109 protein-coding genes, 2 tRNA genes, 1 other RNA gene and 1 other annotated feature (2 of these 113 running past the window's edge) are annotated in these 115,101 nt (G+C 59.9%); of the genes, 42 read left to right on the forward strand and 70 right to left on the reverse strand.

The features are described 5' to 3' along the window. Together fur and KI612_RS15660 are read left to right on the forward strand one after the other, a co-directional pair. Positions 1-264, forward strand: partial view of a ferric iron uptake transcriptional regulator gene (gene fur / locus KI612_RS15655; protein ID WP_226440995.1) — the 3' portion only. The gene continues 180 nt to the left of window position 1, outside the view; 264 of the gene's 444 nt are visible here — the last part of the coding sequence; its start codon lies off the left edge, out of view; its stop codon occupies positions 262-264. Between the two features lie 6 nt (positions 265-270). After that, complete coding sequence (locus KI612_RS15660; protein WP_226440996.1) at positions 271-879, forward strand: TMEM165/GDT1 family protein; 609 nt, start codon at positions 271-273, stop codon at positions 877-879. 42 nt (positions 880-921) lie between these two features. Here the strand turns inward: KI612_RS15660 and recN are convergent, their stop codons facing one another. Beyond that, positions 922-2,577: a DNA repair protein RecN gene (gene recN / locus KI612_RS15665; RefSeq protein ID WP_226440997.1), complete on the reverse strand. Its 1,656-nt coding sequence runs from the start codon at positions 2,575-2,577 to the stop codon at positions 922-924. A 6-nt stretch (positions 2,578-2,583) separates the two neighbouring features. Beyond that, positions 2,584-3,495, reverse strand: a complete 912-nt coding sequence (locus KI612_RS15670; RefSeq protein WP_226440998.1) for an NAD kinase — start codon at positions 3,493-3,495, stop codon at positions 2,584-2,586. A 132-nt stretch (positions 3,496-3,627) separates the two neighbouring features. Here KI612_RS15670 and KI612_RS15675 point away from each other — a divergent pair, with 132 nt between their 5' ends. The 6 genes from KI612_RS15675 to KI612_RS15700 all read left to right on the forward strand — a co-directional run bounded on the left by KI612_RS15675 (position 3,628) and on the right by KI612_RS15700 (position 9,578). Further along, on the forward strand, positions 3,628-4,116 hold the full coding sequence (locus KI612_RS15675) for an acyl-CoA thioesterase (RefSeq protein WP_226440999.1): 489 nt from the start codon (positions 3,628-3,630) through the stop codon (positions 4,114-4,116). A gap of 74 nt (positions 4,117-4,190) precedes the next feature. Then, on the forward strand, positions 4,191-5,219 hold the full coding sequence (hrcA, locus tag KI612_RS15680; protein WP_226441000.1) for a heat-inducible transcriptional repressor HrcA: 1,029 nt from the start codon (positions 4,191-4,193) through the stop codon (positions 5,217-5,219). After that, positions 5,219-6,322: a ferrochelatase gene (hemH, locus tag KI612_RS15685; RefSeq protein WP_226441001.1), complete on the forward strand. Its 1,104-nt coding sequence runs from the start codon at positions 5,219-5,221 to the stop codon at positions 6,320-6,322. The genes hrcA and hemH overlap by 1 nt, the downstream gene beginning before the upstream one ends. 54 nt (positions 6,323-6,376) lie before the next feature. Continuing rightward, entirely contained in the window at positions 6,377-6,820 is a 444-nt protein-coding gene (gene trxC / locus KI612_RS15690; RefSeq protein ID WP_226441002.1) for a thioredoxin TrxC, read from the forward strand. Between the two features lie 52 nt (positions 6,821-6,872). After that, positions 6,873-7,931, forward strand: a complete 1,059-nt coding sequence (locus KI612_RS15695; RefSeq protein WP_226441003.1) for a VCBS repeat-containing protein — start codon at positions 6,873-6,875, stop codon at positions 7,929-7,931. 45 nt (positions 7,932-7,976) lie between these two features. After that, the gene (locus KI612_RS15700; protein ID WP_319002959.1) at positions 7,977-9,578 is read left to right on the forward strand and encodes a methyl-accepting chemotaxis protein; all 1,602 of its coding nucleotides are present in this window, start codon (positions 7,977-7,979) and stop codon (positions 9,576-9,578) included. 84 nt (positions 9,579-9,662) lie between these two features. Here the strand turns inward: KI612_RS15700 and KI612_RS15705 are convergent, their stop codons facing one another. Beyond that, positions 9,663-11,033 carry a serine/threonine protein kinase gene (locus KI612_RS15705; protein WP_226441005.1) on the reverse strand — a complete coding sequence of 457 codons (1,371 nt, stop codon included), beginning with the start codon at positions 11,031-11,033 and terminating at the stop codon, positions 9,663-9,665. A gap of 150 nt (positions 11,034-11,183) precedes the next feature. Between KI612_RS15705 and grpE the strand changes: the two genes are divergently transcribed. The 4 genes from grpE to KI612_RS15725 all read left to right on the forward strand — a co-directional run bounded on the left by grpE (position 11,184) and on the right by KI612_RS15725 (position 16,505). After that, complete coding sequence (grpE, locus tag KI612_RS15710) at positions 11,184-11,741, forward strand: nucleotide exchange factor GrpE (protein WP_226441006.1); 558 nt, start codon at positions 11,184-11,186, stop codon at positions 11,739-11,741. 65 nt (positions 11,742-11,806) lie between these two features. Continuing rightward, positions 11,807-13,747, forward strand: coding sequence for a molecular chaperone DnaK (gene dnaK, locus KI612_RS15715; protein ID WP_226441007.1), 1,941 nt, complete (start codon positions 11,807-11,809; stop codon positions 13,745-13,747). Between the two features lie 96 nt (positions 13,748-13,843). Continuing rightward, positions 13,844-14,986 carry a molecular chaperone DnaJ gene (gene dnaJ, locus KI612_RS15720; RefSeq protein ID WP_226441008.1) on the forward strand — a complete coding sequence of 381 codons (1,143 nt, stop codon included), beginning with the start codon at positions 13,844-13,846 and terminating at the stop codon, positions 14,984-14,986. 373 nt (positions 14,987-15,359) lie between these two features. Next, positions 15,360-16,505 carry an ABC transporter substrate-binding protein gene (locus KI612_RS15725; protein ID WP_226441009.1) on the forward strand — a complete coding sequence of 382 codons (1,146 nt, stop codon included), beginning with the start codon at positions 15,360-15,362 and terminating at the stop codon, positions 16,503-16,505. 64 nt (positions 16,506-16,569) lie between these two features. On the opposite strand, the gene cysS is transcribed toward KI612_RS15725, so the two are convergent. Then, the gene (gene cysS / locus KI612_RS15730) at positions 16,570-17,940 is read right to left on the reverse strand and encodes a cysteine--tRNA ligase (protein WP_226441010.1); all 1,371 of its coding nucleotides are present in this window, start codon (positions 17,938-17,940) and stop codon (positions 16,570-16,572) included. 105 nt (positions 17,941-18,045) lie between these two features. Here cysS and KI612_RS15735 point away from each other — a divergent pair, with 105 nt between their 5' ends. From KI612_RS15735 to KI612_RS15765, 7 genes are read left to right on the forward strand one after another with little or no spacing between them, the layout of a single operon-like run. After that, positions 18,046-19,128 (forward strand): nuclear transport factor 2 family protein, encoded by a 1,083-nt coding sequence (locus KI612_RS15735; protein ID WP_226441011.1) that lies wholly within the window; start codon positions 18,046-18,048, stop codon positions 19,126-19,128. 41 nt (positions 19,129-19,169) lie between these two features. After that, complete coding sequence (locus tag KI612_RS15740; protein ID WP_226441012.1) at positions 19,170-20,459, forward strand: L,D-transpeptidase family protein; 1,290 nt, start codon at positions 19,170-19,172, stop codon at positions 20,457-20,459. Next, a complete protein-coding gene (locus KI612_RS15745) occupies positions 20,459-21,019 on the forward strand; it encodes a peptidylprolyl isomerase (protein WP_226441013.1) in 561 nt (186 codons plus the stop codon). The genes KI612_RS15740 and KI612_RS15745 overlap by 1 nt, the downstream gene beginning before the upstream one ends. 10 nt (positions 21,020-21,029) lie before the next feature. Next, positions 21,030-21,521, forward strand: coding sequence for a peptidylprolyl isomerase (locus tag KI612_RS15750; RefSeq protein ID WP_226441014.1), 492 nt, complete (start codon positions 21,030-21,032; stop codon positions 21,519-21,521). A 53-nt stretch (positions 21,522-21,574) separates the two neighbouring features. Then, positions 21,575-22,255: a UDP-2,3-diacylglucosamine diphosphatase gene (locus KI612_RS15755; RefSeq protein WP_404818059.1), complete on the forward strand. Its 681-nt coding sequence runs from the start codon at positions 21,575-21,577 to the stop codon at positions 22,253-22,255. A 45-nt stretch (positions 22,256-22,300) separates the two neighbouring features. Continuing rightward, positions 22,301-24,118, forward strand: coding sequence for a DNA helicase RecQ (gene recQ / locus KI612_RS15760; protein WP_226441016.1), 1,818 nt, complete (start codon positions 22,301-22,303; stop codon positions 24,116-24,118). Position 24,119: 1 nt separating this feature from the next. After that, positions 24,120-24,737 (forward strand): DUF2238 domain-containing protein, encoded by a 618-nt coding sequence (locus tag KI612_RS15765; protein ID WP_226441017.1) that lies wholly within the window; start codon positions 24,120-24,122, stop codon positions 24,735-24,737. 27 nt (positions 24,738-24,764) lie between these two features. Here the strand turns inward: KI612_RS15765 and KI612_RS15770 are convergent, their stop codons facing one another. The 23 genes from KI612_RS15770 to aroC form a co-directional block, all read right to left on the reverse strand. Continuing rightward, positions 24,765-25,451 carry a DUF3334 family protein gene (locus tag KI612_RS15770; RefSeq protein WP_226441018.1) on the reverse strand — a complete coding sequence of 229 codons (687 nt, stop codon included), beginning with the start codon at positions 25,449-25,451 and terminating at the stop codon, positions 24,765-24,767. 75 nt (positions 25,452-25,526) lie between these two features. Next, positions 25,527-27,185: a fatty acid--CoA ligase gene (locus KI612_RS15775; RefSeq protein WP_226441019.1), complete on the reverse strand. Its 1,659-nt coding sequence runs from the start codon at positions 27,183-27,185 to the stop codon at positions 25,527-25,529. A 90-nt stretch (positions 27,186-27,275) separates the two neighbouring features. Then, positions 27,276-28,553, reverse strand: a complete 1,278-nt coding sequence (locus KI612_RS15780; protein WP_226441020.1) for a DEAD/DEAH box helicase — start codon at positions 28,551-28,553, stop codon at positions 27,276-27,278. Between the two features lie 224 nt (positions 28,554-28,777). After that, entirely contained in the window at positions 28,778-29,965 is a 1,188-nt protein-coding gene (locus KI612_RS15785; RefSeq protein ID WP_226441021.1) for an O-succinylhomoserine sulfhydrylase, read from the reverse strand. Next, complete coding sequence (gene purF, locus KI612_RS15790; protein ID WP_226441022.1) at positions 29,965-31,506, reverse strand: amidophosphoribosyltransferase; 1,542 nt, start codon at positions 31,504-31,506, stop codon at positions 29,965-29,967. The genes KI612_RS15785 and purF overlap by 1 nt, the downstream gene beginning before the upstream one ends. Before the next feature lie 13 nt (positions 31,507-31,519). After that, positions 31,520-32,011: a CvpA family protein gene (locus KI612_RS15795; protein WP_226441023.1), complete on the reverse strand. Its 492-nt coding sequence runs from the start codon at positions 32,009-32,011 to the stop codon at positions 31,520-31,522. Continuing rightward, positions 32,008-32,757, reverse strand: a complete 750-nt coding sequence (locus KI612_RS15800) for an SPOR domain-containing protein (RefSeq protein WP_226441024.1) — start codon at positions 32,755-32,757, stop codon at positions 32,008-32,010. The genes KI612_RS15795 and KI612_RS15800 overlap by 4 nt, the downstream gene beginning before the upstream one ends. 30 nt (positions 32,758-32,787) lie before the next feature. Next, positions 32,788-34,095 carry a bifunctional tetrahydrofolate synthase/dihydrofolate synthase gene (gene folC, locus KI612_RS15805; RefSeq protein ID WP_226441025.1) on the reverse strand — a complete coding sequence of 436 codons (1,308 nt, stop codon included), beginning with the start codon at positions 34,093-34,095 and terminating at the stop codon, positions 32,788-32,790. Positions 34,096-34,181: 86 nt separating this feature from the next. Continuing rightward, complete coding sequence (accD, locus tag KI612_RS15810) at positions 34,182-35,051, reverse strand: acetyl-CoA carboxylase, carboxyltransferase subunit beta (protein WP_226441026.1); 870 nt, start codon at positions 35,049-35,051, stop codon at positions 34,182-34,184. Beyond that, complete coding sequence (gene trpA / locus KI612_RS15815) at positions 35,048-35,854, reverse strand: tryptophan synthase subunit alpha (protein WP_226441027.1); 807 nt, start codon at positions 35,852-35,854, stop codon at positions 35,048-35,050. Before trpA ends, accD begins: the two co-directional genes overlap by 4 nt. Before the next feature lie 2 nt (positions 35,855-35,856). Then, positions 35,857-37,062, reverse strand: a complete 1,206-nt coding sequence (gene trpB, locus KI612_RS15820) for a tryptophan synthase subunit beta (protein WP_226441028.1) — start codon at positions 37,060-37,062, stop codon at positions 35,857-35,859. A gap of 118 nt (positions 37,063-37,180) precedes the next feature. Beyond that, entirely contained in the window at positions 37,181-37,819 is a 639-nt protein-coding gene (locus KI612_RS15825; protein ID WP_226441029.1) for a phosphoribosylanthranilate isomerase, read from the reverse strand. After that, positions 37,816-38,604 carry a tRNA pseudouridine(38-40) synthase TruA gene (gene truA, locus KI612_RS15830; protein WP_226441030.1) on the reverse strand — a complete coding sequence of 263 codons (789 nt, stop codon included), beginning with the start codon at positions 38,602-38,604 and terminating at the stop codon, positions 37,816-37,818. Before truA ends, KI612_RS15825 begins: the two co-directional genes overlap by 4 nt. Beyond that, on the reverse strand, positions 38,601-39,194 hold the full coding sequence (locus tag KI612_RS15835) for a hypothetical protein (protein ID WP_226441031.1): 594 nt from the start codon (positions 39,192-39,194) through the stop codon (positions 38,601-38,603). The genes truA and KI612_RS15835 overlap by 4 nt, the downstream gene beginning before the upstream one ends. Before the next feature lie 61 nt (positions 39,195-39,255). Beyond that, positions 39,256-42,345 carry a FimV/HubP family polar landmark protein gene (locus KI612_RS15840; RefSeq protein ID WP_226441032.1) on the reverse strand — a complete coding sequence of 1,030 codons (3,090 nt, stop codon included), beginning with the start codon at positions 42,343-42,345 and terminating at the stop codon, positions 39,256-39,258. A 215-nt stretch (positions 42,346-42,560) separates the two neighbouring features. Then, positions 42,561-43,694 carry an aspartate-semialdehyde dehydrogenase gene (gene asd, locus KI612_RS15845; protein WP_226441033.1) on the reverse strand — a complete coding sequence of 378 codons (1,134 nt, stop codon included), beginning with the start codon at positions 43,692-43,694 and terminating at the stop codon, positions 42,561-42,563. Positions 43,695-43,745: 51 nt separating this feature from the next. Continuing rightward, a complete protein-coding gene (gene leuB, locus KI612_RS15850) occupies positions 43,746-44,801 on the reverse strand; it encodes a 3-isopropylmalate dehydrogenase (protein ID WP_226441034.1) in 1,056 nt (351 codons plus the stop codon). A gap of 101 nt (positions 44,802-44,902) precedes the next feature. After that, on the reverse strand, positions 44,903-45,541 hold the full coding sequence (leuD, locus tag KI612_RS15855) for a 3-isopropylmalate dehydratase small subunit (RefSeq protein ID WP_226441035.1): 639 nt from the start codon (positions 45,539-45,541) through the stop codon (positions 44,903-44,905). Then, positions 45,541-45,789: an entericidin EcnAB gene (locus tag KI612_RS15860; RefSeq protein ID WP_226441036.1), complete on the reverse strand. Its 249-nt coding sequence runs from the start codon at positions 45,787-45,789 to the stop codon at positions 45,541-45,543. The genes leuD and KI612_RS15860 overlap by 1 nt, the downstream gene beginning before the upstream one ends. A gap of 9 nt (positions 45,790-45,798) precedes the next feature. After that, positions 45,799-47,205: a 3-isopropylmalate dehydratase large subunit gene (gene leuC / locus KI612_RS15865; RefSeq protein ID WP_226441037.1), complete on the reverse strand. Its 1,407-nt coding sequence runs from the start codon at positions 47,203-47,205 to the stop codon at positions 45,799-45,801. Between the two features lie 32 nt (positions 47,206-47,237). Then, the gene (locus KI612_RS15870; protein ID WP_226441038.1) at positions 47,238-48,425 is read right to left on the reverse strand and encodes an MFS transporter; all 1,188 of its coding nucleotides are present in this window, start codon (positions 48,423-48,425) and stop codon (positions 47,238-47,240) included. A gap of 41 nt (positions 48,426-48,466) precedes the next feature. After that, positions 48,467-48,733, reverse strand: coding sequence for a YdcH family protein (locus KI612_RS15875; protein ID WP_226441039.1), 267 nt, complete (start codon positions 48,731-48,733; stop codon positions 48,467-48,469). Between the two features lie 57 nt (positions 48,734-48,790). Beyond that, positions 48,791-49,882, reverse strand: coding sequence for a chorismate synthase (gene aroC / locus KI612_RS15880; RefSeq protein ID WP_226441040.1), 1,092 nt, complete (start codon positions 49,880-49,882; stop codon positions 48,791-48,793). A 37-nt stretch (positions 49,883-49,919) separates the two neighbouring features. On the opposite strand from aroC, the gene KI612_RS15885 reads away from it, so the two are divergent. Further along, on the forward strand, positions 49,920-50,078 hold the full coding sequence (locus KI612_RS15885; protein ID WP_226441041.1) for a hypothetical protein: 159 nt from the start codon (positions 49,920-49,922) through the stop codon (positions 50,076-50,078). 50 nt (positions 50,079-50,128) lie between these two features. Here KI612_RS15885 and KI612_RS15890 read toward each other — a convergent pair whose 3' ends face one another. After that, complete coding sequence (locus KI612_RS15890) at positions 50,129-50,578, reverse strand: CBS domain-containing protein (protein WP_226441042.1); 450 nt, start codon at positions 50,576-50,578, stop codon at positions 50,129-50,131. Between the two features lie 272 nt (positions 50,579-50,850). Here KI612_RS15890 and KI612_RS15895 point away from each other — a divergent pair, with 272 nt between their 5' ends. Continuing rightward, entirely contained in the window at positions 50,851-51,156 is a 306-nt protein-coding gene (locus KI612_RS15895) for a helix-turn-helix domain-containing protein (RefSeq protein ID WP_226441043.1), read from the forward strand. Between the two features lie 39 nt (positions 51,157-51,195). On the opposite strand, the gene KI612_RS15900 is transcribed toward KI612_RS15895, so the two are convergent. Further along, the gene (locus tag KI612_RS15900) at positions 51,196-52,032 is read right to left on the reverse strand and encodes a radical SAM protein (protein WP_226441044.1); all 837 of its coding nucleotides are present in this window, start codon (positions 52,030-52,032) and stop codon (positions 51,196-51,198) included. A gap of 44 nt (positions 52,033-52,076) precedes the next feature. On the opposite strand from KI612_RS15900, the gene queD reads away from it, so the two are divergent. Both queD and KI612_RS15910 read left to right on the forward strand, forming a co-directional pair. Next, positions 52,077-52,529: a 6-carboxytetrahydropterin synthase QueD gene (queD, locus tag KI612_RS15905; protein WP_226441045.1), complete on the forward strand. Its 453-nt coding sequence runs from the start codon at positions 52,077-52,079 to the stop codon at positions 52,527-52,529. Positions 52,530-52,591: 62 nt separating this feature from the next. After that, entirely contained in the window at positions 52,592-53,125 is a 534-nt protein-coding gene (locus KI612_RS15910; RefSeq protein ID WP_226441046.1) for a patatin-like phospholipase family protein, read from the forward strand. Here the strand turns inward: KI612_RS15910 and KI612_RS15915 are convergent. Next, a protein-coding gene (locus KI612_RS15915) for an IS3 family transposase (protein WP_226441047.1) occupies positions 53,122-54,353 on the reverse strand; the annotation gives its coding sequence in 2 pieces (ribosomal slippage) (positions 53,122-54,065 and positions 54,065-54,353; 1,233 coding nt in all). The two genes, KI612_RS15910 and KI612_RS15915, sit on opposite strands and share 4 nt — an antisense overlap. Then, positions 53,959-54,075, reverse strand: a sequence feature (AL1L pseudoknot). It overlaps the preceding gene by 117 nt. 91 nt (positions 54,354-54,444) lie before the next feature. On the opposite strand from KI612_RS15915, the gene KI612_RS15920 reads away from it, so the two are divergent. Next, complete coding sequence (locus KI612_RS15920) at positions 54,445-55,059, forward strand: patatin-like phospholipase domain-containing protein (protein WP_226441048.1); 615 nt, start codon at positions 54,445-54,447, stop codon at positions 55,057-55,059. Positions 55,060-55,088: 29 nt separating this feature from the next. On the opposite strand, the gene KI612_RS15925 is transcribed toward KI612_RS15920, so the two are convergent. Further along, positions 55,089-55,337 (reverse strand): type II toxin-antitoxin system HicB family antitoxin, encoded by a 249-nt coding sequence (locus KI612_RS15925; RefSeq protein ID WP_226441049.1) that lies wholly within the window; start codon positions 55,335-55,337, stop codon positions 55,089-55,091. Positions 55,338-55,466: 129 nt separating this feature from the next. Then, positions 55,467-55,554 (reverse strand) — tRNA-Ser (locus tag KI612_RS15930). A gap of 134 nt (positions 55,555-55,688) precedes the next feature. On the opposite strand from KI612_RS15930, the gene KI612_RS15935 reads away from it, so the two are divergent. Beyond that, positions 55,689-56,381, forward strand: coding sequence for a Bax inhibitor-1/YccA family protein (locus tag KI612_RS15935; protein ID WP_226441050.1), 693 nt, complete (start codon positions 55,689-55,691; stop codon positions 56,379-56,381). A 48-nt stretch (positions 56,382-56,429) separates the two neighbouring features. Here KI612_RS15935 and rlmD read toward each other — a convergent pair whose 3' ends face one another. Continuing rightward, positions 56,430-57,728 (reverse strand): 23S rRNA (uracil(1939)-C(5))-methyltransferase RlmD, encoded by a 1,299-nt coding sequence (gene rlmD / locus KI612_RS15940; RefSeq protein ID WP_226441051.1) that lies wholly within the window; start codon positions 57,726-57,728, stop codon positions 56,430-56,432. Positions 57,729-57,779: 51 nt separating this feature from the next. Here rlmD and KI612_RS15945 point away from each other — a divergent pair, with 51 nt between their 5' ends. Both KI612_RS15945 and KI612_RS15950 read left to right on the forward strand, forming a co-directional pair. Next, entirely contained in the window at positions 57,780-58,259 is a 480-nt protein-coding gene (locus KI612_RS15945) for a DUF7931 domain-containing protein (protein WP_226441052.1), read from the forward strand. Positions 58,260-58,385: 126 nt separating this feature from the next. Next, the gene (locus KI612_RS15950) at positions 58,386-58,622 is read left to right on the forward strand and encodes a hypothetical protein (protein ID WP_226441053.1); all 237 of its coding nucleotides are present in this window, start codon (positions 58,386-58,388) and stop codon (positions 58,620-58,622) included. Positions 58,623-58,679: 57 nt separating this feature from the next. Here KI612_RS15950 and KI612_RS15955 read toward each other — a convergent pair whose 3' ends face one another. The 5 genes from KI612_RS15955 to KI612_RS15975 form a co-directional block, all read right to left on the reverse strand. Continuing rightward, positions 58,680-59,453 carry an MBL fold metallo-hydrolase gene (locus KI612_RS15955; RefSeq protein WP_226441054.1) on the reverse strand — a complete coding sequence of 258 codons (774 nt, stop codon included), beginning with the start codon at positions 59,451-59,453 and terminating at the stop codon, positions 58,680-58,682. Beyond that, positions 59,450-60,577, reverse strand: coding sequence for an outer membrane protein assembly factor BamC (bamC, locus tag KI612_RS15960; protein WP_226441055.1), 1,128 nt, complete (start codon positions 60,575-60,577; stop codon positions 59,450-59,452). The genes KI612_RS15955 and bamC overlap by 4 nt, the downstream gene beginning before the upstream one ends. A gap of 16 nt (positions 60,578-60,593) precedes the next feature. Then, positions 60,594-61,472 (reverse strand): 4-hydroxy-tetrahydrodipicolinate synthase, encoded by an 879-nt coding sequence (gene dapA, locus KI612_RS15965; protein WP_226441056.1) that lies wholly within the window; start codon positions 61,470-61,472, stop codon positions 60,594-60,596. Positions 61,473-61,551: 79 nt separating this feature from the next. After that, the gene (gene tilS / locus KI612_RS15970; RefSeq protein ID WP_226441057.1) at positions 61,552-62,532 is read right to left on the reverse strand and encodes a tRNA lysidine(34) synthetase TilS; all 981 of its coding nucleotides are present in this window, start codon (positions 62,530-62,532) and stop codon (positions 61,552-61,554) included. Beyond that, positions 62,501-63,469 (reverse strand): acetyl-CoA carboxylase carboxyltransferase subunit alpha, encoded by a 969-nt coding sequence (locus tag KI612_RS15975; protein WP_226441058.1) that lies wholly within the window; start codon positions 63,467-63,469, stop codon positions 62,501-62,503. Before KI612_RS15975 ends, tilS begins: the two co-directional genes overlap by 32 nt. Positions 63,470-63,654: 185 nt before the next feature. Between KI612_RS15975 and KI612_RS15980 the strand changes: the two genes are divergently transcribed. After that, positions 63,655-64,821, forward strand: a complete 1,167-nt coding sequence (locus KI612_RS15980; RefSeq protein ID WP_226441059.1) for an EAL and HDOD domain-containing protein — start codon at positions 63,655-63,657, stop codon at positions 64,819-64,821. A gap of 3 nt (positions 64,822-64,824) precedes the next feature. On the opposite strand, the gene KI612_RS15985 is transcribed toward KI612_RS15980, so the two are convergent. Further along, positions 64,825-65,466 carry an MBL fold metallo-hydrolase gene (locus KI612_RS15985; RefSeq protein WP_226441060.1) on the reverse strand — a complete coding sequence of 214 codons (642 nt, stop codon included), beginning with the start codon at positions 65,464-65,466 and terminating at the stop codon, positions 64,825-64,827. A gap of 119 nt (positions 65,467-65,585) precedes the next feature. Here KI612_RS15985 and KI612_RS15990 point away from each other — a divergent pair, with 119 nt between their 5' ends. After that, on the forward strand, positions 65,586-66,443 hold the full coding sequence (locus tag KI612_RS15990; RefSeq protein ID WP_226441061.1) for an HDOD domain-containing protein: 858 nt from the start codon (positions 65,586-65,588) through the stop codon (positions 66,441-66,443). A gap of 48 nt (positions 66,444-66,491) precedes the next feature. On the opposite strand, the gene KI612_RS15995 is transcribed toward KI612_RS15990, so the two are convergent. Further along, entirely contained in the window at positions 66,492-68,420 is a 1,929-nt protein-coding gene (locus KI612_RS15995; RefSeq protein WP_226441062.1) for an ATP-binding cassette domain-containing protein, read from the reverse strand. Positions 68,421-68,539: 119 nt separating this feature from the next. Beyond that, positions 68,540-70,582 carry a methyl-accepting chemotaxis protein gene (locus KI612_RS16000; RefSeq protein WP_226441063.1) on the reverse strand — a complete coding sequence of 681 codons (2,043 nt, stop codon included), beginning with the start codon at positions 70,580-70,582 and terminating at the stop codon, positions 68,540-68,542. Positions 70,583-70,859: 277 nt separating this feature from the next. Here KI612_RS16000 and KI612_RS16005 point away from each other — a divergent pair. The 6 genes from KI612_RS16005 to KI612_RS16030 all read left to right on the forward strand — a co-directional run bounded on the left by KI612_RS16005 (position 70,860) and on the right by KI612_RS16030 (position 76,262). Next, a tRNA-Arg gene (locus KI612_RS16005) sits at positions 70,860-70,935 on the forward strand. 31 nt (positions 70,936-70,966) lie between these two features. Continuing rightward, on the forward strand, positions 70,967-71,476 hold the full coding sequence (locus tag KI612_RS16010; RefSeq protein ID WP_226441064.1) for a hypothetical protein: 510 nt from the start codon (positions 70,967-70,969) through the stop codon (positions 71,474-71,476). Positions 71,477-71,680: 204 nt separating this feature from the next. After that, positions 71,681-72,241: a hypothetical protein gene (locus KI612_RS16015; protein ID WP_226441065.1), complete on the forward strand. Its 561-nt coding sequence runs from the start codon at positions 71,681-71,683 to the stop codon at positions 72,239-72,241. 6 nt (positions 72,242-72,247) lie between these two features. Beyond that, positions 72,248-73,864 carry a hypothetical protein gene (locus KI612_RS16020; protein WP_226441066.1) on the forward strand — a complete coding sequence of 539 codons (1,617 nt, stop codon included), beginning with the start codon at positions 72,248-72,250 and terminating at the stop codon, positions 73,862-73,864. Between the two features lie 17 nt (positions 73,865-73,881). After that, a complete protein-coding gene (locus KI612_RS16025) occupies positions 73,882-74,730 on the forward strand; it encodes a hypothetical protein (RefSeq protein WP_226441067.1) in 849 nt (282 codons plus the stop codon). A gap of 2 nt (positions 74,731-74,732) precedes the next feature. Then, positions 74,733-76,262, forward strand: coding sequence for an AAA family ATPase (locus KI612_RS16030; protein WP_226441068.1), 1,530 nt, complete (start codon positions 74,733-74,735; stop codon positions 76,260-76,262). Positions 76,263-76,341: 79 nt separating this feature from the next. Here the strand turns inward: KI612_RS16030 and KI612_RS16035 are convergent, their stop codons facing one another. Next, on the reverse strand, positions 76,342-77,979 hold the full coding sequence (locus tag KI612_RS16035; protein WP_226441069.1) for an SAM-dependent methyltransferase: 1,638 nt from the start codon (positions 77,977-77,979) through the stop codon (positions 76,342-76,344). A 122-nt stretch (positions 77,980-78,101) separates the two neighbouring features. Between KI612_RS16035 and KI612_RS16040 the strand changes: the two genes are divergently transcribed. Continuing rightward, entirely contained in the window at positions 78,102-78,869 is a 768-nt protein-coding gene (locus KI612_RS16040) for a hypothetical protein (protein ID WP_226441070.1), read from the forward strand. Between the two features lie 872 nt (positions 78,870-79,741). On the opposite strand, the gene KI612_RS16045 is transcribed toward KI612_RS16040, so the two are convergent. From KI612_RS16045 to KI612_RS16055, 3 genes are read right to left on the reverse strand one after another with little or no spacing between them, the layout of a single operon-like run. Next, positions 79,742-82,165 (reverse strand): response regulator, encoded by a 2,424-nt coding sequence (locus KI612_RS16045; RefSeq protein ID WP_226441071.1) that lies wholly within the window; start codon positions 82,163-82,165, stop codon positions 79,742-79,744. Further along, complete coding sequence (locus tag KI612_RS16050) at positions 82,162-84,294, reverse strand: ATP-binding protein (RefSeq protein WP_226441072.1); 2,133 nt, start codon at positions 84,292-84,294, stop codon at positions 82,162-82,164. The genes KI612_RS16045 and KI612_RS16050 overlap by 4 nt, the downstream gene beginning before the upstream one ends. A 25-nt stretch (positions 84,295-84,319) precedes the next feature. Beyond that, on the reverse strand, positions 84,320-85,282 hold the full coding sequence (locus KI612_RS16055) for a phosphate/phosphite/phosphonate ABC transporter substrate-binding protein (RefSeq protein WP_226441073.1): 963 nt from the start codon (positions 85,280-85,282) through the stop codon (positions 84,320-84,322). A gap of 226 nt (positions 85,283-85,508) precedes the next feature. On the opposite strand from KI612_RS16055, the gene KI612_RS16060 reads away from it, so the two are divergent. The 3 genes from KI612_RS16060 to KI612_RS16070 all read left to right on the forward strand — a co-directional run bounded on the left by KI612_RS16060 (position 85,509) and on the right by KI612_RS16070 (position 87,382). Then, positions 85,509-85,919 carry a bacteriohemerythrin gene (locus tag KI612_RS16060; protein WP_226441074.1) on the forward strand — a complete coding sequence of 137 codons (411 nt, stop codon included), beginning with the start codon at positions 85,509-85,511 and terminating at the stop codon, positions 85,917-85,919. A 203-nt stretch (positions 85,920-86,122) separates the two neighbouring features. Then, on the forward strand, positions 86,123-86,737 hold the full coding sequence (locus tag KI612_RS16065; RefSeq protein ID WP_226441075.1) for a tyrosine-type recombinase/integrase: 615 nt from the start codon (positions 86,123-86,125) through the stop codon (positions 86,735-86,737). Between the two features lie 237 nt (positions 86,738-86,974). Further along, positions 86,975-87,382 (forward strand): bacteriohemerythrin, encoded by a 408-nt coding sequence (locus KI612_RS16070; RefSeq protein WP_226441076.1) that lies wholly within the window; start codon positions 86,975-86,977, stop codon positions 87,380-87,382. Between the two features lie 238 nt (positions 87,383-87,620). Here the strand turns inward: KI612_RS16070 and KI612_RS16075 are convergent, their stop codons facing one another. After that, positions 87,621-87,941, reverse strand: a complete 321-nt coding sequence (locus KI612_RS16075) for a glycosyltransferase (protein WP_404818060.1) — start codon at positions 87,939-87,941, stop codon at positions 87,621-87,623. 677 nt (positions 87,942-88,618) lie between these two features. Between KI612_RS16075 and KI612_RS16080 the strand changes: the two genes are divergently transcribed. Next, complete coding sequence (locus KI612_RS16080; RefSeq protein ID WP_226441078.1) at positions 88,619-89,395, forward strand: spermine/spermidine synthase domain-containing protein; 777 nt, start codon at positions 88,619-88,621, stop codon at positions 89,393-89,395. 146 nt (positions 89,396-89,541) lie between these two features. Further along, positions 89,542-89,817, forward strand: coding sequence for a hypothetical protein (locus KI612_RS16085; protein WP_226441079.1), 276 nt, complete (start codon positions 89,542-89,544; stop codon positions 89,815-89,817). 138 nt (positions 89,818-89,955) lie between these two features. On the opposite strand, the gene KI612_RS16090 is transcribed toward KI612_RS16085, so the two are convergent. From KI612_RS16090 to KI612_RS16205, 24 genes are all read right to left on the reverse strand, one after another. Beyond that, positions 89,956-90,756, reverse strand: a complete 801-nt coding sequence (locus tag KI612_RS16090; protein ID WP_226441080.1) for an ABC transporter ATP-binding protein — start codon at positions 90,754-90,756, stop codon at positions 89,956-89,958. Positions 90,757-90,772: 16 nt separating this feature from the next. Further along, on the reverse strand, positions 90,773-91,702 hold the full coding sequence (gene ntrB / locus KI612_RS16095; protein ID WP_226441081.1) for a nitrate ABC transporter permease: 930 nt from the start codon (positions 91,700-91,702) through the stop codon (positions 90,773-90,775). Positions 91,703-91,758: 56 nt separating this feature from the next. Beyond that, positions 91,759-92,940 carry a CmpA/NrtA family ABC transporter substrate-binding protein gene (locus tag KI612_RS16100; protein WP_226441082.1) on the reverse strand — a complete coding sequence of 394 codons (1,182 nt, stop codon included), beginning with the start codon at positions 92,938-92,940 and terminating at the stop codon, positions 91,759-91,761. 381 nt (positions 92,941-93,321) lie between these two features. Next, the gene (locus KI612_RS16105) at positions 93,322-93,897 is read right to left on the reverse strand and encodes an ANTAR domain-containing response regulator (protein WP_226441083.1); all 576 of its coding nucleotides are present in this window, start codon (positions 93,895-93,897) and stop codon (positions 93,322-93,324) included. An 8-nt stretch (positions 93,898-93,905) separates the two neighbouring features. Next, entirely contained in the window at positions 93,906-94,286 is a 381-nt protein-coding gene (locus tag KI612_RS16110; protein ID WP_226441084.1) for a sirohydrochlorin chelatase, read from the reverse strand. Between the two features lie 89 nt (positions 94,287-94,375). Then, positions 94,376-95,176, reverse strand: a complete 801-nt coding sequence (locus KI612_RS16115; RefSeq protein ID WP_226441085.1) for a type IV pili methyl-accepting chemotaxis transducer N-terminal domain-containing protein — start codon at positions 95,174-95,176, stop codon at positions 94,376-94,378. Next, positions 95,166-95,477, reverse strand: a complete 312-nt coding sequence (gene nirD / locus KI612_RS16120; RefSeq protein WP_226441086.1) for a nitrite reductase small subunit NirD — start codon at positions 95,475-95,477, stop codon at positions 95,166-95,168. Before nirD ends, KI612_RS16115 begins: the two co-directional genes overlap by 11 nt. Before the next feature lie 57 nt (positions 95,478-95,534). After that, positions 95,535-97,985 carry a nitrite reductase large subunit NirB gene (gene nirB / locus KI612_RS16125; RefSeq protein ID WP_226441087.1) on the reverse strand — a complete coding sequence of 817 codons (2,451 nt, stop codon included), beginning with the start codon at positions 97,983-97,985 and terminating at the stop codon, positions 95,535-95,537. A 253-nt stretch (positions 97,986-98,238) separates the two neighbouring features. Continuing rightward, on the reverse strand, positions 98,239-99,228 hold the full coding sequence (gene ybiB / locus KI612_RS16130; protein WP_226441088.1) for a DNA-binding protein YbiB: 990 nt from the start codon (positions 99,226-99,228) through the stop codon (positions 98,239-98,241). A gap of 18 nt (positions 99,229-99,246) precedes the next feature. After that, positions 99,247-101,970 (reverse strand): nitrate reductase, encoded by a 2,724-nt coding sequence (locus KI612_RS16135; protein ID WP_226441089.1) that lies wholly within the window; start codon positions 101,968-101,970, stop codon positions 99,247-99,249. A 129-nt stretch (positions 101,971-102,099) separates the two neighbouring features. Beyond that, the gene (locus KI612_RS16140; protein WP_226441090.1) at positions 102,100-102,534 is read right to left on the reverse strand and encodes a ClpXP protease specificity-enhancing factor; all 435 of its coding nucleotides are present in this window, start codon (positions 102,532-102,534) and stop codon (positions 102,100-102,102) included. Positions 102,535-102,539: 5 nt separating this feature from the next. Further along, complete coding sequence (locus KI612_RS16145; RefSeq protein ID WP_226441091.1) at positions 102,540-103,136, reverse strand: glutathione S-transferase N-terminal domain-containing protein; 597 nt, start codon at positions 103,134-103,136, stop codon at positions 102,540-102,542. A gap of 83 nt (positions 103,137-103,219) precedes the next feature. Then, a complete protein-coding gene (locus tag KI612_RS16150; RefSeq protein ID WP_226441092.1) occupies positions 103,220-103,939 on the reverse strand; it encodes a cytochrome c1 in 720 nt (239 codons plus the stop codon). A gap of 11 nt (positions 103,940-103,950) precedes the next feature. Then, positions 103,951-105,252, reverse strand: coding sequence for a cytochrome b (locus KI612_RS16155; protein ID WP_404818061.1), 1,302 nt, complete (start codon positions 105,250-105,252; stop codon positions 103,951-103,953). A gap of 3 nt (positions 105,253-105,255) precedes the next feature. Next, positions 105,256-105,855 (reverse strand): ubiquinol-cytochrome c reductase iron-sulfur subunit, encoded by a 600-nt coding sequence (gene petA / locus KI612_RS16160; RefSeq protein WP_226441093.1) that lies wholly within the window; start codon positions 105,853-105,855, stop codon positions 105,256-105,258. A gap of 83 nt (positions 105,856-105,938) precedes the next feature. Then, positions 105,939-106,538 (reverse strand): recombination mediator RecR, encoded by a 600-nt coding sequence (gene recR, locus KI612_RS16165; RefSeq protein ID WP_226441094.1) that lies wholly within the window; start codon positions 106,536-106,538, stop codon positions 105,939-105,941. Next, on the reverse strand, positions 106,539-106,862 hold the full coding sequence (locus KI612_RS16170; RefSeq protein WP_226441095.1) for a YbaB/EbfC family nucleoid-associated protein: 324 nt from the start codon (positions 106,860-106,862) through the stop codon (positions 106,539-106,541). Positions 106,863-106,877: 15 nt separating this feature from the next. After that, positions 106,878-108,515, reverse strand: a complete 1,638-nt coding sequence (gene dnaX, locus KI612_RS16175; RefSeq protein WP_226441096.1) for a DNA polymerase III subunit gamma/tau — start codon at positions 108,513-108,515, stop codon at positions 106,878-106,880. 27 nt (positions 108,516-108,542) lie between these two features. Continuing rightward, positions 108,543-108,641: signal recognition particle sRNA small type (gene ffs / locus KI612_RS16180), an RNA gene on the reverse strand. Positions 108,642-108,738: 97 nt separating this feature from the next. Further along, complete coding sequence (locus KI612_RS16185) at positions 108,739-109,353, reverse strand: OmpW/AlkL family protein (protein ID WP_226441097.1); 615 nt, start codon at positions 109,351-109,353, stop codon at positions 108,739-108,741. Between the two features lie 182 nt (positions 109,354-109,535). Next, entirely contained in the window at positions 109,536-112,166 is a 2,631-nt protein-coding gene (alaS, locus tag KI612_RS16190; RefSeq protein WP_226441098.1) for an alanine--tRNA ligase, read from the reverse strand. Positions 112,167-112,260: 94 nt separating this feature from the next. Then, the gene (locus tag KI612_RS16195) at positions 112,261-112,614 is read right to left on the reverse strand and encodes a hypothetical protein (protein ID WP_226441099.1); all 354 of its coding nucleotides are present in this window, start codon (positions 112,612-112,614) and stop codon (positions 112,261-112,263) included. Positions 112,615-112,678: 64 nt separating this feature from the next. Beyond that, entirely contained in the window at positions 112,679-113,422 is a 744-nt protein-coding gene (gene ugpQ, locus KI612_RS16200) for a glycerophosphodiester phosphodiesterase (RefSeq protein WP_226441100.1), read from the reverse strand. Continuing rightward, positions 113,422-114,732, reverse strand: coding sequence for an extracellular solute-binding protein (locus tag KI612_RS16205; RefSeq protein ID WP_226441101.1), 1,311 nt, complete (start codon positions 114,730-114,732; stop codon positions 113,422-113,424). Before KI612_RS16205 ends, ugpQ begins: the two co-directional genes overlap by 1 nt. A gap of 157 nt (positions 114,733-114,889) precedes the next feature. On the opposite strand from KI612_RS16205, the gene KI612_RS16210 reads away from it, so the two are divergent. Further along, positions 114,890-115,101, forward strand: partial view of a ProQ/FINO family protein gene (locus tag KI612_RS16210; protein ID WP_226441102.1) — the 5' end (the start) only. Its footprint extends 235 nt past the window's final position; 212 of the gene's 447 nt are visible here — the first part of the coding sequence; the start codon lies at positions 114,890-114,892; the stop codon falls past the right edge of the window.

Genomic DNA, 115,101 nt, shown 5'->3' on the forward strand with positions numbered 1-115,101 from the left:
TTCGAACAGGCCGGGCTGCTCGAGCGGCATTTCTTCGAATCCGGCAAGGCCGTCTTCGAAATCAATCACGGCAAGCACCACGACCACCTGGTCTGCATCGATTGCGGCCGCGTCGAAGAGTTTTACGACCCGGAAATCGAAAAGCGCCAGAACGCGATTGCCGAGGAGCGCGGTTTCGCGATCCAGGATCACGCGCTCTATCTCTACGCCCAGTGCACCAAGACCAACTGCACGCACCGCAACAATCCCGACGACAAGTCCTGAGCGGCAATGCCCGATTTCGCAGCACTGGCGCCGGGGAGCTGGTTTTCCTCGGCGGCGACCACTTTTTTGCTGATTGCCCTCGCCGAGTTCGGTGACAAGAGCCAACTCGTCTGCATGACCCTCGCCGCACGCCATCGCGGCTTGCCGGTCGTGCTCGGCGCGATTGCCGCCTTCGCCATCCTCAATCTGCTTGCCGTGCTGTTCGGCGCCGCCGTTGCCGCCTGGCTGCCGGCCTGGGTCATCACGCTGGCGGTGGCCGTGCTGTTTGCCGTGTTCGGCATCAGCGCCCTGCGTTACGAAGAAGAGGATGCAGACGAAACGATAGAGGAAAAACCGGGGCACGGCGTTTTCGCAACGACTTTCCTGCTCATTTTCCTCGCCGAATTCGGCGACAAGACGCAGATCGCCGTCGCCGGCCTCGGCAGCACCACCGCAGCAGCCGCCGCATGGACAGGCGCCACGCTCGCCCTGGCCTGCACCTCGCTGCTCGGCGTCTTCGCCGGCCGCAAGTTGCTGCAACGCCTGCCGCTGGTCTGGATCCACCGCATCAGCGGCGCCTTCTTCATCCTGCTCGCGCTGCTCGCGCTCGGCAAACTGGTCTACGGCGAAATCTGATTTTTGCCTCTGGACGGACGTCGACCGTCCGGGACGACCGGCTTACTGAAAGCGCAGCAGTTCGCGGGCGTGCTGGCGGGTGATCTCGGTAATTTCGACACCGCCCAGCATGCGGGCAATTTCCTGCACCCGACCGCCCTCGTCGAGGGGCGCAATGGCACTCAGCGTCACGCCGTCGCGCGTCGCCTTGCTCACCTGCCATTGCCAGTTGGCCTGCGCCGCAACCTGCGGCAGATGCGTCACGCACAGCACCTGACGCTCGCCGCCGAGTTCATGCAACAGGCGACCGACGATCTCGGCAACACCGCCACCGATGCCGACATCGACCTCGTCGAAAATCAGGGTCGGCACGCTGGCCGAACGCGAGGTCAGCACCTGGATGGCCAGACTGATCCGCGACAATTCGCCGCCCGAAGCCACCTTGGCGAGCGGCTTGGCCTCGTTGCCGGCGAGACCGCCAACACGGAATTCGACCTGTTCCAGCCCGTAGGCCTGGCCGTTCTCGATGGGCAGCAAGGCCACTTCGAAACGCCCCGATGACAGCGCCAGCTGGCGCATCACTTCGCTGACCGCCAGCCCCATCTCGGTCGCGGCTTTTTGCCGTCCACTGGAGAGTTGACCGGCCAGCGCCAGATACTCCTTCTGCGCCGCCGCCGCGCGTGCCTGCAGCGCCGCCAGATCGGCAGCCACTTCGAGTTCGCCCAGACGGCGCTGCCAGCCGGCCAGCAAGGCCGGCAGTTCGGGCGGCTGGACGCGATATTTGCGGGCATTGGCCATCACTGCGTCCATGCGCCGCTCGACTTCGGCCAGCCGGGCCGGATCGAGATCGGCACGATCGGCATAGCGGCGCAGGGTCGAGACCGCTTCCGACAATTCGGCCTGCACCGATTGCACCAGCGCCGCCACTTCTTCCAGCGCCGGATCGTATTCGGCCAGGCTGGTCAGACGCGTCGCCACGCTGTCGATCTGGCGCTCGCAGGCGCCCTCGTCTTCGGCCAGCACGCCGAGCGCGAACTGCGCACCGTCGATCAGGCTGGCGGCATGCGCCAGGCGGCGGTGCTCGACATCGAGCCCGGCCCATTCATCTTCGCCGAAGGACAGGGCGGCCAGTTCGCGCACCTGCCATTCGAGCTGTTCGCGTTCGCGCGCCAGCGCCTCGGCACCTTCGCTGGCTGCGGCCAGCGCCTGGCCGGCTTCGCGCCAGACGCGGAAGGCGCTGCCGACCTCGCGCACCAGACCGCCCAGACCGGCATGGGAATCGAGCAGGGCGCGCTGGGCGTCGCTGCGCAACAGGGATTGATGCGCATGCTGGCCGTGAATATCGACCAGCCATTCGCCGACTTCGCGCAATTGCTGCGCGGTGGCCGATGAACCGTTGATGTAGGCGCGCGAACGGCCGCCGGCATCGACGACGCGGCGCAGCAGCAACTCGCTGTCAGCATCGAAATCATTGGCGAGCAGCCAGGCGCGCACCTCGGGCAAAGCAGAAATATCAAAGGTCGCTGCCACTTCGGCCTTGTCGCAGCCGGAACGGATCACGCCGGCATCGGCGCGCTCGCCGAGCGCCAGGGTCAGCGCATCGATCAGGATGGACTTGCCGGCCCCGGTCTCACCGGTCAAGGTGCCAAAACCGGTCGAAAACTCGAGTTCCAGGCGGTCGACGATGACAAAATCGCGAATGGTCAGGTGGCGCAACATCGGAAATCAGGGGCCTTTCGGGCGCTCGCTCCAGTGCAGCTTCTGGCGCAGCATGGCGAAGTAGCTGTAACCGGGCGGATGCAGGAAGCGGATGGAATAGCCGGAACGCTTGATGCGCACGCAATCGTCGCGCGCCAGATCGAGCGTGACCTGGCCGTCGAAGTGCACGCGCGGATCGTCGGCATTGGCGATGCGCAGCTCGATATCGGCGCTGTCATTGACGATGATCGGCCGGTTGGTCAGCGCATGCGGACAGAGCGGCACGAGCGCGATACCGGCCAGGGTCGGATGCATGATCGGGCCGCCGGCCGACATCGAATACGCCGTCGAGCCGGTCGGCGTGGCAACGACCAGCCCGTCCGAACGCAGGTTGTAGATGAATTCGCCGTCGATGAAGAGTTCGAACTCGATCATGCGACCGATCGCCCCCTTGTCCACGACGACGTCGTTGAGGGCCAGGTTGGACGCGATTTCCTTGCCGTCGCGGATCACCTCGGCGGCCAGCAGCATGCGATTTTCCGGCATGAAGCGGCCGTCGAGCAGATCGTCCATGCAGGTCAGCATGTCGTCGCGGGCGATATCGGTCATGAAGCCGAGCCGGCCCTGATTGACGCCGACCAGCGGCACGCAGTAACGCGCCAGGCGGCGCGCCGCGTTGAGCATGGTGCCGTCGCCTCCGAGCACGATGGCGAGGTCGGCATGCGCGCCGATGTCGTTGAAGCCACAGGTCACCCAGCGCGACAGATCGACCTTGCGCCCGATGTGCTCCGCCGTCTCGCGTTCGATGAAAACGCTGACGCCCCGCTCGTGCAGGTATTCGGCCAGACGACGCAAGGACTCGGCAATTTCCATACTGTGGTATTTGCCGACCAGTGCAATCGTCCGCGGCGCGCGGATGGAAGCGAAGCTTCTGTTCATGGCCCGAATTCTTGCATAAAAATCGCCGCGCGCGCTCGGTCGATCGCCATCTCCCTGAAGCGGAGGACAGAGGCAACGGTACACCGACAAAGCGCAGTAAGATTCCCCTTCCCATTTTTACCGCACAAAGCCATGCATCTCCCCGACCACCAACTCAGCATGACCGTCCTGATGACGCCCGACATGGCCAACTTTTCCGGCAATGTACACGGCGGCACCATCCTCAAGCTGCTCGACCAGGTTGCCTATGCCTGCGCCAGCCGCTACGCCGGCGAATATGTCGTCACCCTGTCGGTCGACCAGGTGATGTTCCGGCAATCCATCCATGTCGGCGAACTGGTGACCTTCCTGGCCAGCGTCAATTACACAGGCCGTACGTCGATGGAAATCGGCATCAAAGTGCTCACCGAGAACATCCGCGAACACAGCGTGCGCCATGCCAACAGCTGCTTCTTCACGATGGTCGCCGTGGACGAACAGGGCAAGGCGACGCCGGTGCCGCCGCGCCAACCGGAAACGCCAGAAGAAAAACGCCGCTTCCAGGCCGCCATCCTGCGCCGCGAACTGCGCCAGGAGTTCGAATCGCGCCGCCTCGCCCTCCATCCGGTCGACGTCGCGTAATTGCCCTTTTTCCGGCGGCTGCCCGCACAAATGAAGGGCAGCAGCCCCGCAGGTTTTTTGTACAATCCCCAGCCATGATGGATGATCGCTCCCGTACCCTGCTCAAGACGCTGGTTGAACACTACATTGCTGATGGCCAGCCGGTCGGCTCGCGGGCGCTCTCGAAGTTTTCCGGACTCGACCTGTCGCCGGCCACCATCCGCAACGTCATGGCCGACCTCGAGGAAGCCGGCTTCGTCTCCAGCCCGCACACCTCGGCCGGGCGCGTACCGACGGCGCGCGGCTACCGTCTGTTCGTCGACAGCCTGCTCACGGTACGACCGCTCGAAGCCCGCCAGATGGGCGCCATGGAAGATGCACTGAGCGGCCAGCCGGCCAGCCAGATCATTTCCAGCGCCTCGCAGCTGCTTTCCGGCCTGACCCATTTTGCCGGCGTCGTCATGGCGCCGCGCCGGGGCGCCAGCCGCATCCGCCAGGTCGAATTCCTCAGCCTCTCGGAAAAACGCATCCTGCTGATCATCGTCACCATGGATGGCGATGTGCAGAATCGCATCCTCAACACCGACAAGAACTACTCGCCATCCGAACTGGTGACCGCCGCCAATTACCTGAACCAGAATTTCGGCGGCATGGATTTCGAGCAGATCCGCCATCGCCTGACCCAGGAAATCCAGCAGCTGCGCGACGACATCAGGCCGCTGATGACGCTGGCCCTTGAAGCCGGCGATGCCGCGCTGTCGGAAAACCCGGCGCCCTATGTCATTTCCGGCGAAAAGAACCTGCTCGACGTCGAGGAACTTTCCTCGAACATGAAACGCCTGCGCGAACTGTTCGACCTCTTCGACCAGCGTTCCAGCCTGATGCGTCTGCTCGACGTCTCCAACCGTGCCGAAGGCGTGCAGATCTACATCGGCGGCGAATCCGGCATCGCCCCGCTCGACGAATGCAGCGTCATCGCGGCGCCCTACACCGTCGACGGCCAGATCGTCGGCTCGGTCGGCGTCATCGGCCCGACCCGGATGGCCTACGAACGCGTCATTCCCATCGTCGACATTACCGCCCGCCTGCTTTCCAGCGCCCTCTCCTACCAATCGGACAACTGATGCCACGTTTTCTCACCGAGCCGCCGCACCGTCACGGCACGGCGGCCACCACCGCCGTCGTCCTCGTCAACCTGGGCACACCGGATGCGCCGGACGCCCCGTCGCTCAAGCGCTACCTGCGCCAGTTCCTGTCCGACCCGCGCGTCGTCGAGATTCCCAAGCCGATCTGGTGGCTGATCCTGAACGGCATCATCCTCAACATCCGGCCAAAGAAATCGGCCGCCAAATACGCCTCGGTCTGGATGCCGGAAGGATCGCCGCTGCGCGTCCATACCGAACGCCAGGCCAAGCTGCTCGCCGGCTACATCGGCGAACGCGGCCATCACCTGACCGTCACCTGGGCGATGCGCTACGGTTCGCCATCGATTCCCGATGTGCTGTCCCGCCTCAAGGCGGGCGGCGCGACACGCATCCTGCTCGTCCCGATGTATCCGCAGTACTCGGCGAGCACGACCGCCACCGTCGTCGACGAGGCCTGCCAGTGGCTGACGCAGATCCGCAATCAGCCGGAACTGCGCTTCATCCGCAATTTTCACGACGACGCGGGCTACATTGGCGCCCTTGAGCAAAGCGTGCGCAAGCACTGGCAGGCGAGCGGCCAATTGAGTGCCGACGCCCGCCTGATCATCAGCTTCCACGGCCTACCCAAACGCAGCCTCGATCTTGGCGACCCTTACTACTGCGAATGCCAGAAGACGGGCCGCCTGCTCGCCGAACGCCTGCAGCTGCAACCCGAGCAATATAAAGTCTGCTTCCAGTCACGCTTCGGCAAGGCCGAATGGCTGCAGCCCTATACCGCCCCCACCCTGCAGGCACTGGGCAAGGAAGGCGTGCGCCGCGTAGACATCATTTGCCCCGGCTTCACCGCCGACTGCCTGGAAACCCTGGAAGAAATCGCCCAGGAAGGCCGCGACGACTTTCTCGCCGCCGGCGGCAAGGAATACCACTACATTCCGGCGCTCAACGAGAACAACGACTGGCTGCATGCCCTGACCCGCCTCGTCGAGCAACATCTCGGCGGCTGGCCAAGCAAGGCGGAAATCGATCCGAAGGCACAGGAGCTGACCGCCAGTCTGGCCGTCAAGCACGGCGCCCACTCTTGAAAATCGGGGCACCGGCCCACACATCAGGAAAACCTGATAAACCGGAGCCCCTCGATGAGTGAAAGCCTGCATGTCGTCTGCCCGCACTGCGCGGCAGTCAACCGTCTTCCCGCCGCCCGTTTGGGCGAGCATCCGAATTGCGGACAATGTCGGCAAGCGCTGTTTTCGGGCTCGCCGATCGAGTTGACCGCTGGCAACTTCGAACGCCAGGTCGGGCGCAGCGATCTGCCGGTCGTCGTCGACTTCTGGGCCCCCTGGTGCGGCCCCTGTCGCAGCATGGCCCCGGCCTTTGCCCAGGCCTGCGCCGAACTCGAACCGCAGGTTCGCTTCGCCAAGCTCAATACCGAGAACGAACAGCAACTGGCCGCCCGCTTCAACATCCGCAGCATCCCGACCCTGGCCGTTTTCAGGAACGGTCGCGAAATTGCGCGCCAGAGTGGCGCGCTTGACCTGAACACGCTCAAAAACTGGGTTCGCGCCAGTCTTAACAAAACTTAACTTTCCGGGCCGGGGGCCGTTAACCAAGGAACATATCCCCCGGAGGCCCGCCATGAAAATCGCCAGCGCCCAGCTGCAAATGAGTGCATCGCACAGCAGCACGCAACGCCACGAAGTTCGCGAATCGATGCAGATGTGGGTTGGCCAGCGCCGGCCGAACACCGAGGCGCAGACCCGACCACAAATCACCAACAGCGCGCCCGTCACGCTCTCCCAGGCGGGACTGCAGAGCCAGTCTGCGGACGCCATCAGTTCGGGCATCGACTCGGCGGTCGACAACGATCCAATGCTGAATTTGATCCGCAGCATGATGGAATACCTGACCGGGAAAAAATTTCACAGTTTTGACCCCGGCCAGTTGCATGCCAGCAGCGGATCCACTACAGCCACACCGGCGGCCACCTCCGGCACGACAAGCCCCCCCCCTGCACCTGCGGCCGGCTATGGCGTAGCCTATGACTACCATGAGTCCTACAGCGAAACGGAGCAGACCAGTTTCTCGACCACGGGCAGCGTGCAAACCGCCGACGGACGCAGTATCAACTTCAATCTCGAACTGTCGATGTCGCGCAGCTACTACGAGGAGAGCAACGTCAGCATCCGCCTCGGCGACGCCGCCCGCCAGGTCGACCCGCTGGTCCTGAATTTCGCCGGCAACGCCGCCCAGCTGACCGACCAGCGCTTTGCCTTCGACCTGAACAGCGACGGCCGCACGGAACAGATCAATTTCGTTTCCCCCGGCAGCGGCTTTCTGGTTTTTGACCGCAACCACGACGGCACCATCAACAATGGCAAGGAAATGTTCGGCCCGAGCAGCGGCAACGGCTTCAGCGAACTCGCCGCCCTCGATGATGACAAAAATGGCTGGATCGACGAAAACGATGCCGCATTCGGCCAACTCCAGGTTTGGACACGTACCACTGATGCAAAAGAGCAACTGCTGTCGCTGAGCGAAGCCGGAGTGGGTGCTATCGCTCTGGGGAACGTTGCGACGCCATTCAGTCTAAAAAATGACAGCAATCAGCTCCTTGGCAAAATTCGCAGTTCCGGTATATTTTTGCAGGAAGACGGAAGCGCTGGCACAATCCAGCAAATAGACCTGACAGCCTGATAAGATGGTCGCTATCGAGGGGACACAATGCCGAGGTTTGGTGACATGAAAATATGGATACGCCTGACGGCTGCCATCTGGCTGACACTGGCCATCATCTGGACGATCATCATCGTCTGGGCTACGCAAGTTAATCGCGACACGGCCATCCGGCAGGCTCAGGATTTCTCGCAAAGCATCCATGAAATGACCATGGCCGGCCTGACCGGCATGATGATCACCGGCACGGTGGGTCAGCGCGAGGTATTCCTCGACCAGATCAAGCAACTGTCGATCATCAAGGATCTGCACGTCGCCCGTGGTGAAGCGGTCGTCAAGCTCTACGGCCCCGACACCAAGGAGACCCGCCAACTCGACCCGCTCGAGAAGCAGGTCATGTCCACCGGCGTTCCGTATCTCTCGGTCGAATCCGGCAACGGCAATTCCTACCTGCACGTGATCAACCCGACCAAGGCTTCCAAGAACTACCTCGGCAAGGATTGCGTGCTCTGCCACCAGGTGCCCGAAGGCACGGTGCTCGGCATTGTCAGCATGAAGGTTTCGCTCGACTCCGTCGAAGCCGATGTCTCCGCTTTCCGCATCAAGATTGCCGGCGTCGCACTGGCCGCGATCGGCATCCTGCTCGTCATCATCTATCTGCTGACCAACCATTTCGTCACCGTACCGCTCGACGAACTGCGCAAGGGGCTTTCCGACATCGCCCGCGGCGAAGGCGACCTGACCCGGCGCCTGCCGGTCAAGGGCAAGGATGAAGTCGGCCAGGCTGCGCTCGTCTTCAACGAGATGATGGAGAACTTCAACCAGCTGGTCCGCCAGGTACGCGACTCCGCCGCGCAGGTGTCGGCCCGCGTCGCAGCGCTTTCTGACAACGCCGACCGCGTTTCGCAAAGCTCGCACCAGCAGAATGAAAAGTCGAACGATGCAGCAGCTGCGGTCGAGCAACTGGTTTCGAGTATTTCCTCGATCGCCCAGAGCGCCGAGCATGTCCAGCACCAGTCGCAGGAAAGCCTGCAGCGCGCCAACGAAGGCAGCCGCAACCTCAAGGTACTGCTTGGTGAAATGGATGTTGTCGAACAGGCCGTCAAGGAAATGGCCGGCTCGGTGAACGAGTTCGTGCGCAGCACCGAGGCGATCACTCACATGACCCGCGAAGTCAAGGACATCGCCGAACAGACCAATCTGCTGGCGCTCAATGCCGCGATCGAAGCCGCTCGCGCCGGCGAACAAGGCCGCGGCTTCGCCGTGGTTGCCGACGAGGTGCGCAAGCTGGCAGAAAAATCGTCCCGCTCGGCCAGTGAGATCGATTCGATTACCGCCACGCTGAGCGCCCAGTCGGTCGCCGTCCGGCGCAGCATCGAGGAAGGTCTGGAGCATCTGGAAAGCAGCCAGACTGCCGTGGCTACCGTATCCAGCGTCTTGCAGGCCACCAATGGTTCGGTGACCGAGGTCGGCCATGGCCTGGATGCCATCGCCGCAGCAACCGACCAGCAGCGCCGCGTCTCCGGCGATGTCGAAGCCAGCATCGAAGCCATTGCCGGCATGGCACGCGAAAACAACGGCACGGTGGAACAGACCACGGGTGCCGCACACGACCTGAAACGTCTGGCCGAAGGCCTGACAGCGATGGTGGGCCGCTTCAAGGTCTGAACATAAATCAGCCACAAATAAAAACCGCCTCGATCGAGGCGGTTTTCACATCGGCGTCTTGCCGGCGTTCCAGCGCGACTGCTTTTACATCGGCGCCAGTTCAAGGTCGAGGCCACCACCCGGACGGGAACGCGAGAAGGTACTCAGCGAACCGGTACCAGCCTCGACTGCCGGCTGCCCCTGCGCCGCAGCGATCTTGTTGACCTCGCGCAGACGCTTGATCATGCGCGCCAGCAAGGCATTGCGCAGGCGACTCAGCAACTCTTCCGAAGACAGCGCCAGGGCTGCCGCATTGATCTCGAGAAAGAGCGTTGTTTCAAGCGTGATGGCCGTGGCACTGCGCTGATCGCTGGCCGGATGCAGGAAAGTCACCTCGCCGACCGGCTCACTGACGCCAAGACGACACAGGGCGCGCCCCTCGATCGAAATCTCGACACTGCCGGACAGGATGATGCCGAACACCTTGTTGCGTTCGCTTTCGCGCACGATGGCGACATTCGGGGCAATTTCGCGCCAGACGGAAACACGCAGCACTTCCCATAACTCGACGTTTTCGAACTCGGTAAAAAAGTCGAGCTTGCGCAGCATCTCGAAATGCCGGCTGTCCTGGGCTGTTTCGTCCTCTTCGAGTATCTGGTAACGCACCGACGACAGATCCTTGGCGAACTCGGCGCCATTCTTGTAGCGGCTGTAGAGATCCTTTTCCAGCGCCCGCCGCATGATCGGATTGAGGCCCTCGGGCAGATTCGGATTGAGCGCAGTCACCGCCGGCGCGTCGGTATTGATGATGCGATAGATCAGGGTTGCCTGATTTGCGGCCCGAAATGGCAGTCGACCGGTAAGCAGCTGGAACATGACCACACCGAGCGAATAGAGGTCGGTTTTCTGGTTGAGCGGGTAGCCCTTGATCTGCTCCGGCGACATGTACGCCGGCGAACCGACGCCCATGATGAAGGTCGAGTCGCGATCCATGTCCTTGTTCATGTTCAGGGCCAGACCGAAATCGGCGATCTTCGGCTCGTCATTGGCGGCGACCATGATGTTGGCCGGCTTGATGTCGCGATGGATGATGCCCTGCCGATAAGCCGAATCAAGTGCCATGCAGCACTTGAAAACAATGCCGATGACGCGGTGCATGGGCAGCAGCTTGTCGATGCGGCAATGCTCTTCAAGGCTGAAACCGTCGATGTACTCCATCGCCAGATAGGCGTAATCGTCCTCAACGACGGCGTCGTAGACCTGCACGATGTTCGGGTGATTCATCCGGCGCGAGACCATGCCTTCATTCTGGAAGAGCTTGCGCATGCGGCGCGACATGGCCGCGCTGTCCTGGCCGAAACTGATCACCTTGACCGCGACCTGACGGCCGGCCTCGGGATCGTCACAGAGATAAACCGTCGCCGTCGCCCCCTTGCCGAGCTCGCGAATGACGCGGTATTTGCCTATCGTTTCCATTCAGGCTGCAGAAAAATCAATCATCGGATGATCGTAGCACGCAGACGCAGTGATGGCAGCAGTTTTGCCCGCGCAAGAATATTTGTCGAAGGCTCTTGAAACCATCACCGACGCCCCCAGATAGCGAAAAGATTTTTGGGAGAAATACGCATGTCGAACAATGAAACCACCCAGGAAGAGCTGCTGGGTAAGCAAACCATTACCGAACCTGCCGGCGAGCCGGCCGTTGCGGAAAACACGGACACACTGCCCAGCGTCGAGGAACAATTCCGCCAGCTGGAACTGAAGGCTGCCGAACACTACGACGCCTGGCTGCGCGCCAAGGCGGAGGGTGAAAACATCCGCCGCCGTGCACAGGAAGACATCAGCAAGGCGCACAAGTTCGCAGTCGAAAAATTTGCCGGCGAACTCCTGGCCGTCAAGGACAGCCTGGAAGCCGCCCTGGCCGTGCCGGAACAGACCGTCGAAAGCTTCAAGTCGGGCGTCGAGCTGACCCTGAAACAACTGGTCGCCGCGTTCGAGAAGAACGCCCTGATCGAGGTCAACCCGGTCGGCGAAAAGTTCGATCCGCACAAGCACCAGGCCATCGGCATGGTCGACGCCGAACAGGAAGCCAATACCGTCGTCACCGTATTGCAGAAGGGCTATCTGATCGCCGAGCGCACGCTGCGCCCGGCCCTGGTCATGGTCGCCAAAGCAAAGTCTTGAAATCCGGGGCAACGCCCCCAACTCCAGAACATCGCATTCATTCGTATTCAGTAAAGGAATAAATCATGGGCAAAATCATTGGTATTGACTTGGGCACCACCAACAGCTGCGTCGCCATCATGGAAGGCGGCACGCCGAAGGTTATCGAGAACTCCGAAGGTGCACGCACCACGCCGTCCGTCATCGGTTATGCCGAAGATGGCGAAATCCTCTCCGGCGCCCCGGCCAAGCGCCAGGCCGTGACCAACCCGATGAACACGCTGTATGCCGTCAAGCGTCTAATCGGTCGCCGCTTCGAAGAGAAGGAAGTACAGAAGGACATCTCCCTGATGCCCTACAAGATCGTCAAGGCCGACAACGGCGACGCCTGGGTTGCCGTGCGCGACAAGAAGATCGCCCCGCCGCAGGTTTCCGCCGAAGTGCTGCGCAAGATGAAGAAGACCGCCGAAGATTACCTCGGCGAAGAAGTGACCGAAGCCGTCATCACCGTGCCGGCCTACTTCAACGACAGCCAGCGTCAGGCCACCAAGGACGCCGGCCGCATCGCCGGTCTGGAAGTCAAGCGCATCATCAACGAACCGACCGCAGCCGCCCTTGCCTTCGGCATGGACAAGGCGCCGGGCAAGGACCGCAAGATCGCCGTGTATGACCTCGGCGGCGGCACCTTCGACATCTCCATCATCGAAATCGCCGACGTCGATGGCGAAAAGCAGTTCGAAGTTCTCGCCACCAACGGCGACACCTTCCTCGGCGGCGAAGACTTCGACCAGCGCCTGATCGACTACATCATCGACGAATTCAAGAAGGAATCCGGCGTCAACCTGAAGGCCGACGTGCTCGCCCTGCAGCGCCTCAAGGAAGCTGCCGAAAAGGCCAAGATCGAGCTGTCCTCCAGCCAGCAGACCGAAGTCAACCTGCCCTACATCACCGCTGACGCGACCGGTCCGAAGCACCTCGCCCTGAAGATCACCCGCGCCAAGTTCGAATCCCTGGTCGACGAGCTGATCGAACGCACCATGGCACCTTGTGTCATGGCGCTCAAGGATGCCGGCTGCAAGATCGGCGACATCGACGACATCATCCTGGTCGGCGGCCAGTCGCGCATGCCCAAGGTGCAGGAAAAAGTTAAGGAAATCTTCGGCAAGGAACCGCGCAAGGACGTCAATCCTGACGAAGCCGTTGCCGTCGGCGCTGCCATCCAGGGCGGCGTGCTGCAAGGCGAAGTCAAGGACGTGTTGCTGCTCGACGTCACCCCGCTCTCCCTCGGTATCGAAACCCTGGGTGGCATCATGACCAAGCTGATCCAGAAGAACACGACGATCCCGACCAAGGCCTCGCAGACTTTCTCGACCGCCGACGACAACCAGAACGCCGTGACCATTCACGTGCTCCAGGGCGAACGCGAAGTCGCTTCCGGCAACAAGAGCCTCGGCCAGTTCAACCTGGAAGGCATCCCGCCGGCCCCGCGCGGCACGCCGCAGATCGAAGTCATCTTCGACATCGACGCCAACGGCATCATGCACGTCACCGCCAAGGACAAGGCGACCGGCAAGGAAAACAAGATCACGATCAAGGCCAACTCCGGCTTGAGCGAGGCTGAAATCCAGGCCATGGTCAAGGACGCCGAACTGCACGCCGAAGACGACAAGAAGGTGCACGAGCTGGCCGATGCCCGCAACCAGGCCGACGGCATGGTGCACATGGTCAAGAAGTCGCTCACCGAATACGGCGACAAGCTCGACGCCGCCGAGAAGGAAGCCATCGAAGCCGCGATCAAGGATGTCGAATCCGTGCTGCGCGACGGCGACAAGGACACCATCGTCGCCAAGACCGAAGCCCTGAGCCAGGCAGCCCAGAAGCTGGGTGAAAAGATGTATGCCCAGCAACAGGCTGAAGGCGCTGCTGCCGGTGCCGCCGGTCAACAAGCCGAAACGGGCGAAAAGACCGTCGAAGGCGATGTCGTCGATGCCGAATTCACGGAAGTGAACAAGGACAAGAAGGCTTAAAACGGACACAGATGTGCCGTTTTAAGTGGCCGGATCAAAGCGGACGCCTCGGCGCCGCTTGATCCGGCCTTTGTGCAGCATCTGTCGGAAACAGCTATGTCAAAACGCGATTTTTACGAAATTCTTGGCGTCAACCGAGACGCCAGCGAAGACGAGATCAAGAAGGCCTACCGCAAGCTGGCCATGAAGCACCACCCCGACCGTAATCCGGATAATCCGGCGGCCGAGGAAAAGTTCAAGGAAGCCAAGGAAGCCTACGAAATCCTGTCCGATAACCAGAAGCGTGCCGCCTACGACCAGTACGGCCACGCCGGCGTCGACCCGCAAGCCGGCATGGGTGGCGGTTTTGGCGGTGGCGGCGGCGGTGGTTTTGCCGACGCCTTCGGCGGCATTTTCGACGAGATCTTTGGTGGTCGTGGCGGCGGTGGTGGCGGCGGTGGCCGCTCCAACATCTACCGCGGCGCCGACCTGCGCTACAACCTCGAAATCACGCTCGAACAGGCAGCCCACGGCACGGAAACCAAGATCCGCATTCCGACCATGGAAGAATGCGAAGTCTGCCATGGCTCTGGCGCCAAGCCCGGCACCCAGCCCAAAACCTGCCCGACTTGTGGAGGCTCCGGCCAGGTTCGCCTGCAGCAAGGTTTTTTCTCGATCCAGCAGACCTGCCACAAGTGTCACGGCACCGGCCGTTTCATCGCCGATCCGTGCAAATCCTGTGGCGGCGCCGGGCGCATCAAGCAACACAAGACACTGGCCGTCAAGATTCCGGCCGGGGTTGATGAGGGCGATCGCATCAGGCTCGCCGGCGAAGGCGAACATGGCGTCAATGGCGGCCCGCCGGGCGATCTGTATGTCCAGATCCACCTCAAGCAGCACGCCGTGTTCACCCGCGACCACAACGACCTGCATTGCGAAATGCCGATTTCCTTCACCACGGCAGCGCTCGGTGGCGAAATCGAGATTCCGACCCTGGATGGCGCCGCAAGCATCAAGATCCCCGGCGAAACCCAGTCCGGCCGGGTCTTCCGCCTGCGCGGCAAGGGCATCAAGGGCATTCGCAGCCACGCCCATGGCGACCTGATGTGTCATGTCGTGGTCGAAACCCCGATCAACCTGACCGACCGCCAGAAGGAACTGCTCAAGGAACTGGAAGAATCCAGCCGCGACAGCGGTGCCAAACACAACCCCCGCGCCAAATCCTGGATGGACAAGGTTAAGGAGTTTTTTGAGGACTGATGCTTCACCTTGCGACGCAGGCTAACCTGCGCCAGCAGCTTAAGGAGCAAAGCTCCGGCCGAAGCCACAAGGTTAAGGAGTTTTTTGAGGACTGATGCTTCACCTTGCGGCGCAGGCTAACCTGCGCCAGCAGGTTAAGGAGCAAAGCTCCGGCCGAAGCCACAAGGTAAAGAAGTTTTTCGAGGGCTGACCGGCCCGCCGGCACCCCGAGAATTGCCCCGCGCCTGCAACAGGCCCGGGGCAATTTTCATTTTGGCCACTTCCGGACGGTCGACCGCTGGCCGGACGCGATTCTCAAACTCAGGCGGCAAGACTTCTCGGGGCGCGCTTTCGACTGTTAGAATCAGGAAATCACTGTTGGGGGGAATCTCACATGCAAGTCCTGAAGAGACTGATCACAATCGGCGCCATTGCCTGCTCAACATTGAGCTGGGCAAGCGACCCGGGCATTACCGACAGCAGCATCACGCTGGGCATGTCGGTCCCCCTGTCCGGCCCGAACGGCGCCTATGGCGTCGACATGCGGCAAACCATCCAGGCCTATTTCGAACAGGTCAACAAGGCGGGCGGCATCAACGGTCGCCGCCTCGAACTGATTGCCCTCGACGACGGTTACGAAACCGACCGCACGGTCGCCAACACCAAGATCCTGCTCAACGAAAAACGCGCCTTCGCGCTGCTTTCCTACTACGGCTCCAGCCCGACCACCGAAGCCATGAACGGCGTTTTCGGTCCGGCCCGCGTGCCACTGGTCGGCACCATTTCCGGTGCAGCCAGCCTGCGCGAACCGATCAGCAGCAATGCCAATGCGCGCTACATGTTCAACGTCCGCGCCAGCTACGCCGACGAAACGGAAGCCATCGTCAATCAGCTGGTGTCGCTGGGCCTGAAGAGCATCGCCGTGTTCTACCAGAATGACGGCTTCGGCAAATCCGGACTGGAAGGCGTTACCGCCGCGCTGCAAAAACACAACCTGAAGCCGTCGGCAGTCAGCACCGTCGAACGCAACTCGGTCGACGTCACCAAGGCCGTCGAGCCGATCGCCAAGGCCAATCCGCAGGCCGTGATCATGGTCACGCTGTACAAGCCGACCGCCGCCTTCGTCAAGGCGATGAAAAAAGCCGGCCAGGCACCGATGTTCATGACCCTGTCGCCGGTCGGCACCGAGCAACTGGTCCAGGAACTCGGCCCCGATGCCCGCGGCCTGGGCATCTCGCAAGTCGTGCCCTATCCCTGGAACGACGTCGTGCCCATCGTGCGCGATTACCAGCGCCTGACCAGCAAGACCAACCCGCCGTCCTACTACGGCATGGAAGCCTACCTGATGGCGCGTACCATGGTCGAAGGCCTCAAGCGCGCCGGCAAGGACCTGAGCCGCGAGAAACTGACCTCGACCCTGGAAAGCATGGGGCCGGTCGATTTCGGCGGCTACCGCGTCAATTACGGCAGCAACAGCCACCTCGGCTCGCGCCATGTCGAACTGACAGTGATCGGCGCCGGCGGCAAGGTTCTCAAGTAAGCCAGACGGTCAACACGAAAAAAAGGCCCTTTTTCAGGGCCTTTTTCATTTCCGCATCAGTGACTCAGGCGCGTCGCCAGGTCGTTCCCTGGGCACTGTCGTCGAGCACGATGCCGGCAGCTTTCAGCGTGTCGCGAATGCCGTCGGCCGCGGCAAAGTCGCGCGCCTTCTTCGCAGCGGCACGATCGGCAATCAACTGCTCGATGGCGGCCTCATCAAGACCGCCAGCCTTGGCCGCACCGCGCAGATAAACCGTCGGCTCGCGTTCGAGCAGGCCGATCACGCCGCCCAGCGCCTTGAGCAGACCGGAAAGCTCGCCGCTCTTCTGGCGGTTGACCTCGCCGGCCAGCTCGAAAAGGACGGCGATCGCGCCGTGCGAATCGAAATCCTCGTTCAGCGCCGCGGCAAAACGGCTGGCGAAATCATTGCTCCAGTCGATGTCGACCGCCTGCGGCGGCACATCGCGCAGGGCGAAGTAAAGACCATCCAGGCTGTTCTTCGCGTCATCGAGATGCGCATCCGAGTAATTCAGCGCGCTGCGGTAATGCGCACGCAGGATGAAGAAGCGCACCACCTCGGCATCGTAGCTCTCGAGCACGGTGCGGATGGTGAAGAAATTGCCCAGCGACTTCGACATCTTCTCGTTGTCGACGCGCACGAAACCGTTGTGCATCCAGTAATTGACGTAGGAGCAGCAGTTCGCCCCCTCGGACTGGGCGATTTCATTCTCATGATGCGGGAACTGCAGATCCTGACCGCCGCCATGGATGTCGAAATGTTTGCCGAGAATGCTCGAACTCATCGCCGAGCACTCGATGTGCCAACCCGGTCGACCTTCGCCCCAGGGCGATTCCCAGGCCGGCTCACCCGGCTTGGCGTGTTTCCAGAGCACAAAATCGAGCGGATCCTGCTTGGCCGAATCAACCTCGACCCGTTCACCGGCGCGCAGGTCATCGAGCGACTTGCCGGACAGCTTGCCGTAGCCCTCGAACTTGCGCACGGCGTAATTGACGTCGCCATCAACCGCCTGATAGGCCAGGCCACGCGCTTCCAGCTTGCCGATCAGATCGAGCATCTGCGGCACGAACTCGGTCGCGCGCGGCTCATGATCGGGACGCAGCACGCCCAGCGCGTCGGCATCTTCATGCATGCAGGCGATGAAGCGGTCGGTCAGTTGCAGGATGGTTTCGCCGTTTTCAGCCGCACGCCGAATGATCTTGTCATCAATATCGGTGATGTTGCGCACATAGGTGACGTCATAACCGCTGGCTTTCAACCAGCGATAAACCATGTCGAAGACCACCATGACCCGGGCATGCCCGAGGTGGCAATAGTCGTAAACCGTCATGCCGCATACGTACATGCGGACCTTGTTGGCTTCGATAGGCGTAAAAACCTGTTTTTCCCGCTTCAGGGAATTGAAAATCTTGAGCATGCCGGGATAAATTCATGGAGCCGCCGGGCTTGAGAAGCCTATGGGAAGGGCAGCAATTTTGATAGAATCTTGGGATTGTAAAACTCTGGAAATTATAGCACAGCGATGAACACGACCTCTCTGCCCCAGCCCCGTTTCCAGCAGCTCAAAGCGCTGCGTGCAATTGCCCTTGGCCTGGCCATCGGTTTTGCAGCACCGGCCTTTGCCGACAACCTTCCGGAAGTGCAGCGCCTGATCAAGCAGGGCCAGTTGCCGCAAGCCATGGAGAAGGTTGACGCCTATCTGAGCAGCAAGCCGCGCGACGCGCAGGGCCGTTTCCTCAAAGGTCTGATCTATACCGAAATGAACAAGCCGGCCGAGGCCGTTGCCGTCTTCACCAAGCTGACCGAAGACTACCCGGAATTGCCCGAGCCCTATAACAACCTGGCCGTGCTCTACGCCCAGCAGAAACAATACGACAAGGCACGCACGGCGCTCGAAATGGCCATAAGGACTCACCCGTCCTACGCCATCGCCTACGAAAACCTCGGCGACGTCTACGCCAAGCTGGCCAGCCAGGCCTACGACAAGGCGCTGCAGCTCGACAACTCGAACGCCACGACGCAAAACAAGCTGGCCCTGATTCGCGACCTGATCACCACCGGCAAGGGCAATGTCAAACCGACCATGCCTGCAGCACAGGTCGCTGCCGCGCCGGCACCGGTGGCTGCACCTGTCGCAGCCAAGCCGGCTGCCGCACCGACCGCCAGCGTTGTTGCCACCACGCAGGGCGCCGCTTCGACCACCCAGGCCAAACCGGCTGCCGCCCCGGTTGCCGCCCCGCTGCCTGCAGCGGTCAATACCGATGCAGCGCAGGACGACGTGGCAAAAGCCATCAGCAACTGGGCCAATGCCTGGTCGCGCAAGGACATGAAGGGCTACCTTGGCGCCTATGCGGCTGACTTCAACACGCCGAAGGGCATGGCCCGCAAGGCCTGGGAAGCCGAACGTGAAGACCGCATCGCCGGCAAGCCGGGCAAGATCTCAGTTAACATCGACGAGCCGACCATCACGATCAACGGTGACAAGGCTACCGCCAAGTTCCGTCAGCACTACAAGGCCGGCAGCCTCGACTCCTCGTCGACCAAGACGCTGGTTCTCGTTCGCTCGGGCAGCAAGTGGCTGATCAAGGAAGAAAACGCTCGCTGATGCTCGTCCGCAAGTTAGCAATTATCGGATTGGCAAGTTGTTTGGCCGGCCATGCGCTGGCCAAACAACAAAAAACACCGAAGCAGGCAAACGCAACACCGTCGCAGAAGTCCGCAAAAACCGTATCGCGCGCAGCTAAGACTGCGCTCGTCGCCGCACCGCTCGTCCTCGCCCGCAATGGCACATCGGCTGCATCCAGCCGACTGCCGGCAACCGTTTCGGATAGTGGCCCGGAAGCCCAACTGGCCAGGATTTTCAAGGAAATCGAAGCCAATCAGCTGGGGCGCGCCCTGGAGCTGACCGAAGCCCTGCTCCGCCAGCACCCCAACTACCGCCTCGCCAACCTGATCAAGGGCGATCTGCTGCTGGCCCGGCGTCAGCCGATCCAGACCTTTGGCGCGATGAATGGCGCCCCGGCCGACAAGGTGGCCGACCTGCGCGCCGAAGCCATCGTCCGCCTGAAAGGCTACCGCGAAAAGCCGGAAGCCAACTTCGTGCCGCGCTACCTGATGCAGATGCCGGCCGACCAGCGCTACGCCATCGTCGTCGACACCAAGCGCTCGCGCCTTTACGTCTATGAAAACGATGTCGCCAATGGTGGCCGGCCACGCTTCATTGCCGATTACTATGTGACCCAGGGCAAGCTGGGCGCCGAAAAAGTTTCCGAAGGCGACAAGAAGACACCGATCGGGGTCTATCACGTCACCTCCAACCTGCCGCGCCAGAAACTGGGCGACCTTTACGGCAACGGTGCCTATCCGCTCAATTACCCGAACGAATGGGACAAGCGCCAGGGGCGCAGCGGCAGCGGCATCTGGCTGCACGGCACGCCCTCCGACACCTTCGCCCGGCCGCCGCGCGCCTCCGATGGCTGCGTCGTGCTGACCAACCAGGATCTCGACACGGTCGCCAAGAACGTTCAGGTCGGCCTGACCCCGGTCATCATCAGCAACTCGATCGAATGGCTGTCGCTCGACGACTGGCACAAGGAACGCAACGAACTCAACAAGACCATCGATGCCTGGCGCGCCGACTGGGAAAGCCGCGACACTGACCGCTTCATGAAGCATTACTCGAAGCGCTTCAAGTCGGCTGACCAGAATTTCGACCAGTTCGCGGCCCAGAAGAAGCAGGTCAATGCCGGCAAGGAATGGATCAAGGTCAAACTCGACAATCTTTCCGTCTTCCGCAACCCCGGCAAGGAAGAAATGATCGTCGTCACTTTCGATCAGGACTACCGCAGCAACAACCTCAACAACCAGATGAAAAAGCGCCAGTACTGGTTGCGCGAAGATGGCCGCTGGAAAATCATTTACGAAGGAAGTGCCTGATGCTCAAGAAAATCTCCCTGCTCGCCGCCGGCCTGCTTGTTTCGCTTGCCGCCTGGTCCGCACCGACCGTCGAAATCACCACTTCGCTCGGCAAGATCACCGTCGAACTCGCCAGCGACAAGGCGCCCAAGAGTGTTGCGAATTTCCTGCAGTACGCAAAAAGCGGTTTTTATAACGGCACGATCTTTCACCGCGTGATTCCCGGCTTCATGGTCCAGGGTGGCGGTTTCGATGCCAAGATGACCCAGAAGCCCACCGGCCCGGCCATCGAAAACGAAGGCAAGAACGGCCTGCGCAACCTGCGCGGCACGCTCGCCATGGCCCGCAAGCCGGACCCGCACTCGGCCACCGCCCAGTTCTTCATCAACCATGCCGATAACGCCTTCCTCGACTACCCGAGCCAGGACGGCTGGGGCTACGCCGTGTTCGGCAAGGTCACCCAGGGCATGGATGTCGTCGACCGCATCGCCCAGGTGCCGACCGGCAATGCCGGCCCCTTCCAGAACGTGCCGGCCACCCCGGTCATCATTCAAAACGTCAAAATCATCTCTGAAAAATAAGGATTACCCCATGATCAAGCTCACCACCAACCACGGTGTCATCACCCTTAACCTCGATGCCGAAAAGGCCCCGAAGACGGTTGCCAACTTCATCTCCTACGTTGAAGCCGGCCATTACGACAACACCATCTTCCACCGCGTCATCAAGAACTTCATGATCCAGGGCGGCGGCATGGAGCCGGGCATGAAACAGAAGGAATGCCAGGCACCAATCGAGAACGAAGCCGCCAACGGCCTGAAGAACAAGCGCGGCAGCATCGCCATGGCGCGCACCAACGATCCGCACTCGGCCACCGCCCAGTTCTTCATCAACACCGTCGATAACGACTTCCTCGACTTCAAGGCACCGAGCGGCCAGGGCTGGGGCTACTGCGTTTTCGGCGAAGTCGTCGAAGGCATGGATGTTGTGGACAAGATCCGCGCCGTCAAGACCGGCAACAAGGGCTTCCACCAGGACGTGCCGGCCGAAGACGTGATCATCGAAAAAGCTGAAATCGTTTGATCCTCTTCATATCCGATCTGCACCTGTCGCCCCGGTCACCCGGGGCGACTTGTTTGTTCCTCCAGTTTCTGGCCGGGCGCGCCCGGCAGGCGACGGAGCTGTACATCCTCGGCGACTTTTTCGAGGCCTGGATCGGCGATGACGACATCGACGATGCCTATAACGCCGAGATCGTCGCCGCCCTGCGTGCCGCCAGCGACACCGGTCTGAAGATCAGCCTGCTGCACGGCAACCGCGACTTCCTGCTCGGCAGCGGCTTTGCTGCCGCCAGCGGCGTCATGCTGATCAGCGATCCCTACATCCTGTCGACGCCGGAATGGCAGTTCGTGCTCTCGCACGGCGACGCCCTCTGCCTCGACGACACCGCCTACATGGCCTTTCGCGAGCAGGCGCGCAATCCGCAATGGCAGGCTGCCCTGCTCGCCAAGCCGCGCGCCGAACGCCGGGCGATTGCCGCGCACATGCGCGAAGTCAGCGAAGCCGGCCAGCGCGGCAAGGAAAACCCCTACACCGACCTGCAGCCCGCCGCGACCGACGACTTCCTGCGCCAGCACGGCTACGCCACCTTCATCCACGGCCACACGCACCAGCCGGCCCGGCATGACCACATCGTCGACGGCATTCACGTTGAACGCTGGGTACTCGCCGACTGGCAAGAAGAACGTGGCGAATGCCTGGTCTGGGATGGCGAAATACTGCAGCGCGAAGCGATCCTGCCGGAAAACCGGGCCTGAAATGGCGTCGACCGCCAGCCACCCGAATCTGACCGGGAAAGCGCAATGAGCAACGCAACAGCACTCGACATCCTGCGCGATGTCTTCGGCTACCCGGCCTTCCGCGGCGCCCAGGCCGAGATCATCGACCACATCGGCAACGGTGGCGATGCCCTGGTCCTGATGCCGACCGGCGGCGGCAAGAGCCTCTGCTACCAGATTCCCGCCCTGCTCCGTCCGGGCTGCGCCGTCGTCGTCTCGCCGCTGATCGCCTTGATGCAGGACCAGGTCGACGCGCTGATCCAGGCCGGCGTCAAGGCCGCCTGCCTGAACTCGACCCTCGACTGGCGCGAAGCGCAGACCGTCGAACAGGCCATCTTCAGCGGCAATCTCGATCTCGTCTATATCGCGCCGGAGCGCCTGCTGCTCGACCGCACGCTGGCCATGCTCGACAGCCTGTACGAGGCCGGCAAGCTCGCCCTGTTCGCAATTGACGAAGCACACTGCGTCTCGCAATGGGGCCATGATTTCCGCCCGGAATACCTGCAGTTGTCGACGCTGCACGAACGCTACCCGCATGTCCCGCGTATCGCGCTGACCGCGACCGCCGACCAGGCGACGCAAAGCGAAATCCTGACCCGTCTTGGCCTCAACGAGGCGCGCGTTTTCCTGTCCAGCTTCGATCGCCCGAATATCCGCTACACCGTGGTCGAAAAAGACACACCGAAGAAGCAGCTGCAGGCTTTCCTGGCCGGCCGCAAGGGCCAGGCCGGGATCGTCTATTGCCTGTCGCGCAAGAAGGTTGAAGAAACCGCGAGCTGGCTGTCCGAACAGGGCTTTCCGGCCCTGCCCTACCACGCCGGCCTGCCGGCGCCGGAACGCGCCGCCAACCAGCGCCGCTTCCTGCGCGAGGAAGGCCTGATCATGTGCGCGACGATCGCCTTCGGCATGGGCATCGACAAGCCCGACGTGCGCTTCGTCGCCCACCTCGACCTGCCGAAGAGCATCGAGGCCTATTACCAGGAAACCGGCCGCGCCGGACGCGACGGTGAGCCGGCCGAGGCCTGGATGACCTACGGCATGCAGGACGTCGCGCTGCAACACGCGCGCATCGCCGAATCGGGTGCCGGCGAAGGCCAGAAAATCCTCGAATCACAAAGGTTGACCGCCCTGCTCGCCTATTGCGAAGCACCGCGCTGCCGGCGCCAGGTCCTGCTCAATTACTTCGGCGAGGAACGCCAGCCCTGCGGCAATTGCGACGTCTGCCAGGACCCGCCCGAACTGTGGGATGGCACGCAGGCGGCACAGAAGGCGCTGTCCGCGATTTTCCGCACCGGCATGCGTTTCGGCGTCAGCCATCTGACCGACATCCTGCGCGGCAAGGCGACCGACAAGGTCAAACAGTGGAACCACGACCAGCTGCCGACCTTCGGCGTCGGTGCCGACCTCGACGACCACGCCTGGAAAAGCGTTTTCCGTCAGCTTGCCGCCGCCGGCCTGGTTCATGTCGACATGGCCGAGCACGGCGCCCTGCAACTGACCGATGCCGCCCGTCTGGTGCTCAAGGGTGGCCAGCGCGTCGAACTGCGCCGGCCGGTCAAGCGCAAGAGCAGCAGTCCGTCGCGCAGCAGCAGTTCGGTTGTGCATAGCGAACTGGCCCCGGCCGACGAGGCGTTGTTCCAGTTATTGCGCGGCTGGCGCGGCGACACCGCCCGCGAGCAAGGCGTACCGGCCTATGTCATCCTGCACGACAAAACACTGCGCGAACTGGCCGAAGTGCGTCCGAAAAGCCACGGCATGCTGGCCGGCATCACCGGCATGGGCAGCGCCAAGATCGAGCACTACGGCGAAGAACTGCTCACGCTGATCCGCAACGAGGGCTGACATGGAAAACCGCAATCTGCTGACCGCCGGCCTCGCCATCCTCGTCGGCGGCGCCCTGCTCATTTCCGGCATCGCACCTTTCGACCGCCTGACCTGGGTCATGGAAGTCGCACCGGCGGTGATCGCACTGGTATTGCTCGCCGCGACACGCAAGACCTATCCGCTGACGACGCTGCTCTACATTCTGATCGCCGCGCATGCGCTGGTCCTGATTGCTGGCGGCACCTGGAGCTATGCCCGCGTGCCGCTCGGCTTCTGGCTGCAGGATCTGCTCGGCACGGCGCGCAATCCCTACGACAAGATCGGCCACCTGATGCAGGGCTTCGTACCGGCGCTGGTGGCCCGCGAAATCCTGCTGCGCGGCGCTTCGGTGCGCGGCCGGCGCATGTGCGCCTTCCTCTGCATCTGCATCGCGATGGCGATCAGCGCCAGTTACGAGCTGATCGAGTGGGGTGCCGCGCTGTGGCTTGGTCAGGGTGCTGACGAGTTCCTCGGCACCCAGGGCGATCCGTGGGATACGCAATCCGACATGCTGATGGCGCTGATCGGCTCAAGCGCCGCGATGCTGCTGCTCGCTGGCTGGCACGACCGGCAACTGGCGAAATTGCCCGCTGCCTGACGGTCGACCGCCCGGCGCGGGCATTTTTCACATACCGAGTGAATTCAGGAAGTCGTCCTGTTCGCTCGCCCCGACACTCTTGGCCGGCGCCGCCTCGGCGGGCTTGGCATTGGCCTGCTCGATCAGCACATCCGGATCTAGCTCTTCGCTCTCGAAGTCGTTGAGCTTGATGAACTCGGTACGGTCGATCGCCAGTTCGAGATAGAAGATGTTGTTGCGACCGGTGAAGAAAGTGACGCGGCGGGCTTCCGGCTTGTCGAGATTGGTGTCGACGCTGAGCATGACCTGCTTGGTCAGGGCGAGCATCTTCGGCTGGTTCTGCGTGATGTGGGTCTGCAGTTCGCGCGCCACTTTGCCGGTAAAGTCGCCGACGATCTGGTTCATCAACTCGCCCATGACATTGCCGACTTCATCGGAAGTGTGCGAGCTGGCCAGCTCATCCTTGGCCATGCCCATGCTCAGCATGTAGCTCTCGTAGAGCTCCATGGCGGCGGCGGCCGAGAAATTGGTCACCACCAGGCCGGAAAAGCCGCCGTCGAACAGCACAAAGCAGCCGATGTCCGGCTTCAGGCAGGTCTTGGTGATGCGCTGGACCATGCCGGAATAGTGGATATTGCTCTGCGTCGCGAAGGACAGGACCTTGGTCACCGAATTGCACAGGCTGCGCAGGATGTCTTCCGTACCGTATACGACCGGGCTTTCTTGTTGGCTCATGATTTTTGCTCTTCTGCTGGAAATGAACAGCTCTCTATATAACACGGGCACGGCCAGGCCGCGCCCGCCACGAAATCACATGCGCAAGGCTTCGGGGTCGGCCCGCATCAGGCGCTTGTTCATCTTGCCGACACTGGTCTTGACCAGGGTCTTGACGAAACTGACCTGGAGCAGCACGCCATAGCGCGAAATGCCGGCCGCCTCGATGGCATGCGCGGCGTAATTGCGCAATGCATGCTCGGTGATCTGGTCAACATGCTCCGGCTTGAGCACGACCAGCGCCAGCGGCCGTTCGCCCCACTTGTCGTCGGGCACACCGATCACCGCCACCTCGTGCACCGCCTCGTGCTTGCCGATGATGTCCTCGAGTTGCAGCGAGGAAGTCCATTCGCCACCGGTCTTGATGACGTCCTTGATCCGGTCGGTGACCTTGAGATAGCCGGCCGGATTGATGTTGCCGATATCGGCGGTATGCAGATAGCCGCCGGCCCACAAGGCTTCGGAGGCTTCCGGCGCACTCAGGTAGCCCTGGGTCAGCCAGGGCGTGCGCACCACCACCTCGCCGGTCGTCTTGCCGTCGTGGGCGACGTCCTTCATTTCAGGATCGACGACGCGCAGGTCAACCAGCGGCAATGGCAGGCCAGTCTTGGCGCGCAGCACGGCCTGCTGTTCGAGCGGCAGATCGAGATCGGCGCTCGACAGGTGCGCGATGCTGAGCACCGGGCAGGTTTCCGACATGCCGTAACCGGTGAACAGGTCCATGCCCTTCTTTTGCGCCGCGATCGCCATCGCTTCGGGCAGCGCCGAGCCGCCGATCAGGATCTTCCAGCCGGAGAAGTCGCGATCCTTGGCATGCGGGTGGGTCAGGATCATGTGCAGGATGGTCGGCACGCAGTGCGAGAAGGTGACCTTTTCCTCAGTGACCAGGCGACAGATCAGATCGGGCTGATAGCGCCCGGGGTAGACCTGCTTGAGGCCGAGCATGGTCGCCAGATAGGGGAAGCCCCAGGCATGCACATGGAACATCGGCGTGATCGGCATGTAGACGTCTTCGCGATGGATGTGCCCCTGGCGATTGGCGCCGCCCAGCATCGCGGCGCAGCCCAGAGTGTGCAGCACGAGCTGGCGGTGGCTGAAATAGACGCCCTTCGGGTTGCCCGTCGTGCCCGTCGTGTAAAAGGTTGTCGCCTGCGCGTTTTCGTCGAAATCAGGGAAGTCGTAGACGGTCGACGCCTCGGAAAGCAGCATTTCGTACTCGGCGTCCATCGTCGCCGGCATGGCTGGCATTTCTGCTTCGTCGGTGAAGAAGACGAAGCGCTTGACAGTTTCGAGACCAGCCGCGATCTGCGCAACAATCGGGAAAAACTCGCTGTTGACCAGCAAGACATCGGCCTTGGCGTGGTTCAGCGTGTACTGGATCTGTTCCGGGCTGAGCCGGACATTCACGGTCTGCAGCACGGCGCCCATCATCGGCACGGCAAAGAAGCACTCGAGATAGCGATGACTGTCCCAGTCCATCATCGCCACCGTCTGCCCGGCTTCGACGCCGAGCTTGCTCAAGCCGTTGGCAAGGCGTCCGATCCGCTCGTTGAGCGTGCGGTAGCTGTAGCGCAGCTTGCCCTGGTAGGTGATTTCCTGGTCCGGCGCGATGGCCAGCGGGGTCAGCAGCAACTGCTTGATGAGCAGCGGATACTGATAGGCGGAAGCCGTCGATTGAACGAGTTTTACCGGCATGACTCTCTCCCTGATCTGTTTTTTTTGGCGCGCCCGTGCGCGAACAGGGAGTTTACAACCGGGGCGCCCCTTTGGGGCGCCCTTTATTACTTAACGATGACGGCTGCCGGTACGGTGCTGTTGCGGTCCACCCGGTTTCTGGGCCGTTTTTTGTGCTTGCGGCCGACCCGGCTGCGGCTTGCGCGCGCCACGCGGCGGCTGCACCGGACGCGGCGCGGCGGTCGCCGACGGCTCGAAGCCCTCGATCACTTCCCGCTCCAGCGTGCGTTTGATCAGGCGCTCGATGTCCTTGAGGCTGCCGCGCTCGTCGTGGCAGACCAGCGAAATCGCCTCGCCTTCCATGCCGGCCCGGCCGGTACGGCCGATGCGGTGCACGTAGTCTTCGGCGATATTGGGCAGCTCATAGTTGATGACGTAGGGCAGCGCATCGATATCGATGCCGCGTGCTGCGATGTCGGTTGCGACCAGCGCCACCAGCTTGCCGTCCTTGAAATCACCGAGAGCGCGGGTACGCGCGCCCTGCGACTTGTCGCCGTGGATTGCCGCCGACTTGATGCCGGCCTTGTCCAGCGTCTTGGAGAGGGCATCGGCACCGTGCTTGGTGCGCGCGAAGACCAGCACCTGATGCCAGCCGCGCGTTGCGAAGAGGTGGCAGAGCAATTCTTTCTTCTGCTCGCGATTGGTTTCGATGACGCGCTGGGTGACCGTTTCGGCCGCCGTATTGCGCGCTGCGACATCGACCGAAGCCGGATTGTGCAGCAGGCCGCTGGCCAGTTCGCGGATGTCCGGCGAGAAAGTGGCCGAGAACATCAGGTTCTGGCGCTGCTTGGGCAGCAGGGCGATGATCTTGCGAATGTCGCGGATGAAGCCCATGTCGAGCATGCGGTCGGCTTCGTCGAGGACGAAAATCTCGATGGCGGAGAGGTCGACCGTGCGCTGTTGTACGTGGTCGAGCAGACGGCCCGGCGTGGCGACCAGGATATCGACACCACGGCGCAGGTTGGCGATCTGCGGATTGATGCCGACGCCGCCGAAGACAGCCAGCGAGTTGATCGGCAGATACTTGCCGTAGGTGCGCACGCTTTCCTCGACCTGGATGGCCAGTTCGCGGGTCGGGGTCAGGACCAGGACGCGCGGCGTCTTGGAAATGCGGGTCAGGCGGTCGTTCGGGCCACCGGCCAGACGATGCAGGATGGGCAGCGTGAAGCCGGCCGTCTTGCCGGTGCCGGTCTGCGCCGTAGCCATCAGGTCCTGGCCAGTCATCACGGCGGGAATGGCTTGCTGCTGGATCGGAGTCGGGGTGTCGTAACCCTGTTCGCTGACGGCGCGCAAAAGTTCGGCGCGCAGGCCGAGATCGGTGAAATGCATGGGGGGTTCTCCTGGAACGTAAGCCCGGGGCCTTTCGTGCGGACACGAACCAGTCGAGGCAAGGCGGAAATCGGATTGAAATGACGGGAAATCCGCCTGACGCCGCAAGCCATGACTGATTCCAGCCAGCGACCGGCGCATTTTACCACGCCGGGCGCGAATGCCGCCGGCAAAGAAATCAGGAAGGAATTGCCCGGACCGGCACAGCGGCCCGGGCCAAAGGATCAGCCGAGGCCGCGCGCCAGATCGGCTTGCAGGTCTTCGACGGCTTCCAGGCCCACCGCAATGCGCAGCAGGCCATCACTGATGCCGGCCGCAGCGCGGGCTTCGGGAGAAATCCGGCCGTGCGTGGTGGAAGCGGGATGGGTAATGGTGGTCTTGGTATCACCGAGATTGGCAGTGATCGACAGCAGATGGCAGTTATCGACCACCTGCCAGGCCTGCTCGCGACCGCCCTTCACTTCGAAGGAAACGATTGCGCCGCCGCTCTTCTGCTGGGTTTTCGCCAGTTCATGCTGCGGATGCGACGGCAAACCGGGATAGAAGACGCGCGCCACCTTGGGATGTGCTTCGAGCCAGGTCGCCAGTTGCAGGGCATTGGCAGCTTGCGCTTCGACACGGATCTTCAAGGTTTCCAGACCCTTGAGCAGGACCCAGGCGTTGAACGCCGACAGGGTCGGCCCGGCCGTGCGCAGGTACTTGAAGACTTCCTCGGTCAGCTTCTTCGCACCACAGACGGCACCACCGAGCACACGGCCCTGGCCGTCGAGATACTTGGTCGCCGAATGGAGAACCAGATCGGCGCCCATCTCGAGCGGACGCTGCAGGATGGGCGTGCAGAAACAGTTGTCGACAGCGACCAGGATACCCTTGGTGTGAGCAATAGCGGTCAACGCGCGAATATCGGCAATTTCGGTCAGCGGATTGGACGGCGTCTCGAGGAAGAAAAGCTTGGTCTCGGGGCGGATCGCCGCTTCCCAGGCCGCCGGGTCGGTGTGCGACACGAAAGTGGTCGTGATGCCGGTGCGCGACAGGATGTTGTTGAACAACTGCACGGTGGCACCGAACAGGCTGTTCGACGCGACGATGTGATCGCCCTGCTTGAGATGCGCCAGGCACAAGGCCATGATCGCCGACATGCCGCTCGCCGTGGCGACGCAATCCTCGGCCCCTTCGAGAGCGGCAAGGCGCTCCTCGAACATGGTCACCGTCGGGTTGGAGAAACGGGCGTAAACATTGCCCTCTTCTTCACCGGAAAAACGCTTGGCGGCCTGTGCGGCGCTCTTGAACACGAAACTCGAGGTCAGGTACAGGGCCTCGGAGTGCTCGCCAAACTGGCTGCGCTCCTGGCCGGCGCGTACGGCCAGGGTTTCCGGACGATAGTTCGGCCGATCCTGATCGATTTCGCTCATCAGTCCTGAGCCTCGGAAGCCAGTTGCAAAACCAGTTGCTGCGAGGCCTTGCCGTCGCCATCTTCGTCGTTCTTGCCCGACTTGTTGCCGCCGCGCTTGCCTTCGACGGCATCGAGGTAATACTCGTCGATGTCACCGGTGATGTAGCAGCCGTCAAAACAGGAGGCGTCGAACACGGTGAGGTCGGCGCGCAGCTTGGTCACCGAATTCTTCAGGGCATCAAGATCCTGGTAAACCAGCGCATCGGCACCAATTTCCTCGGCGATACCGGCATCGTCACGCCCGGTGGCGATCAGTTCGGCGCGGGTCGGCATGTCGATGCCGTACACATTGGGGTAGCGCACGGGAGGCGCGGCCGAGGCGAAATATACCTTGGTTGCACCGGCGGCACGCGCCATTTCGACGATTTCGCGACTGGTCGTGCCACGCACGATGGAGTCGTCAACGAGCAGGACGCGCTTGCCCTTGAATTCCTGACCGACGGTATTCAGCTTCTGGCGCACCGATTTCTTGCGCATCGCCTGGCCGGGCATGATGAAGGTGCGGCCGACATAGCGGTTCTTGACGAAGCCTTCGCGGAACGGAATGCCCAGCACCTGCGCCAGCTGCATTGCCGACGGACGGCTCGAATCGGGAATGGGAATGACGACGTCGATTTCGTCGACCGGAATATGCAGCTTGACCTTCTCGGCCAGCGACTCGCCCATCGCCAGACGCGACTCGTAGACCGAAACGCCATCGATCACCGAATCCGGGCGGGCAAGATAGACGTATTCGAAAATGCACGGCGCGTAGGTCGGCTGCTGCGCGCACTGACGGCTGTACAGCTGGTGATCGAGACTGACGAAGACCGCTTCGCCGGGTTCGATATCACGCACCATGTCGAAACCCAGGGTATCAAGCGCCACCGACTCGGAAGCAATCAGGTATTCCATGCCTTCCGGTGTTTCGTTCTGGCCATAGACCAGCGGGCGAATGCCGTAGGGGTCGCGGAAGGCGAGCAGGCCATAACCGGCAATCAGCGCAACCACGGCGTAAGCGCCACGGCAACGGCGATGCACGCCGGCCACCGCCTGGAAGATGCTGTCCACGTCGAGCTCGTAACCATGCGAAGCCGATTGCAGCTCGTGTGCCAGCACGTTGAGCAGCACTTCGGAATCGGAATTGGTATTGATGTGGCGACGGTCGAGGCGGAACATTTCGCCCTTCAACTGTTCGGCATTGGTCAGGTTGCCGTTGTGACCGAGCACGATGCCGAACGGCGAATTGACGTAGAACGGTTGCGATTCGGCAAAATTGTAGGCCGAGCCGGCCGTCGGGTAACGCACGTGGCCGATACCCCAGTTGCCCGGCAGAGCGCGCATGTTGCGGGTGCGGAACACGTCGCGGACCAGCCCCGGCCCCTTGTGCAGATGGAAAGTATTGCCCTCTGCCGTTGCAATGCCGGCTGCATCCTGGCCGCGATGCTGGAGCACCATCAGACCATCATAGAGCAACTGGTTAACCGGTGATGTCGCCATCACGCCAAGAATCCCGCACATAGTTTCTTCCTGCCTAGCTAAATCGAATTCGTTTTGCCAAATCGTCCGGCAGCCAGGGTTTGACTGCCATCACGGCTATTTCCAGAGGCTGCGCCAGCGTTGCATCCTTCCACCAGGCCTGCTTCGGCGCCGCCGTCATCCCGCCCAGCCCGACCAGCACCATGGTGACCAGCATGCCGCGCACCAGCCCAAATACCATTCCCAACAGGCGATCCGAGACGGACAGCCCCAAAGCCTTGACCATGCTGCGTACCGCCATGCGGACCAGCGCCATCGCCAGCAGCACGCCGACAAAGACCAGCACGCAACCGGCCAGCATCCGCATTGACGGGTCAGCGATACCGGTAAAAGCCATCTGCCCGACCTGAGCACCAAATTCCATCGCGGCAAACAGACCGACACCCCAGGCAACCAGGGCGAGAATCTCGCCAACCACGCCACGCCACAAACCGAACAGCAGCGACAGGCCGACGATGCCGATCACGACATAGTCAAAAATCGTCATTGCTTGGCCGCGACAACCCCGGACACACCGATATGCTGCATTTTTTCCAGCGCCTTGACGGCTGCTTCACGATTCGGGAAGGGCCCGGCGCGCAGGCGCGTCTTCTTGCCCTGCGGCGTATCGAGCGGTTCGCTGAAAGTCTTGATGCCCTGCTCGCCCAGTTTGGCTTTCAGGGTTTTGACATTGGCTTCATTGGAAAATGCCCCGATCAGCACCAGATATTCGCCGGACTTGGCGGCCGGCTTGGTGTCAGCAGCCTGGCCAGCCAGGATGGCGGCGGCGCGCTTGGCATCGTCATTCTTGGCGACGGGCTTTTCCGCCGGCTTTTCTGCTGGCTTCTCGCTCTTGGCTGGCGCCTTTTCCGGGGATTTTTCCGGCTTGGCTGTTGGCTTTTCTGCCGGTTTTTCAAGCGCTTTGGCCGGCGTCGGTGCCGGCTTGTCCTTGACGACTTCGGGTGCCTTGCTGCCCGACACAACGGCCGGCGCAGCTGCGGGTACGGGAAGCGGCTCGGCGGCAGGCTTGCCTACCGGCTCGACGGCTTTCTCAGCAGGCTTTTCGCCAGCCTTTTCAACCGGTGCTGCAGCGAACTTGGGCGCAAACGGCTTTTCGTCCTGCCCGGGAATGCGGATTTCGACATCCTGCACGGCCTGACGCGGCTCGTGATCCATGACCACGGGCAGCACGATGGCAACCACGGAAACGAAGGCGACCGCGCCCACCAGCCGGCGTCGGGCACGTTTTTTCATTTGCAGCTGAGCGTCGTTATCTTCCATGACCTAGGGCTTTTTACGCAGCACCAGAAGGGCTCCGGCAACCGTGTAGAACGATCCAAAGGCCAGAATTCTATCACTTTCGCCGGCCTGCCCCTTGGCCGCCTGCATCGCCGCCTCAGGTGAAGGGTGGCAAATCACTTCGCCACCCAGACCGGCTGCGGCAATCACGGCACCCAGCGCTTCGGCGCTCGTACCGCGCGGACCGGTCAAGGTCGCTGCATGCCAGAAATCAACCTTGTCCTTGAGCGGCGCCAGCGCGCCGGCAATATCCTTGTCGTTGAGCATGCCGACCACGGCATGCGTATGATCGAAAAAGCCCATGCCGGACAGGTTGTCGGCCAGCACCTTGACCGCTTGCGGGTTGTGCCCGACATCGAGCACGATGGCCGGCTTGCCCGGCACCACCTGGAAACGCCCGGCCAGCTCGGTTTCGATCAGACCGGGCCGAATCGCCTGCATGGTCACCGGCAACTTGTCGCCGAGCGCCTCAAGTGCGGCGAGCACAACCGTTGCGTTGAATAGCTGGGTCGGGCCGCGCAAACCGGGGTAAGCGAGTGCCCGCTTCAGGATGCGCTCGCCGGAACGGCACCACCAGCGCCATTGCAGGCGATTTTCATCGCTTTCGACAGGCGGCCGCTCGAAGCCGAAATCGCGCCCGATCAGGCGCAGGTCGGCACCGATGGCGGCAGCGTGATCGAGCAGGCTGTGCGGCGGATTCGGATCGGCACAAAAAGCCGGCTTGCCGGCGCGATAGATGCCGGCCTTCTCGAAACCTATGCTTTCCCGGTCCGGCCCCAGCCAGTCGGTATGATCAAGCGCCACGGTGGTGACGATGGAAACATCCGGCTCGTAAGCGTTGACCGCATCGAGCCGGCCACCCAGACCGACTTCGAGAATCGCCGCCTCGACACCGGCGGCAGCAAAGACTTCCCAGGCGGCCAGGGTGCCAAATTCGAAATAGGTCAGCGCCACATCGCCGGCCTGCTGGCGCGCCGCCTCGACACGGGCAAAGGCAGCACACAGCGCGACATCATCAACCGACTTGCCGTTCAGGCGTATCCGCTCGTTATAGGCAAGCAGATGCGGCGAGGTATAGCAGCCGACCTTGTAGCCCGCCCGATCGATGATGTTTTCCAGATAGGCACAGGTCGAGCCCTTGCCATTGGTACCACCAACGATGATGACCGGGCAGTGCTGCGTCTGGCCGAGCGCATCCTTGACCAGGCGAATGCGGTCGAGGCCCAGTTCGATGCCGGCCTGTCCCTTGGGGTGCAGGCCTTCGAGATGGGCCAGCCAGTCGTTTAAGTTCATAGGATCGAGTTACCTAGTATCCAGGGGCAAGCTCGGGGACAGGCGCGAATTTACTCGATCCTCGATCCCGATAGCTCGATCCCGCATCAAGCTGCCGCAGGCAGCTTCTGCAACAGCGCCAGGACGCGGGCAACCTGATCACGCATTTCGCGGCGGTCGACAATCATGTCGATGGCGCCCTTTTCGAGGATGAACTCGGAACGCTGGAAGCCTTCCGGCAGTTTTTCGCGCACCGTCTGCTCGATGACGCGCGGCCCGGCGAAACCGATCAGCGCCTTTGGTTCGGCAATTACCACATCGCCGACGAAGGCAAAGGAAGCGGAAACGCCGCCCATGGTCGGATCGGTCAGGATGGAGATGAAGGGCAGACCGGCTTGCGACAGCTTGGTCAGCGAAGCGGTCGACTTGGCCATCTGCATCAGCGAGAACAGGCCTTCCTGCATGCGCGCACCGCCGGAAGCGGTAATGCAGATGAATGCGGCCTTTTGCTCGATGGCGGCATTGACGCCGCGCACGAAGCGCTCGCCGAGCACGGAACCCATTGAGCCGCCCATGAAGTCGAACTCGAAGGCTGCGCCGACCACCGGCATGTTCTTGATGGCGCCCTGCATGACCACCAGCGAATCAGTCTCGCCGGTTGCCTCGTTGGCCTCCATCAGACGATCCGGATACTTTTTGGAATCCTTGAATTTCAGGGTGTCGACCGGTACGACCTCGGCACCGATCTCGAAACGCCCCTCCGGATCGAGCAGCAGATCGAGACGATCGCGCGCGTTGATCCGGTTGTGGTGACCGCATTTCGGGCAAACCTGCAGATTTTTTTCCAGGTCGGTGGCGTACAGCACCGCCTCGCAGGACGGGCACTTGCTCCACAGACCTTCCGGCAATGCGCCACGGCGCTGGACGCCCTGTTCACGCTTGATTTTCGGGGGCAGCAGTTTGTCTAGCCAACTCATGATTTCACCTCGTCTACACCACGGCGAATGTCTGCCACCAACGCCTTGACGTTGGCACAGGCAGTTTCTGCCGTCGATTTTTCAATTTCTTCAATGATCCGGCTGCCGACGACGACTGCGTCGGCAATGCCGGCAATGCGGGCGGCCGTCGCTGCGTCACGAATGCCGAAACCGACGCCGACCGGCAAGCCGGTCTTTTCGCGGATCAGCGGCAGACGTTCAGCCACCGCCTCGACATTCAGGGCGCCGGAACCGGTCACGCCGGCCAGCGACACGTAATAGACATAGCCGGAGGCAATTTCAGCGACCTGTTCGATGCGTTCGACACTGGAGGTCGGCGCCAGCAGGAAGATCGGATCCATGCCATGGGCTTTCATCGCGGCACCGAAACTGGCCGCCTCTTCCGGCGGGTAATCGACGACCAGCACGCCGTCAACGCCAGCGGTCGACGCCGCCAGAGCGAACTTTTCCAGGCCCATCGCCTCGATCGGATTGGCGTAACCCATCAGTACGATCGGCGTTTTCGCATCGGTCTGACGAAAATCGACGACCAGTTGCAGCACCTTGCGCAGCGTCATGCCCTTGGCCAGGGCGCGCTCGGAAGCACGCTGGATGGTCGGGCCGTCGGCCATCGGGTCGGAGAAAGGCACGCCAAGTTCAATGACGTCGGCGCCGGCTTCGACCAGCGTGTGCAGCAGCGGCAGGGTCAGTGCGACATCGGGATCGCCGGCCGTGATGAAGGGAATCAGTGCCTTGCGGCCTTCGCCATTGAGGCGTTCAAAAGCTTGTTGAATGCGCGACATGATCAGAACTGGATCCCGGATTTTTCGGCCACGGTATGCATGTCCTTGTCACCCCGGCCGGAGAGGTTGACCAGCAGAATCTTGTCCTTGGGCAGCGTCGGCGCCAATTTGGCGGCGTAGGCCAGGGCGTGACTGGATTCGAGCGCCGGGATGATGCCTTCGAGACGACACAGGTTGTGGAAGGCGGCGAGCGCTTCGGCATCGTTGATCGGGACATATTCAGCCCGACCGAGATCCTTGAGCCAGGCGTGTTCCGGACCGACGCCGGGGTAATCCAGACCGGCCGAGATCGAATGCGTCTCGATGATCTGGCCATCCTCGTCCTGCAGCAGGTAGGTGCGGTTGCCGTGCAGCACGCCGGGCACGCCAGCGGTCAGCGAGGCGGCGTGACGACCGGTCTCGACGCCGTCACCGGCAGCTTCGACGCCGATCAGGCGGACGTTTTCTTCGTTGATGTAGGGATAGAAAATGCCCATCGCGTTCGAACCGCCGCCGACTGCGGCAATCACCGCATCGGGCTGGCGCCCGGCCATTTCCGGCATCTGCGTCAGGCATTCCTCGCCGATGATCTTCTGGAAGTCGCGCACCAGCATCGGATAGGGGTGCGGGCCGGCGACCGTGCCGATGATGTAGAAGGTGTTGTGGATGTTGGTCACCCAGTCGCGCATCGCTTCATTGAGCGCGTCCTTGAGCGTCTTCGAGCCGGATTCGACGGGCACGACGGTGGCGCCGAGCAGCTTCATGCGATAGACGTTGGCCGCCTGGCGACGCACGTCCTCGCTGCCCATGTACACCACGCATTCCATGCCGTAGCGGGCGGCGACGGTTGCGGTGGCGACACCGTGCTGGCCAGCGCCGGTTTCGGCGATGACGCGCGGCTTGCCCATGCGCTTGGCGAGCATGGCCTGGCCGATGCAGTTGTTCACCTTGTGGGCGCCGGTGTGGTTGAGATCTTCGCGCTTGAGATAGATCTGGGCGCCGCCCAGCAGGTCGGACCAGCGCTTGGCGTGATAGATCGGCGACGGCCGGCCGACAAAGTGCTTGAGTTCGTATTCGTATTCGGCGCGAAAAGCCGGGTCAGCCTGCGCCGCGGCGTAGGCGGCTTTCAGCTCATCGAGGGCGCCGAACAGGGTCTCGGCAACAAAGACGCCGCCATAAGGACCAAAATGGCCGCGGGCATCGGGAAAGCTATAAGGGGTATGGGACATGGCAAAACTCCTGGAAAAATTGGACGAAAAAGGACGAATCGTCCGTCTTCAGGGATGATTTGCCAGGTAATGCCGCCAACAGGTTCGGGTGATGCCACCCGCCGATTCCCGCATATTCCTATCCTTCGCTGACTGCCTGATCGGCCGCGCGCACCGCGGCGACGAAGGCAGCGATTTTTGCGTGATCCTTGATGCCCTTGCCCATTTCCACCCCCGACGAGACGTCGACCGCCGCCGGACGCACCCGGCGCACGGCATCGCCGACATTCGCAGCGGTCAACCCGCCGGAAAGCACCAAAAAGCCCGGCAAGCCCGGCGGAATCAGCGTCCAGTCGAAAACATGACCACCACCGCCGTAGCCTTCAACGAAGGCATCGAGCAACAAACCGCGGCTTTCGGGAAACGAGCTCGCGAATTCTACCAGATCGAGCCCCGGCCTCACCCGCGCTGCACGCAGATAGGGACGGCCAAACTGGCGGCAATAGGCAGGATCCTCGTCGCCGTGGAATTGCAGCAGGTTGATGGGCACTTGCTCGCAGACGGCGCGCACCGTTTCCGGCACCTCGTTAACGAACAAACCAAGCACATCGACGAAGGGCGGAATGCGCCGGACCAGTTCGGCGGCGCGCGCCGGCGTCACGTAGCGCGGGCTGGGCGGATAGAAGACGAAACCGATCGCGTCGGCACCGGCCGCCACGGCGGCGTCGACATCCTCTTCGCGGGTCAGGCCGCAGATCTTGATGCGGGTTTTAGTCATTTGAGCATGCCATCGAGAAAGTCGTCCTGCGGATCGGGCAATTGCCAGTGCGACTCGTAGATCGGGCCGCGGAAGTAGAGACCGTCCGGCGAAAAGGTCGGGGCCGCCTCGGTCCGGTCGCGCGCCTGCAGCAGTTCGTCCATCCATTCTGCCGGCTGCGCGCCCTTGCCGATGTAAACCAGGCTGCCGACCAGGTTGCGCACCATGTGATGCAGAAAGGCGCTGGCTTCGAAATCGAAGACCAGCAGATTGCCCTGCTGCTGAACATCGGCCCGCCACAGGGTCTTGACCGGCGTCTTGGCCTGGCAGCCGGCGGCGCGGAAGGCGGAAAAATCGTGCTCGCCGAGCAGTCGACCGGCAGCCGCCTGCATCGCGGCCAGATCGAGCGGCAGATGGAACCAGCCGACCCGCCCCTGCCACAGGCCGGGCCGTTGCGGCCGATTCATCAGCAGATAGCGGTAACGCCGGCCACGCGCGCTGAAACGCGCATGGAATTCGGGGGCTACCGGTTGCGCCCAGCGCACCGCGACGCCATCCGGCAGATGCGAATTGACGCCACGCACCCAGGCGCTCAGCGGTCGTTCGACCGGGGCATCGAAATGCACGACCTGGTGCGTCGCATGCACGCCGGCATCGGTGCGCCCGGCGCAGATGACGCCGACCGGCTGCCCGGCAATTGCTGCCAGCGCTGCCTCCAGCGCATCCTGCACGGTATTGCCGGAGGGCTGACTCTGCCAGCCGTGGAAATGCGTGCCGCAATATTCGATGGCGAGGGCGATTCTCATAGCAGGATCGCCCCCAGCAGCAAGCCGGCGCTGGCGAGAACCAGCAGCGTATCGCGCGCCGCCCAGAGCGGCAGACTCAGATGCAGCACGGCGGGACCGCCGGCAAAATCGGGATCGCCAGCCAGCATTTTTTTCCAGGCGCCCTTCTCCGGCCTGGCCTGCAGGTTTTCCAGAACCAGCGACAGGCGCACGACGAGGCGTGCTGTATCAAAACCGAACCACTGCAAGGGGCGCAACAGTCCCCACAAGGCGCTGACCAGGCCGTCGCGCCCGAGATGATCGAACAGCCAGGCCAGGCAGCCGAGCATGGCGACCAGACGCGCTGCTTGCAGGGAAGCTTCGGCCATGCCTTCGTAAGTCGGCGCCCAGGGCAAATCGGCAAGCGCCTCGCCAAGCGTGTTGTAGGCGAGGATCAGCCAGAGGCTGAGCAACAGCCAGCGGCCGCGCCAGACATAGGCAAACCAGGGACGCCACAGGGTCAGCCGGGCCAGCAACAGGCCGAGCACGAGCACGGCGAGCCCGGCATAGGCAAGAAACTGGGTGGCCAGCACGGCCGCCAGCCAGGCAATCAGGGCAGTAGTCGGATGCAAGTCAGGCTCCAAAATGCACATGGCCCCTTGCGGGGCCATGTGCCGATCACAAGCCGTGATTTTACTCGCCTATGCGGCCGAGAATCGCACGTGCCTGCTCGACGAGATCGGCAGAACCTTCGCCGACCACTTCCTGGAGCAATTCGCGCGCCCCTTCAAGATCACCCATTTCCTCGTAGGCCTTGGCCAGATCGAGCTTGGTATTGACCTGCTCCCAATGACTGTCCTTGGCAACATCTTCCTCGGGCACCGGCTCTGCTGCCGGCGTGGCAGCTTCGAGCGGAGCCGGCGACGGTTCGGCCGACAAATCAAGATCGATCGAGCCGATATCGAACTCCGGCGGAATCATCGGCTGACCCAGGAATACCGAATCGGTCAGCTTGACGTCGAATTCCAGCGAATCGGCATCCGGGCCCAGCGTGGTTGCAGTCAGTTCCGGATTATCGATTTCGATCCGGGCCGGACTTTGCGCAAACTCCTGCGCTGCAGCAGCCAGTTCCTCGTCGATCATCGGATTGACGATGGTCTGGGTCGCCGGCGAACCGATGTCGAAAGCGAAATCGGCCATCGGCGGCTCAACCGGCTCGGGTTCCGGCGGCTCAGTCATGAATGCAGCCGACGTACCGTCAACACCGACAAAGGTCGATACTGCGGCATCCTCGTCCATCCCGGACGGCATCACCATCGTGCCTTCCGGCGAGAAATCGGGGCTGGCATCAGCAACTTCCTGCGCATCGATTTCTTCGGCGACCGGCTCCGTGCCGAGATCAAAGCCGAAATCGGCATCTTCGGCAATCATCGGCTCGGCAGGAAGCTCGGGCTCTGTCGCTGCTGACGTTGCGGCGGCCGCAGCCCCCTCTGCCCCAAGATCAAAATCAAGGGCATTCGGCTCGCCGGTCACGACGGTATCCACATACGGCTCTTCGAAAACCGGCTCATCCTCCGCAACCGGCGCTTCCACCGGAGCGGCTTCGCCGACCGTTTCAACCACCGGCAAGCCGATGTCGAAATCAAGGCTCATTTCATCGTCGACCGTATCCGGCTGAGCTTCTTCCGCAGCGGCTTCGGGCTGCGGCTCGACAACCGGCGCGGAAAGAACCAGGGTATCGGCGACCGGCTCATCGACCGGCTCTTCAAGCGTCATGGCCGCGGGCAACTCGAGCTCGGACGACTCTTGCGGCACATCGCGGGCCAGCGCTTCCGGCATCACGATCATCGTTGCATCCGCATCAAAAGCAGACGGCTCAGCGGCATGCCCTCCCGAATAAAGCGGATTGGCCGGATCGAGACTGGCCCCCAGTTCGGAAACCTTTTCCCATTCCGGACCGACACCGCCGGTCTGGGCGTAAAGCTCGCTTGCCAGCGTTTCAAACTGTTTCAGGCTCTTGCGGTTGGCATAGATTTCCAGCAACTTGGCGTGAATTGCCGTGCGCTGCGGATCCTTCTGCAAGGCTTCGAGCAGGATTTCCTCAGCCTGGGTATCACGCCCATAGGCCATGTAAACATCGGCCTCGGCCACCGGATCGACTTCGTCGGTATCGATGCTGCCCGGTCCGGTCTGGCTGAAATCGCCGGTTTGCGGCGCAGCGTTGCCAGTATCGATACTCTGCCCGCCCGTCATCCGGAAGACCGAATTCGGCCCCAGACTGGATGGCGACGGAGCCGTCGTGGTTTCCTGCGACACAGCCGGCTGACGCCGACGCTTGGCCAGGAAGTAAGCGGCCAGCAAGGCCAGGATACCGCCGCCACCGACCAGGGTCAGCGGATTTTCGGCCAGCGCATCGATAAAGCCCGGTTCTTCCGGCTCGGGCTCCGGCGCAACGACCGGTTTTGGTTCGGGCGGCGTGGGTGCTTCGACCGGCTTTTCGGCGACAGGCTTTGGTGCCTCGACCGGCTTGGCCTCTTCTGCCGGCTTGACAACCTCGACCGGCTTGACTTCTTCCTTGACCGGCTCGACCGGCTTGGCGACCTCTACCGGCTTGGGCGGTTCGACAGCCTTGACCGGTTCCGCCGGCTTGACTTCTTCCTTCTTGCTGCCCGCCTGCTGCAACTCGGCCAGCTTCTGGGTCTTCAACTCGAGCAGCTTTTGCAGCTCGCCAACATTCTTTTCCAGGGCCGCCAGGCGGCCTTGCGCTTCCTGCAAGGCCTTGTCCTTGGCGACCAGGTCAGCCTCACTGGCTGCAGTCTTGCCCCCAGCCGCTCCCTTGGCCGGCATCTCGGTACGCGAAACCTTGACCTGATCCTTGTTTTGCTCGGCAGGCGCAGCCTTGTCCTCAACCTTGGCGGTAATCTTGCCCGTTACCCCCTGCTGACTGGCAGATTCTTCACGCGCAGGCGCCTTGGCCGTTGCTGCGGCCAGTTTTTGCCGATAGGCGTTCCAGTCGGCCGACTGGGTGACATAAACCTTTTTCGCCTCGGCATCCGAAACCGCTTCGACCGCGCTCTTTTCAGGAATACCCAGAATGGCGCCCGCCTTCAGGCGATTGATGTTCTTGCCGATGAAGGCATCGGGATTGCTCTGGAACAAACCGACCAGCATCTGCTCGAGAGACACGCCCTCGTATTTTGTTTCGGCTGCGATCTTGCGCAAGGTATCGCCCGACTGGACGAGGCGCGAATCAGCCGGCTCGGCCTTGCGCGCTTCGGGCACAGGCTTGGCAACAGGCGCTTGCCGCGCCTGCGGCTGCACCTTGGCCGGAGCCGGGGCACGATTAAGGGCCGCATTGCCGCCTGGAATCGTTTCAACCACCTTGGCCTCGGCCACGGAAACCGGACCAACCGCTCCCTTGGCGAGCATCTCGGGCGGGTCAAGCAGGAAGGTATATTCGCGGACCAGACGTCCAGCCGGCCAGTTCAGCTCAACCAGCATATCGAGGAAAGGTTCGTTGACCGGCCGCAGCGAGGAGACCTTGACGACAGGTTGGCCGTTGCCGCGTTTCTCGACGACGAAACGCAAGTCACGCAAGGCTTGGGGATAGTCCACACCCGCCTGGGAAAAGGACTCCGGCGACGCCAGTCGCGCCGTCATGCCAGCCAGTTCATCGCGACTTGCGGCGATCTCGAGCTCCGCTCGCAGGGGCTGGCCCAGCCCGGAAAAAACGGTAAGTTTCCCCAGACCTGCCGCTTCGGCAAACCAGGGAGCAACGGACAAACATGAGGCGACAGCAAGTACCACCGCACGTTTCTTGAATTTGGAGCAGCTAGTTTCGGTCACGGCGAAACCCTGAGCATCGAATTTGGGAGTTTCAAATTAACATCATGGACTTAGCAATGCAAGCTAAACCTGCTTCTCAGAACATGACCTTAGGCATAATTCCAACATGTTAAAAACGGGGCCGCAGCCCCGTTTTGCATGTCATAACAACATCAGGCGTCGAGCAGGATGCGCAGCATGCGGCGCAGCGGCTCGGCGGCCCCCCACAGCAACTGGTCGCCGCAGGTGAAGGCAGCCAGATACTCCGGGCCCATCGCCATCTTGTGCAGGCGGCCAACCGGCACGGTCAGCGTGCCAGTCACGGCGGCCGGCGTCAGTTCGCGCTCGGAGATCTCGCGATCATTCGGCACAACCTTGGCCCACGGATTGGCCTTGGCGAGCATGTCGCTGATCTCGTCGAGCGGCACATCCTTCTTGAGCTTGATGGTCAGGGCCTGGCTGTGGCAGCGCATCGCGCCGATGCGCACGCACAGACCGTCGATAGGAATCGAACCCGCCGTACGGAAAGCCGGCTTGCCGAGGATCTTGTTGCACTCGGCGCCGCCCTTCCACTCTTCCTTGGACTGGCCGTTCTCGTAGGGCACGTCGATCCACGGGATCAGCGAACCGGCAAGCGGCGTGTTGCGGAAGTTCTTCTTCGGGAAGGCATCGGAACGGATGGTTTCGGCGACCTTGCGGTCGATATCGAGAATGGCGGAAGCCGGATCGGCCAGCAGGTCGGCAACCGACGAATGGATGGCACCCATCTGGGAAATCAGCTCGCGCATGTTCTGCGCACCGGCGCCGGAGGCAGCCTGATAGGTCATGGAGGTCGCCCATTCGATCAGGTCGTTCTGGAACAGGCCACCGAGGCCCATCAGCATCAGGGACACCGTGCAATTGCCGCCGATCCAGTTCTTGCCGCCCTTGGCCAGCGCATCCTTGATGACGTGCATGTTGACCGGATCAAGGACGATCACCGCGTCGTCGGCCATGCGCAGCGACGAGGCAGCATCGATCCAGTGGCCATTCCAGCCGGCCGCACGCAGTTTGGGAAAGACTTCCTTGGTGTAGTCGCCGCCCTGGCAGGTAATGATGATTTCACAGGCCTTCAGGGCTTCGATATCGGAAGCATTCTGCAGGGGCAGCGAGGCCTCCTTGCCACCGAATACCGGCGCCTTGCCGCCAGCTGCAGAAGTAGAGAAATACACCGGATCGATATGGGCAAAATCGCCCTCTTCGACCATACGCTGCATCAGCACGGAACCAACCATGCCACGCCAACCGACCAGACCAACCTTCTTCATGTCATCACTCTCCGAGTCAAACCTGTTTAACGCGCCGGGGCGCTTTTGGTATTACGCCAGCGCCGCGAGAACCGCGTCGCCCATTTCCCTGGTACCAACCTTGTTGGTACCGCGCTCGTAGATATCGCCGGTACGGAAGCCCTGGGCGAGCACTTTCTTGACCGCATTCTCAACACGAACGGCTTGCTCTTCGAGACCGAAGGTGTAACGCAGCATCATCGCGGCCGACAGGATGGTGGCCAGCGGATTGGCGACGCCCTTGCCGGCGATGTCCGGCGCCGAGCCGTGTGACGGCTCGTACAGGCCCTTGTTCTTGTCGTCGAGCGAAGCGGACGGCAGCATGCCGATCGAGCCGGTCAGCATCGAGGCTTCGTCGGACAGGATGTCGCCGAACATGTTGCCGGTGACCATCACGTCGAACTGCTTCGGCGCCTTGACCAGTTGCATCGCGGCATTGTCGACCAGCATGTGGCTGAGTTCGACATCCGGGTATTCCTTGCTGATCTCGATCATCACGTCGCGCCAGAGCTGCGTGCATTCGAGCACGTTCATCTTGTCGACCGAACAGAGCTTCTTGTTGCGCTTCTGCGCGGCCTGGAAGGCAACATGACCGATGCGGCGGATTTCCGACTCGCTGTAGACCATGGTGTTGAAACCGACGCGCTCGCCGTTTTCCTCGCGGATACCGCGCGGCTGGCCGAAATAGATGTCACCGGTCAACTCGCGCACGATCAGGATATCCAGACCGGCCACGACTTCCGGCTTCAGCGTCGAAGCATTGGCCAGTTCCGGGTAGAGGATCGCCGGACGCAGGTTGGCGAACAGGTTCAGATCCTTGCGGATGCCGAGCAGGCCACGCTCCGGCCGCTTTTCGCGCGGCAGGCTGTCCCACTGCGGGCCGCCGACCGCGCCGAGCAGCACGGCATCGGCTTCGCGGGCCAGCTTCTGGGTGGCTTCCGGATACGGGTTGCCGGTCGCATCAACCGCACCGCCACCCAGCAGAGCCTCTTCCATCTCGAACTTGAGGTCGAGGGAGTTCAGGACACGCACGGCCTCGGCCGTGATTTCGGGACCGATGCCGTCACCCGGCAGAACACAAATCTTCATATTTTCTAGGATCCAGTGGTTAGGATTCAGGATTGAGCCAAAAGCAGTGTAAGCCGGCGATACCCGCTCACTAACAGCTCAAGCCCCCCAATAGCTAATGACTAAGAAAACAGCCAGGGCTGGTTGATACGGCGCTTCTCTTCGAATTCGCGGATTTTTTCGGCATGACGCAAGGTCAGGCCGATGTCGTCCCAACCGTTGAGCAGGCATTCCTTGCGGAAAGCATCGACCGCAAACGGAATGCCATAGCCATCCGGACGCACGACCAGTTGCGCCTGCAGGTCGACCACCAGCTTGTAGCCGGGCGTCGCTTCAACCTGCTGGAACAGCGCCTCGATTTCAGCGGCAGGCAGCACGATCGGCAGGATGCCGTTCTTGAAACAGTTGTTGAAGAAGATGTCGGCAAAGGACTCGGCAATGATCGCCTGGAAACCGAAGTCGAGCAGCGCCCAGGGCGCATGTTCGCGCGAGCTGCCGCAGCCGAAGTTGGCACGCGTCAGCAAGACCTGCGCGCCCTGATAACGCGGCTGGTTGAGCACGAAATTCGGATTCTTCGGGCGACCGGAACAATCTTGCCCGGGCTGACCGACATCCATGTAACGCCATTCGTCGAAGGCATTCGGGCCGAAACCGGAACGCTTGATCGACTTCAGGAACTGCTTGGGAATGATCGCATCGGTATCGACATTATTGCGGTCGAGCGGCGCCACCAAACCATCCAGACGAACGAACTTATCCATTACTCCACCACTTTCTGTACGGCTTCACCGGACTTCTTGAGCGCCGTACCTACGGCCTCACCGCCCTTCTGCATGGCGCCGCCGACGACTTCACCTGTCTTGTTCAAGGCGTGGCCAACTGCCTCGCCCCCTTTTTCCAGTGCCGCACCGGTCTTCTCGGCACCGATGGCGACATCTTTCTTGACGCCCTGCGCCGTATTGCAGGCCAACAGCCCGCAAGCCATGAGTGCAATCAGTAGACTACGCATGCGAGACCCTTACAGCACTTCCCGCACATCGGCGAAGCGACCGGCAATCGCCGCCGCTGCCGCCATCGCCGGGCTGACCAGGTGGGTACGCCCGCCCGGCCCCTGACGACCTTCGAAATTGCGGTTGGAAGTTGAAGCGCAACGTTCGCCCGGCTCCAGACGGTCGGCGTTCATTGCCAGACACATCGAACAACCCGGCTCGCGCCACTCGAAACCGGCGGCCACGAACACCTTGTCCAACCCCTCTTCTTCAGCCTGGCGCTTGACCAGGCCGGAACCCGGCACAGCCAGCGCCAGCTTGATGTTGGCGGCAATGTGACGCCCCTTGAGAACGGAGGCGGCTTCGCGCAGGTCTTCAATACGGGAATTGGTGCACGAACCGATGAACACCTTGTCGACGGCAATGTTCTGGATCGGCGTATTCGGGTTGAGGCCCATGTATTGCAGCGCCCGCTCCATGCCTTCGCGCTTGACCGGGTCGGTCTGCTTGGCGGGATCCGGCACGACGGCATCGATGGCGACGACCATTTCCGGCGAAGTCCCCCAGGTCACCTGCGGCCGGATGTCTTCGGCACGCAAGGTGACGACGCGGTCAAACTGTGCGCCGGCATCGGAATGCAGCGTGCGCCAGTAGGCGACGGCCTTGTCCCAGGTTTCACCCTGCGGCGAGAAGGGACGGCCCTGCAAATAATTGATCGTGGTGTCGTCGACCGCTACGAAGCCCATGCGCGCACCGCCCTCGATGGCCATGTTGCACAGCGTCATGCGACCTTCCATGGACAGACTGCGGATCGCACTGCCGCCGAACTCGATGGCGTAGCCGGTACCGCCGGCCGTGCCGATGGAGCCGATGATGGCCAGCGCCACATCCTTGGCGGTGACGCCCTTGCCAAGTTTGCCTTCGACGGCAACCAGCATGGTTTTGGATTTCTTCTGCACCAGGCACTGCGTGGCCAGCACATGCTCGACTTCCGAGGTGCCGATACCATGCGCCAGACAGGCGAAGGCGCCGTGCGTCGAGGTGTGCGAGTCGCCGCAGACGACGGTCATGCCGGGCAGCGTCGCGCCGTTTTCCGGACCGACGACATGGAGAATCCCCATGCGCAGATCCTTGAACGGGAAATAGGCCAGCGCGCCGACTTCACGGATGTTGCTGTCGAGAGTTTCAACCTGCTGCCGCGATACCGGATCCTTGATCCCCTCGTCCCAGTGGTCGGTCGGCGTATTGTGATCAGGCGTCGCCACGATGGACGACACGCGCCACGGTTTGCGGCCGGCCAGACGCAGGCCTTCGAAAGCCTGCGGGCTGGTCACTTCGTGCACCAGGTGGCGATCAATATAGAGGAGTGCCGTGCCGTCCGCTTCCTGATGGACAACATGGTTCTCCCAGAGCTTGTCGTAAAGGGTCTTCGACATGGAATGCTTTATTGAGGCGGGAAAGCTGGGAATTATGGCACAGGATCTGCGGTTTTTGCCCGTGTCGGGCCGTCGACCGCCGGATCGCCACATACCCAGCGCCAGACCAGCAGGAAGCCGATCAACGCGAAGGCCGAACCGAGCGAGAAGGTCCAGCCCGCCCCCCAGTCATCCCAGGTCCGACCGCTGATCAGGGCGCCGAGCAAGCCGCCGGCACCAAAGGAAATACTCGAGTAAAGCGCCTGGCCGCGCCCCTGGGCCCGCCCGGCAAACCACTGATTGACGGCGGCGATCGCCGAAGCGTGATAGGCGCCAAAAGTCAGACCGTGCAGCAACTGCACAAACAGCATGACGAGCAACGACTCGACGCCCCAGCCCATCAACAGGAAACGTAGCACCGCCGCGGCAAAGCTGAGGAGCAGGATGTGGCGCAGGGAAAAACGCCGGACCAGTCGCGCCATGAACATGAAAACGACGATTTCGGCGACCACGCCGAGCGACCACAAAGCACCGACTTCGGTCTTGCTGTAGGCGTGAGCGGTCAGGTGAATCGAGAAGAAGACGTAGAACGCCCCGTGCGCCGCCGACATCGCAAAACAGGCCAGCATCAGGGCACGCACCTGCGGCCGGCGCATGACTTCGCCGATCGGCAGGGCATCCCGAACCGGCGCCATGCTCGGGGCCTCGGGCAGAACCAGGGTAACCAGCGCCATGCCGAGCAGGATGCTGGAACACACCCAGAGCACGCCGACCGGTGGTGCAACATCGAGCAGGGCACCGGTTCCCATCACGGCCAGAATGAAACCGATCGAGCCCCACAGACGTATCCGGCTGTAACGTCCACGCTCCTCGCGCAAATGATCAAAGGTCAGCGTTTCGACGAGCGGCAGGGCGGCGCTCCAGAAAAAGGCGAGTACAGCCATCGCGACCAGCATGGCCGGCAGTTGCTGCAACCAGAAAAAGGCAGTGATGCCGGCCAGGCCGATGCTGCCGGCCAGGCGGATGATCGCCATGCGATGCCCGAAACGATCCGCCAGCCAGCCCCAGAGATAAGGGCCGAACATGCGCATCAACTGCATCTGCGACATCAGCAGGCCAATATCCCAGGCAGAAAAACCGAGGGATTGGAGATAGAGCCCGAAATAAGGCGAAAAGGCGCCGATGAAGGCGAAATAGAAAAAGTAGTAGCCCGCGAGGCGCCAGTAAGGCAAAGGATGCATCCGGCGATTTTACCGGATGCAGGTGCGGACGGCGGCCCGGATCAGGCCTGGGCGGCTTGCTGGCCGGCGCGGAAGGCAAGCAGCATGTGATAGAGCTCGTCCTTGAGCTTGATGCGCTGCTTCTTCATGTCTTCGATGGTGAAATCCGCCACCGGCATGTCGTGTTCTTCCAGATCCTCAACCCGTCCGGTCAGGCGCTGGTAACTCGCATACAGCTTGGCAAAGTGCGAATTGCCGGCCTTGAGGGCGTTGATGGCATCATTGAATTCCGGAAATTCATGATTGAGGTCGTGATGTTCGATCTGCATGCTGCTCTCCCTGAAGCAAAAGCCGCCCACTGGCGGCAATAAAAAATCTTGCGCCGATCAGCCCGGAATGCGCGGCATGCTGCAAACGACGTCGCCGCATTGCGCCCGATGGCGCAGGGCGTGATCGATCAGCACCAGCGCCAGCATGGCTTCGGCAATCGGCGTCGCGCGGATACCGACACAGGGGTCGTGCCGTCCCTCGGTCGCCACCAAAATCGCATTGCCCTGACCGTCGACCGAGTGGCGCGCTTGCGCAATCGATGACGTCGGCTTGATCGCCATGTTGACGATGATTTCCTGGCCGGTCGAAATGCCGCCTAGGATGCCGCCAGCGTGATTGCTGGCAAAGCCCTGCGGCGTCATTTCATCGCCGTGCTCGCTGCCCTTCTGGGCAACCGAAGCGAAGCCGGCACCAATCTCGACACCCTTGACCGCATTGATGCCCATCATCGCATAGGCGATTTCGGCATCCAGGCGATCGTAGACCGGTTCGCCCCAGCCCGGAGGTACGCCGGTCGCCGTGACGGTGATCTTGGCGCCGACCGAATCAAGCGACTTGCGCAGGCTGTCCATATAGGACTCCAGTTCCGGCACGATGGCGGCGTTCGGCGCGAAGAAGGCGTTGCCGTCGATGTCGTCGGCCGACACGAAGGGAATCTCGAGCGGCCCGAGCGCGCTCATCCAGCCACGGATTTTGACGCCGTAACGCTCGTCCAGCCACTTGCGGGCAATCGCCCCGGCCGCAACGCGCACCGCGGTTTCGCGGGCCGACGAGCGACCGCCACCGCGGTAATCGCGGAAACCGTATTTCTGGGTGTAGGTGTAGTCGGCATGACCGGGCCGGAAGGTTTCGGCGATATTGCCGTAATCCTTGCTGCGCTGGTCCTGGTTGCGGATCAGCAGGCCGATCGGCGTGCCGGTGGTCTTGCCTTCGAAGACCCCGGACAGAATCTCGACGGTATCCGGCTCGCGGCGCTGCGTCACATGCCGCGACGTGCCTGGCTTGCGCCGGTCCAGTTCGGCCTGGATATCGGCGGCACAGAGTGCCAGCCCGGGCGGGCAGCCATCGACGACACAACCGATCGCCGGGCCATGCGATTCGCCAAAGGAAGTAACGGTAAACAGGGTGCCAAAGGTATTGCCGGACATGGAGCGCTACAGTCTAAAATGGATGCAGGAGTTTACCATGCCAAGCAAAAAGCCCCCGGTTGGCGCGTCGACCGCCAGCAAACCGGCCAATCGCCCGCCCCTTCGCCAGCACGCCACGACGAAGGCGCCGAATGCGCGCCAGCAGCCCGACAACCGCTGGCAGCGCAGCAAGCGTTACGGCTGGGATGGCCGCTAAGCCGGCATGAAAAAAGGCGGCCGCAGCCGCCTTTCCTGAAACCTGCCCGCTCAGATCTGCGGCTCGTCCGGCCAGTTCTTGATGTAACTCTTCAGCATCTGGTTCTCGAAACCCTGCTCGTCGAGCACCGCCTTGGCCACATCGAGGAAGGAAATGACGCCCATCAACTCCTCGCCGTTCATCACCGGCATGTAGCGCGAACGCTTTTCGATCATCAGGCGACGCAGGTCATTGGCCTCCATCTCCGGGAAAACGGTAACCGGGTTCTTGAGCATGACGTCGCGTACCTTGAGCCCATCGCTCGGGCACAGTCCCTGTTGCTTCAAGGCAACCAGAACCTCGCGAAACGTCAGCATGCCGGCCATCTTGCCGTTTTCCATGACCACCAGGGAGCCGACGTCAAACTCCGCCATGGCATCAATCGCCGAAGCCAGGGATTGTTCCGGCGTCGTCGTATAAAGCGCCCCACCCTTGACGCGAATGATTTCCCGCACCTGCATTGCAGTCTCCCGACAAAATTTTATTTAACGGACCGATCTTAGAGCATCCCTCTGTTTTACGGAAGGCCAATTGCGGAAAGCCTCACAGGCACTGCATTAGGCGCAATCAACCCCATGAATGAAATGGTTTTCCGGAAATATTTCCGAAAAAATTTATGGCATTGGCACTTGCACAACCCGATCGGCATCTATACACTAGGTCATATTACCTAAGTCATACACCGCTAGGATGCTTGGGTAGCCTAATTACACTAGCGTATGGAGAGTGGATAATGACTGCCGTCAAAACCATCGAAAAAATCGACGCTCGCGAGATCCGTCGCAAACTTGGCCTCAACCAACAACAATTCTGGTCCACGCTGGGCGTTACCCAGAGTGGCGGTTCCCGCTACGAAAGTGGCCGCAACATGCCGAAGCCGGTGCGTGAACTGCTCCGCCTGGTGCACGTCGAACAGATCGACATCAAGTCGATCAAGCGCGACGACTGGGAAGTGGTCGAGTACCTCAAGGCCAACGAACCGGAACTGTTCAAGTCCCTGAAGAAGTCGGCTCGCGGCCGCGCCAAGAAGGCAGCCTGAATTAAGGCCTGAAGCGGTCGTCGACCGCTGCGACGGGCATCACGGGGAAACCATCACCCGGATGCCCGTTTTTTCATGGATCTCCTGCGCGAACGATTCGAGTTCGGCAGCCGGCAAGCGAGTCAGTCGCGGTGCCGCAGGCTGCAACGAAGGCCGCGCCAGACCATAGAGATGCACACCGGCCAGACGCGCCGCCAGCGGCTTGAGCAATTCACAATAAGCGTCACGCGCCATTGCCGGCGGCGCCTCGCCATCCAGACCGAACCAGCAGGTCTGCACCCAGGTCGCAGCCAGACCACTGCAGGTTTCCAGGTTGCGGGCAATCTTGTCGGGTGACATCGGTACGCCGTTCACTTCGGCAACACCGGCCGCATCAACCCGGTCGACCTTGAACCAGACTTCGCCACCCAGCTCGCCGAGACGGCGAATACCCGCCTGAACTTCCGGACGATGCAGGAAACTGCCGTTGGTGATCAGCCGTACGGTCAACTGCCCGTCCAGGCCAAATTTGCCGAGCACCTTGCCGACCCGGTCAACGGCCGCGGCGAACTCCGGCGCACTGGTCGGCTCGCCATTGCCGGAGAAGGCAACATCCATCAGACGTCGCGCCTCCGGCGGCACCTGCCGCTGCATGAAATCGCCGTGCAGCACATCCATCAGAAAGCCGGCCAGCTCGCTTTCAAGAAGATCGAGATCGATCGGCGGCGGCCCGCCGCGCGTCAGATTATCGACCTGACAATAAAGACAGGCCCAATTGCAGGCATTGTTGGTATTGAGATTGATCCCGATCGAAACGCCGCCGGCGCGACGCGACACGACCGGATAGACATAACGCAGGCCGGCGCTGTCGCGGCGATGATCGTCTGTGGTGAGCATGCCGCATTGTATAATCCGCGACCGTCTTGCAGAGCAAAACCGCCATGTTTATCACCCGCCGCCTCGAGTTCGATGCCGGGCATCGCATCCCCGACCACAAAAGCCAGTGCCGCCACCTGCACGGGCATCGCTACGTCATCGAAATCACCCTTTCCGGCGGCGTCATCGACAAGGCTGGCGACGCCGCCAACGGCATGGTGATGGATTTCTCGCAGGTCAAGGATCTCGCCAAGACCCACCTGGTCGACGCCTGGGATCATGCCTTTCTTGCTTTTGCCGGCGATACCGCGATTGTCGAGTTCCTGAACTCCCTGCCCGAGCACAAGACGGTTGTCCTAGACCGCGTACCGACCGCCGAGAACCTGGCCCGCATCGCCTTCGAGCGCCTCGACGCCGTCTATCGCGACACTTACGGCAATCACCTGCAACTCGAACAGGTTCGTCTTTACGAAACCCCCAACTGCTGGGCCGACGCGGTGCGCGCCCGACTCGATTGAACGGACCGGCCGCCACCCCTATACTGCCCTGAAAACAAGGACAGATAAAAAGGGAGGCGGCCATGAGTGAATCTGCAGCACCAGCAGACAAGGCAAAGACCGCCCTCATCCTGACCGGCGGCGGCGCCCGGGCCGCCTACCAGGTCGGCGTGTTGCTTGCCATCGCCAAGCTGTCACACAAGCGCCGACACAATCCCTTCCCTATTCTCTGCGGCACTTCGGCCGGCGCCATCAATGCTGCCGGCCTTGCCTGCATGGCCGACAACTTCGGCAAGGGCGTCGGCATCCTCGCCAGCATCTGGCGCAACATGCAGGCCGGCGACATCTATCGCGCCGATGCAATCGGCGTCGGCGCCTCCGGCGCCCGCTGGCTTTCGGCACTGGCCCTGGGCTGGCTGATCGGCAACCCGCCCCGCTCCCTGCTCGACAATAGCCCGCTCCGGGACTTGCTCAGCCGCAACCTGGACTTCACGGGAATCGAGCGCGCCATCAACAGCGGCGCCCTGCACGCACTGAGCATTTCCGCCTCCGGCTACGAGTCCGGCGAAAACATCAGTTTGAATCGCCCCGGGTTTCGTAGAGGCTCCGTGGTTTAAGTGCAGGCGTGTTCAGCCTGCGCGGTGAGTTGCAGATAATACCGATCCTCAGCCTCGGCGGGTGGGATGTAGCCGATGGGCTCAAGGAGTCGTTGATGGTTGAACCAGGTCACCCATTCGAGGGTGGCGAGTTCCAGGGATTCCACCGTTTTCCAGGGGGGCCGGCGATGGATTAGCTCCGCTTTGTATAAACCGTTGATGGTTTCGGCCAGGGCATTGTCGTAACTGTCGCCCTTGCTACCGACAGAGGGCTCGATACCTGCCTCGGCCAGTCGCTCGGTGTAGCGGATGGAAACGTACTGCGAGCCGCGATCTGAATGATGGATCAAGCTGGCATCCCGTTCTGGTTGGCGAGCATAGAGCGCCTGTTCCAGGGCATCTAGAACAAAGTCGGTGCGCATTGAGCGACTGACCCGCCAACCGACGATACGGCGGGCAAACACGTCGATGACGAAGGCGACATAGACAAATCCTGCCCAAGTGGAAACGTAGGTGAAATCGGAAACCCACAACTGATTCGGCCGATCTGCCTTGAACTGTCGATTGACCCGATCCAGCGGGCACGACGCCGCGGCGTCACCGAAGGTGGTTCGTACCACCTTACCGCGCCTCACGCCGCGCAGACCCAGCCAGCGCATCAGGCGCTCGACGGTGCAACGCGCGACCTGAATGCCTTCCCGCTGCAATTGCCGCCAAACCTTGTCGGCGCCATACACCTGAAAGTTGCTCTGCCAGACGCGCTGGATGTGCGGAGTCAGGAAGGCATCCCGGCGGGCCCTGGCACTCAGCAAAGAGGGATCGCGCTGGCGTGCGGCGTGGCGCCAATAAGCGGACGGGGCGACCTGCAACAACGTGCAGATCGGCTCGACCCCGAAACGCTCACGGTGCCGGTCGATGAAGGCCCTCACTTCTTCTTGAGGCGGTCGAGCTCCGCCTGCGCGAAAAACGCACTGGCCAATCGCAGAATCTCGTTGGCCTGCCGCAGTTCCTTGACTTCGCGTTCCAGCGCCTTGATGCGCTCGCGCTCGGCGGTCGGAATGCCATCACGTACGCCGGTATCGACTTCGTGTTTCTTGACCCACTCGTGCAGCGTCACCGTTGAACAGCCAATCATCGGCGCTATCGACTCGACCGCTGCCCATAGCGAAGGTCGATCCTTGCGTGCTTCCTGGACCAACCGTACGGCGCGCTCTCTGACTTCCGGGGAATATTTGTTCGTCTTACTCATGGCTCCATTCTCTCAAGAAATGGAGCCTCCTCAATTCCCGGGGCGATTCAGTTTCTTTCAGGCACACCCAGCGGCCAAGCCGTGGAATCGAGTGCAGCGCCTGGGCATCCGCTCGGAAATCGGCGTAGATCACCTGCTCGCCTCAAGCGCCATTCCATTCATTTTCCCGGCCACCCGGATTCACCGCGAATACTTCGGCGACGGTTCGATGCGCCAGCTGGCACCGATCTCGCCGGCCATCCACCTCGGCGCCGAACGCGTCCTGATCATCGGCGCCGGCCGCGCCAATGAAAATCAGCCACGCCGCGGCAGCGAAGACTATCCGTCCCTGGCGCAAATCGCCGGCCATACGCTATCAAGCATTTTTCTCGACGGCCTGGCGGTCGACATCGAAAGAATGCAAGGAATCAACCAGATGCTGGCAGCCAGCGAAGGGCAAGTACACGCCACCAGGGGTATGCGCCCGATCCGGACACTGGTCATTTCCCCCTCGCAGCGCCTCGACCGGATTGCCGCCGAGCATGCCGACGCCCTGCCCTGGCCGGTCAAACTGCTCCTGACCGGGCTCGGCGCAATGAATCGCCAGGGCGGCGCCCTGACCAGCTATCTCTTGTTTGAAAAGCCCTTTACCAGAGCCTTGATCGATCTTGGCTACGCCGACACCATGGCGCGCAGCGCAGAGGTCAGCAGTTTCCTGGAGCTGTAAAGCAGGCCGGGAGTTACCCGGCGCAGCAATCAGTAATCCGATTCATCGGACTCTTCATCATCCGCCGCATCAGCGTCTTCATCTTCATTTTCGCCGGCCCGGAATGCGGCTTCTGCATTGCGCTCGAAGAACAGCTCGATCGCTTCACGCAGATTCGCCAGGGCCTCCTCTTCGGTATCGCCGTCACTCGCAACATCGATATCCAGACAACGGGCGACGAAAATGCCGTCTTCCGGATAAACCTCGTATTTGATCTTGTACGGTACAGGTTGGTTCATGGCGGGAATTGCGCAGTCTGGCGGGGAGTCTCAAGTGGGGACTGAAAATGGCGGCTGGCGGAACCTGGCTTGCGGCCGCTTCGGGCAAACGCCCGGAAAATCAAGCTCTCCCGGCAAAGCCGGGGATGCTGGCGGGTCCGGTGAGATTCGAACTCACGATGGATTTCTCCACGCCGGTTTTCAAGACCGGTGCATTCAACCGCTCTGCCACAGACCCACAGGGCGCGCATGATAGCACAGAGCAACCGGAGCTGCCTCGCCCCGGGAGAAGGTAACCGGAGCACGATTGAAACTTTTGTCCGGCTCCGTTAGTCTTAACCTTCGTTACATCCTTCAAAGGGTATTTCCCGCATGAACACTAACTTCGACATTGTCGGCCAGGGCACTCCGCAACTGGCACTTCAACAGAACCGCGTGCTGCGCAACACCTACATGCTGCTCGGCCTCTCCATGGTGCCGACGGTACTCGGCGCACTGCTCGGCATTCAGATGCAGTTCAGCTTCATGGCGGGCAGCCCGTTCATTTCCTTCCTGCTGTTCATGGGCATCGCTTTCGGCTTCATGTGGGGCATCGAGAAGAACAAGAACAGCAGCGTGGGCGTTGCCCTGCTGCTTGCCTTCACCTTCTTCATGGGCCTGATGCTGTCGCGCATCCTGCAGGTCGCTCTCGGCTTCAGCAACGGCGGCTCGATGATTGCGCTGGCCGCGGGTGGCACCGGCGCCATCTTCTTCACGATGGCCAGCATCGCCACGGTGAGCAAGCGCGATTTCAGCAACATGGGCAAGTTCCTGTTCATCGGCATGGTCGTCGTATTGCTGGCCGCCGTTGCCAACATCTTCTTCCAGATCCCGGCCCTGTCGCTGACCATCGCAGCAGCCGTCGTCGTGATTTTCTCGGCCTACATCCTGTACGACATCAGCCGCATCGTGCAGGGCGGCGAAACCAACTACGTCAGCGCAACCCTGGCGGTCTACCTCGATATTTACAATGTTTTCGTCAGCCTGCTGCAACTGCTCATGGCGCTGACCGGCGAACGCGACTAAATCCGCAACTTGCCAGAAAAAAGAGCGGCTTCGGCCGCCCTTTTTGCATCATGCGCGCTCGAAGACGGCAATCGACTCGACGTGCGAGGTATGCGGGAACATGTTGAATGCCCCGGCCGAAACGAACCGGTAGCCATGCACATTGACCAATACGGCCGCATCGCGCGCCAGCGTCGCCGGGTTGCATGAGACATAGACAATGCGGCGCGGCCCGTTTGCCCCGATCGCCTTGACCAGCTCCATGGCCCCCTCGCGTGGCGGATCAATCAGCATCTTGTCGAAATGACCGAGGGCTGCAAGCGAGGCTTCCGTACACTCGAAAAGATTGGCAACGCCAAACTCGACCAGCCCGGCCAGACCATTGGCCTCGGCATTTTCGCGCCCGCGGCGAACCAGCGCCTCGCTGCCTTCGACACCGACAACACTCGCCCCCGAACGCGCAATCGGCAGCGTGAAATTGCCCAGACCACAGAACATGTCGGCAATCCGCTCACCGGGCTGCGGCTCGAGCAGGCGCAGCGACCGACGCACCAGAACGCGATTGACCGCATGATTAACCTGGGTAAAGTCAGTCGGCCGGAAATCGAGCTCAAGATCGAACTCCGGCAAGGTGTAGGACAGGCGCGGACCGGGCAGCGGATAAAAACGATAGGCGCTATCCGGCCCCTTCGGCTGCAGGTAGAGAACGACGTTGTGCTGATCGGCGAAGGCGCGCAACAATTTTTCATCCGGCGTTTTCAGGGGCTCGAGAATGCGCAGCAGCAATGCCGTGCAGTGTTCACCAACGGAAACATCGATTTGCGGCAAGCGATCGGCAATCGACAGCGAGTCGACCAGGGCCCGCAGCGGCATCAGCAATGCCGAAACATGCGGCGCCAGGACATCGCAGGTCCTGATATCGGCAATATAACTGCTCCGCCACTCATGAAAGCCAACCAGCACGCCGCCCTTGTTGACCAGCCGGCGCACACCGAGGCGCGCGCGGTGGCGGTAGCCCCAGGGCGCACCATGCACGGGCGGCAGGATCGTTTCCGGCCTGACCCGGCCAACGTGCCAGAGACTGTTCTCAAGCACCCGCTGCTTGGCTGCCACCTGTGCAGCCGGGTCCATGTGCTGCATGGCACAACCACCGCAGATGCCGAAATGCGGGCAACGTGGCTCGATTCGCGCCACCGAAGGCTTCAGGACGCGGACCAGATGCGCCAGTTCATAACTCGGCTTCCGGCGAAAACTGGCGTATTCGACCGTCTCACCGGGCAGGGCACTGTCGACAAAGACAGTCTTGCCCTCCTGGCGAGCAATTCCTCTCGCTTCATGGTCCAGCGACTCGATGATCCCGATTGGCACGGTCAACTCCGGAAAAAGCGCGAATTCTAACAATCGGCTAAACTGAACGCCATGGCACGCGAACTGATCACCTCCTGGGGCGACTACCAGTCAGCCATCGACCGCCTGCTGTCGATGGCCGAACGTCGCATCTGCATCTATGACGAAGACCTTTCCCAGCTTCGTCTTGAGTCCAGCGGACGTCACAGCAGACTGAAACACCTGCTGCGCGCCGAAAACTCGACCGCTTCCATTCGTTTGGCGGTTCGCAACGGCGAACCCTTGCGCCGGCAAAACCCGCTGACGATGGGACTGCTCGCCAGCTTCAACCACAAGATTGCAGCCCTGGAAACACCGCCCGGACTTTCCCACTTGCGCGACTCGATGATCCTGGTTGATGACCGCTACGGCCTGATCCGCTTCGAACGCGACTTGCCGCGCAGCAAACTGCTGATTGATGAACCGGAAGAACTCCGCTCCTACCTGGCACGCTTTGAAGAAATGTGGCGCGAGGAAGGCAGTTCGATCAGCGCCACCACGCTGGGCCTGTGATAAGCGCATATTGCTGCACAGCAACACAAACAAAAATTTATTTTATTGCTATAATCGGTGACTGATTAGGTCGTTCCTGATCTCTAAATTTTGGCGTATACCGCTTCTTGTCGATAAGGAAATCTCATGAATAAGTCTCTTCTCGTTGCTGCTCTGCTTGCTGTTGCCCTGACCGCTTGTGGCAAAAAAGAAGCCCCGGCTCCTGAAGCCGCTCCGGCCGCTGCTCCGGTCGCTGCCCCGGCTGCTGAAGCCAAGCCGGCTGAAGCCGCTGCCCCGGCTGCTGAAGCCAAGCCGGCTGAAGCCGCTGCCCCGGCTGCTGAAGCCAAGCCGGCTGAAGCCGCTGCCCCGGCTGCTGCCAAGTAATAGCTTTTCAGCACAGCAAAAACGGAGCTTCGGCTCCGTTTTTTATTGCCTGCTTTTTTATTGCCGGCTCAATTCCCGCCAGGCAAACCCGGCATCCTGCATGGCTACGCCGATCCACTCCTGCGCACAGCCCAGCACCTCGGCAAGCGCCCTGGTCGCAAGCTCAGGCAAGTTGTTCCGTTCACTCAGATGCGCCGCCACCAGACACTGCAGGCGCGAGCAATCCATCCTCGCCAGCAGCCCAGCCGCCATCGAATTTTCCAGATGACCGAGACGGCCGGCAATGCGCCGTTTGAGTGAAGCCGGATAGGATGAGTTGGCGAGCAAGCCGGCATCGTGGTTGCATTCAAGAACCAGGCCGTCACACCCTGACAGAACCCCACAAACGTGTGGTGTGATTTCACCGATATCGGTCAAGACCCCCAGGCGGCACCCCGCTCCGGAAAAGACGTACTGCACCGGCTCGCGCGCATCGTGCGGCACAGGAAAGGGTTGCACCTCAAGATCACCGACCGAAAAGGACGCATGGCTATCGATGATGCGCAGATCAAGCCCGGCATCACTTTCCCGGCAGGCCGCCCAGGTGCCGTGCGTCAACCACACAGGCAAGCCATGCTTGCGGGCAAGGCGAAAAACACCCGCCACGTGATCGCCGTGTTCATGTGTTACCAGAATGCCGGACAGATCAGCCGGCGTTCGCCCGAGGCTTTGCAGCCGGACCGCGGTTTCCCGCAGTCCGAAACCGCAATCCAGCATCAGGCAGCTCGCCCCGGACTCGACGAGCAGCGCGTTACCCGCACTGCCGCTGCCGAGCGAAGCAAAGCGGATCACTGCAACTGCTGATAAAGCAGTGCGAGAATTTTCTTGGCAGTGTCGGAACGATCCGTACCACCTTCGCTGGTCAAGACCTGAACCACCGTCATGGAGCCGGCATCGCTCAGATGCACACGATATTGCACCTTGCTCGAGGCCGCCGCATCTTTACCCTTCCAGAAAGCCAGTTTCGAGAAGAAGCCGTCATCCTTTTTGGTGTTATCGGCATCAGGATCGACGTAACGAACGAAGTACAGGCCGCGCGAACGATCCCTGTCCTCAACAGTGAATCCAACGCGATCCAGAGCGAGGCCGACACGACGCCAGGCGCGATCAAAACGCTCAAGCACCTCAAGCGTGCCTGAACCATCATCAGCCTTGGCCAGTTTGGCACGCGGCTCGGCCTTGGCGGCGGCAATCGAAACCTCCGCCCGCTTTTCTTCGGAGCCCAGACGCACCATCAGGCGACGCAGCATTTCTGCTTCCAGTTCCGGATCGGGCTGGCGCGGCTGCCAGCGGGTTTCATCCTTGGCAGAAGAGGTATAGACCTCTTCCATTGCACGATGACTGATGAAAATATCCGTCGTGCCGGGCTCAGCACCTGCTTCAAAACGGGTACGGAACTTGTCGCGCTCGCCGGTCGAATACAGGGAATCGAGCAAGCCGCCCAGGGTATTGCGAATGAAATCATCGCCGATCTTGGCGCGATTTTCGGCCCAATCGGTTTCCATCACTCCGGCATCAGGAAGCTCCTGCTTGATGATGAAACCGGTTTCCTGCCAGAAATCCTTGACGGTATCCCACAGCTTGTCGGCAGGCACGGCAACAACCAGCCAGCGCTGATTGCCGGAGCGCTCGACGCGAACCTTGTCCACCTGCGGCAAAACGACGGAATTCTGCGCCTGGCCGACAACCGAACGATCTGCGGTGTAAGCAGAGAAGGTGGCGCTGCCTTTGCCATTGGCATCCGGCACGGCATAACGGTCATCACGCGCCACCTGCGACAGGTCGGGCGGCACTTCAAGTGTCGGAACCTTGCCCGCCGACTTGTAGTCGATCTTGCGGGCTTCGGGAATCATGCTGCAGCCGGTCAGGGCAAGAACCAGCAGGGAAAGGGAAAGGCTGTGCAGCCGACGATTCATGGTTACTTCGCTCCGCTCAGGCAAGGACACCAGCCAGGCGCATGGCGGCGAGCACACGCGGCTGGTTGGCTTCGGACAGGGTGGTCAGGGGCAGACGAATGGCGTTGGCGGCAAGGCCCAACTTGTGCACCGCCCACTTGACCGGAATCGGATTGGCTTCGCAGAACAGATCGCGATGCAGGCCCAGCAGCTTGAAATGGATTTCACGAGCCCTGGCAACATCCCCTGCTGCTGCAGCAACACACATTTCATGCATCAGGCGCGGCGCGACGTTGGCGGTCACCGAGATGTTGCCGTGGAAGCCAAGCATGATCGAGGCGATGCAGGTCATGTCATCGCCGCTGTAGAGGGCGAAATCCTTCGGAGCACGGGCGATCAGGTCGCTGGCACGATCGAGGTTGCCGGTCGCATCCTTGACACCGACGATACCCGGCACTTCGGCCAGACGCAGAATGGTGTCGTTGCTCATGTCGGCAACGGTACGACCCGGTACGTTATAGAGCAGCACGGGCAGCTCGACCGCTTCGGCAATCGCCTTGAAATGGCGATAGAGGCCTTCCTGCGTCGGCTTGTTGTAGTAAGGCACGACCGACAGACCCATGGTCGCGCCGGCACGCCGCGCAAATTCGGTCAGTTCGATGGCTTCTGCCGTCGAATTGGCGCCGGTCCCGGCAATCACGGGAATACGACCAGCCGCATGATCAACCGTCACGCGGATCAATTCGCAGTGTTCCTCGACGTTGACCGTCGGTGACTCACCCGTCGTACCGACAACGACGATCGCATCGGTTCCTTCTTGCACATGGAAGTCGACCAGGTTGCGCAGGGAGTTCAAATCGAGGCTGCCATCCTCGTGCATGGGGGTGACGATGGCGACAATGGATCCAGTAATCATGGCCTTGTTTGCGAGATGATAATTTGTCGATTGTAACTGAAGGGTCGGAACTGCGGATAGCAGGCTGGGTAACAGATTGTTATTTTTGCGACAGCCAGTGCAATTGCCGCTCGGCAACCCGCATGACGCCATCCGGCAGCTGCAGCGCAGGATGACGGTCGGGTGCAGCGGCAAGCAGTTGCCGGGCAAACTCGTCGAGACGTGCGGCGACCGGAACCTGCCAGCCCAAGGTGCGAAGACGATGACGCAACAGGTTTTTCAGGCGCGGCAATGACAACTGTCGCAAACGCGGCATGGAAGCAGAAAGCCCTGTCATTTCGCTGACATTTTGCCAGTCGACCGCTGCCAGCTCGGCAAGGAGCTCATCAGCCTCGCCAAAATGCGCCGCCGCCTGTGCCAGAGAGGCCTCTGCCGCAGGAAAGCGCTCCCCGAGCAGAGGCAACACCTCGTGACGCAAGAAGTTGCGCGAATACCGGGTATCCGCATTACTTTCGTCTTCAATCCAGGGCAAGCCGTGCAGCCGGGCGTAGTCCTCCAGCGTACTGCGCGCAACACCCAGCAGCGGGCGCAGCAAACGCCCCTTGCCAAGCGAACGCACAGGCGGCATACCGGAAGCACCGGTCACTCCGGCACCACGTACCAAGTTGAACAAGAGGGTCTCGGCCTGATCACCCTGATGGTGGGCCAGCACCAGATTGTCAGCACCACACTGAATCAGGGCGGCATAGCGTGCAGCCCGCGCAGCAGCCTCAAGACCGAGGCCGCTCTGCCGCTCGACACTGACCCGGGCAATTTTGAGCAAAACCGGGAGTCGACCGCAAAAATCGCTGCAGAACTCTGCCCAGGCATCGGCATGCAGGGAGAGGCCGTGGTGGACGTGCATGGCGCTCAGGCGCCCTCCCAGACCCAGACCACTCAGGAGATGCAGCAGGACGACGGAGTCGCAGCCGCCGGAAAGGCCGACACAAAGCGATTCGGTCGGCGCCAGGCGGGCGGCGAGGAAAGCGCCGACCCGTCCGGGCAGATCGTCAGCTGACGGCTTGTTCCTTGAAGCGGCCATAACTCATCAGCCGCTCGTAGCGGGTTGCCAGAAGCTCGTCGGTCGACATCGAGGAAAGCTGCTTGAGGGCTTCCTGCAGTGCCTTCTTCAGCGACTGTGCCATCGCCGGGTGATCACGATGCGCGCCACCAAGCGGCTCGGGCACGATCTTGTCGATCAGACCCAGGGTCTTCAGGCGTTGCGCCGTAATCCCCATGGTTTCAGCGGCATCCGGTGCGCGCTCGGCACTCTTCCAGAGAATGGAAGCACAGCCTTCCGGCGAAATCACCGAATAGGTCGAGTACTGCAGCATCTGTACCGTATCGCCAACGGCGATGGCCAATGCACCGCCTGAGCCGCCTTCACCAATGATGGTGACAATGACCGGCACCTTGAGTTCGGCCATCATGTACAGATTGCGACCGATTGCTTCGGACTGGCCGCGCTCTTCGGCATCGATGCCGGGATAGGCGCCCGGCGTATCGACAAAGGTCATTACCGGAATGCCGAACTTTTCCGCCAGCTTCATCAGGCGCAGGGCCTTGCGATAGCCTTCCGGACGCGGCATGCCGAAGTTGCGATAGATCTTTTCCTTGGTATCGCGCCCTTTCTGGTGACCGATCACCATCACCGGCTGGCCGTTGAAACGGGCCAGACCGCCAACAATCGCGTGATCGTCGGCAAAGGCACGATCACCGTGCAACTCTTCGAAATCGGTGAAGATCAGCGACAGATAGTCCCGCGTATAAGGGCGCTGCGGGTGACGGGCCACCTGCGAAATCTGCCAGGGCGACAGCTTGGCGTAAATATCCTTGGTCAGCTGGTTGCCCTTCTTCTCCAGCCGCTCGATCTCTTCGGAGATATCGACGGCGGAATCATCCTGGACAAAGCGCAACTCTTCGATTTTAGCTTCGAGGTCGGCAATGGACGACTCGAAGTCGAGGAAACTTGTTTTCATGGACAGCTCGGTTTCTGGATCGGCGTGTATTTTACCCTAAAGGATTGCCGGACCCGATTTCAATGTTTCACGAACGGCCTATCTACTGCCAAAGCACAGCCAAATCCCGAAAAGACGCCAATCGAGATAACGAAAGCCGGCGGATTTTGCTACCATCTTCGAAAACAAGACGAAGAAAGCAAGACATGCCTGTTGATGACCTGTTGTTCCTTCACCCCTTGCTGGGCGCGGACGACTCCTGGTCCGGTTATCTGGTGGAATCTGCCGCAGATGCCACGCCGGAAGAAAAAACACTCGCCCGGCTTTGCCAAAACCCGACCGTTGCCGAGTTCGACCACCGCCAGCCCTGGCTGCTGCCGACCCAAACGGGGCTGGACAACAAGAGCCAGATCAGCAATCTGGTTCAGGTTTTCGTGTCAGCAAATCTCGCCACTTCCAAGGAACACGAAGAAAACCTGCGCAAGGGACGCCACACACTGGGCCTCGCCATCGCATCCGGCGAGAAACTGCCGATGACCGGCACCTGGGATTACCTGCTGCTGAGCGCGAGCCACGCGCGCACGCTGCCGCCGTTCACCCTGCTCGGACAGGCCAGCCGAACCATCATCGTCATTACCGACGTGCACAGCCACGCCGATTACACCTGGAGCCAGGGCAATGCCTGCTCATTATCTACAGCCGAGTTCCTGCTGACCCGCAACAGCACCGGCAAACGGGCCGACATGACCCGGATCAAGCTGCTCGAGATGCTTGCCCTGATTGCCGAAGATGCCGACACGGCGGCCATCGAAGCAATCTTCCGGCAAGAACCCAAACTTTCGTACAGCCTGCTGCGCCTGGTCAATTCGGCCGCTCTCGCGCCGCGCAGTCCGATCACCAGCTTTGCCCAGGCCATCAACCTGCTGGGGCGCCGGCAACTGCAGCGCTGGCTGCAACTATTGGTCTATGCCGATCCCGACAACGGACACCGCCCCAACCCCCTGTTGCAGAAGGCGGCTGCGCGCGGCCGACTGCTTGAACTTCTGGCCCCGGCCTTGACACCAGCCGTGAGGGGAGACAGCCCTGGGGATGCCGCTTTCATGACCGGCGTCTTCTCGTTGCTCGATGCCCTGCTCAACATGTCAATGAGCGAAATCCTGCAACAACTGCCCCTGCAGGAAATCGTGCATCAGGCACTGGCCGAACATGCCGGTCCGCTCGGTCAACTGCTGCAGGCGATCGATTCCGCCGAGAGCCGCGACCTCAAAACGGCGGCACGCCAACTGGAAGCGCTGTCGATCAGTGGCGAAACCTTCCTCGAAGCCCAACTCACCGCACTGAGCTGGGCGGCGAAGATCCACCCGGCGCCCTGAAGCCTAGCCGAAGCGGCCGCTCAGGAAGGGGTTGTAGCGGCGCTCTTCGCCAAACGTGGACATCGGCCCGTGCCCCGGCACGAAGTCGGTTTCATCACCGAGCGGAAAAAGCTGTTCCTTGATCGAACGCAGCAGCGTGTCGTGATCGCCCTTCGGGAAATCAGTCCGTCCGATTGATCCCTGGAACAGCACATCGCCAACCTGCGCCAGATGACTGGGCGCATGATGAAAAACAACATGCCCCGGGGTATGCCCCGGACAATGCAGCACGTCCAGTTCGACCTCGCCGAAGGAAACCTTGTCGCCCCCCTTCAGCCAGCGCGTCGGCTCGAAGGTCCGGACATTCGGAAAACCGAACATCTTGCTCTGTTGCGGCATGCCTTCGATCCAGAAACGATCGTCTTCATGCGGCCCTTCAACCGGCACCGTGACCCGCTCCAGAAGCGCTGCCACACCACCGGCGTGATCGATATGGCCATGCGTGACAAGAATCTTGGCCAGCGTCAGCTTTTCCTCGGCCAGCACCTGCAGGATGCGTTCGATATCGCCCCCCGGATCGATCACCGCGGCCTGGCGGGTCTTTTCACACCAGAAGATGGTGCAATTCTGTTCAAAGGGGGTAACCGGAACAATGGTGTAGCGCATGGCAAAAACCGGGATGATTGAGCAGGCCTGATTATCGCATGCGCCCTTGCCCGGCGAGAGCACCACCCTTACACTCTGCGCACCGGAGAGACAGCCGTTTTCTGAAGGATGACAAATAAATGATCGACCATCCATTGCCCGACATTGACAGCTGGGTGCTGTTTTTCAGCAACAACACCCTGCCGGTACTGCGCGTCACCAAGCGCCGGATCAGTGAAATGCGGCAAAACCTGGACCGCGTCGATGCCCGCGAACTGGCCCGCGTCATCCTGCAGGACCCGATCATGACCGTCCGGGTTCTCGCCTATATCCAGCCGATGCGCGGCCGCTCGCTGCAACATGACATCACGACCATCGCCAGCGCCGTGATGATGGCCGGCATCGAACCCTTCTTCAAACGCTTCGACGAGTTGCTGACCATCGAAGATCAGTTGAAAGGTGCGGACACCCACGCCCTGCTCGGCATCCTGCAGATCAGCCGGCGCGCCCAGCGTGCGGCCGACTATGCCCAGGAATGGGCGATCTGGCGCCACGACATCAACATGGAAGAGGTCCGTATTGCTGCGCTGCTGCACGATCTGGCGGAAATCCTGGTGTGGTGTTCAGCGCCGGCGCTCGGTCTCGACATTCTTGCACGCCAGAAAGCGCAGCCGACATTGCGCAGCGCCGAAGCCCAGCGCCAGGTACTGGGCCTGACCTTCCAGGACATCCAGCTTGAGCTTTGCCGCGTCTGGCACCTGCCGGAACTGCTGCTGCGCCTGATCGACGATGACCATCTCGGCAATCCGCGTGTCCAGAATGTTGCCCTGGCCGTACGGCTGGCTCGCCACTCGGCACACGGCTGGGAGGATCCGGCCCTGCCCGACGACTACAAGGACATCGGCCAGCTGCTCAACATCACCCCCGAAGCCGTTCGCCAGCGCCTCGGGCTTGAGCCTATGCCGGCCCGCGAAGCCGACGGCAACGACGGCCTGTAAAAAAGAAAAGGCCGGTTCGCCACCAAGGCAAGCCGGCCGGACATCAAATCAGGCGGGTTTGTCGCTGCGCGCCTCGAGAATCTCCCAGCGCTCGAGCAAGCCCATCAATTCATCATCGATCAGCGCCAGTCGCTCGGCCGCCTGTTGCGCCCCCGCCGGATCGGTCTGATAGATCGCCGGATCTTCGAGGCGCTTGCTCAGACTGGCCTGTTCATCCTCCAAACCGGAGATTTTTCCCGGCAACTCTTCGAGTTCGCGCTGCTCCTTCCAGGACAATTTTTCCAGCTTCGGCTTGACCGGATCAGCCGCTTTGGCCGCAGACTGTTTGGCATCCGATTTCTGGCGAGCCGCTTCTTCCTTCTGCAGGCTGGCCTTGTAGTTTGCCCAGTCGCTGTAACCACCGGCGTATTCGCGCCACTGGCCGTTGCCTTCGGCGGCGATGGTCTGGGTTACCACGTTGTCGAGGAAGGTCCGGTCATGGCTGACCAGGAACAAGGTGCCGGTATATTTGGCGAGCAGTTCCTCGAGCAATTCCAGGGTTTCGATATCGAGGTCGTTGGTCGGTTCGTCCAGCACCAGCACATTGGCCGGCTTGGCAAACAGGCGGGCCAGCAGCAAACGGTTACGCTCACCACCGGACAGCGAACTGACCGGCGAACGGGAGCGTTCCGGCGCAAACAGAAAATCTTCCAGATAGCCGATCACATGCTTCTTGGCGCCACCGATTTCAACCCAGTCGGAACCCGGCGAGATGACATCGCTCAGCGTTGAATCCGGATTCAACTGGGTGCGAAACTGGTCGAAATACGCGACATCGATCTTCGTGCCCATACGGACAATGCCGCTATCCGCCTGCAACTCGCCAAGGATCATCCGCAACAGCGTCGTCTTGCCGGCACCATTCGGACCGATCAGGCCGATCTTGTCACCGCGCTGGATGCGAATGGAGAAATCATCAACGATGACGCGTTGACCGAAGCGCTTGCCGACATGCTCCAGTTCGGCGACCAGCTTGCCGCTCTTGTCGCCGGCATCGAGCTGCAGATTGACCTTGCCCATGCGCTCACGCCGAGCCTGCCGTTCGGCGCGCAACTGGTCGAGACGCTGAACGCGGAAGACCGCACGTGTCCGGCGTGCTTCGACGCCCTTGCGGATCCAGATTTCTTCTTCCTTGAGCAGCTTGTCGGCGCGGGCGTTGGCCAGGCCCTCCTCGTGCAGTTGCGCTTCCTTGCGCACCCCGTATTCCTTGAAGCTGCCCGGGTAACTGGCCAGTTTGCCGCGATCGAGCTCGACGATGCGCGTACAGACGCGGTCAAGAAAGGAACGGTCGTGGGTGATGAAGAACAAGGTGGTGTTGGTTTCGATCAGCAGGTTTTCCAGCCACTCGATGGCCGCAATATCGAGGTGGTTGGTCGGCTCATCGAGGAGCAGAACCTCGGGCGCCACCGCCAGCGCCTGGGCCAGGGCCAGACGCTTCTTCTGGCCGCCGGACAGGCTGCCGACATTGGCTTCCGGATCGAGTCCGAAACGGTCGATGACGCGCTCCGCCTGCGCCTCGTAGGTCCACGCACCACAGGCTTCAAGCTCGTGCTGCAGGGTTTCCATGCGATCCATCAGCGCCTCGTGATCGCCCGTGCCTTCGGCCATCTGATGCGACACTTCATGGTAGGCGGCGAGCAGCTTGGCGGCCTCGCCCATGCCGGAGGTGACCGCCTCAAACACGGTCTGGTCGGGATCGAGCGGCGGCTCCTGCGGCACGTAACCAACGCGGATGCCGGGCTGCACCCAGACCTCGCCGTCGTCGAGCTTGCCGCGCCCGGAGCCGGCAGCCAGCGCGGCGAGCAGGGAAGACTTGCCGGTGCCGTTACGCCCGATCAGCGCGACGCGCTCACCGGGATCGAGCAGAAAATCGGCATGATCAAGAAGCGGCACATGGCCGTAGGCGAGACAGGCATCGGAAAGTTTTAGGTAAGGCATGGCACCGGCTGAAAGCGGCGCCCCGGAGGCGCCGCGATGGAAAGAACCGGGATTCTATCCGCTCAGCGGCACTCCGGAAAAACATCCGGCAAAACAGGCGGCATCCGACCGCCAGCAAGTCAGAGCGTAAACCGCGCGAGCTGGGCCTGCAAGTCGCTGGACAGGCGTTGCAGATTTTGCGCCCGACCGCTGTTTTGCTGCGCCCGGCTGTTGCTGCCTTCTGCCGACTGGGCAATATTTTCGACCAGACGGGCGATTTCCTGACTGGCTGCACTTTGCTCGCGCGTACTGTCGGCAATGCCGTGCACGACATTGACCGTTTCCTGCGCGTGCTGATCGATGGTCAGGAGCGAATCGCCGGCATCGCGTGCCAGGCTGACACTGCCCGTCATGTTGGTACTCACCGCCTGCATGCGCTGCACGGCGGTGCCGGTTTCCTGCAGGATGGCCGCCACCGTGGTCGAGATTTCCTGGGTCGACAGCGCCGTCCGTTCGGCCAGTTTGCGCACCTCATCGGCCACGACGGCAAAGCCGCGCCCCTGCTCGCCGGCCCGTGCCGCCTCGATCGCCGCATTGAGCGCCAGCAGGTTGGTCTGATCGGCAATTTCCCGAATCACCCCGACCACACTGGAGATCTGCTTCGAACGCTCGCCCAGCGACTCGATCAATTGTGCTGACTCGTTGATATCACTCGCCACCCGCTCCAGTTCGTTCATCGCACGATGCACCACATCACGGCCGCTGCCGGTAACCACCTTGGCCTCTTCGGAAATTTGCGCCGCATGATTGGCGTTGTCGGCAACGTGCGTAATGCTGACCGACAGCTCCTCAACCGATGCGGCAATGCCGGAGGCTGACTGCGAAGCCTGTTCGGAACTTTGCAACGCCAGTTTTGCGGCGCCCTCCAGCTCATTGGCCGCGACTCCGACCTGGGCCGAGGTGGTTGCAACACCACTCACCAGATTGCGCATGCTGCCGGCCATTTCGTTGAAGGCATGACCGATGGCCTGCACTTCATTACGACTGCCCGCCTCGGCATCTCGCACCGATGCACGCAAGTCACCGGCACTGATGCGCGCCACTTCCTGGACCAGCAAGGACAGGCCGCGCAGGCGCGAACTGACCAGCAGATAGATCACCACCGCCAGCACCAGCGCCGCCGCGATACTGATCAGTACCAGGAGGTTGCGCAGGGCATGGCTTTCCTCGAGGTACTCATCGAGCCAGCTGCCGGTTGCCACCGTCCACCCCCACGCCGCAGAGGTTGCGGCATAGATGATTTTTTCACGCTCACGCCCCGACTCATCGGGCAGGGAATAACGCAACACTCCGTTCTTGAGCTTGATCACCTCGGTCACCGCCGCCTTCGACGCGGCCGACAAATCAAGGTCGGCAACAGTCTTTTCCTGGAATTTCGGATGCAGCACGAATTCGCCTATGGATTTTTCATCCGTCGGGCGCACGATATAGACATAGCCGGTCTTGCCGGCCTGCAGACTGCCAAACTGCGCACGCAGCCGTTGCAACTCGCCATCCAGCCCGATCCGTACCGAGTAGGCGCCCCAGACCTTGCCATCCGCAGCCTTGAATACCTTCACCGTGCTGAAATTGTATTTGCCACCGCGTATCGCCAGCCCCTGATAATCCTTGCCGGCCAGCACCGCCTTGGCGACCGGATCGTTGTCGCCAATCGGCACGCCGTTCATCGACTTGCCATCCTTGTCCTTCAGCAGGGTACTCAAGCGGTAAAGCTTGCCCTCCTTGACCACCAGAAAAGCCGTCTCCTCACCGGTCAACTCCTTGAAAACACGCAAAATCCGTTCATTGCCGTTGAGTTGCTCGCTCCCCAGGCGAACGACCGGCAAATCAACCTCGCCGGTTCTGACCATCCCCTGCCCAAGCTCGGGCTTGCCACCGGCATAGCGCAGAAAAAATTGCGACTGGTTTTCACCACGGACCTTGATTGCCTCAAAAAGGGAGTCGAGCGTCCCCGCCATCAACTGCGCCTCATGCTGCAGATTTTTTTCGGCCACGGCGATAGCCGCGCTATCCGCCTTGATCTGGACAATGATGGTCATCACCGAAAAAACCAGCAGCAAGGCCGCAAGGGTGGCCACGATCAATTGTTGCGCAATAGGCCGGCGCTGAAGGGCTGCGAACATTTTTTGTCTCCCCGAGATTCTTCTGATGCATAGCAATCTATCACAAGGGGTGCGAGCACCGGTACAATGCGCGCCTGCCAGCCGGGCATGCGGCGCCTCCATAGTTAAATGGATATAACACGCCCCTCCTAAGGCGAATTGCTATCCAATAAAATTATAGAAAAACCCGCCGTAAGCCGCATGAATAAAGGATTCTTAAACAAGAAGTCATTTCACAAAATCCCAATATTTTGCAGAAAATCCCAAGCTCTGATGGGATAAAATTGGGACGCTGGACGCCTCCATAGCTCAGTGGATAGAGCACCTTCCTCCTAAGAAGGGGGTCGCACGTTCGATTCGTGCTGGGGGCACCAAAAATCAGTCCTACCCGGAACCAACATACGGATGCAACACCGCGCAGAAATCCTCGCTGAGCTTCAAGCCGAATTTGGCAAAAAGAAGCTCTTAACGCCTCAGGACATCGCGCCACACATTGCCCGTTCGCCGCAAGCCCAAGCCAATCTTCGGTGCCGTGGCCGCTTCCCGCTCGCAAAAAAAGTTCAAGGGCGCATCGTCATTTCAATTTATGACTTGGCAGATTTCCTAGACGACCCGGAAAGTTTCGATTCAGAAGCAGGCCCAGCGAGTACCGCTCCCGCGCCGCCAGCATCACCCCGTCTCAAGGCCAGCAAGACTGACACAAGCAAGGCTACTCGTCGCCCACCCAGCCTAGGCAAAACCTTGAACTGCTTTGCCCAGACGCTTGACAACCTGCAAACACAGCTCGAATTTGGTAATCAGCTCTTTCGCTTTCTTGAAGAGATTGAGCTATTGCGGCAATCAGCAGCCGATGAACGCAAAGCCAAGCGGAACAAGAACAAACCACCTCAGGCAAGCAGAAGCTCAACTATTTAAGCGACAAAAAAGCCCCGACTCGCGCTTGACCAAGACGCCAGTTAGGAAAAAACGCATTGCATCTGGAATAATAGTCTCCCTCGATCAAAAGAGCATACAAGGGAGCATAGGGCGTGCGTTTAATACAAAACAGCGGCAATGACCGCGTAGTTGATGCCTTGCGGGATGTTGCTTGCCCCATTCGAAGCCGAGAGAGGTATTAGCATGCCTTTGTCTTGGGAGGCAATTTCGGCCATATCCACGGCTGGCGCGGTTTTTGTATCACTCTCTCTTGCATGCCGCGAAATACTGATTCGTAGACAAACCGAAACCCGGAAGTCTGCTTTGGCTCAAGCAGCGATCAAAGGCGACTTGGAAAACATCCTTCCACTAATTAGCCAAGTCTATGGCTTGATGCGCGCTTCGACGCAGCAACTCAGTTCGGATGACGAGCTGACCAAGGTTAAAGAAAAAATTCAAGAAAATGGTCTGATGATGCAAACCCCATCAATGGACAAAACCATTGATTGCATGATGTCGCTGCCCAAGCCACAACAAGAGGCTGCATTCGGCATCTGGGCAACCATCCCTTCACTATCCCGCCGCTGCGCTAATGCAGATAGAAAGCATATCGGATCAGCAATGTTTAATTACCGAGATGCTACGCCGGAAAGCATGCGAGATATTGCAAAAATTGTCCGTCATGCCGCCATATTTCTAGGCAGAGATCACCCTCTGATGCACGGAGTGGCAGCCCTAGCCGATTTTCCGAAAAATAAAGAGTGAAATCCCATGATTGAAACCCAAGCAAACGAACTCAAAAACCGCTCAGAAATGATGAACATGCTTGCACTTCGAATCGAAGAAGATGCTGGCAACCCGGAGACAAGTGCGGATATTGTCGAAGGGGTATTGGAGATCGACACGGCAAGTGAAAACCGCCAAAAGGCGCGTGAAACCGTTCTATCCTTCGTCCAATCCTATCGTCACAAGCCAGAGGGGACTCTAGATGCAGCTTGGCTTGATGGTGAGTTTTCCAAGTATCCAACCATATGGGAAGACGCAGACGAACGCAAAAATACGGCGCTAATTGTTGTTGAGCGTGTGCAGAGATTTGAGGAAGAAAAACAGAAGCTCGCCGAATACCGCGAGCGAGGACTATCGCGTGAAAGTTATCTCAAATCCGCCATAGAAAGTGGTGCGAAGGCTCAGGGGGTGAATAATGTAGGAAGCTACGCCGCCGAAATCGACCACACTTTAGATCAGGCGAATAAGGACAACATTGACCTGATGTATCGAAGGGATGGCGGGATCAACCAGTCATGGCATCTTGATGGCTTCATTGCCGAGCAACACCACGCGGAAAGCTTCAATATAGAAGCAGCGGCACAGGGAAGCCCTTACCGCGCGGAAGTACTTAAGCCCGCCCCTGGTCAAACCTACGGTAAGAATTCGGTTGATATTGTTATCCGCGATGGCAACGGCAAGATCGTCAAGCGCTACCAGTCAAAATACGGGACTGATGCGGAATCCACCAAAGAGCTTTTTGAAAAGGGTGACTATCGGGGTCAGAGAAAGCTGGTTCCCGAAGGGCAAGGAAAAGACATCAAGAACAGCACAGAAGTCATCGAGCACGAAGGCGTCAAGTCCAAGCCTTTATCCAAAGAGGATGCCAAGGAACGTCAGCGGAAAATCCAAGAAGAACGGGAAGCCAAGCAATACGAGTGGAACGACGTCAACAGCAAGGCTATTGCCAAGAACATCGGTCAGAAGGCCGGTGTCGCCGCCATGTTGGCAGTTGGCTTCCAAGGCGCGCGCGTTCTTGGTCGTCGTATCTGGAACAGCATGACCGGACAGGCTAACAGCAGCATTGAGGAAGATGCCGCTGAGTTTGCCGAAAGCGCCCTAAAGTCGGGAGCAAGTGCTGGACTCACCGTAGCTGTAACCGGTGGCCTTGTTGTAGTTTGCAGAAGTGGCTGGTTAGGGGCTGTTCTTAGGCGCACACCTGCAGGCCAAATTGCTAATGCAGTATGTATTGGGATCGAAAACGTCAAAGTACTTGCTGACTTTGCGTCTGGAAAAATCACAGGGGAAGAAGCCTTAGATCGAGCTGGCGATGCCACCTGCAGTTTGGTTGGCTCCTTGGCGCTTGGGGTTGAGGGTGCGACCTTGGGTGCAAGCATTGGCTCTGCACTAGGACCAATCGGAACTTTTGTTGGCGGCATTGCCGGGGGACTGGTTGGTGGGATTGCGGGAAGCACTGTCGGTCGTGCCGTTTGGGAGGGAGGCAAGACCATCGCTAAAACCGTAGCGAATAGTGTTAAATCCGCAGCATCCAGCCTATGGGAAGGAACAAAAAGCGTGGCCAGCAGTGTAGGGAATTTTATCGGTAGTGTTTTCAGTTGGTAATTGGTGGGGTATAAAAAATGACCAAAGCTATAAAATTTAATCTGATCCTCGATGGCAAGCCGGTTCGTAATTTAGATGAGCTTCGAGACAACTTCAATATTGAGGATATTCTTGCCTCTTATCGTAATGGCTTACTGAGTCGCTGGCTTGAAACGCGTGGCCTGACTGGAGAAATTTCCGAACTCGAAAAAATACCGGATGACGACATAGAGGCTGCTAAGGCGTTGTGCCACATTTTTCATGGCAAACCCACAAATAAACAGATTGAAGCAGCTGCCTACCCATTCGCATTTCGGCAAAAAGAAGTAGAGCGGCTCGAGCGTTACGAAAGTCTAGAAACAAAGAAAAATGAAATAATCCGCGCATACCACGGGAATTACACAAAACTTCTTTCGAGCATTGAAGAGCGAAGCGCGGACTACCCATTTATAAAATCAGCCGTTGCTGAGATATTCACACGATATTTTGAACTTTACATGCTTGATTCACGAGCTTTCTACGAGCGATTTATCGACAAGCAGCCTCTAGTTATTTTGGCAATTCTGGCGAACACCGATATGCGGCCTCACATTGCGAAAGAACTTTCGACAGTTAAGCAAGACATGGCTGCCATTGTATGGCCGAACCCCGACCTACCTCACATCCAAAGCTTTGCTGGCGAAACCGAGGGTTATTGGAAAGACCTAAAACCAAAGGGAACGCGCTATCTTGTCATTCAGATGGCAAATGGAAACCTCATACGCAACTGCGGAATAAACGGTGAGGAATTAAAAGTGGATGACGTCAACGGCAAGTTTCCTATCCTCGATGGAATTGACTACAAGAGCAATAGCTCGGTTGATAAACTCGTATATATGGAAGTCTGACGATGAGCAGGGAAGACAATCCACAATTTGCCACAAAGCTGGCCGCATATGTTGCCGCCTTGCGCCCAATTATTTACATAAATCACTTTGATTCCCATGCAGTGGATGCTCTTATTGCGAGCATTGCAGAAAAAGACACAAAAATTTATGAATACAACGAAGCTGGGCATCACGTTGATTTTCGGCACAAAATTCCAGCGGGGTCACTGCCCGGAAGCGATAACCTGAATAGCTTTCTCTCCACCTTCGACGACAACGAACCGAAGAATGCTTTTTTGGTGCTAAAAGATGTGCATCGTCAGCTCCGCCCTGAAAGCGCCGATGCCGCCATTATCGCGAGATTAAAATCAATTGCAGATCGCACGATGTTTCGTGAGGGCGTCTATGTCACGGTCTTTCTGGTTTGTTCAGAACTCGTTATTCCATCTGAACTGGAGAAAATGGTTACTGTTTTCGACATTCCCTTACCAGGTGCCCGCGAAATCGAGAACATTATTCGAGATTACGCCGATGGATTTCAAATTCCTATTGCTCCCGAAGACATCAATGAACTTTGTGTATCTTTTAAAGGACTGAGCGATTTCGAAATTCGGCAAATCCTAAATCTCGCTTATCAGCGTTCAGGACTAATCGCAGCAGCGGACAAAAAATTGATTCTTGAGGAGAAGGAACAGATCATCAAGAAAACGGGCATCCTCGAAATTTTGTCTTTCGACTCCACCCTGAGCGATGTTGGCGGCTTGGATAATCTAAAGAAATATCTTCAAGATAAATCTCATATCTTCACCCACTTGGGTGAAGCGCGTCGATTTGGCATTGATCTACCCAAAGGGCTCCTCATCGTCGGCATGCCGGGTTGTGGCAAAAGTCTAACCGCCAAAGCCACGGCTAGTCAGTTCAATGTGCCGCTATTGCGTCTGGACGTTGGCAAGCTGATGGGGAAATACGTTGGCGAGAGCGAAAACAATATGCGCCGCGCTATCAAGACTGCCGAAGCTGTCTCCCCCTGCGTGCTATGGATTGATGAACTGGAAAAAGCTTTCTCTGGCCTCAGCGGACATGGCGGGGGTAGCGACGTGACTACACGGCTGTTCGGACAATTCTTAACTTGGCTTCAGGAAAAGGAAAGTTCTGTTTATGTGGTAGCCACATCAAACGATATTTCGGCCCTACCGCCTGAATTCTTGCGCAAGGGTCGCTTTGACGAACTCTTTTTAGTCGACCTTCCTTCGCCAGAAGAAAGACGGCGTATTTTTGAGATACACCTAAAAAAGCGTGGAAAACTTGGCGATCAGGTCGATGTGCTCAAACTCCTCAAAGATACCGAGGGTTACAGCGGCGCCGACATCGAATCGCTGGTAAAGGATACGGTTGAAGTCGCTTTTATTTCGGATGATAAAACCGTAACCACTGACAAACTCAAAGCAGCAATCAAAACCACCAAATCCATTTCGGTTACATTGAAGGACAAGATTGCGCAATTGAAGACGATCTATGAAAAATATGATTTTCAGAAAGCAAGTCGCGACTGACCAAATCGGGCGTACTGCTACAAATCCACGAAATCAGCGCGGTTAAGAAAACGGGAGGTTGCCCTCCCGTTTTTCATTTTCAGCATGCAACTGCTTCCTGCTGCCCGGCGATCTTGTGCAGCGGTTGCTGCACAAAGCTCAGGCTGGCATCCCGCAACTTCAAGAAGTAGTCAGCAAAGAACGGCGCCAACGCATCGGGGTTGGTTCCGTTTGCCCAGAAATCGACGAACGCCTGATGGGGATTGACGCCGCCCCCCTGATACTGCACCGCCTTCTTTCGGGCATCCTGAATCAGGTTTTTCGTCAGGACAAACGAAGCCTGATTAGTCCGGTTCATCGGAGCCAAGCGCTGATTGTTCATAATCGTGTCGTAGATGCAGCTATCCACGAAATCCTGATCTTCAAAATCAGCTTGGCGCGCCAGCGGTGAAAAATTGCCGAATACGAAATGCGTCCCAAAGTGCCGCTTGAAGCAGTTGATATACGAATACAACCCCAACTGGTGATAACAAACCGGGATGGAACTGGCTGTGTTTGAGCAGGACAAGGCACCCTTCGCGATGACAAAGTTCGCATCGCGGAAGTTGTATTGATAAATCCCGATGTCGGACACCTGATCCATCCCCTTCTTCGGCGGATATTTACGAATGAACTCATCGGTTGTCTTGATAGCGTTCAGGATCAGGCGCTTTCCTGTATCCATCATCGAGCCACGCTGCTCGTAGATGTCGAAGGCGAATTCGCCGATGTCGGCGAAAGTCATGCTGCCAGGAACATAAAGCGCAGCCACTACCGGAAACGGGGTTTTGCCCAGCGAAGGCTCAAAATCAGCACTGGACACGACAACCCCTTTCAGCAACTTGTAGTTGTCTGCCAGCGGTTTAAGCTGCTCGAAATTCGCTGGCTTGGACAAGAAGCTCAGCGGGTGCAGCATACAAATAGCCTTGGGTTTCAGCTTGGCCGCAGCCAGCAGGAACGAAAGCCCCAAGTCCTTTGTCGCAACGCTAGGATCGGCCTCGTTCATCATCTCGCAGCCAGATGCACCACTGAACGGTGGATTGCCGACCATGACCAAATCGGCAGTTTCCTCGATGCCGTAGGCGGAGCGAGACACGCTTTTCAGGCTGTTCCCACAATGCACGTTGACATAGCCCATGTCGCCAAGTGCTGCGACGATCTTGGTATCCACGTCAGCCGCAACAACGGTGTATTCGTCGAATGCTGCCAAGATGCCACCCAGCCCAGCAGAGCTATCGAAGACAACAGGATCATTCATCGCATCAAGCGAGGATTGCAGCATTTCCTTGATCAGTTCAGCAAGGAGCGGCGGGGTATAGAACGCCCCCAGTTCGCCGCGCAGCCCTTTGTGCTGCTGCCGGCACCATTGGTAGCGAACGATGTTGCGAATCGCCTCAGGCGTGGAAACGTGAAACTTGCTGACCACTTCCGCCATCAGGAAATCGGCACATTCCTTGGACATCGGCAGAGGAAATGCCTCACCGGTGCCTGCGGCAAAAACGATGCCGTCCTCAGTCTGTTCAACCGGAGTCCGGTGCAGATGTAAAATCACGCGCAGACCGGTAGTCGCATCCGGGCAGGACTTGTGGTTCAGCTTCCGCATCACCGCTTGCAGGTTGTCGATCAGTGGCAAGGTCTTCTTGACCGCTTCCTTGATGACAGTCAGTTGGTTACCGGCAGATTGGTTCAGGTCTTTCATTTGCAGCTCCTTATTTACCCCTCGGAGACATCCCCGAGAACGTGGAGCTACTGTAGAAAATGGGCCAGTCCTGCTCTACGATAGTCGGAGAAGTGCGAATATTCGCACTCGCCAACAGATGATTGACAGGTGAAATCGTTTTTGATATGTCGCGCAAAAAATTAACTCAAACACTCGATCCACTTAACCCATGGCAGATGCAAAGCCTTGCCGCAGTGGCCTCTTATCTAGGTCACAAAGACACTTACAAACTGCAATGTGCAATCATTCAAGCCAGACAAGGCGAGCCTGTCACATCCGACGACGAAAGGGTTAAAACGCTAGCCAAGGCACCATGGCAGCCCCAAGGGCGCTCGTTTTCTATCGATGGCACTGAATTTTACAAAGCCATCGGCATTGACCCCTCGATAGCAACCTGGCTAGCTCACTTCCAGAAACCGCCAGTAAAACCCAAAGATGTAGAGTTAAATGAACTCAAAAAAGAATGGAATGATTTGGTTAGCAAGGAATACGGCCGACCAAATCTTGCCAGAATGCGTGCAGTGCACGAACGGAGAAAAGCACTGCTTGGCCACCGTCCTGTATCCGGAATATTCAAAGGAGAGTTGTTCAATTTCGTTTCGACGATGAGTCACACGGACCCACGGCATCGGTTTCCTTGCGCAATTCTTCCGAACGGATACCCGGCAGCCATCGAAATCGCCTTGGATTACTGCGATCAGGAATTCGAGATTAGGCACCTGACTTTCGTTGAATTTTCTGAGCACCTGCTCAACGCCAGCACGGCAGAAGCCCTTGCCCTCGACAAAGCAGAGAAAGATAAGGAGTGCCAAGAAATCTTGGATGTAGTGGCGCCATCGAATATCGCCTCCCAAGGATTGAGGGCTTGAAATTACGGCTTGGAATCGAAGCAGTACTCGCTCTTTCGCTTCAAACCACTTAAAAACCGCCCTATCAGAAAGAAATCTCACCGTCAATCATTTGCCAGCGAGTGCGAATATACGCACTCGTTTCAGGATGGGGGATAGAAAACGGCGAAATTTTTACTGTGGCACCTAAGCACTCGGGGATGTCTCCCACCAAGCTGAGTACATGGTTGAACGCCGAAACATGATGCAGGCTTGGGCAAACCACCTCGACAAGTTGGAGAAAGGCGCAGAGATCATTTCGTTTCAAGCTGCCTAGCCTAGCCCCATCACCAATAAACAGAGGAAACACGAGGACACCCACGTCAATACATGATCCAGGGAGAAAAGGTCTCCGTCCAACGAAAGAAGCATTCATCTGGTGATTTTTTACAGCCAGTTCACATGCTCTGAAGAACAGACCACCTTTCACTCTGGAGACTGATCATGAATACCGCCTTTTCCCCGATTGCCAATCGCCACAACCCGAAAGCAGCCTACACCAAGATTCATGAGTGGGTGCTACGAGAAGGCCCGGGCAGTTTCATTGGCTGATTGGCGTAGCTCAATATCACCTTGGCCAAACCAAGACATTGAGCAGGTAATCTGCCACTGATTTCCCGTGCCAAACAGGAGGGCATTGGCTGCCCTCCTTGTTCATTTGACAGTCCGAGTATCGGCCAAAACGGTCATTGACCGGTTGCCCATTGTCGGGCAGCAATGACTCGGTAAGCCGCCAGTCATCTGAAAAATCCTCGAAGGTCAGTTTCCAATTCTGGCGAACTCACACACCCGACCCACTGTAGACGGTCGATCAGTCGGATGTTTGGTGGGAGGTAACCGAAGAGGTCCGTCGTTCAGTTAGCACGCTTCTCCAACCACGCCAGCAAAGTCTCGTACAGTTTGTCCGGATCGACAGGCTTGGCGATGTGGTCGTTCATGCCGGCATCAAGGCAGACTTGGCGATTCTCGTCAAAGGCATTTGCGGTCATCGCCAGAATTGGTGTTTGCGCGTAGGCGGGGAGCGCCCGGATCGCCAAGGTTGATTCGACACCGTTCAAGTGAGGCATCTGCATGTCCATCAGGATCAGGGCGTAGTTAGTTTGTTTGGCCAATTCAATAGCTTGCTGTCCGCTCTCGGCCAGATCGACCAGAAGGCCGGCGTCTTCAAGCAGGACACGCGAAACCTCCTGATTTATCGGCTCGTCTTCGGCTACCAGAATGCGGGTTCCGGCGTATTCGCCGAGCAGGCGTTCAGCGGCAGTCTTTCGGTTAAAAGTCGGCGCTGGCGGGATGGCATCTGTGGCTTTGCCGAGCCGCACGGTGAACCAGAACGTGCTGCCCCGGCCATATTCGCTTGTTACTCCGATCTCGCCCCCCATCAGTTGTACCAAGCGCTTGGTAATGGCGAGCCCCAGGCCCGTGCCACCATACTTGCGACTCATCGACCCGTCGGCCTGTTCGAAAGCGCTGAACAGGCGGCTTTGATCTTCCGGGGCAATGCCAATACCGGTATCGCTGACCCGAAAGCGAATCAAAACAGCATCTGGAAACGTCTCAACCAACTCGACTGAAGTCGTAACACGGCCTTCATCAGTAAATTTCACGGCATTGCCAAACAGATTGAGAAGCACCTGCCCCAGCCGTAACGGATCCCCCCGCACTGGCAAGTCGGCAATGCTTATGCTGCGGTCGACCTCGAAAACAAGCCCCTTTTCAACTGCCTTCGGAGAAATAAGGTTCTGGGCGTTGTCCAGCACCTCTCCCAGCCGGAAATCGACCATCTCCAGGGTCAGCCGTTCGGCCTCGATTTTCGAGATATCGAGGATGTCATTGATGATCGCCAGCAGTTGATGTGATGAGCGGTCGACCTTGCCGAGCATATCCTTGACGCGTTCATCGGTGCTTCGACGCGCCGCCAACCCGGTCAAGCCGATGATGCCGTTGAGCGGCGTGCGCAGTTCATGACTCATTGTGGCGAGGAAAGTCGTCTTCGCCCGGCTGGCCGCTTCGGCCGCCTCCTTGGCAATCGACAGATCCAGCGTGCGCGCCTGGACCATCGCTTCGAGGTGGGTCCGATGATTGGCCAGTTCCGCCTCGATCTGCTTGCGCTCGGTCACATCGGTGATGAATCCATGCCACAGCGTTCCACCATCGGCTTCCCGTTCCGGCAAGGCGTCACCAAACAGCCAGCGCACAGTTCCATCCTCGAAGCGAACCCGATACTCGTGGCGCCAAGGCGTCAGTGATTCAGCCGAATGCTGGATGGAGGCAACGATAGCCGCGTAGTCATCCGGATGCAGGATGGCATAGACAGCCGATGCATCATCGACCACGCTTTCCGGACTGACTCGGTAAATTTGCCGGATCGCCTCGCTGGCAAAGGGAAAGCAGGACGTGCCATCAGGACGCAAGCGGTATTGATAGACTACGCCGGGAACCCGGCTGGCAATCTTTCGGAGGCGGTCGAGCAACTCGTCCTTGGCCAGCTCAAGCTGCTTGCGCTGGGTGATATCGGTCTTGACCGCAACATAATTCGTGATGTTGCCCGCCGGATTCTTGACCGGTGCAATCTGTGCCTCTTCCCAATATAACTCACCATTCTTGCGCTTGTTGAGCAATTCCCCCTTCCAGGGTTCGCCTGCGCTCAGGGTGCTCCAGAATTTCTCGTAGGTTGCCTTGCCTGTCTTGCCTGACTGCAGGATACGGGGATTCTGACCCGTAACCTCGGCTGAACTGTAACCGGTCACTTCAGTAAAGCGCGGATTGACATACTGGATGCTGGCTTCAAGGTCGGTGATCACCACCGAGGCTGGGCTTTGCTCGACTGCCGTGGACAGATTACGCAAGGTTTCGAGCTGGCTGGCCAGCTGATCACGCTGCATTAACACTTGCTTACGCAAGATTTCCCGATCGAGCAGATTCCGGATGCGTTGACGGGCGATGCCCACGTTAAGCGGTTTAGCCAGAAAATCAGCGGCCCCCAATGCCAGTCCACGCGACTCGGATTCGGTATCCGACAGCGCGGTAATGAAAATAACGGGGGTCAGCTTCAGTTGTTCATCCGCCTTCAGACGCCTGCAGACTTCAAAGCCATCCATCTCCGGCATCATGACATCGAGCAGGATCAGATCGGGCCGGATCGTCGCAGCCAGTTCCAGTCCATGCACCCCGGACGTGCTGATACGCAGATCGAATTCGCTGGCCAGCGCCGAGCCCAGCGTCAGCAGGTTGGCCGGGGTATCGTCTATTGCCAGAATGACCGGCTTGGCTTCGCTCATTCCTTATTCCTCCATCCGTTTGCAATGGCCACCTTGCGCAAGCCGACCAGGGCTGCGTCAAACCTGAATGCGTTGACCAGGCCGGAGAGCTCCTGGATTTCCCCTGCCGCCGGGTGTCCTTTCAGCATGATCTGCAGCTCGCGGAAACGTCCGATCGCATCAAACTTGTTCTCCCTGAGCAATCCATCGATTTCGCTGATCAGCGCATCGAGACCGACAGTATCGATCCGGCACGGCTCACCGGACGAGTCTTCAGCGATGCCGGCAATCCCATCTGAATGCGGCTGCAAACGCTGCATCAGGATGCTACGCAGCGCCTTGAGCACGACCGGTTTTGCCAGGAAATCGTCCATGCCCGCATCCAGACAATGCTGGCGGTCGTCTTCGAACGCATCGGCGGTCAAGGCAATGATCGGCAGGCGTGAACGTCCTTCTGCAGCTTCGCGCTGACGGATCACCCGGGTCGCGTCAAATCCGTCCATGACCGGCATTTGAATATCCATCAGCACCAGGTCGGGACGCTCCCCGGCAAAGACCATATCGACAGCCTGCTGGCCGTTCTCGGCAAAGCTGACAGTCAAACCGAATTTTTCGAGCATCCGTACTATGACGTAACGGTTGGTCTGATTGTCCTCGGCAACCAGAACACTGCCGTGCAGCGCGGTTATTTCACCGTCAGAGGCATTTGCCGGACTTGCCTGACGCGGTGTTCGACGGGTGTCAGCATGGGCATCGAGAAGACAGGCCTGAATCCGGAACCAGAACCTTGAACCGCTTCCCGGTACGCTTTCGACGCCAACTTCTCCGCCCATCGCGGTCGCAAGGCTGCGGATGATCGATAGGCCCAGACCGGTGCCACCATACTGTCGCGTCGTCGAACTATCAAGCTGAGAAAAAGGCTGAAACAGCCTGTGGCGTCGGTCTTCGGGAATACCGATGCCGGAATCGGCAACCGTAAATTCCAACACTGCTGCGGCAGCATCGCACTGAACGACACGTCCCTCGATGCGCACCCAGCCTGTTTCGGTAAACTTGATCGCGTTGCTGATCAGATTGCCCAGCATCTGCCGTATCCGCAACGGGTCGGCTAGGTATCGACTGCTGCCCTGCCCGTGCCATTCTTGCGCAATGCTCAGCCCTTTCTTCTCTGCTGCTTCGGAGAACAGGGCCACCACTTCTTGAAGCAATTGTTGCGGATCGAAGGCAATGCTTTCCAGTTTCAACTCGCCCGCCTCGACCTTGGAGAGATCGAGAATATCGTTCAGCAAGCCGAGCAGCATCTGCCCGGAATTGAGGATGATGCGTGCGAAATCTTCCCGCTCGTGTTCTTTCAGGCCTGGTGACAGGAGCAACTGGGCCATGCCCAGAATTCCGTTCATCGGTGTGCGGATTTCGTGCGACATCGTGGCAAGAAACAGGGATTTCGCCTGGTTGGCAGACTCGGCTGCCTCACGCGCCGCAATCAGCAACTGCTCCTTGGCCAAAATTTCCTGGCGCATCTGGTTGAGGGCCTCGGCCAGTTGCCCCAGTTCATCACGGCTTCGATCAGGCACGGCAAAAGCCAGATTCCCTTTGCCGAACTCGCGCGCCGCATTGACCAGCACGCGGGTACGACGTCCGACAATCAGGTCAAGAGACAGAGCGATTAACAGCGCCGACAGGAGAAAGCCGGCAGTGAGCAATCCGACAATGATCAGGGTCTGACGCCGGATCGAAGCATGCAAGCCATCCGTATCGAGCACCAGATGGAGGACACCAACGGTTGCGTTGCGCAACACGACGGCATGCTCGATGTGCTCACGGGCATGCTCTTCCGCTTTCGTCGCAACCTGCTCCAGCGGATAAAGCAGTAGCCCCTCCGAATCATGCAGCGTTAACGACAGCCATTCGGGCTGGCGCGCCATTGTTGCATCCAGCGTTTCGTAAACCGCGGCCAGCTGGTTTTGCAACATGAATGGAGTGATGGCGTCGCCGACCGTCACCAGATGATCGAAATTGGCATTGCGTTCGCGCTGGATCTCGCTGGCGAGATAACGCGGTTGCCAATAGCCGAGCACGGCGAGGTCGCCGACCAGGCTGGAAAACACCAGGACCAGGATGACCTTGAATCGGAGTGACAGATTGGACATCGATCAGCGCCAGTGAGACGTACGCTCAGTCACCACCCTTGACGTAATATTTTTCCAGTCCCATCTGACGAATGACCTTGTAGTCATCGAATGACGCCGCAACCGCCTGCCGCATTGGAATCTGTGCCAGCATTGCGGCCCCTTCGGGCGTTGCCGCCATGTCAAGAAACGCTTTGCGGACCGCTTCGCTATCTGCGGTCGGCACTCGGGGGTGTGCCATCACCGGATGCGGCTCGGTGCGGCGTGTCTCGAATATGATCCGCAGTTTGTCCTGCACCGCCTGAGGTTGCTGCTTCAAGGTAGCCATGATCCCACCGGCAGCATCGGCCTTGCCCAGTGCCACATTGAGATAGGCTGAAGTATGGGTCTGTGCCCATAACGGCTGGAATTTGACCTTCTGGCGATCCAGCTCGGCGCGGGTCATCAGCGAGGCGCCAAAGGCATTCGGGGCGGGAAAGGCAATAGTCTTGCCATTGAGATCGCGCACCTCATTAATCGTTCCCTCCTTACTGGCGACCAGAATTCCGAAGAGTTGCTCGGCGCCATCACGCACAATCGGCTCATATTTTTGCGCACCGTGGGCCACGACCGCATGGTAAGGATTCATGTAAGCGAAATCATATCGACCGGCCTGAAACTCCGCCTCAAATTCGGGGATACGGGGCGAACCCACCATCAAGAACTTGAACCCCGTCCTTTTCTCCAATTCGGTCAGGATTGGCGACCAGACCGCCGAGAGCTTCCGGGGTTCGAACTGGGGAACCACGCCGAATTTATAAACAGTTTCGGCCAATGAAACAGCAGGAATAGCCAAAGCCAACGCAACACAAGCCAGAAAATGGTGGAATCGACAGGTTTTCATAATGCTTTCGCTCGAAGCCGCCCATGAGTGGATACAATATCCCAGAATTATATAGATCTCTGTCACTTGCCCGTACTGCTGCTCTCGAAGCCCTCCAGACTTTTGAAGGGCGGCTTCGTAGAACAAGCGACTGGCAGGTCCTGGCCGACTTGAGCCGGACAGACTACCTGACGGCGGACATTCGCTGCGACAGAAACTTCAGGGAAGCCAGAGGGGGGGGCTGCAGCGTCCCCTAAGCGGATATGATGGGTTGCCTCTGACTCAATTTTGATCTGAGCATGGTCTTTCCAAACCAACTTGGTATGGCTAACATCTTAAGTTCTGGCAACCCTCGAAAGATGTCTGACCAACAATGGATCAACTGCTTTTTGTTGAATGGCAACCAAGCTATAGCGTTGGAAACCAAGTGCTGGATGACCAGCATAAGAATCTGTTAAGCCTATGCAAAAAGGCTATCCTGTGTATGTCAGAAAATAGCCCCGAAAACGTTGAACTATTTCATGACATTCTCGGTGAATTATCTAATTACGTCAGAACACATTTCAACACCGAAGAAGCTCTGATGAAGGCAGGTGGCTATCCACTATTAGCCCAGCACCAAAGGGAGCATGATAAATATCATGACCAATTGACTGACTTCTTGATCATGGCGAGCCGGGGTGATATCAACAGAAATGGTCTGCACCACTATTTGTCTCGCTGGTGGTCTGACCATATCTTGTGTTCAGATATGCAATATGTTGAGTTCATCAAAGGTCATTGAATCCACAAATTGCATTGATTCAGCCACCTGCCCTTCAGAAGGTGGCGATTGGAAGGTCAGCATTGGCATACGACCTGACTGGTGCCGATCCCATACTGAAATTCTGCTCATGGCCGAGAGCCCGCGTAGGCCATCCTTGCCCACAGCAGCCATTCCCGGCCAGACCGAACATATGACTCCGATCAACAACCAAGGAGTCAAAGATGGAAACCATCAACAAACGCGAAACCTGGAACAAGGGCAAGCTCGTCGGCCAGAAGCCACCGCTAAAGCCCAAGGACATCTGGGCCATCCGTATCTACCTCCAGAATGCCCATGCGGTCCGCGACCTCGCCATGTTCAATCTGGCCATCGACAGCAAACTGCGGGGCTGTGACCTCGTCAGTCTGCGGGTGCGAGACATCACCCACGGAAACCAGGTGCTTTCCCGCGCCATGGTGATCCAGAGGAAAACGCAGCGGCCAGTGCAGTTTGAACTGACGGAACCGACGAGGGTGGCAGTGTCTGCCTGGCTGGAAAAATCTCACCTGCGAAGCGATCAGTTTCTGTTCCCGAGCAGGGTGGCGAGGTCACCCCATGTCTCGACACGCCAATATGCGCGGATCGTACATCACTGGGCCGAATCTGCCGGGCTGGATTCGTCGGCCTATGGGACGCATTCCATGCGGAGAACCAAGGCAACGCTGATCTACAAGCGCACGAAGAATCTGCGGGCCGTTCAGTTGCTACTTGGTCATTCCAAGCTGGAAAGCACCGTACGCTACCTCGGCATTGAGGTGGACGATGCGCTGGAGATTTCGGAGCAGACTGAAATCTAGCCAGCACCTTGCAGCTGCACGGGTGCACAACCCGTGTGGCCGCTTTCTGGCATCATGTTGTATTCGTGCATTCGGCCCAATAGCCGACTTCAGCCGAGACGATGTCATGTGGCGTGCGAATGATTTATCTCGCCATTTAAACGATAGTTTCACAATGTGAAACATTGACGTGGCTCAACGTCGCCGCCTAGCACTAAGGTTATATTCAAATCGTTTTTGACAAATCATCTAGTCGTTATGACCAATTTATCTGCATGGAAGCCAGAGTATAGTGTTGGCAACAAAACATTAGACATACAGCATAAAAAATTGTTGGAGCTATGCCAACGAGTGTCCTCCTATGATTGTGATGGGAGTAAAGCCAGCATTGAATCATTTCATGTCATCTTAAATGACTTAGCATTCTACGCAAGCAAGCATTTTGAAACAGAAGAACAGGTTCTAATGCAAATTGGCTACCCTAAGCTGTCAGCCCAAAAGGATCAACACGATGGTTATAGTGAAACATTGGTTGAGTTTCTGATAGCGGCAATAGGTGGCACTATCGACAAGCTTTCATTACAAAATTACTTAGAAAAATGGTGGATAAGTCACATTCTTGAGTCCGACATGGAATACAAAGAACTATTGGAACGCAGCCCTTGATGGGTTTTTACCAAGCAAACGGAAGTTTTTTGTGTCTCACCAATTGGACTTTTGTTTAATTACTTTGAAGTCCGCCTTGGGCAAATACCGGACACCGACTTTGTCATCGTCATCAGACCGCTGAGGGTCGAATGTGTGAATTCGCAGGATAGAGAAGCTGCCGTTCCCAACGCGTCAGGGCTGATGGCTGCTAACCGACGAATTGCTGACCGACAACACCGATGTGGCCAATGACTGCTCAGGCCGAATCTCTATCCGGGTTGGTATCAAATGTAATTCGCCAGGGTGCTTCGGCATGTACGAGTTTTGTTCTGTCTCGCCGACGAAGGAGTCGCTTATACAAGGCCTCGATGTCTTGCACGTGGGTGTAGATATCGGGAATGTCACCATCCTGGCTGAAAACGTAGCCACGGCTACCCAACTTGGCCGCCAGTTCAGGGGCATCGACAAAGCGTTGCATCTGCTCCGCCAATGCAGCGAATGAGCGATGCTCGAACAAGAGGCCGTTGACCTCGTGATGGACATACTCTGCCATCCCTCCCGTGTTGGCGGTGATCACCGGTACGCGAGCCTGCTGAGCCTCATGGATGACCAACGGTGAGTTCTCTAGCCCCGTCGGAAATCACTTTGTTCAGTTCGCCCATTGATCTGAATTTTTTGGCACTGAGTAGCAGATAGCTCCAAAAGCTGCGGCTCAAGAAGCGCAGGAGCCTCGGTACGGTTCGCATCTGCATCGAAGATCTGAAAACGAACTCCATCTGGAACCCCGACCAGAAACGTAATGTCATCCCTAGCCGCCAATTGGATTAGATCGGCTGACGTACATCCAAGGAGAGTTGCAGACTCAGTAAGTGCGTAGAATGGTTTTTCCATTGGCAGGAAGCATTGGTGAATGACTCGTGACTGACTATATCTGCCTATAGCCAGATTGTCTTGGCACATAGCAACCCACAGTGCCAGAATGTCACACCCTTCAGAGCAGACCTACTAGGGGTATTTGGAAGTAGCCTTACAATTTGTTGGTACTTTTGTTGGTATCAACCAAAATACACCAATACAAAACCTCTAAGAAAAGCCACCGACAGCCTCTAATGTGATTCCACCTGGGGTACCAGACCCATGCGCTACGCTCAAACCCGGCCTGTCGAACCTGGCTCGCGCAAACGGCAGATCAAGCCGGGCTCCCCCGCTATGCCAGGCGTTACCATTTCCCCCTCATCCTGCCCTCACTCCAGCATGCGCCAATCGAAAAAGCCGCCCCGCCATTCCGTCGACATCAGCGAGGAAGCCGGCATTCGCTATCTGCACTTCGGTTCGGACTGGATTCAAGGTGCCATGCGCATTGCCCGTCCCTGGTCGCTGGAACTGGGCTACACGCGCGAGATGATGGCCGGACTGCTTTTGCGCCAAAGTGCGCAATGGCCGCGCCACGCGCTGCTGATCGGCCTTGGCGCCGGCTCGCTGGCCAAATTCATTTACCGCTACCTGCCCGACTGCCGGATCACCGTCGTCGAGATCAACCCGCAGGTCGAATTCGTCGCCCGCCAATATTTCAAGCTGCCGGACGACCCGCAGCGCCTTGATGTCATCACCGGCTGCGGCGCCGATTACATGCTCGCCGGCGGCCGCCAGTTCGACTACATCCTGACTGATGGTTTCGATGCCGAAGCCAGTGCCGGCGCACTCGATACGCTGCCGTTTTACCAGGCCTGCCGCAGCCGGCTGAGTGACGATGGCCTGCTCGGCATCAACCTGCTGGGCCGCAACAAAGGCTTTCAGGGCAGCGTCGAGCGCATCTGCGCCGCCTTTGATGGCCGACTTGCCGTTTTTCCATCCTGCGACAGCGGCAACACGATTGCCTTTGCCACGGGTGGCAAGCCCGTCGCTGTCTCGCTCGAAGAAATGCGCGAGCGTGCCGTCAAGCTGAAAAAGGATAGCCGGCTCGACCTGCTGCCGACCATCAGCCGCCTGCAACTGAGCTACCCCTTGCCGGAAGGCATGCTGCGCATTTAGGCCGGATTCGGCCTTGCCTTATCGGCCGGGAAAAGCTAAAAAGAAGGCAGTCCTCCACCAAAAAAATCTACAAGGCGGATAGAAAAACGATAACTGGCCATTGCACGAAAACAGCCTTATCGCCTTACCTATCGAAGGAGGAAGACATGTTATCCATTCAGGACGTTCTCGATTACTGTGATCTCGACCGCGGCGAAATCGAAGCCATCGCGGAACACGAGCACATTCCCGTCACCATCGCCGCCGAGCTGAGCGAAGTGCTGCTCTGTTCACCGGAAGGCGTTTGCCGCCTGCACACGATGATCATCGAAAACATGACGCACGCCCTGGAACAGGGCAAGTACGAACACGTCAAAAGTCTGTCGCAGACCTACGAGCACCTGCAGCGTACGCACCCGATTCCTGCCAACATGAATCTCTGAAATCCCGCACTCCCCTGCGGGTTTCGACCGGCCAAGCTGCTGGTCATGCCCGGCCTTTCGTGCCGGGCTTTTTTGCGCCGAAAAATGCTGTTTTCAGCGCGTTGACCGTCCAGCAGCAATGCCGGACGGTCAACCGGCTCAGGCCGCGACTTTCTCGACATGCGCCTGCTTTTCGTAGAGGAACTCGAGCACGGCGGCGCGGTAACCGATGTAATCCTGGTCGTGCGCCAGGACCAGCCGGTTGCGCGGCCGGGCCAGCTTCACTTCGAGGATTTCGCCAATGGTTGCGGCCGGGCCGTTGGTCATCATGACAATACGGTCGGAGAGCAGCACGGCTTCATCGACATCGTGCGTAACCATGACCGTGCTCGCCTTGGTCGTCTCGCAGATCCGCATCAGCTCGTCCTGCAGCTTGGCGCGGGTCAGCGCGTCGAGAGCCCCGAACGGCTCGTCCATCAGCAGCACCTTGGGTTCCATCGACAGTGCGCGAGCGATGCCGACGCGCTGCTTCATGCCGCCGGAAATCTCGTTCGGGTACTTGCTGCTGGCGTGATCCAGGCCGACCAGGTTGATCGCCGCCGCGGTGCGTTCCTTCAGTTTCTGCTTGCCTTCTTTCTGGCCGAAGACGCGCTCGACCGCCAGATAGACGTTCTCGAAACAGGTCAGCCAGGGCAGCAGGCTGTGGTTCTGGAAGACCACGGCCCGTTCCGGCCCGGGGCCGGCGATCTCGCGGCCATCGCAGAGCAGCACGCCGGTGGTCGGCTTGGTCAGGCCGGCAATCAGGTTGAGCAGGGTCGATTTGCCGCAACCGGAATGGCCGATCAGCGCAATGAACTCACCCTGCTTGATCGAGAGATCGATGTCGCGCAGGGCGACGAACTTGCCCTTCTTGGTATCGAAGGTCTGGCCGACTTTTTCCACGCTTACGAATTTTTCCATGCTGTTCTCTCCTCGCTCAATCGGCTTCTTTGGTCAGTTTGCGGGCGAGCAGGATGAGACCTTGCTCGAGGATCAGACCGACGATGCCGATCACGAAAATGGCGATGATGATGTGTTCGACCTTGAGGTTGTTCCATTCGTCCCACACCCAGAAGCCGATGCCGACGCCACCGGTCAACATCTCGGCAGCGACGATAACCAGCCAGGCAGTGCCGATCGACAGGCGGATACCGGTCAGCATGTAGGGCAGCACGGCCGGGAAGAGGATCTTGGTGACAACCTTCCATTCTGAGAGCGCCAGGACACGGGCGACGTTGAGGTAATCCTGCGGCACGCGCTGCACGCCCTGCGCCGTGTTCATGATCATCGGCCAGATCGAGCAGATGAAGATGGTGTAGGTCGCGGCCGGGTCGGCCTTCTTGAAAACGAGCAGGCCGATTGGCAGCCAGGCGAGCGGCGACACCGGGCGCAGCAGGCTGATGATCGGGTTGATCATCGCCGCCAGGAAGGCCGAGCGGCCGAGGATGAAGCCGAGCGGAATGCCGACCACGGCGGCGAAGCCGAAACCGATACCGACGCGCTGCAGCGAGGACAGGATGTTCCAGCCGATGCCCTGGTCGTTCGGCCCGTTGCGGTAGAACGGATCGGCGAAGAGCACGGTGGCTGCGTCCCAGGTCTGAACCGGGCCGGGAATGCTGCCGCCCTTGAGGGTGGCGACATACCAGATGCCGATCAGGACCAGCATGCCGAGGCTGGGCGGCAAAACGGCGCGCAGCAGGCTGTTGAGTTTCTCGCCGAGCGGCATGCCGCTCGGCTGGGGAAGTGCTTTGTCCATATTCTTTTCCTTGGCCGGTAAGGCGGCTTGCACCACAACCGGCGGGCTGTTCGGCGTATCAACCAGGGGCAGCGGGCTGACCAGGTCGACACTCATCGTCGTTGCGCTCATGTTTTTCTCCTCAGGCTGTCGTGATGCCGGCCGCAACCGGCATCACCCGGACTGGATCAGGCCTTGATCTTGAAACCGTCGGCGTACTTGGCGGGATCCTTGCCGTCCCAGACCACGCCGTCGATCAGCTTGTGGCTGCGCATCTCGTTCTTGGGCAAGGCAACGCCGGCCGCAGCCGCGCCCTGCTTGTAGATGTCGATGCGATTGACCTGCTTGGCCACGGCCAGGTAGTCGGGATGACTCTTGAGCAGACCCCAGCGCTTGTGCTGGGTCATGAACCACATGCCGTCGCTGAGGTAGGGGAAGTTGACCGTCCCCTCGTTGAAGAACTTCATGCAGTTCTTGTCGTCCCAGCTCTTGCCCAGACCGTTCTGGTAACGGCCAAGCATGCGCGCCACGATGACCTCGGTGTCGGTATTGACGTAGGACTTCTGGGCAATGACTTCGGCCGTCTTCTGCTTGTTGGCGATGGAGGCGTCGATCCACTTGCTGGCATCGAGAATGGCGGCAACGACAGCACGCGCCGTGTTCGGATTCTGCTTGACCCAGTCGGCCGTCGTGCCGAGCACCTTTTCCGGGTGATCGGTCCAGATGTCCTGGGTCGTCGTCGCCGTGAAACCGATGTTGTCCATGATGGCGCGGTTGTTCCACGGTTCGCCGACGCAGAAACCATCCATGTTGCCGACACGCATGTTGGCGACCATCTGCGGTGGCGGCACGGTGATCGTCTTGACATCCTTCATCGGATTGATGCCCTGCGCCGCCAGCCAGTAGTACAGCCACATGGCGTGGGTGCCGGTCGGGAAGGTCTGGGCAAAGGTGTATTCCCGCTCCTTCTTGGCGACCAGCTTGGCGAGGCTGCTGCCATCGGTGGCGCCCTTGTCCTTGAGCTGGTTGGAGAGCGTGATGGCCTGACCATTGTGGTTCAGGCCCATCAGCACATTCATGTCCTTCTTCGGGCCGCCGACGCCGAGCTGCACGCCGTAGATCAGGCCGTACAGCACATGGGCAGCGTCGAGTTCGCCATTGACCAGCTTGTCGCGCACCGAGGCCCACGAAGCTTCCTTGGTCGGGATGATCTTGATGCCGTATTTCTCATCGAACTTCATGACCGAAGCCATGACGACAGAGGCGCAGTCGGTGAGCGGGATGAAGCCGATACGGACTTCCTTCTTTTCGGGGGCATCCGAACCAGCGGCCCAGGCGCCACTGCGAACACCGGGAGGTACCATGGCCATCAGAGAGGCTCCCAAAGCGGTTGACACGAAATCACGACGAGAAATCGAGGAGGTGTTTTTTTCCACCGGCTTGCTATCGTCCATTGCTTGCTCCTTTGATTGCGGGAATCCAGAAAACAAAACGGGCGTCACATCCGGCTGCCGGTTGGCAGCGCGGATGGACGCCCTTGTCCTGTGAGTCGATATCTTTGACTCGCGCCCGGCCGCCATTGACCGTGCGTTAATGAACTGACTATCGCAATGGCCGTGCCAGGCCCGGAATATTTTTCCTAAGCCATTGCCGGATAAGCATTTTCTTGATTTTTTCGGCGTCGACCGCTGGCCGGACGGCAGGCAATGTGCGCACTATTGCAGTGCAACAAGCGGCGATGCCGCACGCCTTTAGAGCAGTACGCGCGCCATGTCGATGACGTCGCGGGCGACCTTGGCCAGGGTCTGGCCGCGCTCCATGGCCAGCTTGCGCATGGCGTGATAGGCCGCATCCTCGTCGAGGCCGCGCGCCTTCATCAGCACGCCCTTGGCCTTGTCGACCAGTTTGCGGTCGGTCAGCTTCTTCGAGGCCTCGTCGAGTTCGCGGCGCAGGGCCTGCGTATCCTCGAAACGGGCGCGCGCCACCTCGAGGATGGGCTTGATCCGTTTCTGGTCGAGACCATCGACGATATAGGCGGAAACGCCCGCCTTCACTGCGTTCCGGATCGCCGACTGGCCGTCTTCCTGGGTAAAGATGACGACCGGGCGCGGCATGTTCTTGTGCATCGCCGCAAGATTTTCGAGGGTGTCGCGACTCGGACTGTCGGTGTCGATCAGGATGACGTCCGGCTGCAGTTTCTCGACCTCGGCCGTGAGATTGGCGGCATCGGCCAGGATGGCCGCCACCTGGTAACCGGCGAGCGCCAGCCCGGCACAGATTTCTCCGGCCCGCGAGCGCGATTCATCAATGACAAGTACAGTCAGCATGCCTGAATTCAAGCAAGCTCCGAACCAGCCACCAGCATGGCGGCCTCGGCCATCGCCTGAACGACAATTTCGTGTTCGCCAATCGCATTGCCCAGTGAAAAATCGATTTCCGGATAGGTCGACCGCAAGGCGGCCAGCATTTCCGGCAATTCGCGCTTCAGGTGGCCGCCGCGCGCGATGAACATCGGCAGGACAACAATGCGCCCGGCCCCGGCGGCAACCACATCGGCCACGCAGTCAGCCAGGCCGGGCGTCATGAATTCGAGGAAGGCCAGTTCGACCGGGGTGTCCGGCACACGGCCACGCAGCACGGCCTGGACACGACGCATCGGGCTCGCCCATTCGGGATCGCGGGCGCCATGGGCAAAGAGGATCAAGGCTGTTTTCATCTGGGTACACTTTAACTGAAGGGGAAAGCCCGGGCGCTACCGCTTCGGGCGTATTGACAGCCTCTCAGAACACGTAGCGCCCCCTAAGTTCAACCACGCACCAGCTTTTCGTAACGGCCGGTCAGGCCATCCATCACTTCGAGAATCCGCTCGCTGGTCGTTGCCACGTTACGCACCGCAAGCTCCCGTGTTTCCCTTCCGTTCAGGGCTTGCTCGAAGAACAGCCACTGGGTGTTGGCCAGTTCCAGTTCGATGCGGATTTCCGGCGTGTTTTCCGGTGCCTGGTTGAGTTCCTTGAGTGCCGCAACGAAGTCGCGCCGGGCCGCATCCAGTTCGCCCCGCAGCGCTTCGGAGACGATCCCGGACTGCTCGACAAGAAAGCACTTGGCCATACGCTGCGACAGCATGCGCTGCCGCCCGGAAATATTCACCAGATGCCCGGCCGTGCTGCCCGCCTGCTTTTCGTACAAGCCGGTCAGCTGATGTGCCGCGCGCAAGGTCCGGTCGGATTCCGCCAGCACCAGGCGCAGGTTTTCCGGCGTCCGGGGACGTCCAAGCACGTCACGATAGGCAGCCCAGGCGCGCTCCAGATCGAGCAACCCGCCCTTGATTGCTTCGCCGGGAGCGATGCTGGCCAATTCGACCAGCTGCGATTCGAACAGCCGCCGCGACTGTTCGAGCAAGACCTCCGCCTTCTGCGGCATCGCCCCCAGCACCAGCATGGTGAATGCCTTCGCCATGCGCTGCGACAACATGCGTTGCCGCCCGGCCTTGTTGATCGCCGCGCCCAGCGACATGGCACTGCCCTCTGCGGCAAACAGCGGCCGGGCAACAAGACTGGAGAGCGCGCCAAGAATGAAACTCCGGCGGCGCATTCCCTCAGAGAGCAAGGAACACCTCGCCGCCCTCGACCTTGACCTCGAACCGGTTGCAGGAACCGACATCCGGCGCCACTGCCTGGCCGTCTTCGAGGCCGATGTTCCAGCCATGCAGCGGGCAGGTGACGCGCCGGCCATGCACCAGGCCCTGCGACAGCGGCCCGCCCTTGTGCGGGCACTTGTCGTGCAGCGCGAAGACCTCGTCTTCGGCGTTGCGGAAAATGGCGATGTCGCCGCCCTTCTCCGGGCGCACGATGCGCGAACCCAGGGGCGGGATGTCTTGCAGCTTGCAGATCAGTTTCCAGTTGTTCATTGCGTATTCCTCGATTTTTGGCATTTTTCGGATGTTGACCGCTGGCGCCTTCTGGCCTCAGGCAATCGCCACCGGCACGATGGGAATGAATTGCTTGATCGCTTCCGGCTCGCGCGACGTCGCCCACGGGTCCTTCGCATCCTTCAGCGAGTCGAGCAGCGCGGCGTAGAGCGCCTTGCGGCCTTCGCCATCCTCGACGATGCGGCCCTTGACGTAATCCATGCCGACCCGTTCCAGCCAGTGGCAGGTGCGTTCCAGATACCAGCCTTCGACGCGGTAAAGCTGCAGGAAGGCGCCGGAATATTCCATGACCTCCTCGTCCGAACCGACCTTGCACAGGAACTGCGCGACCTCGGTCTTGATGCCGCCGTTGCCGGCAATGTAGATCTCGTAGCCGGAATCGACGCCGATGATGCCGACGTCCTTGATGCCGGCTTCGGCACAGTTGCGCGGGCAGCCGGAGACGGCGAGCTTGACCTTGTGCGGCGCATACATGTCGAACAGCATCTTCTCGAGCTTGACGCCCATGGACATCGCCAGTTGCGTGCCGAAGCGGCAGTGCTCGGCGCCGACACAGGTCTTCACGGTGCGGATCGACTTGCCGTAGGCGTGGCCGGACACCATGCCGGCCGCGTTGAGGTCGGCCCAGATGCCGGGCAGGTCTTCCTTCTTGATGCCGAGCAGGTCGATACGCTGACCGCCGGTGACCTTGACGGTCGGCACCTTGTACTTTTCCGCCGCATCGGCGATGGCGCGCAGCTCGGCCGGCGTCGTCAGGCCGCCCCACATGCGCGGCACCACCGAATAGGTACCGTCCTTCTGGATATTGGCGTGCGAGCGCTCGTTGATCAGGCGCGACTGCGGATCGTCCTTGGCCTCGTGCGGCCAGGTCGAGATCAGGTAGTAATTGATCGCCGGGCGGCACTTGTCGCAACCGTTCGGCGTTTTCCATTCGAGCGCCTTGAAAACGGCTTCCTTGCTGACCAGATGCTGCTCGCGGATGGCATCGCGCACCATCTTGTGCGACTGCTCGGTGCAAGCGCAGACCGGCTTCTTGTCGGAAGCGGCCGGCGTGTAGGCGCCGCCGATGGTCGAGGCGAGAATCTGTTCGACCAGGCCGGCACACGAACCGCAGGACGACGCCGCCTTGGTGTGCTTCTTGACCTCGTCGAGCGTGAACAGGCCCTTTTCCTTGATCGCCTTGACGATGCTGCCCTTGGTCACGCCGTTGCAGCCGCAGACCTCGGCCGTATCGGGCATTTCGGCTGCCTTGCTGTTGCCGGCATGGCCGACGTCGCCGACCAGCGACTGGCCGAAGATCAGCGAATCGCGGATGTCGTGGATGTCGCGCCCGTCCTTGAGCAGCTGGAAATACCACGGACCGTCGGCCGTGTCGCCGTACATCACGCCGCCGACCAGCTTGTTGTCCTTGATCACCAGCTTCTTGTAGACGCCGCCGTAGGGGTCGTTGAGCAGGATTTCCTCGCAGCCCTCGCCGCCCATGTAGTTGCCGGCCGAGAACAGGTCGATGCCGGTCACCTTCAACTTGGTCGAGGTCACCGAGCCGGTGTAGCGGCCGATGCCGTAGCCGGCCAGGTGATTGGCGGCGACCTTGGCCTGCTCGAAGAGCGGCGCGACCAGGCCGTAGGCGATGCCGCGGTGGCTGACGCACTCGCCGACCGCGTAGATTTTCGGGTCGTAGGTCTGCATCGTGTCGTTCACGACGATGCCGCGATTGCAGTAGATGCCGGAAGCTTCGGCCAACGCGTAGTTGGGGCGGATGCCGGCGGCCATCACAACAAGGTCGGCCGGCAACTGCATGCCATCCTTGAAGCGGATCGCGGCGACACGCCCGCTCTCGCCGGGAATCAGCGCCTCGGTATGCTTCTGCAGCAGGAATTTGAGGCCCTTGTCCTCGAGCGATTTCTGCAACATGCGGCCGGCGACTTCGTCGAGCTGGCGTTCGAGCAACCACGGGCCGATATGCACGACGGTCACGTCCATGCCGCGCAGCTTCAGGCCGTTGGCAGCTTCCAGGCCGAGCAGGCCGCCGCCGATGACGACCGCGTGCTTGTGCAGTCTGGCGGCGGCTATCATCTCGTCGGTGTCCTTGATGTCGCGGTAGCCGATGACGCCGGGCAGATCGTTGCCGGGAATCGGCAGCATGAAGGGGGTCGAGCCGGTGGCGACAAGCAGGCGGTCGTAATGCTCCTCGCTGCCGTCGTCGGCAATCACCTTGCGATTGACGCGATCGATCTTCACCACCTGCTTGCCGGTGTGCAAGGTGATCTTGTTTTCCTTGTACCACTCGAGTTCGTTGAGCACGATCTCGGCTATGGTCATTTCGCCGGCGAGCACCGGCGAAAGCAGGATGCGGTTGTAGTTGGGATGCGGTTCGGCACCGAAGATCGTGATGTCGTAGTGATCCGGCTTGATCTTCAGCAGTTCTTCAACGGTACGGACACCGGCCATGCCGTTGCCGATCAGGACGAGACGGGGTTTGCTCATTATGGGCTCCAACGATGCGTGCGCCCGGAGGGACGCGAAACTTGTGTTTCAGCGCATGACGTCTTTGCCATTGCGGACCGGAGCGGTCCATTCCGTCCTCGTTGACGGGGTATTTCGCTGTTGATGAATTACTCTTTGCAATCCTCGTGCCAGAATCCTAACGCGATGATTTTTGGTGTTTTTCCGTGGTCGACCGCCCGGCACCCGCACCAAATGAAGGCATCAGGCACGCAGGCCGGCACTGAAATGCACCTTAGCTACTCGTCGCCGCCAGTGCATTGGCCTCGACCGCAACGATGGCCTTGGCCTGGTTGAAGTCCTCGGCGTAACCGCTGGCGTAGAGCAGACAGGCCAGCTGGTTGGCAATCGGCTTGGGCAAGGCGGCCTGCTTGTCGAGCACGCGCTGCGTCCATTTCGCCGTCTGCGCCGCATCGGCACCGTCCGGCAGATTGGGCAGGGTACGCAGGCTGTCGTGCTCGGCTTCGAACAGCACATCGGCAAAGCCTTCGTGAACATATTCGAGGCGCGGCCGCCGTTTCGGATTGGCAAAAGGCTCGCCCTCGGTACCGCGCAACAGGATGGCGCGCTCGCCGCGCGCCAGCAGCATGTCGCGCATCAGGTCGATGAAATCGGGATGCGTCGCCGGTGCGACAACCACAGCCTCGCCTTCGAAGGGATTGAGCATCTTGACCAGGCTGTGCGCACTGTTGCGCACGCCCATGCGGGCGCGCAGGGCGAGCAGGTTGTGCAAGCCGGGCGCCAGCGCAGTCAGCGGCACGAAGGCCAGACCTTTTTCCTGCAGCGTGGTTTGCGCCTGGTGCGTCGTCGTCGCCGGCATGATGCCGAGTTCGCGGAAGATATGGCCGGTGGTGACCCGGCCGAACCCCTCGAGCAGGCCATGCACCAGCACCGGCACACCGAAGCGGCGCAGCATCAGCGCCAGCAACGGAGTCAGATTGGCTTCCTTGCGGGCGCCGTTGTAGCTGGGCAGGACAACCGGTCGTACGCGTCCCGCCGGATTGTCCAGAAGGGCCGTTCGATCTTCGGCTGCCGCCAGAAAGCCGAGCATTTCATCGAGCGATTCACCCTTGACGCGCAAGGCGAGCAGAATGGCCCCGAGCTCGAGATCGGGCACGCCGCCGTCGAGAATTGCCGCATAAAGCTGGCGCGCATCGTCGCCGGAGAGGCTGCGCGCCCCCTGGGCGCCGCGGCCGATTTCCTTGATGTAGTGGGCGTAAGTCATTGTCTTCTCCTGCCGCGCTCAAACGGGCACAGTCTCATGGGTCTTGCATTCAGCCAGCATCCGCTTGATGTCCGGCACACAGGAACCACAGAAGGTTCCACATTTCAGGTTTTGCTGCAGGGCGGGCAAATCGTCTCCCGCAGCAATTCCTGCCTTGATTTGCAGATCACTGACATCGGCACACTTGCAGACGATGTTGCGCGGCGCAATGGTAACCGGCGGCGCACTGCATGGCGCCAGCGCGAAGCGGATCATCGCCGGATCAAGCTTATCCTCGGCCATCGCCTGCTTCAACCAAGTCTGGGCAAGCACCTCACCCGCCAGACGGACGGCAAGCAAGCGGCCATCGCGGGAAATCGCCTTCTTGGCAATATTCCGGCTGCGATCGCTATAGACGATGGCGCCAGCGTCGCCCGCCATGCCGAACAACTGATCAAGCTCAGCAAGCGCCGCGGCATCGAGTGGCTGCTCAAGCGCCGCGCGGAACACGACCAGCGGCGCCTGCCGCCCGTAGAGACTGACATTGGCGTAGGGATAACGGTCGAGCAACGGCCGCGCTTCCTGCATCAACTCCAGCGCTTCGGCCTGATTGTCACAACGGCGGATGACGGCGAGCGGATAAGGCAGTTCGAGACGGGCGATCTGCACGGCAGCGTGTTTCAGTTCCGGCTGCATCGAAGAGGGATCAACCGCATCGCAAGCCACGGCATTGGCGCCGGGCGAGTTGAGGAACTGACTCCCCCAGTGCATCGGCAGCCAGGCCTGACCTTTCTGCATCCCGGCCCGTTCGACGACACGCAGGACGCTGTCGCCACGCGCATTGCTGAGCCGCGCCAGATCGCCGCTGACCAGCGTGCGGTGGCGCATGTCGCAAGGATGCATGCCGAGCAAGGGCTCGTCTTCCTGATTGAACAGGCGCGGCACGGTGCCGGTGCGGCTCATGCCGTGCCATTGATCGCGCATGCGACCGGAAAGCAGGCTGATCGGCAGGTCGACCGTATTGGCATCGGCAGTCGGCTGATGTTCGATCGGCAGGAAAGCCGCTTTGCCGTCGGCAGAAGCGAACACGCCGTCTTCGTAAAGACGCGTCCGGCCGGTAGCAGCCCCTTGCGGATACGGCCATTGCTGCGGTCCGGCCTGTTCGAGCAAGGCATAACTCAGGCCGCCGATATCGAGATCGCGGCCTAACGTACTGGCGCGGTGCTCGTTGAAGATGGCTTCGGCATCGGCATAGGGAAACAGCTTGTCGGTCGCCGAATTGCCCAGCTTGTGCCCGAGCCGGCGCGCGAAATCGACGACGATCTGCCAGTCGTGACGGGCTTCGCCCGGCGCGGCGACGGCCGACTGGACGCGACTGATGCGGCGCTCGGAATTGGTCACCGTGCCGTATTTTTCACCCCAGGTCGTGGCCGGCAACAGCAGGTCGGCATACGCCGCGGTATCGGTATTGCCGTAGGCTTCCTGCAGCACGACATAGTCGGCCGCTTCCAGTGCCGCGCGTACGGCAGCCTGGTTGGGCAGCGATTGCGCCGGATTCGTGCAGGCAATCCAGACCGCCTTGATCTCGCCGGTTTTCAGGCTTTTGAACAGGTCGACCGCTGACTTGCCCGGTTCTGACGGTACGTCGGGAATCCCCCACAGCTTCGCCACTTCGGCGCGATGTTCGGGATTGCCGAGGTCACGATGGGCCGACAACTGGTTGGCGAGACCGCCGACTTCGCGCCCGCCCATCGCATTCGGCTGCCCAGTCAGGGAAAACGGCCCGGCGCCGGGTTTGCCGATCTGGCCGGTCGCCAGATGCAGATGGATGATGCCGGCGTTATTCTGCGTCCCGTGCGCCGACTGGTTGAGCCCCTGGCAGTAGAGCGAAAGCGCTGCCTTGCTGCCGGCGAACCAGCGCGCCGCCGTAACGATATCCGCGGCCCGCAGGCCGCAGATCGCAGCGACCCGCTCCGGCGTGTATTCGCCGACGATCGCCTGCAACTCGGCAAAGCCACGGGTATGGACGGCGATATAGTCGGCATCGATCAGGTTCTCGGCAATCATCACCTGCAGCATGCCGTTGAATAGCGCGACATCGGTGCCCGGCTTGAGCGGCAGGTGCAGATCGGCGATTTCCGCCGTCTCGCTGCGCCGCGGATCGGCAACGATGATGCGCAGGTTGGGGTTGGCCGCCCGCGCATCCTCGATCCGGCGAAAGACGATGGGATGGGCAAGCGCCGGATTGGCACCGCTGATGAAGATCAGGCTGGCCTGATCGATATCCTCGTAACTGCACGGCGGCGCGTCAGCACCCAGGGTCTGCTTGTAGCCGGCCACCGCCGAGGACATGCAGAGACGCGAATTGGTATCGACGTTGTTGGTGCCGATCAAGCCCTTGGCGAGCTTGTTGAAGACGTAGTAATCCTCGGTCATCAATTGACCGGAGATATAAAAGGCAACCGAATCCGGACCATGCTCACGGATGATCGAAGCAAAACGCCCGGCCGCCTGGTCGAGCGCGGCATCCCAACTCAGACGCTGGCGCAGGCCATGCCGCTCCGTCCGCTGTTCCGGATGGAGCAGGCGACAGGTAGTGTCAGCCGTCAGATGCAGGCTGGCCCCCTTGGTGCACAAACGACCGAAATTGGCAGGATGCTGCGGATCACCGCGCACGCCGACAATGCGACCACCTTCAGTGGCAACCAGAACGCCGCAGCCGACGCCGCAATAACAACAAGTGGATTTGACTTCAGTTTGCATGACTTTTCCTTTTGGCATGGCTTTGAGCAACAGCCGTGCCATCGTTAAAAATCATGGACTTGAATAACAAACGGGGAGATTTCCAATGGAAATCTCCCCATTCTGGTGCATCACCAGGCGAGCGAGTCCCTATTTGATGCGCTGCAGCTTCGGGCGCCCCGCATCCGGGCGCGGCGGCTCGGGCGGGTCCTCGTCTGGTGCAGAATCTCCAGCCCCCAGCTCGGCAGAAAACGCTTCGGCTACGCCGGCATCGTCTTCGAGTTCGAAGGCCATCCCGGCTCCGTTTTCACGCGCATAAACCGCCGTTACCTGACCAACCGGTATCGACAACTCACGCGCCACACCACCAAAACGCGCCTGAAACTCGACATAGTCATTGCCAATCTGCAGCTTGTTGGTCGCACCGGGTCCCAGATTGAGCACGATCTGGCCGTCACGCACGAACTCGCGCGGCACGCGGGTCCGGGAATCGACGGTGACTGCGATATGCGGCGTGAAACCGTTATCGCAGCACCATTCCCAGATGGCGCGCAGCAAATAAGGCTTGGTCGAAGGAAGCCCCATGCCTGTTACTTGCGCATCGCTTTTTCGGACGGCGTCAGCGCGTCGATGAAACCTTGCCGGCTGAAGATGCGCTCGGCGTACTTCATCAGCGGTGCGGCAGCCTTGCCGAGATCGATGCCATAGTGGTCGAGACGCCACAACAACGGGGCAATCGCCACGTCGAGCATGGAGAACTCGTCACCCAGCATGAACTTCTGCTTGTTGAAGATCGGCACGATTTCGGTCAGACGCGCCTTGATTTCCTGGCGGGCCTTATCAGCGGTCTTGCTGTTCTTTTCGATCACTTCCATGAAGGAAAAGATTTCGCGTTCCATGCCGACCAGCAACTGGCGGGCGCGGGCGCGCATGATCGGATCGGCCGGCATCAGTTGCGGATGCGGGAAGCGTTCGTCAATGTATTCGTTGATGATGTTCGGCTCGAACAGGACGAGATCGCGCTCGACCAGAACCGGCACGCGATTGTGCGGGTTGATCGCGGCCATTTCTTCCGGCTTGTTGAACATGTCGACATCGATGACCTGAAAGTCCATGCCCTTTTCGAACAGGACAATGCGGCAACGGTGACTAAAAGGGCAGGTAGTGCCCGAATAGAGGTTCATCATTTGTGGTAACCCTCAAAATGAGATTCGGCACCGGGGGCCGGCCGAAGCCAAACCCGCGATGCCGTTAGCTGATCCGGGAAGGATCAGTGAATGTCTTTCCAGTATTCCTTCTTCAGCGCGTAGGCCACGACGAAGAGAACGGCAAGGAAGCCCAGAACGTAGAAGCCCAGCGTACGGCGGAATTCCTGTTGCGGCTCGGCCATCCAGACCATGAAGCTGACCAGATCGGAAACCGTCTTGTCGTAGGCGGCAGGAGCCAGCTCACCCGGCACGGCCAGTTCCAGCTTGTGCGTTTCGTGATTCAGCACTTGCTGACCTTGCAGGCCATACAGGATGTGCGGCATGCCGACGTTTTCGAACACCACGTTGTTCCAGCCGGTCGGACGGTTTTCGTCGCGATAGAAGGAACGCAGATAGGTGTACAACCAGTCGGCACCGGCGCCGGCGTTGCCGGCTTCGCCACGGGCACGGGCAATGATGGTCAGGTCGGGCGGCGTGGCGCCGAACCATTGCTTCTGCTCGTCGGAACGGGCAGCAACCGTCATCAGGCCACCGATCTTGTCGGTGGTGAACATCAGGTTGTCCTTCACTTGCTGCTCGGTCAACCCCAGATCCAGCAGGTTTTTGTAGCGCAAGTAGGAAGCACCATGGCAGTTCAGGCAGTAATTGACGAAGACCTTGGCACCATTCTGCAGCGCCGCCTTGTCACTGACCGAACCCGGCCACTTGTCGAGATGAACCGCACCGCCGCTGGCAAAAGCCATGATCGGCGCGAAGAGCAATGCGATCAGAAATTTTTTCATTTTTTGCACCCTCACTTCATCGTCACGCGGTCAGGAACCGGCTTGAACTTGTCCATGCGGGACCACCACGGCATGCCGAGGAAGAAACCGAAGTAGAACACCGTGCAGATTTGCGAAATGATTTCGCCCATCGGAGACGGGGACAAGGTGCCCAGGTAACCGAGGATGAAGAAGCAAATCACGAAAATGGTGATCATGGCCTTGGTGATCGGGCCGCGATAGCGGATCGACTTGACCGGGCTGCGATCGAGCCAAGGCAAGGCAGCGAAGATCACCACGGAAGCACCCATCGCCACCACACCCCAGAACTTGGCATCGAGACCGAAGAAGTTCCAGACCATCGCACGCAGGATGGAGTAGTAAGGCGTGAAGTACCAGACCGGCGCGATATGCGGCGGGGTCTTCAGCGGGTCAGCCGGATAGAAATTCGGCGTTTCCAGGAAGTAGCCACCACCTTCGGGAGCCCAGAACATCACGGCAGAGAAAATCATCAGGAAGACGACAACACCGACGATGTCCTTGACCGTGTAGTACGGGTGGAACGGAATGCCGTCACGCGGAATGCCGTTTTCGTCCTTGTTGGCCTTGATTTCGACGCCGTCCGGGTTGTTCGAACCGGTTTCGTGCAGCGCCAGCACGTGGGCGGCGACAAGACCGAGCAGCACGAGCGGGAAGGCGATGACGTGGAAGGAGAAGAAACGGTTCAGGGTTGCGTCACCAACCACGAAGTCACCACGGATGATCAGCGAAAGATCAGCGCCGATGACCGGGATGGCTGAGAACAGATTCACGATCACCTGGGCGCCCCAGTAGGACATCTGACCCCACGGCAGCAAATAGCCGAAGAAGGCTTCGCCCATCAGCACCAGGAAGATGCCGACACCGAACAGCCAGGTCAGCTCGCGCGGCTTGCGGTACGAACCGTAGATCAGGCCACGGAACATGTGCATGTAAACCACGATGAAGAAGGCCGAAGCACCGGTCGAGTGCATGTAGCGGATCAGCCAGCCACCCGGCACATCACGCATGATGTACTCGACGGAAGCAAAGGCGACAGGAACGCCATTCGCGTTTACCGCAGCATCCGGCTTGTAGTGCATGACCAGGAAAATGCCGGTAACGATCTGGATGACCAGGACCAGCAGGGCCAGTGAGCCGAAGAAATACCAGAAGTTGAAATTCTTCGGTGCGTAGTATTCGGACAGATGCCCCTTCCACATGGAAGTTGCCGGGAAACGCGCATCCAGCCACTCGAGCGCATTGCCGGCCAGGGAACCGTCAGACTTGTACTTTTCGAAATTGCCAGCAGCCATTTCTTATGCTCCCTTCTTGTCATCGCCGATCAGGATACGGGTATCGGCGAGATACACGTGCGGCGGCACTTCAAGGTTGGTCGGGGCCGGCTTCGCCTTGAACACGCGACCAGCGAAGTCGAAGGTCGAACCGTGACAGGGGCAAAGGAAACCGCCCAGCCATTCGCCCGGCATGCCTTCTTCGGCACCGGCCTTGAACTTGGAGGACGGCGAACAGCCAAGGTGGGTACAAATCCCGACCACGACCATGATTTCCGGCTTGATCGAACGGGTATCGTTCTGGGCATAGGCCGGCTGCTGACTCGTCTTTTCGGACTTCGGATCAGCCACGGCATCAGCCAGCTTGGGCAGCGTATCCAGCATTTCCTTGGTGCGATTGATGATCCACACCGGCTTGCCGCGCCACTCGACGGTCATCATCTGGCCCGGTTCAAGCTTGCTGATATCGACTTCTACCGGAGCGCCTGCTGCCTTGGCACGCTCTGACGGAAGCAAGCTGGAGACGAACGGTACGAGTGCTGCAACAGCCCCCGCCCCGCCCACGGCCGCGGTCGCGACGATCAAACGCCGTCTGCCGCAGTCCATTTTTCCTTGTTTGCTCATAACGCTGACCCCTAAAGGAATTGGATGGGATTAAAAATAAACGCTAAATTATACGACATCGGAACCTCCGATCAAAGCCGCTGTCACCCGGCGCAGTTCTTTCTTTCTCGCAACGCCTGCGCCAAGGTGCCACTATCGACGTATTCGAGCTCGCCACCGACCGGTATCCCGCGAGCAATTCGTGTCACGGCAATCCCCTTTGGCCGCAGCATGGCAGTCAGGTAATGCGCGGTAGCTTCGCCTTCATTGGTGTAATTGGTGGCCAGAATGACCTCCTTGACCATGCCATCGAGGGCGCGCGCCATGACACGCTCCAGACCAAGCTCGCGCGCCCCCACCCCATCCAGCGGCGAAATCCGCCCCATCAGCACGTAATAGAGCCCCTGGAAAGCCAGAGTCTGCTCCATCATGTTCATGTCGACAGGGGTTTCGACGACGCACAATAGCGACTGGTCACGCTTCGGAGAGGCGCAACGCTCGCAGAGATCGGCTTCGGTGAAAGTATTGCAGCGCTGGCAATGCCGGATAGCCTGCAGCGCATGCAGAAGGGAATCACCGAGCTTGCGGGCCCCTGAACGGTCGCGCTGCAGCAAATGATAAGCCATGCGTTGGGCCGACTTCGGCCCAACGCCAGGCAAGCAGCGGAGGGCTTCTATCAGCGCTTCGAGGCCCGAGGGATTCACTTAGAACGGCAGCTTGAAGCCAGCCGGCAGGTTCATGCCAGCTGTAAATCCGGCCATTTTTTCCTGGCTGAGCGCTTCGCCGCGGCGGATCGCATCGTTAACTGCAGCCGCAACCAGATCTTCGAGCATTTCACGATCATCCATTACCGACGGATCGATACTGACACGGCGCACGTCATGCGCACAGGTCATCACGATCTTGACCATGCCGGCACCGGATTGCCCCTCGACCTCAATCTGGGCGAGCTGCTCCTGCGCCTTCTTCATGTTTTCCTGCATCATCTGGGCCTGCTTCATCAGGCCACCCAAGCCACCCTTCATCATTTTCCGAGTTCTCCGTTAAGTGATAGGTCTAATGGATGTATCAACAACGGACGCATCGAACGACTCGATCACGTCACGCACAAAGGAATCTTCTTCGATCGAGGCAATTGCCTTGTCCTGGCGCTCGCGTTTTTCGCGTCCGGCAGTCTCGGCCGGGGTATCAACCTCATTCTGCGCCAGCTCGAAACGCACCTTGAGCGGGCGCCCGAAATACTCGCTCAAGGCCTGCTCCAGCCGATCCGGCGCCGGCTTCATCTGCAGATGCGAATGGGATGGCGACAGGCGCAACAGGCAATCCGCCTCGTTCAACTGGCGCAACTCACAGTGTTGTGCCAGGGTTCGCGCCAGACCGCTCAATTGCAGACCTGCGACGATTTCATGCCAATCAGAATCAGCTGCCGACTGCAGAGAAGGCTTGCTGACCGACGGCGAAGACAACACAGGCGCAGGCGTCTCCAACGGCTTGACCACAGGCGCTGGCGCAGGCGTAACGGCGGCAACCGGACGCGTCACCGGAATGACCGGTGGCCGTGAGCGCACCGGCACGGAAGCCACGACATCAGCCACCGAGGCTGGCCGGAAGGTGTGCAAGCGCAACAAGGTCATGACAAAACCGGCATATTCATCCGGCGCGGTCGACAGCTCATTTCGACCAATATTCACGATCTGATAAGCCAGCTGCACGAATTCGGGACTCAACGCCGCAGCAACCTGCAGCAACTGCTCGCGCTCGGGATCGTCGTCATCGACCGCACCCGGCACACATTGCGCAATCTGCACCCGCGTCAGCAGCGCACCCAGCTCCTGCAAGGCCGCGCCAAACGACAGGCTGCGCACACTCAGATCGGCCGCCACGCGCAGCAGCGCCGAGGCATCACCCGCCTGCAGCGCTTCGAGAATGGCGAACAGGTAATCCAGATCGACCGTACCCAGCATGCTGCGCACCTGCGACTCTTCGACCTTGCCGGCACCGTGGGCAATGGCCTGATCGAGCAGGGACAGCGCATCGCGCATGCTGCCGGCAGCCGAGCGGGCAACCAGCGCCAGCGCACCACTGTCGAAGGGCACACTCTCGGCCTGCAGAATATGCGCCAGATGCGTCGTAATGGCACTCACCGGCATCTGTTTCAGATTGAACTGCAAACAACGCGACAGCACGGTCACCGGAATTTTTTGCGGATCGGTCGTTGCCAGGATGAATTTGACGTGCTCGGGCGGCTCTTCCAGCGTCTTCAACATGGCATTGAAGGCCGAGTTGGAGAGCATGTGCACTTCGTCGATCACGTAAACCTTGAAACGCCCGCGCGTTGGCGCATAGACGGCGTTTTCGAGAAGCTGGCGCATCTCGTCGACTTTGGTGTTGGTTGCCGCGTCCACTTCGAGCAGATCGACGAAACGCCCACTGTCAATTTCCTGGCAGGCTGAACAAGTGCCGCACGGGGTCGCCGTGATGCCACTTTCGCAATTCAGCGATTTGGCGAGAATACGGGCAATCGTCGTCTTGCCGACACCGCGGGTACCGGTGAACAAATAGGCGTGATGCAGACGCTTTTCGGAAAGCGCATGGGTCAGAGCGCGGACAACGTGTTCCTGTCCGACTAGCGTAGAAAAATTACGCGGCCGCCACTTGCGTGCAAGAACCTGATAACTCATGCGCCCCACACCAAAACAAGAATAGAAAATGGCGAGCCTAACCCCCGGCACTTGCAGTAAGTAGCTGTGGCTGCTTCCTTCCGGACCTGACCAGATTCACCACCCTGCAATGCGGGGAGACCCGCCGGGATGGATTCTATCACCGATTCGACCGAGACTCACCGCACGTCAACGAAAAACGGGATGCCCGCAGGCACCCCGTTTTGATAAAGCATGAAGAGGCTTAGAAGCGATAACCGACGCCGACGCCAGCGGTGATCGGGTTCAGATCAACCTTGCCCAGTTTGGCACCGCCACCAGTCAGATGCACATCGGTAGACATCTGGATATATTTGACGTCGAGATTGACCGACCAGTTCTTGTCAATCAGATAATCAAAACCAACCTGAGCCGCCAAACCCCAGCTGCTGCTATCAACATCAGCCGTTGCCCCGATGTTTTTGCGGTCGGTAAAAATCGTATAGTTCAAGCCAGCACCGACATAAGGCTTGAAAGCACCCAGATCAGTAAAATGATATTGCAGCAGCAAGGAAGGCGGCAGCGCCTTGATCGTGCCCAACTGACCACCATTCAGTTTGATATCAATTTTCTGCGGATAGGTAAGAACCAACTCGGCAGCAATATTTTTGGTAAAGAAATAGGAGAGGTCAACTTCCGGGATCCAGCGATCCTTGGCCTCAACTACCGTAGCGCCGCCCAAGCCATCGGCCTGCCCATTATCAAATCCAATATGTACCGCGCGCGCCCGAACAAGGAACGCCCCCTCATCAGCCGCCTGAGCAATCCCAGAGAACAGACCGGTGGCAACCAGAGCAGCAACAAGAATCTTCTTATGCATTTGATACTCCCTCTTCTTCGTTGAAAGAGGGGCATGCTACGCGCCCCCCAAGAGGGGTTTTTGACCTATATCAAGATAATCATTTATATCGTTTTAATCACATTAGTGCAATTTATGCACCCAAAAAAAATCCCGGCAGCCGGCAGGCCGGCGGCAGGGATTCTCGGGAAAAGACAACGAAACTAAAGCTTGCCTTCAACCCATGCCGCCACCGAAGCCAGCGCCGCCGGCAGATTCTCAGGCTGCGTACCACCGGCTTGCGCCATGTCGGGACGACCACCGCCCTTGCCGCCGACCTGCTGGGCAACCATGTTGACCAGCTCGCCGGCCTTGACCTTGCCGGTCAGGTCGGCGGTCACGCCGGCAATCAGCGTCACCTTGCCGTCAATCACCGAAGCCAGCACGATAGCGGCCGACTTCAGCTTGTCCTTGAGCTTGTCCATGGTCTCGCGCAGGGCATTGACATCCGCCCCCTGCAGCAGCGCGGCCAAAACCTTGGCACCCTTGACGTCGACCGCCTGGGCCAGCATGTCGTCGCCCTGGGCCGAAGCCAGTTTGGACTTCAGGCGAGCCAGCTCTTTTTCTAAGTCGTGGGTTTTATTCTTGAGCTTAGTAACTTGCTCTTGAGCAATGCCGACGCTGGCCGAATTGAAGCCAAGCTCAAAAGCCAACTCATTAAACTCTTCATATAGTCGCTGCACCAGAGCCAGTGCATTGTCGCCAGTAAGCGCCTCAACACGACGAACACCAGCCGCGACACCAGCCTCGTTGGTTATCTTGAACAGGCCGATGTCACCCGTGCGGGAAACGTGCGTACCGCCGCACAGTTCGCGCGAGGAACCAATATCGAGGACGCGTACGCTGTCGCCGTATTTTTCGCCGAACAGCATCATGGCACCCAGTTTCTGGGCTTCGGCAATCGGCAGGACGCGGGTTTCGTTGGCGGTATTGGCCAGCACCTCGGCATTGACGATATTTTCGACGCGGCGGATTTCCTCATCGGTCAACGGCTGGTTATGCACGAAATCGAACCGGGTCTTGTCCGAATCAACTTGCGAGCCCTTCTGCTGGACGTGATCGCCGAGCACTTCGCGCAGCGCCTTGTGCAGCAGGTGGGTCGCCGAGTGATTGCGGGCTGTGCGCATACGCGCCAGCACGTCGACCTTGGCATTGACGCCGTTACCGACGGTGATCGCGCCAGTCTTGACGACGCCATGATGACCGAAGACGGTGGCCTGGATCTTCTGCGTATCTTCGACAGCAAAGATGCCATGCACCGACTGCAGCGCACCGCAATCGCCCACCTGACCGCCGGACTCGGCGTAGAACGGCGTGTTGTCGAGCACGACCACGCCCATTTCGCCCTCGTTCAGCTGGTTGACCGCTGCGCCGTCCTTGTACAGCGCCAGCACATTGCCCTTGAACTCCAAGGCGTCATAGCCATGGAAGGTCGTGGCCGGGCCGTCGTATTCGAGATTGGCCGCCATCTTGAACTTGCCGGCGGCACGTGCCTGCTCCTTCTGACGGGCCATCGCGGCATCGAAGGCGGCCGCATCGACGGCAATGTCGTGCTCGCGGCAAATGTCCTGCGTCAGATCGAGCGGGAAGCCATAGGTATCGTGCAGCTTGAAGGCCGTGTCGCCATTGAAAATCTTGTTGCCGGCGGCCTTGAGGGCGGCGAGTTCGGACTCGACGATGGCCATGCCATGCTCGATGGTTTCAAAGAAACGATCTTCTTCCTGCTTCAGCGTCGCGACGATGCGCGCCTGGTTCTGGCCCAGCTCCGGATAGGCCATGCCCATTTCGGCGACGAGGTCCGGCACCATCTTGTGGAAGAAGGCAGCGCGGGCGCCCAGCTTGTAGCCGTGACGGATGGCGCGGCGGATGATGCGGCGCAGCACGTAACCACGACCTTCGTTGCCGGGAATGACGCCGTCGGCGAGCAGGAAGGAGCAGGCACGGATATGGTCGGCGAGCACCTTGAGCGACGGGCTGTTCATGTCGGCATCGCTGGTTTCGCGGGCCGCGGCCTTGATCAGGCTCTGGAACAGGTCGATTTCGTAATTGGCGTGCACGCCCTGCAGCACGGCCGAGATGCGCTCCAGGCCCATGCCGGTATCGACCGAGGGCTTGGGCAGCGGATGCATGACACCGGCTTCGTCACGATTGAACTGCATGAAGACGTTGTTCCAGATTTCGATGAAACGGTCGCCGTCTTCTTCCGGCGACCCCGGAGGGCCGCCCCAGTGCTTTTCGCCGTGATCGTAGAAGATTTCGGTACACGGACCGCAGGGACCGGTGTCGCCCATCATCCAGAAATTATCGGAAGCGTAGCGGGCGCCCTTGTTGTCGCCGATGCGGATGACGCGCTCAACCGGCACGCCGATTTCCTTGGTCCAGATATCGTAGGCTTCATCGTCTTCGGCATAGACGGTGACGGTCAGCTTATCCTTGGGCAGCTTGTAGACTTCAGTCAGCAGTTCCCAGGCGTACTTGATCGCGTCGCGCTTGAAGTAGTCGCCGAACGAGAAGTTGCCGAGCATTTCGAAAAACGTGTGGTGGCGCGCCGTGTAGCCGACGTTTTCCAGGTCGTTGTGCTTGCCGCCGGCGCGCACACATTTTTGCGAGGTCGTGGCACGCGTGTAGGGACGCTTGTCGAAACCGAGGAAAACGTCCTTGAACTGGTTCATCCCGGCATTGGTAAACAGCAGCGTCGGGTCTTCATGCGGCACCAGCGAGCTGGAAGAAACGATCTGGTGGCCCTTGGAGGCGAAGAAGTCGAGGAATTGCTGGCGGATTTCTGAGCTTTTCATTAGCTGGCGGCCTTCAAGGCTGTTCATTCGGAGCCGGCAATTTTAAAAGAAAAACCCGCCGGGCGGCGGGTCTTGTTGCGTGGATCAGGCTGGCTTAGCGACGGCGCGGACGGTCAACGCGTCCGTTATGGTTGAAATCATGCTGGCGATCATGCTTCTGGGCATAGATACGATCACTTTGCGCGTCCTGCGCCACATGCAGACGGGCCCGCTCGCGCTTGGTGACGACACCATCGGCCTTGGCACGATTTTCCATGTTGTCCACGCGCTGCTGACCGTTTTCCAGACGATTGGCTTCGCGTTGGGTCAGGCTGCCGGAAGCCACACCCTGGTCGATGCGCTGCTCCTGGTTGGCCTGGCGCTGGTCGACACGCGGCGTATTGGCCTGGGCAAAAGCCAGGACGGGCAGAGCGATGGCAACGGCAACAACGGCCTTGATGCTTTTCATGACTTTCTCCTCGAATGGCGGGTCAATCCCCTGAGCGCCATTAAAAGGTAAAAGCGGGTAAAAATCAGCCGGGAGAATGCAAGCCTTTGTAATCGTTTGTTTCCGACGCAAACAGGTCGAGACGATCGGTGAACAACGCAGTCACGCCACGCGCGAAAAGCATTTTTGCCTTTTCAGCGGCGTTGACCGTATAGCAAAGCACGGGAATGCCGGCCGCCCCGGCTTCCTGCAACACATCGTCGGTCAGGTGAGCGGCATTGCAGTGCAGGGTTACCGCTTGCAGTTCGTGCAACTGGCGCAGCCAGTCCTCCGGCACCCGATCAAACAGGATGCCACGCGGAATCTCCGGCGCCAGATCGCGGGCAATTTCCAGTGCTGCCAGGGAAAATGAAGAAAGCAAAGGCATTTGCGCCGCATCGCGCCACAAGTCGGCGGCCATCCGGGCAAGCACCTCGGCGGTGCGGACTTCATGCCCCTGCGCCGGCTTGATCTCGACATTGGCCAGCAAACCCAGCTGCCGGCAAAGTAGCGCCGCTTCGACAAAGCGCGGTGGCGGCTCACCGCCGCCGGCGTCGAGGGAAAACAGGTGTGCGTCCGGCGTTTCGCAGACCCGGCCGCTGCCGTTGGTCGTGCGCACCAGGGTTTCATCGTGGATCAGCAGCGGCGTAGCGTCGGCGCTGAGCATGACGTCGAACTCGACCGCCCGGAATCCCATGCGGGCCGCCAGCCGTATGCCGGCCAGCGTGTTTTCCGGAGCGAGAGAGCCGCCACCGCGATGGGCAAACCAGCGCGGCAGCGGCGGCAGCATCAGAAGGGCTGCGCCTTTTTCAATGCCGGCTTGGCACCGAGCACGGCATTGCCGCGCGTCACCGACGTATCGAGCGCTGCCTTGGCCGGCTTCTGGTCACTCCAGACGGCTTCCAGCTCTTCGTTGGCAATGATGCGCACCGGGTCGGCATCGGCCACATGCGAAGCCGGCGAGGCGCCCTTGCCCTTGAGCGAGGCATAAGCCACTTCCAGCGTCTTGTCGCCATCACGCAGAACCTTGCTGCGGGCAGCGGCACGACCGGCCGAGGTGAGCGGCAAGCCGCCATAGACACGCACCAATTCAACCTGCATTTCCGGCGACAGCAGGAAGGACACGAACTTGGCTGCCTGCTTGTATTCAGCCGCCGAACGGCCTGCCCCGACCCACAGCGACGCGCCGTCAGCCAGCGAGTTCTGACGCCCGCCATAAACGTCGTCGTGATACGGCAGCGCCGCCACACCGAGCTCGACACCCTTGGCGTCGCGGAAATCGACATGCTCGCGCGAGTCGGTACTGATCATGGCGCACTCGCCTTCGCGGAAATGCTTGCTGGCTTCATCGCGGCGACCAAAGAGCTTGAAGTAATTGGCCTTGGTCCAGGTTGCCATCATCGCCACATGCTTGACCTGCGGCAGACCGTTGAAGATCAGCGCGCCCTTGTCGCTGATCGCCGGCACACCGGAGATGGCGCTGACGTTATCGACATGCACCCAGACCGGCCACGAGGTCGTGTAGGGGCAGGCGTAGCCCGCGTCCTGCAACTTGTCGAGCATGCCCTGCATCTCGAACCAGGTCTTCGGCGCCTGCTCCGGATCCAGCCTGGCCTTGCGGAAAGCGTTCTTGTTGTAGAACAGGACCGGCGTCGAATAAATCAGCGGCAGGGCAACCAGACGCCCCTTGGCATCGACGACACCGGCCTTCAGATCGACCGAGAGATCGCTCAGATTGAGTGGCTGACCGGCCTTGGCCATCATTTGGTAGAGAGGCACGAAGCTCTTGGTCTGGGTCAGCACGTCGCTCATGTCGTAACGACGAACCAGATTGAGCCCGGCCGGCTTTTCACCTTTTTCCAGACGCGTCAGCTTCAGGTTGCCACCGTTTTCCTTGTTGAAGCGATCAACCACCGCCTGCAGCTGCTCTTCACCAAGCGCCCCGAGATTGTGCGCCAACTCGAAATCGGGGGATGCGACCGGCGCAGCAGCTTGCTTGGCGGCCTGCTTGACAGCGGGCTTTGCCGGCTTGGCGGCATTGGCGGAAAAAGCCAGCGCCAGGCTGACGGCTACGAACAAGGGACGAATCAGATGCGACATGAATACTCCAGCAATTCGGAAAGACTGCAATTATAGCGCCCGGGCAGCCAGGGACGCCCCCACGCCAAACACGGAACAGCGTGTGCCGATCGCATCAGCAGCACGGGGGTGTGGTACCCTGCCCCCCTTCGAACATCCCACGCAATCCTTTCGAACGATGAACACCGCTACCGCCACACCCGACGTCGCCCCCAGCCTGAGCCCGCGCGCCCTGCTCAAGAAGTTGCAGGCCGACTTCCCGGTTTTCCGCGACAGCCAGCCCCTGGCCATCGGCATCGACAAACAATTGCTGGCCCGCCTGCCCGACATCGAACGCAAGACACTGCGGGTTGCCCTCGGCATTCACACCAATTCGCTGCGTTATCTCAA

The organism is Quatrionicoccus australiensis (genome assembly GCF_020510525.1).
Classification (GTDB): Bacteria; Pseudomonadota; Gammaproteobacteria; order Burkholderiales; family Rhodocyclaceae; genus Azonexus; species Azonexus australiensis_B.

Excerpts from the sequence above, each read along its gene's own strand:
- KI612_RS15975 (WP_226441058.1), bottom strand. The coding sequence starts at position 63,469 with ATGAAAACAAGTTTCCTCGACTTCGAGTCGTCCATTGCCGACCTCGAA.
- leuC (WP_226441037.1), bottom strand. The coding sequence starts at position 47,205 with ATGTCGAAGACCCTTTACGACAAGCTCTGGGAGAACCATGTTGTCCAT.
- KI612_RS15800 (WP_226441024.1), bottom strand. The coding sequence starts at position 32,757 with ATGAAAAAACGTGCCCGACGCCGGCTGGTGGGCGCGGTCGCCTTCGTT.
- KI612_RS16060 (WP_226441074.1), top strand. The coding sequence starts at position 85,509 with ATGGATCAACTGCTTTTTGTTGAATGGCAACCAAGCTATAGCGTTGGA.
- KI612_RS15725 (WP_226441009.1), top strand. The coding sequence starts at position 15,360 with ATGCAAGTCCTGAAGAGACTGATCACAATCGGCGCCATTGCCTGCTCA.
- KI612_RS16000 (WP_226441063.1), bottom strand. The coding sequence starts at position 70,582 with ATGTTCGCAGCCCTTCAGCGCCGGCCTATTGCGCAACAATTGATCGTG.
- KI612_RS15705 (WP_226441005.1), bottom strand. The coding sequence starts at position 11,033 with ATGGAAACGATAGGCAAATACCGCGTCATTCGCGAGCTCGGCAAGGGG.
- petA (WP_226441093.1), bottom strand. The coding sequence starts at position 105,855 with ATGAGCAAACAAGGAAAAATGGACTGCGGCAGACGGCGTTTGATCGTC.
- KI612_RS16020 (WP_226441066.1), top strand. The coding sequence starts at position 72,248 with ATGATTGAAACCCAAGCAAACGAACTCAAAAACCGCTCAGAAATGATG.
- KI612_RS16150 (WP_226441092.1), bottom strand. The coding sequence starts at position 103,939 with ATGAAAAAATTTCTGATCGCATTGCTCTTCGCGCCGATCATGGCTTTT.
- KI612_RS15890 (WP_226441042.1), bottom strand. The coding sequence starts at position 50,578 with ATGCAGGTGCGGGAAATCATTCGCGTCAAGGGTGGGGCGCTTTATACG.
- KI612_RS15700 (WP_319002959.1), top strand. The coding sequence starts at position 7,977 with ATGAAAATATGGATACGCCTGACGGCTGCCATCTGGCTGACACTGGCC.
- KI612_RS15980 (WP_226441059.1), top strand. The coding sequence starts at position 63,655 with ATGCCTGTTGATGACCTGTTGTTCCTTCACCCCTTGCTGGGCGCGGAC.
- ybiB (WP_226441088.1), bottom strand. The coding sequence starts at position 99,228 with ATGACTTACGCCCACTACATCAAGGAAATCGGCCGCGGCGCCCAGGGG.
- KI612_RS15750 (WP_226441014.1), top strand. The coding sequence starts at position 21,030 with ATGATCAAGCTCACCACCAACCACGGTGTCATCACCCTTAACCTCGAT.
- KI612_RS15695 (WP_226441003.1), top strand. The coding sequence starts at position 6,873 with ATGAAAATCGCCAGCGCCCAGCTGCAAATGAGTGCATCGCACAGCAGC.
- KI612_RS15860 (WP_226441036.1), bottom strand. The coding sequence starts at position 45,789 with ATGCGTAGTCTACTGATTGCACTCATGGCTTGCGGGCTGTTGGCCTGC.
- KI612_RS15675 (WP_226440999.1), top strand. The coding sequence starts at position 3,628 with ATGCATCTCCCCGACCACCAACTCAGCATGACCGTCCTGATGACGCCC.
- KI612_RS15895 (WP_226441043.1), top strand. The coding sequence starts at position 50,851 with ATGACTGCCGTCAAAACCATCGAAAAAATCGACGCTCGCGAGATCCGT.
- KI612_RS15825 (WP_226441029.1), bottom strand. The coding sequence starts at position 37,819 with ATGACTAAAACCCGCATCAAGATCTGCGGCCTGACCCGCGAAGAGGAT.
- leuD (WP_226441035.1), bottom strand. The coding sequence starts at position 45,541 with ATGGATAAGTTCGTTCGTCTGGATGGTTTGGTGGCGCCGCTCGACCGC.
- dnaX (WP_226441096.1), bottom strand. The coding sequence starts at position 108,515 with ATGAGTTATCAGGTTCTTGCACGCAAGTGGCGGCCGCGTAATTTTTCT.
- trpA (WP_226441027.1), bottom strand. The coding sequence starts at position 35,854 with ATGTCGCGCATTCAACAAGCTTTTGAACGCCTCAATGGCGAAGGCCGC.
- KI612_RS16170 (WP_226441095.1), bottom strand. The coding sequence starts at position 106,862 with ATGATGAAGGGTGGCTTGGGTGGCCTGATGAAGCAGGCCCAGATGATG.
- KI612_RS16065 (WP_226441075.1), top strand. The coding sequence starts at position 86,123 with ATGGAAACCATCAACAAACGCGAAACCTGGAACAAGGGCAAGCTCGTC.
- trxC (WP_226441002.1), top strand. The coding sequence starts at position 6,377 with ATGAGTGAAAGCCTGCATGTCGTCTGCCCGCACTGCGCGGCAGTCAAC.
- dapA (WP_226441056.1), bottom strand. The coding sequence starts at position 61,472 with ATGATTACTGGATCCATTGTCGCCATCGTCACCCCCATGCACGAGGAT.
- KI612_RS16110 (WP_226441084.1), bottom strand. The coding sequence starts at position 94,286 with ATGAAAACAGCCTTGATCCTCTTTGCCCATGGCGCCCGCGATCCCGAA.
- dnaK (WP_226441007.1), top strand. The coding sequence starts at position 11,807 with ATGGGCAAAATCATTGGTATTGACTTGGGCACCACCAACAGCTGCGTC.
- queD (WP_226441045.1), top strand. The coding sequence starts at position 52,077 with ATGTTTATCACCCGCCGCCTCGAGTTCGATGCCGGGCATCGCATCCCC.
- recQ (WP_226441016.1), top strand. The coding sequence starts at position 22,301 with ATGAGCAACGCAACAGCACTCGACATCCTGCGCGATGTCTTCGGCTAC.
- ntrB (WP_226441081.1), bottom strand. The coding sequence starts at position 91,702 with ATGAGCGCAACGACGATGAGTGTCGACCTGGTCAGCCCGCTGCCCCTG.
- KI612_RS15935 (WP_226441050.1), top strand. The coding sequence starts at position 55,689 with ATGAACACTAACTTCGACATTGTCGGCCAGGGCACTCCGCAACTGGCA.
- KI612_RS15735 (WP_226441011.1), top strand. The coding sequence starts at position 18,046 with ATGAACACGACCTCTCTGCCCCAGCCCCGTTTCCAGCAGCTCAAAGCG.
- KI612_RS15910 (WP_226441046.1), top strand. The coding sequence starts at position 52,592 with ATGAGTGAATCTGCAGCACCAGCAGACAAGGCAAAGACCGCCCTCATC.
- KI612_RS16205 (WP_226441101.1), bottom strand. The coding sequence starts at position 114,732 with ATGTCGCATCTGATTCGTCCCTTGTTCGTAGCCGTCAGCCTGGCGCTG.
- KI612_RS15780 (WP_226441020.1), bottom strand. The coding sequence starts at position 28,553 with ATGCATTTCACCGATCTCGGCCTGCGCGCCGAACTTTTGCGCGCCGTC.
- KI612_RS15870 (WP_226441038.1), bottom strand. The coding sequence starts at position 48,425 with ATGCATCCTTTGCCTTACTGGCGCCTCGCGGGCTACTACTTTTTCTAT.
- KI612_RS16105 (WP_226441083.1), bottom strand. The coding sequence starts at position 93,897 with ATGCTGACTGTACTTGTCATTGATGAATCGCGCTCGCGGGCCGGAGAA.
- recN (WP_226440997.1), bottom strand. The coding sequence starts at position 2,577 with ATGTTGCGCCACCTGACCATTCGCGATTTTGTCATCGTCGACCGCCTG.
- KI612_RS15990 (WP_226441061.1), top strand. The coding sequence starts at position 65,586 with ATGATCGACCATCCATTGCCCGACATTGACAGCTGGGTGCTGTTTTTC.
- KI612_RS15745 (WP_226441013.1), top strand. The coding sequence starts at position 20,459 with ATGCTCAAGAAAATCTCCCTGCTCGCCGCCGGCCTGCTTGTTTCGCTT.
- alaS (WP_226441098.1), bottom strand. The coding sequence starts at position 112,166 with ATGAAAAGCTCAGAAATCCGCCAGCAATTCCTCGACTTCTTCGCCTCC.
- tilS (WP_226441057.1), bottom strand. The coding sequence starts at position 62,532 with ATGGCCGCTTCAAGGAACAAGCCGTCAGCTGACGATCTGCCCGGACGG.
- dnaJ (WP_226441008.1), top strand. The coding sequence starts at position 13,844 with ATGTCAAAACGCGATTTTTACGAAATTCTTGGCGTCAACCGAGACGCC.
- KI612_RS15950 (WP_226441053.1), top strand. The coding sequence starts at position 58,386 with ATGAATAAGTCTCTTCTCGTTGCTGCTCTGCTTGCTGTTGCCCTGACC.
- KI612_RS15945 (WP_226441052.1), top strand. The coding sequence starts at position 57,780 with ATGGCACGCGAACTGATCACCTCCTGGGGCGACTACCAGTCAGCCATC.
- leuB (WP_226441034.1), bottom strand. The coding sequence starts at position 44,801 with ATGAAGATTTGTGTTCTGCCGGGTGACGGCATCGGTCCCGAAATCACG.
- asd (WP_226441033.1), bottom strand. The coding sequence starts at position 43,694 with ATGAAGAAGGTTGGTCTGGTCGGTTGGCGTGGCATGGTTGGTTCCGTG.
- KI612_RS15985 (WP_226441060.1), bottom strand. The coding sequence starts at position 65,466 with ATGCGCTACACCATTGTTCCGGTTACCCCCTTTGAACAGAATTGCACC.
- KI612_RS16155 (WP_404818061.1), bottom strand. The coding sequence starts at position 105,252 with ATGGCTGCTGGCAATTTCGAAAAGTACAAGTCTGACGGTTCCCTGGCC.
- KI612_RS16135 (WP_226441089.1), bottom strand. The coding sequence starts at position 101,970 with ATGCAAACTGAAGTCAAATCCACTTGTTGTTATTGCGGCGTCGGCTGC.
- KI612_RS16090 (WP_226441080.1), bottom strand. The coding sequence starts at position 90,756 with ATGGAAAAATTCGTAAGCGTGGAAAAAGTCGGCCAGACCTTCGATACC.
- KI612_RS15770 (WP_226441018.1), bottom strand. The coding sequence starts at position 25,451 with ATGAGCCAACAAGAAAGCCCGGTCGTATACGGTACGGAAGACATCCTG.
- cysS (WP_226441010.1), bottom strand. The coding sequence starts at position 17,940 with ATGCTCAAGATTTTCAATTCCCTGAAGCGGGAAAAACAGGTTTTTACG.
- KI612_RS16070 (WP_226441076.1), top strand. The coding sequence starts at position 86,975 with ATGACCAATTTATCTGCATGGAAGCCAGAGTATAGTGTTGGCAACAAA.
- KI612_RS15670 (WP_226440998.1), bottom strand. The coding sequence starts at position 3,495 with ATGAACAGAAGCTTCGCTTCCATCCGCGCGCCGCGGACGATTGCACTG.
- KI612_RS15785 (WP_226441021.1), bottom strand. The coding sequence starts at position 29,965 with ATGAGCGAAATCGATCAGGATCGGCCGAACTATCGTCCGGAAACCCTG.
- KI612_RS15900 (WP_226441044.1), bottom strand. The coding sequence starts at position 52,032 with ATGCTCACCACAGACGATCATCGCCGCGACAGCGCCGGCCTGCGTTAT.
- truA (WP_226441030.1), bottom strand. The coding sequence starts at position 38,604 with ATGAGAATCGCCCTCGCCATCGAATATTGCGGCACGCATTTCCACGGC.
- grpE (WP_226441006.1), top strand. The coding sequence starts at position 11,184 with ATGTCGAACAATGAAACCACCCAGGAAGAGCTGCTGGGTAAGCAAACC.
- KI612_RS16100 (WP_226441082.1), bottom strand. The coding sequence starts at position 92,940 with ATGGCCATGGTACCTCCCGGTGTTCGCAGTGGCGCCTGGGCCGCTGGT.
- aroC (WP_226441040.1), bottom strand. The coding sequence starts at position 49,882 with ATGTCCGGCAATACCTTTGGCACCCTGTTTACCGTTACTTCCTTTGGC.
- purF (WP_226441022.1), bottom strand. The coding sequence starts at position 31,506 with ATGTGCGGGATTCTTGGCGTGATGGCGACATCACCGGTTAACCAGTTG.
- KI612_RS15925 (WP_226441049.1), bottom strand. The coding sequence starts at position 55,337 with ATGAACCAACCTGTACCGTACAAGATCAAATACGAGGTTTATCCGGAA.
- accD (WP_226441026.1), bottom strand. The coding sequence starts at position 35,051 with ATGAGTTGGCTAGACAAACTGCTGCCCCCGAAAATCAAGCGTGAACAG.
- KI612_RS15995 (WP_226441062.1), bottom strand. The coding sequence starts at position 68,420 with ATGCCTTACCTAAAACTTTCCGATGCCTGTCTCGCCTACGGCCATGTG.
- KI612_RS15775 (WP_226441019.1), bottom strand. The coding sequence starts at position 27,185 with ATGCCGGTAAAACTCGTTCAATCGACGGCTTCCGCCTATCAGTATCCG.
- KI612_RS16195 (WP_226441099.1), bottom strand. The coding sequence starts at position 112,614 with ATGAAAAGCATCAAGGCCGTTGTTGCCGTTGCCATCGCTCTGCCCGTC.
- ugpQ (WP_226441100.1), bottom strand. The coding sequence starts at position 113,422 with ATGCTGCCGCCGCTGCCGCGCTGGTTTGCCCATCGCGGTGGCGGCTCT.
- trpB (WP_226441028.1), bottom strand. The coding sequence starts at position 37,062 with ATGTCCCATACCCCTTATAGCTTTCCCGATGCCCGCGGCCATTTTGGT.
- KI612_RS16185 (WP_226441097.1), bottom strand. The coding sequence starts at position 109,353 with ATGCATAAGAAGATTCTTGTTGCTGCTCTGGTTGCCACCGGTCTGTTC.
- KI612_RS16025 (WP_226441067.1), top strand. The coding sequence starts at position 73,882 with ATGACCAAAGCTATAAAATTTAATCTGATCCTCGATGGCAAGCCGGTT.
- nirB (WP_226441087.1), bottom strand. The coding sequence starts at position 97,985 with ATGAGCAAACCCCGTCTCGTCCTGATCGGCAACGGCATGGCCGGTGTC.
- hrcA (WP_226441000.1), top strand. The coding sequence starts at position 4,191 with ATGATGGATGATCGCTCCCGTACCCTGCTCAAGACGCTGGTTGAACAC.
- KI612_RS16035 (WP_226441069.1), bottom strand. The coding sequence starts at position 77,979 with ATGAAAGACCTGAACCAATCTGCCGGTAACCAACTGACTGTCATCAAG.
- KI612_RS16050 (WP_226441072.1), bottom strand. The coding sequence starts at position 84,294 with ATGTCCAATCTGTCACTCCGATTCAAGGTCATCCTGGTCCTGGTGTTT.
- KI612_RS15795 (WP_226441023.1), bottom strand. The coding sequence starts at position 32,011 with ATGACGATTTTTGACTATGTCGTGATCGGCATCGTCGGCCTGTCGCTG.
- KI612_RS16015 (WP_226441065.1), top strand. The coding sequence starts at position 71,681 with ATGCCTTTGTCTTGGGAGGCAATTTCGGCCATATCCACGGCTGGCGCG.
- KI612_RS15660 (WP_226440996.1), top strand. The coding sequence starts at position 271 with ATGCCCGATTTCGCAGCACTGGCGCCGGGGAGCTGGTTTTCCTCGGCG.
- hemH (WP_226441001.1), top strand. The coding sequence starts at position 5,219 with ATGCCACGTTTTCTCACCGAGCCGCCGCACCGTCACGGCACGGCGGCC.
- KI612_RS16080 (WP_226441078.1), top strand. The coding sequence starts at position 88,619 with ATGCGCCAATCGAAAAAGCCGCCCCGCCATTCCGTCGACATCAGCGAG.
- KI612_RS15885 (WP_226441041.1), top strand. The coding sequence starts at position 49,920 with ATGCCAAGCAAAAAGCCCCCGGTTGGCGCGTCGACCGCCAGCAAACCG.
- KI612_RS16145 (WP_226441091.1), bottom strand. The coding sequence starts at position 103,136 with ATGATGAACCTCTATTCGGGCACTACCTGCCCTTTTAGTCACCGTTGC.
- KI612_RS16010 (WP_226441064.1), top strand. The coding sequence starts at position 70,967 with ATGCAACACCGCGCAGAAATCCTCGCTGAGCTTCAAGCCGAATTTGGC.
- nirD (WP_226441086.1), bottom strand. The coding sequence starts at position 95,477 with ATGAACAACTGGAAACTGATCTGCAAGCTGCAAGACATCCCGCCCCTG.
- bamC (WP_226441055.1), bottom strand. The coding sequence starts at position 60,577 with ATGAATCGTCGGCTGCACAGCCTTTCCCTTTCCCTGCTGGTTCTTGCC.
- folC (WP_226441025.1), bottom strand. The coding sequence starts at position 34,095 with ATGAACTTAAACGACTGGCTGGCCCATCTCGAAGGCCTGCACCCCAAG.
- KI612_RS16085 (WP_226441079.1), top strand. The coding sequence starts at position 89,542 with ATGTTATCCATTCAGGACGTTCTCGATTACTGTGATCTCGACCGCGGC.
- KI612_RS16140 (WP_226441090.1), bottom strand. The coding sequence starts at position 102,534 with ATGGGGCTTCCTTCGACCAAGCCTTATTTGCTGCGCGCCATCTGGGAA.
- KI612_RS16030 (WP_226441068.1), top strand. The coding sequence starts at position 74,733 with ATGAGCAGGGAAGACAATCCACAATTTGCCACAAAGCTGGCCGCATAT.
- KI612_RS16045 (WP_226441071.1), bottom strand. The coding sequence starts at position 82,165 with ATGAGCGAAGCCAAGCCGGTCATTCTGGCAATAGACGATACCCCGGCC.
- KI612_RS15765 (WP_226441017.1), top strand. The coding sequence starts at position 24,120 with ATGGAAAACCGCAATCTGCTGACCGCCGGCCTCGCCATCCTCGTCGGC.
- KI612_RS15875 (WP_226441039.1), bottom strand. The coding sequence starts at position 48,733 with ATGCAGATCGAACATCACGACCTCAATCATGAATTTCCGGAATTCAAT.